Genomic DNA, 112,596 nt, shown 5'->3' with positions numbered 1-112,596 from the left:
AGGCGGCCCACCTCCTCGACCGCGTCGACGGCACCGTGGGGGTCGTCGTCGCCATGAACCGGCGCGAGGAGGCCGCCCGCTGGCTCGCCGGGCTCGGGGACCGCGTGGTGGCCCTCGGAAGCCTGGAGGCCAAGGGACTGGAGTACGACGCGACGGTGGTCGTCTCACCCGCGGAGATCGCGGACGAGTCGCCCGCGGGGCTGCGTGTCCTCTACGTCGCCCTGACCCGGGCCACGCAGCAGCTCACCGTCGTCTCCAGCGACCGCGACGACCCCGACGCGAACGGAGTCCCCGATCTCCTGCGGGACTGACGCGGTCCCGTCCCCGTCCGTGCCCCGTCCGCCCCGCCCCGCCGAAAAGAACTCTCGGGACGGGAATTGCCTTACGAGGATCGTTTGTTACGTTTGACGTGGCACCGGCCCGATCCAAGCCCCCGGGCCCAACCTTCGTCGCTACGAGCGACCACTTGCCGCGAGGCGAGCATGGCGGGTCGGTGTCATTGAACGTCGTCCTTCACCGAAGGACCTGAAGAGGCCCACGTCACCCCGTGACGTGGGCCTCTTTCGTTGCCCGAACCCTTCTCGTATGGTGGAATCCGCTTTCCGAAACCGCGGGCACCTCGTGAACAAAACGTTCGCAATCAGGGGCGACTACCCCGTACTCAGGGGTAGGTGCGACGATCGGACGGCACAAAGCAGTGACACGGTGAAAGCAGAGGAAGTCGGCCATGGCAACGGCGCCCAGCGTCTCCTACTCGATGACGGTCCGGCTGGAGGTGCCCGCGAGCGGAACCGCGGTCTCGCAGCTCACCACGGCCGTCGAGTCCCACGGAGGCTCGGTGACCGGCCTCGACGTGACCGCTTCCGGCCACGAGAAGCTCCGGATCGACGTCACGATCGCGGCGACCTCCACCGCGCACGCCGACGAGATCGTCGAGCAGCTGCGTCACATCGAGGGCGTGACCCTCGGCAAGGTGTCCGACCGTACGTTCCTCATGCACCTCGGCGGCAAGATCGAGATGCAGTCCAAGCACCCGATCCGCAACCGTGACGACCTCTCCATGATCTACACCCCGGGTGTGGCCCGGGTGTGCATGGCGATCGCCGAGAACCCCGAGGACGCCCGCCGCCTCACCATCAAGCGCAATTCCGTTGCGGTCGTGACGGACGGCTCCGCCGTGCTGGGCCTCGGCAACATCGGCCCGATGGCCGCGCTGCCCGTCATGGAGGGCAAGGCGGCCCTCTTCAAGCGCTTCGCCGGCATCGACGCCTGGCCGCTGTGCCTGGACACCCAGGACACCGACGCGATCGTCGAGATCGTGAAGGCGATCGCCCCCGGCTTCGCGGGCATCAACCTCGAGGACATCTCCGCGCCGCGCTGCTTCGAGATCGAGGCCCGGCTGCGCGAGGCCCTCGACATCCCCGTCTTCCACGACGACCAGCACGGCACGGCGATCGTCGTCCTCGCCGCCCTGACCAACGCACTTCGCGTCGCGGGCAAGGCGATCGGCGACATCAGGGTCGTCATGTCCGGTGCGGGCGCGGCCGGTACGGCCATCCTCAAGCTGCTCATCGCCGCGGGCGTGAAGAACGCCGTCGTCGCCGACATCCACGGCGTGGTGCACGCGGACCGCGCCGACCTCGTCGAGGCCGCCGCGGACTCGCCGCTGCGCTGGATCGCCGACAACACCAACCTCGAAGGTCTCACGGGCACGTTGAAGGAGGCGGTGAGCGGGGCCGACGTGTTCATCGGCGTCTCCGCCCCGAACGTGATCGACGGCGGCGACGTGGCCGCGATGGCCAAGGACGCCATCGTGTTCGCGCTCGCGAACCCCGACCCCGAGGTCGACCCGGCAATCGCCCGCCAGACGGCGGCAGTTGTGGCCACCGGCCGCTCCGACTTCCCCAACCAGATCAACAACGTCCTGGTCTTCCCCGGCGTCTTCCGTGGCCTCCTGGACGCCCAGTCGCGTACCGTCAACACGGAGATGATGCTCGCCGCCGCGACCGCGCTCGCGAGCGTGGTGACCGAGGACGAGCTCAACCCGAACTACATCATCCCCAGCGTCTTCAACGACAAGGTCGCGGGCGCGGTCGCCGGAGCGGTGCGTGACGCCGCGAAGGCGGCGGGGGCGACGGAAGCGGCCAACGCGACCGTGTAGCACGGGTCGAGCCGGGGCGCACGACCGCGTGAGAACGGTCGTCGTCACGCCTGTGACGGGCGCCACGACCGCCTGGAACCCGGCGCGTCGCGGAACGCGGGGCCAGTGGCCGCCTCTAGGGTGGCGGCCAGGCTCAGGCCTCGCAGGCCTATCCGTGTGACCCCCAAGGGTGTTCGTTTGACTCCCAGGGGTGCCGGATTGGCTTTCCCGCCGCAGGTGGGGGCAGGATGCGTCTTCGGGCGCGACGGTCTGGCCACGGACCCGGGTCCGCGGGCCGACCGAGGACCCTGGCAGCATCGGCTTCACTGTGCCGGATATGCGGCTCCGCCGCGTGGCACGCCTCAACAGCAAGAAGAACACGGGAGTAACGACATGAACCGCAGTGAGCTGGTGGCCGCGCTGGCCGACCGTGCCGAGGTGACCCGCAAGGACGCCGACGCCGTTCTGGCCGCTTTCGCCGAGACCGTCGGCGAGATCGTCGCCAAGGGCGACGAGAAGGTCACCATCCCCGGCTTCCTGACCTTCGAGCGCACCCACCGTGCCGCTCGCACCGCGCGCAACCCGCAGACCGGCGACCCGATCCAGATCCCGGCCGGCTACAGCGTGAAGGTCTCCGCGGGCAGCAAGCTCAAGGAAGCCGCCAAGGGCAAGTAAGGCCGGCCGGTACGTTCCTGCGGACGCGGGACGCGTACGAGGCGCAGCAACGCCGATGGGGCGGCCCCTTTCAGGGGGGCCGCCCCATCGTCGTACGTACGTCCGCCGCGTGGCTAGCCGAGGGCCTTGCCCGGCAGTTCGACCTTCGCGCCCAGCTCGACGAGCTTGTCCATGCTGTGCTCATCCGGGGGACAACCCCCGGACCCCCGGCCGGAAGAGTCTCCGGCCGGGGCGGAGTCGAGAGGCTGGGGTCAGCCGAGGGCCTTGCCCGGCAGTTCGACCTTCGCGCCCAGCTCGACGAGCTTGTCCATGAAGTTCTCGTAGCCGCGGTTGATGAGTTCGATGCCGTGGACACGGGACGTGCCCTGCGCCGCCAGCGCCGCGATGAGGTACGAGAAGCCGCCGCGCAGGTCGGGGATGACCAGGTCGGCGCCCTGGAGCTTCGTCGGGCCCGAAACGACCGCGGAGTGCAGGAAGTTGCGCTGGCCGAAGCGGCAGTTGGAGCCGCCGAGGCACTCGCGGTAGAGCTGGATGTGCGCGCCCATCTGGTTCAGCGCGGACGTGAAGCCCAGCCGGGACTCGTACACCGTCTCGTGGATGATGGACAGTCCGGTGGCCTGCGTCAGTGCGACGACCAGCGGCTGCTGCCAGTCCGTCTGGAAGCCGGGGTGGACGTCCGTCTCCAGGGCGATGGACTTGAGCTGACCGCCCGGGTGCCAGAAGCGGATGCCCTCGTCGTCGATCTCGAAGGCGCCGCCCACCTTGCGGTAGGTGTTCAGGAACGTCATCATCGACCGCTGCTGAGCGCCGCGGACGTAGATGTTGCCTTCGGTCGCCAGGGCCGCCGAAGCCCAGGAGGCGGCCTCCAGGCGGTCCGGGAGGGCCGCGTGGGTGTAGCCGCCGAGCGTGTCCACACCGGTGATGCGGATCGTCCGGTCGGTGTCCATCGCGATGATGGCACCCATCTTCTGCAGGACGCAGATCAGGTCCTCGATCTCCGGCTCCACGGCCGCGTTCGAGAGCTCCGTGACACCCTCCGCGAGCACCGCGGTCAGCAGCACCTGCTCGGTCGCGCCCACAGACGGGTACGGCAGCTGGATCTTGGTGCCGCGCAGCCGCTGCGGGGCCTCCAGGTACTGGCCGTCCTCCCGCTTCTCGATCTTCGCGCCGAACTGCCGCAGCACCTCGAAGTGGAAGTCGATCGGCCGGCCGCCGATGTCGCAGCCGCCGAGCCCCGGGATGAAGGCGTGGCCCAGCCGGTGCAGCAGCGGGCCGCAGAAGAGGATCGGGATGCGCGACGAGCCCGCATGGGCATCGATGTCGGCGACGTTCGCGCTTTCGACGTGGGAAGGATCGAGGACCAGCTCGCCGGGCTCCTCACCCGGACGGACGGTCACACCGTGCAACTGCAGCAGCCCGCGTACGACACGTACGTCGCGGATGTCGGGGACATTGCGCAGCCGGCTCGGCCCGCTGCCCAGCAGGGCGGCGACCATGGCTTTCGGTACGAGATTCTTCGCACCGCGGACACGGATCTCGCCCTCAAGCGGGGTTCCGCCATGGACAAGCAGGACATCGTCGTTGACGGTCATGTATCTCGCGTTCCGATGAGTTGGGCAGGTGTGGGTCGTCGGCAGGCCGGTCGTACTACGGGAGCCGAACAGCAAGGGTAATGGCCCCCCACCCCCCCTCAGTAAGCCCACGGACGACTCAGCTGCGTCATAGCTTTGCCACAACACGAACCGTTCCGAATCGGGCACGTGGGGTCACCGGTCCGGATGTGCGCGGGCAACGCTTCGTTGCGCCCTGAGCTGCATTCACTCCCGTACGCGTATTGGGTCCCCACATGAAGGGAATGTGCGGGATCATGTCTGGCATGACCGAGGTGTCCTCGCTCACAGGGCGGCTGCTCGTGGCCACGCCCGCCCTGGCGGACCCGAACTTCGATCGCGCGGTGGTGCTGCTCCTCGACCACGACGAGGAGGGCTCCCTCGGTGTCGTCCTCAACCGGCCGACCCCGGTGGGCGTCGGGGACATCCTGGAAGCCTGGGCCGGCCTGGCCGGGGAACCGGGTGTCGTCTTCCAGGGCGGCCCGGTCTCGCTGGACTCGGCGCTGGGGGTGGCGGTCATCCCGGGCGGCACGGCCGGTGAGCGCGCGCCACTCGGCTGGCGGCGGGTGCACGGAGCGATCGGTCTGGTGGACCTGGAGGCCCCGCCCGAGCTCCTCGCCGCGGCGCTCGGCTCCCTGCGCATCTTCGCCGGGTACGCGGGCTGGGGCCCGGGCCAGCTGGAGAACGAACTGGTCGAGGGCGCCTGGTACGTCGTCGAGTCCGAACCGGGAGATGTCTCCTCCCCGTCGCCGGAGCGCCTGTGGCGCGAGGTCCTGCGCCGGCAGCGCAGCGAGCTGGCGATGGTGGCGACCTACCCCGACGACCCCTCCCTGAACTGACCGTCCCACCGGCCCCGGACCGGCACGCGCCCCTTCCCTCAACTGATGGTCCTGAGCCCCAGTACCCTTGGGTCCATGAGCACTCTTGAGCCTGAGACCCAGCCCCAGCGAGGCACGGGGACGGGGACCCTCGTAGAGCCGACGCCGCAGGTGTCGCACGGCGACGGGGACCACGAGCGCTTCGCCCATTACGTCCAGAAGGACAAGATCATGGCGAGCGCGCTGGACGGCACGCCCGTCGTGGCGCTGTGCGGCAAGGTGTGGGTACCGGGCCGTGACCCGAAGAAGTATCCCGTGTGCCCCATGTGCAAGGAGATCTTCGAGTCCATGGGCGCCGGTGGCGACCAGGGCAAGGGCGGCGACAAGAAGTAACGCCGAAGCTCCTCCCGGCGCAGTACGCCCCATAGACCGAGCACGGCCGCGACGCCCCTGGCGAGGGGCGCCGCGGCTTTGTCGTACGCCGGCTTGCTCCCCTTCTCTTCAGGGAGGAGAGCAAGCAAAGAGTGGTTGAGACCTCTTGTGAGCGGTTCGCGCACTCCATAGCCTTCGGAGTGTTGTGTCACACGAAATGGTCGTTGCGCATGCTGCAACACGCCCTCGATGGAGGACGCTCGGTGAAGCGCGCCGCCTTCGGATCCCCCGCGGCCCGGACGGCGGCCACCCGTCTGCCGGACGGCGCTCGGCTCCTTCGGAGCGGCCGGGAAGACCGAGTCCGCCGAGCTCGGTGCCGGCCGCCTTCGCCGTCTCCCGATTTCTTCCGGCACGCCTTCGGGCAGCGGGAATTCGGCCGGTACTTCCTCAACTGCCTTCTCGTGGCGGGCTCTGCGGTGGCCGTCCCGGCGCCCATCCGGTTTCTCCCGGCGGCGGCGGTGGGACGATTCCGCTTCGGATTCCGGACCGCCCCACCGATCATGTTCCTGATGGCCCGGGCGATGCCCGCCGAGGCCCCGGTGATCCCCCTCTTCTTCCTCCTTGCTTCCTCCCGCGGGACTTCGCCTGCCGAACACACCGGGCACGCCGATCCGGTCGCACGCGGCCTTCTCCGCTCTCTTCGGGATCCGGCTGCCACGGGGTTTCGCCGAGTCCGTTCCGGACAAGCCGGAGGCGGCCGCGCACATCGACGGAGTGAACCGCACACGAATCCCGCGCCGGCCCCTTTTCCGCTCCTCTTCCGCGAGCCGGAGGAGTCCGACCGGACGGTACGACGGCCGCCTCCACGGTGATGGCGATTCACATGCCGATCCCCTTCTTGCCCAGACAACGACGACTCGTCTCCGGCCCCGGCGGCGGTAAAGGACTGAAGGACTGATGGACTTGATGGATACGGACCTGATTCCGGCTCCCCTCGTCGTCGAGGCCGCCGTGCGCGGGGTGTTCGCGCTGGACGCGGACACCACCCTGTGGGCCGCGCCCGGCACGGACACCACCGAACGCTGGCTGCGCTCGGCGCTCGGCGGGGCACTCGGACTACCGCTGCGACCTGGGGCGCAGGACGCTCCGGGCGGCGTACGGCTGCTCCTCGACGACCGGCTGGAACCGGAGGCCTACCGGCTCGTCGTCGGCGACGGCGGAGTCGAGATCCGGGGCGGCGGCCCGGCCGGGGTCTTCTGGGGCGCGCAGACACTGCGTCAACTGCTCGGCCCCGACGCCTTTCGCCGCGCCCCGATCCGTCCGCGGACGACGTACGAAATCGCGCACCGGGCCATCGAGGACGCACCGCGATTCCGCTGGCGCGGTCTCATGCTCGACGTCTCCCGGCACTTCATGCCCAAGGAAGGTGTCCTGCGCTACCTCGACCTGCTGGCCGCGCACAAACTCAACGTCTTCCACTTCCATCTCACCGACGACCAGGGATGGCGTGTCCAGATCAAGCGCTACCCGAGGCTGACGGAGGTCGGATCCTGGCGGGCCCGCACCAAATTCGGCCACCGGGCCTCACCGCTGTGGGAGGAGAAGCCGCACGGAGGCTTCTACTCCCAGGACGACATCCGCGAGATCGTCGCGTACGCGGCCGAGCGGCATATCGCCGTCGTCCCCGAAATCGACATCCCCGGCCACTCGCAGGCCGCCATCGCCGCGTATCCGGAACTGGGCAACACCGATGTCATCGACACGACCTCCCTGACCGTCTGGGACAACTGGGGCGTCTCCAAAAACGTACTCGCCCCCACTGACAACACCCTGCGCTTCTACGAGGGGGTCTTCGAGGAACTCCTCGACCTGTTCCCGGCGGACCCCGCGCGCTTCCCGGAGTTCTCGGGCTTCTTCCACATCGGCGGCGACGAGTGCGCCAAGGACCAGTGGAAGCGGTCCGCCACCGCGCAGGCGCGCATCAAGGAACTCGGGCTCGCCGACGAGGACGAGTTGCAGTCCTGGTTCATCCGGCACTTCGACAACTGGCTCTCCGAGCGCGGGCGTCGGCTGATCGGCTGGGACGAGATCCTGGAGGGCGGTCTCGCGCCGGGCGCCGCGGTGTCGTCGTGGCGCGGCTACCAGGGTGGCGTCACGGCCGCGCGCGCGGGCCACGACGTCGTCATGTGTCCCGAGCAGCACGTGTACTTGGACTACCGCCAGGCCGCGGGCGAGGACGAGCCGGTGCCCATCGCCTACGTGCGCACCCTGGAGGACGTCTACCGCTTCGAGCCGGTTCCGCCGCAGCTCACCGAGGCGGAGGCGCGGCACGTGCTGGGCACACAGGCCAACGTGTGGACCGAGGTGATGGAGGACCACGCGCGCGTGGACTACCAGGCGTTCCCGCGGCTCGCCGCTCTCGCGGAGGTCGCCTGGAGCAGCCTGCCGGCCCCCGCGGAACGGGACTTCGCCGGTTTCGAGCGGCGGATGAGCGCCCACTACGCGCGACTCGACGCCCTCGGGGTGGCCTACCGGGCGCCCGAGGGGCCTCGGCCGTGGCAGCGGCGACCCGGCGTGCTCGGACGCCCGATCGAGGGGGCGCCCCCGAACGTGTGAGACGGCTCACGACCGGCGTGCCCCGGGGCCCGCACCCTGGCACCGTGGCCCCGCAAGGAAAAAAGGCCCCCAAGGGTCACCGAAGAGTGACAATTCGAGCTCACCGGTGATGCCGTGCGAAAACCGGCCATCTCCCTGGTGAGGGGGGCGAATGCCTCCTAGCGGACCCCCGCGTCGGGGGCCGGGGAAGATGTGCCAGAGTTGCCACGTCCGCCCTGTCAGCACGTACCGTACGGCAGCACAGGTGGGACCAGGTGGGGCAGCGGGAAGGGGCAACCGGTTTGACCACGCACGCACCGCAGGCGGCGCAGGCCGTGACGCTGCCCGTCTCGCTGGACGAGGCGGTGGCGGCACTGTCCGCCATGCCCGCAGCCGTTCCGGTGGCAGGCGGCACCGATCTGATGGCCGCGGTCAACTCCGGACAGCTGAGGCCGGCCGCGCTCGTCGGCCTCGGCCGGATCAGCGAGATCCGCGGCTGGCAGTACCAGGACGGCCACGCGCTGCTCGGCGCCGGCCTCACGCACGCCCGCATGGGCCGCCCCGACTTCGCCGCACTCATCCCGGCGCTCGCCGCCGCCGCGCGGGCGGCCGGACCGCCGCAGATCCGCAACGCCGGAACCCTCGGCGGCAACATCGCCTCGGCCGCGCCCACGGGTGACGCGCTGCCCGTACTGGCCGCCCTGGAAGCCACGTTGATCATCGCGGGCCCGGGCGGAGCCCGCCGCGAGATCCCGGTGTCGCACCTGCTCGCGGGCGTGGACATGCTCCGCGGCGGAGAGCTCATCGGCTACGTGCGGGTGCCGCTGCTGCACGCCCCGCAGGTCTTCCTGAAGGCCACCGGGCGCACCGGACCCGGGCGCGCGATCGCCTCCGTGGCGGTCGTCCTCGACCCGGCCCGGCGCGGTGTGCGGTGCGCCGTCGGCGCCATAGCGCCGATGCCGCTGCGGCCCCTGGACGCCGAGGCGTGGGTGGCCCAGCTGATCGACTGGGACAACAGCCGCGCGATCGTCCCGGAGGCGCTGACCGCGTTCGGGGAGTACGTGGCCGCGGCCTGCATCCCCGACCCCGTCCCCGCCGAGGACGGATCGGTGGCACCGCTTCCGCCCGCCGTACTGCACCTGCGGCGCACCGTCGCCGCGCTGGCCCGACGAGCACTGGGGAGGGCACTTTCGTGACCGACGACCAGCACGAAGAGAGCGCTCCGCGCAGCGGCGGCCGCTGGGATCCGCTGCCCCAGGGCGACTACGACGACGGCGCCACCGCCTTCGTCAAACTCCCCGAAGGGGGCATCGAGGCACTCCTCGCCGCCCGGGAGCCGCTCGCGGCGCCCGGACACGGCTATGTGCCCCCGCAGATCGCCGTGACGCCCGCCCCGCCCGAGTCGGCGGATCCGGCGGCCACCGGAACGTGGGCCGCCCAGGGCGGCGCCGCCCCATGGCCGGATCCGAACGCGCAGCCCGGTGCCGACAGCCGCGACGACCGGTTCTCGTACCACCCGGGGTCCACCGGACAGTGGGAGTTCAACGACGTCGCCCGGGACGCCGCCGGACACGACGTGACCGGCCAGTGGTCGATCCCGGTGGCCGGAGGCGATCTTCCGGACGAATCGGGCGAGTTCACCACATCGGCACTCGTCGAGCAGTGGGGCGGCACACCGCCCGCCACGCTCCCCGGCGGCGCGTCCGCACCCTGGGCCGGCGAGATCGGCCGGGCGTGGACCGCCGACGCGCCCGAAGCGGCCACTGAGGCCCCCGCGGAGCCCGTACGGCAGCCGCAGGCCGAATCGCCCACACAGGCCGCCCAGCGGCCCGCGCGGCCCGCCCACGAGGCCCCTGAGCCCGTCGCCGACCCCGAGCCGGTGACCGCGGGGACCCACGAGGCACCCGGGACGGATCCGGCGCACGAGTCGGCGGCCACGGACGACGGGACGCGCGACGCGGACCACCCCGCCCAGGCCCCGCACAACGAACACCCCCTCGCCTCCTACGTCCTGCGCGTCAACGGCGCCGACCGGCCGGTCACCGACGCCTGGATCGGCGAGTCGCTGCTCTACGTACTGCGCGAACGGCTCGGCCTCGCGGGCGCCAAGGACGGCTGCTCGCAGGGCGAGTGCGGCGCCTGCAACGTCCAGGTGGACGGCCGGCTCGTGGCGTCCTGTCTGGTGCCCGGCGTCACCGCCGCCGGCAGCGAGGTGCGCACCGTCGAGGGCCTGGCCGCCGAAGGACAGCCCTCCGACGTCCAGCGCGCGCTGGCCAAGTGCGGCGCCGTGCAGTGCGGTTTCTGCGTCCCCGGTATGGCGATGACCCTGCACGACCTGCTGGAGGGCAACCCCGCGCCGACCGAGCTGGAGACCCGCCAGGCCCTGTGCGGCAACCTGTGCCGCTGCTCCGGCTACCGCGGCGTCCTGGACGCCGTGCGCGAGGTCGTCGCCGAACGCGAGGCGCACTCCACCGCCGCGGCCGAAGCCGCCCCCGAGGCGGACGAGGCCCGCATCCCGCACCAGGCGGGCCCCGGCGCGGGCGGTGTCCACCCGTCCGCGTACGAGGACAATGCCGCGTACGGCTCCCAGGCATCGCACGACCAGCCGTACGGCCAGGACGGAGGCCAGGCGTGACGAACCAAGCCGCGACCGCGACACCGGCGGCGCCCGAGACGGGCACCGAGTCCCTGCCGCACGGGCTCGGCGTCTCGCTGCCCACGGCCGAGGCCCGCGCCAAGGCGGAGGGCACCTTCCCCTACGCCGCCGACCTGTGGGCCGAGGGCCTGCTGTGGGCCGCCGTGCTCCGCTCGCCCCACCCGCACGCCCGCATCGTGTCCATCGACACCAGCCACGCGCGTGAGATGCCCGGCGTACGTGCCGTCATCACCCACGAGGACGTGCCCGGCACCCCGATGCACGGCCGTGGCAGAGCCGACCGCCCGGTGTTCGCCTCCGACCTCGTACGCCACCACGGGGAGCCCATCGCGGCCGTCGCCGCCGACCACCCGGACACCGCGCGGATGGCCGCCGCGGCCGTCATCGTCGAGTACGAGGTGCTCGAACCGGTCACCGACCCCGAGCAGGCCTTCGAGGCCGAACCCCTGCACCCCGACGGCAATCTGATCCGCCACATCCCGCTGCGCCACGGCGACCCGGACGCCGTCGGCGACATCGTCGTCGAGGGTCTGTACCGCATCGGCCGCCAGGACCCCGCGCCCATCGGGGCCGAGGCCGGACTCGCCGTGCCCCGCCCCGACGGCGGCGTCGAGCTCTACATCGCCTCCACCGACCCGCACGCCGACCGCGACGCCGCCGCCGCCTGCTACGGCCTGGAACCCGCGCGCGTAAAGGTCGTCGTCACCGGCGTCCCCGGAGCCACCGCCGACCGCGAGGACCAGGGCTTCCAGGTCGCGCTCGGCCTGCTCGCCCTGACCACCGGCTGCCCGGTGAAACTCACCGCTACGCGCGAGGAGTCCTTCCTCGGCCACGCCCACCGGCACCCGACTCTGCTGCGCTACCGGCACCACGCCGACGCCGAGGGCATGCTCGTCAAGGTCGAGGCTCAGATCCTGCTCGACGCCGGCGCCTACGCCGACACCTCCGGCGAGTCCCTGGCCGCCGCGGTCTCCTTCGCCTGCGGCCCGTACGTCGTCCCGAACGCCTTCATCGAGGGCTGGGCCGTCCGCACCAACAACCCGCCCTCGGGACATGTGCGGGGCGAGGGCGCCCTCCAGGTCTGCGCCGCCTACGAGGCTCAGATGGACAAGCTGGCCAAGAAGCTGGGCGTCGACCCCGCGGAACTGCGCCTGCGCAACGCGATGGCCACGGGAGACGTCCTGCCGACCGGCCAGACGGTGACCTGCCCGGCACCGGTCGCCGAGCTGCTCCAGGCCGTACGCGACTTCCCGCTGCCCGCCCTGCCCAAGGACACGCCCGAGGACGAGTGGCTGCTGCCCGGCGGCCCCGAGGGCGCGGGCGAACCCGGTGCCGTACGCCGCGGTGTCGGCTACGCGCTCGGCATGGTGCACATGCTCGGCTCCGAAGGGGCCGACGAGGTCTCGACGGCCACGGTGAAGGTCCACGACGGCGTCGCCACGGTGCTCTGCGCGGCGGTGGAGACCGGCCAGGGCTTCACCACGCTGGCCCGGCAGATCGTCCAGGAGACGCTCGGCATCGACGAGGTCCACGTGGCTCCCGTCGACACCGACCAGCCGCCGGCGGGCCCGAGCTGCCGGGGCCGGCACACCTGGGTGTCCGGCGGAGCGGTCGAGCGCGCCGCCAAGATGGTCCGTACGCAGCTCCTCCAGCCGCTGGCCCACAAGTTCGGCATGTCCACCGAGCTGCTCCAGATCACCGACGGCAAGATCACGTCGTACGACGGAGTGCTGTCGACCACGGTCACCGAGGCGATGGACGGCAAGGAACTGTGGGCGACCGCGCAGTGCCGCCCGCACCCGACCGAGCCGCTGGACGAGGCCGGCCAGGGCGACGCGTTCGTGGGCCTCGCCTTCTGCGCCATCCGCGCGGTGGTGGACGTCGACATCGAACTGGGCTCGGTACGGGTCGTGGAGCTCGCGCTCGCCCAGGACGTCGGCCGGATCCTCAACCCGGCACAGCTGACGGCCCGCATCGAGGCGGGTGTCACCCAGGGCGTCGGCGCCGCGCTGACCGAGAACCTCCGTACGGCCCGCGGCCTGGTCCGTCACCCCGACCTCACGGGCTACGCCCTCCCGACGGCCCTGGACGCGCCCGACATCCGCATCGTCAAGCTCGTCGAGGAGCGCGACGTCGTGGCCCCCTTCGGTGCCAAGGCGGCCAGCGCGGTGCCGGTCGTGACGTCGCCGGCGGCCATCGCGTCCGCCGTACGGGCCGCCACCGGCCGTCCGGTCAACCGTCTGCCGATCCGCCCGCAGGCGGCGGTGGTGACGGCGTCGTGACCGCGCGGGAGCCGGCGGCCGGCGAAGCCGTGCCAGGCCGCGGACTCCCGTCGAACGCCGGCCACCCCGCGGTGCGCGGCGACGATCCCGGACAGCCGCGCTACGAACCCGCACCCGACCTGGGGAAGCTGCTGCTCTGGGTGCTGCTCTTCGTCGTGGCGGCCGTGGTGGTCGTCGTGGGCGGCGTCTACTTCAGCTGACCCCGGGACATCTCCGCCGAGAATCCCCCTTCACGCCCCTGCTCGGCGCCCGGCCCGAACCCGTGCGTCTCCGCGCCCCGTACCGGCACGCGTCCGCCGCGCACCCTCGTGCCTGCGCGTCGCTGTTCCGTGGGAGGCCTGTTTCCGCGTGTTTCTGGCGTTGTCAGTGGGGCGGCGTATGGTTCTGGCTCAATGGGGAACCGCCGTGGGACGACCGGCCGTTCCCCCGTGGGGGAAGCACAATGCGTTCACATGCGCGGGGGAGCCATGAGTACGACTGACACCGATGTCGGCGGCGCGATCACGCTGACCGACGACGAGCTGGATCCGTTCATCACGCACGCGGGCACGCGGGACCGCCTCACCGGCTCCGGACTGCCCGGCGACGGCACGCTCCTCGGGTTCGGGGCGCTGCGGGAGCACGGCCTGCGCACCGTCGCCGACCTGGCGGGCGACGCCGACAAGCTCGCCGAGGAGCTGCGCGACCAGCTCGTCATCGGGGCGCTGCGCAGCCTGGACCGGGACCTGGAGTCGATCGTGCTGGACGGGGCGACGGGCGAGGTCTCCTCGACGCACGTCCAGCGGAACCCCGCCCACCTGGACCTCTCGCCCCTGGCGCCCTCCCTGGAGGCCCTGCTGCGCTTCGCCGCGGCCACCGAGGAACTGACCCTCTCCCGAGGCGGGCCGGGCCCGTTCGGCCCGAAGACGGTCGCGGAGGTGTCGGACCGGCTGAGCGCCGTCTTCGAGGACGGCGTGGGCGGGCACGTGCCGCCGTACTGGCGGATGGCGGCGCTGATCCGCCCGCTCGCCCGGATCGCCGGACCCGGTGAAGGGCTCGTCCTCGGCCTGCCCGAGCGGCTGCTGGACGAGGAGTTCGGCGCGGGCGAGATCATGCGCTTCGAGGACGTCGACTTCCCGCCCGCGCTGACGCACGAGCCGACCCGCCGCTTCCTCCGGGAGACAGGCCTGCCCGAGGACGGCTTCCTCTTCCAGCTGGACACGGAGGTGCCGCTGCCGGCCCTCACCGAGTACTACGCGGACGAGCGCCCCGACGAGTTCTCCGCCGGACTGCTCCCGGCCGCCGCCGACCGCCTGATCCGCCTCGGCTACCTCCTGGAGGACACGAGCCTGGTCGTGGACGGCGTCACGGGAGCGGTGCTCGCCTGGAGCGAGCCGGACCTCACCCTGCGCCCGCTCAACGCGGACATCTCCACCCTCGCGTTCACCCTGTGGCTCCTCCACCGGGAGAAGGCGGTGGACGCGGCCCACGGCCTCAGCGACTCCTACGGACAGCTCGCCGCCACGCTGACCGAGACCCTCGCCACCGTCGACCCCGCCGCCTGCGACCCCACCCCGTCCCTCCCGGGCGACGACGGCCGGCGCTACTGGCCGGAGATATTCGAGGACCAGACGGGCGGCACCCTCTACGCCCGACGATGAAGAAGGCGGCACCCCCAGGGGGTGCCGCCTTCCCGTTCCGCCTGCTCAGGCGTCGGAGGCCGTGGCGGGAATTGAACCCGCGTAACTCGCTTTGCAGGCGAGTCCCTGAACCACTCGGGCACACGGCCGTTCTCAGGTGCGGCACGGCTCACTCGTTCCGAACCTGATAGATCGAATGTAGGGGGGTGCGGGGGGCGCGCTCAAGGGTTCCGGAGCCGCCGCAACGCGACTGCCACACGCCGTTCATGAACCACGGGGCGGCCGGATCGGAGGAGGTCGTGCCGGAGATCGGGGCGCGGTCGGGCGTGGACCAGGGGTGTGGTCGGGCGCGGCTCGAGAGGAGGTCGGGTCGGGGACCGGGGGAGTGGTCGTACGACCAAAGGACCGGTTGATCACCGTCTTCGGACAGGAGTCAGCGCGGGCTGCGGACCTTACGCTGACGGCCATGACAGCAGTGGAAGCACACGATGTCGCGACGGCCTCGTCCGAGCGGGAGGGCGGGGTGCTGAGCCGGCCGTACCGGGCTCTCAGCGTCGGCATCGTGTCCGTGGTGCTGGTGATCGCGTTCGAGGCGACCGCCGTGGGGACCGCGATGCCCGTCGCCGCCCGGGAGCTCGACGGGGTCGCCCTGTACGCGTTCGCGTTCTCCGGGTACTTCACGACGAGCCTGTTCGGGATGGTGCTCGCCGGGCAGTGGTCCGACCGCGACGGGCCGCTGGCCTCGCTGGCCTCGGGCATCGGCGCGTTCGCGGCGGGGCTGCTGCTGTCCGGGACGGCCGGCGGCATGTGGGTGTTCATCCTCGGGCGGGCCGTCCAGGGGCTCGGCGGCGGGCTCGTCATCGTCGCGTTGTACGTCGTCGTCGGGCGGGCCTACCCGGAGCGGCTGCGGCCCGCGATCATGGCGGCGTTCGCGGCGGCCTGGGTGGTGCCGTCCGTGGTGGGACCTCTCGCGGCGGGTGCGATCACCGAGCATCTCGGCTGGCGCTGGGTGTTCATCGGGATTCCGGCGCTCGTCGGCGTTCCGCTCGCGCTCGCGCTGCCCCAGATACGGCGGCGGGCGTCTGGACAGGCGGGGGCGGGCGACCGCGCGCCGCTGGACCGGCGGCGCATCCGGCTGGCGTTCGGGATCGCCCTGGGTGCGGGCCTGCTCCAGTACGCCGCCCAGGATCTGCGCCCGCTCTCCCTCGTTCCCGCCGCGGCCGGTGCCGCGCTGCTCGTCCCGGCCGTGCGCGGACTGCTGCCGCACGGCACATGGCGTGCGGCGCGCGGCCTGCCGTCCGTGGTGCTGCTGCGCGGGGTCGCCGCCGGCGCCTTCATCTCCGCCGAGTCCTTCGTGCCGCTCATGCTGGTCACCCAGCGGGGGCTGTCGCCGACGCTCGCCGGACTCTCCCTCGCGGTCGGCGGCGGCACCTGGGCGCTGGGCTCCTGGGTGCAGGCACGGCCGCGTGTGGAGCCGTACCGGGAACGTCTGATGTTCTTCGGCATGCTGCTGGTCGCGGCGGCCGTCGCGACCGCTCCGAGCGTGCTGATCCCCGCCGTGCCGGTGTGGACCGTCGCCGTCGCCTGGGGGTTCGGCTGCTTCGGGATGGGCCTGGTGATCGCCTCGACGAGTGTGCTGCTGCTCCACCTCTCGGCCCCCGAGGAGGCCGGCAGCAACTCGGCTGCCCTCCAGATCTCCGACGCCCTCTCCAACGTGCTGCTGCTCGCCGTGGGCGGAGCCGCCTTCGCGGCCCTGGGCGGCGGCGCGGTGGCTCACACGGCCTCCGGCGCCCACAGCGCCCACCCGGCCGCCTTCGCCGCGGTGTTCCTGCCGATGGCCGCGGTGGCGCTGGTGGGGGCGTGGGTGACCACACGGCTGCGGGAGCCGTAGGTGGTACGACGGTGACCTCCGGGTCCTGGACCTGGCCGAGCCGGCGAGCGGGGAGCGGACGCGGATCACCGTGCGCGACCTGGATCGCCGCGCGTCCGGGGTCGCCGCACGAGGCGATGTGACCTCAATCCCATCCGCCGGTGACCCGGCCTCGTCCGCACGTCGGCACGAGCCGGGCGCCGGTAGGGTGGCCCGGTTGTCATACGTAGCCGAGCCGCCCGCCCGTCTCCCGTCACCGCTGACGCGCCGCGCGTGGACCCGGACGCTCCCATTCGACACCCAGACCGGAGACCGTGACTACCACCGCCGCCAGCGCCTCCTCGCACTCGCATCACCTCTCGCCCGCCTTCCCCGGCCGCGCCCCCTGGGGCACCGCCAACAAGCTGCGTGCCTGGCAGCAGGGGGCGATGGAGAGGTACATCCAGGAGCAGCCGCGCGACTTCCTGGCCGTCGCCACCCCCGGCGCCGGCAAGACGACGTTCGCGCTGACGCTCGCGTCCTGGCTGCTGCACCACCACGTCGTGCAGCAGGTGACCGTGGTCGCGCCGACCGAGCACCTGAAGAAGCAGTGGGCCGAGGCGGCCGCGCGGATAGGGATCAAGCTGGATCCCGAGTACAGCGCCGGGCCGCTCAGCAAGGAGTACCACGGCGTCGCCGTGACGTACGCCGGCGTCGGTGTGCGGCCGATGCTGCACCGCAACCGCTCCGAGCAGCGCAAGACCCTCGTGATCCTCGACGAGATCCACCACGCCGGTGACAGCAAGTCCTGGGGCGAGGCCTGCCTGGAGGCGTTCGAGCCCGCCACCCGCCGGCTCGCGCTCACGGGTACGCCGTTCCGCTCCGACACCAACCCCATCCCCTTCGTCACGTACGAGGAGGGAAGGGACGGCATCCGCCGGTCCTCCGCCGACTACACGTACGGCTACGGGTCCGCCCTCGGCGACGGCGTCGTGCGGCCCGTCATCTTCCTCTCCTACAGCGGCAACATGCGCTGGCGCACCAAGGCGGGCGACGAGATCGCCGCCCGGCTCGGCGAGCCGATGACCAAGGACGCCATCAGCCAGGCGTGGCGCACCGCGCTCGACCCGCGCGGCGAATGGATGCCGAGCGTGCTGCGCGCGGCCGACCGGCGGCTCACCGAGGTACGCAAGGGCATCCCGGACGCCGGGGCTCTCGTCATCGCCACCGACCAGGACTCGGCCCGCGCCTACGCCAAGCTGATCCGCGAGATCACCGGCACCAAGGCCACCGTCGTCCTGTCCGACGACACCGGCGCCTCGAAGCGCATCGACGACTTCGCCGCGAGCGAGGACCGGTGGATGGTCGCCGTCCGCATGGTGTCCGAGGGCGTCGACGTACCGCGCCTGGCCGTCGGCGTGTACGCCACCACCATCTCGACGCCCCTCTTCTTCGCGCAGGCCGTCGGCCGTTTCGTGCGCTCCCGCAGGCGCGGCGAGACCGCGTCCGTGTTCCTGCCGACCGTCCCCGACCTCCTCACCTTCGCCAACGAGATGGAAGTCGAGCGCGACCACGCCCTCGACAAGCCCAAGAAGGACGGCGAGGAGGACCCGTACGCCGAGTCCGAGAAGGAGATGGAGAAGGCGAACAAGGAGCAGGACGAGGACACCGGTGAGCAGGAGCAGTTCTCCTTCGAGGCGCTGGAGTCCGAGGCCGTCTTCGACCGGGTCCTCTACGACGGAGCCGAGTTCGGCATGCAGGCCCACCCGGGGAGCGCGGAGGAGCAGGACTACCTCGGTATCCCCGGGCTCCTCGAACCCGACCAGGTGCAGCTGCTGCTCCAGAAGCGGCAGGCCCGGCAGATCGCGCACAGCCGCAAGAAGCCGGACGAGGAGGCGGACCTTCTCGAGCTCCCCGCCGAGCGCCGCCCCGTCGTCTCCCACAAGGAGATGCTGGAACTGCGCAAGCAGCTCAACACCATGGTCGGCGCGTACGTCCACCAGAGCGGCAAGCCGCACGGCGTGATCCACACCGAGCTGCGACGCGTCTGCGGAGGCCCGCCGAGCGCGGAGGCGACGGCGGGACAGCTCCGTCAGCGGATCGCCAAGGTGCAGGAGTGGGCCACCCGGATGCGGTGACGTCCGGACGTCGTGACATCCGGATGCGGCGGCTCCGGGAAGGCGGCCGTTTCCGGGACCGCGCCGTGGGCCGGGGAGACCACCGGCCGGAGTGACATGGGGAACCGGTTACCTCACAAGCCGGTGGTATCCGGAACCCGTGGCACGGGGTGCCGAACCCGTACCGAGGGGGCGCGATCCCTTCGGGGAGGCGCGCACCGTGGCCTGTGCGCTGCGTGCATGAGCGGTGTACGCCGTGTGGCGCGCGCCCCGCGTTCTGGGACAAACGGAATCACTCCGTACCAGCTCATGCCCGGATTCTGGACGGAGGCTTCCGCTGAGCGGACCGGCTCGCTACTGTCCCGCTACGCACACGCCCCGTGGCAGCGCCGCCGCGGAGCGCAGCCGTGAAGCGACTGCGACCCGGGAAGAGCCCGGGTCGCCGGCCGACCGGCGGCCTCTGAAGCGCGTCGCCGACGGGACTCGGTGACGCATCCGCCGCGAGGGGGCCGTCGACCTCACCACTAAGGAGTGGGCGTCGTGACCGCGGAGACCTCTCAGACGCTCGACCGGGGACTGCGCGTCCTCAAGTTGCTCGCCGACACGGATCACGGGCTGACCGTCACTGAGCTTTCGAACAAACTGGGCGTCAACCGGACCGTGGTGTACCGGTTGCTCGCCACGCTGGAGCAGCACGCCCTCGTACGCCGTGATCTGGGCGGCCGTGCCCGGGTCGGGCTCGGTGTGCTGCGCCTGGGCAGCCAGGTGCATCCGCTGGTACGGGAGGCCGCGCTGCCCGCACTGCGAGCGCTGGCCGAGGACATAGGGGCGACGGCTCATCTGACGCTGGTCGACGGGACGGAGGCGCTCGCCGTCGCCGTGGTCGAGCCGACGTGGACGGACTATCACGTGGCCTATCGCGCCGGTTTCCGGCATCCCCTGGACCGGGGGGCCGCGGGCCGCGCGATCCTCGCCGCCCGGCAGGCGCCGGTGGGGGAGCCCGGGTACACGCTCACCCACGGGGAGCTGGAGGCGGGCGCGAGCGGGGCCGCGGCACCGCTGATCGGGGTGACGGGGGTCGAGGGCAGCGTGGGAGTCGTCATGCTGGCGGACGCCGTGCCCGAGCGGGTCGGACCGCGCGTGGTCGACGCGGCCCGGGAGGTCGCGGACGCCCTGCGCTGACCGCGGGGCCGGGCCCGGCCGGACAGGGCCTCTGGCCCCGTGTCTCAGCCCCACGTGACCGAGCGCCATGGCACCGACCCACATGGCACCGACCCACATGACGCCGACCCGTATGAAGCCAAGCCGCATGGTGCCGACCAGGTGGTGCCGACCACGTGGTGCCGATCCACATTGACGCCGACCTTCATACCGCTGGGTGTCCGGACCGCCCGGCGGGACCTGTACGGAGGGCTCGACGGGCGGTGACGTTAGATTGACCCCGTGCTCTCTCGCCTCACGCGCCCCAAGGCCGTCGCCGTCTGCGCTCTCCCCGTCGTGGCTCTGCTCGCCACTGCGGTGTTCGCGCCGCTGCCGTTCTCCCTGGCGCAGCCCGGCCTGACGGCGAACGTCCTCGGCGAGAACAAGGGCGACCCGGTGATCACGATCATGGGTGCGCCCGTCCGGGACACCAGCGGTCAGCTGCGGATGACGACGATCGAGGCCACCGGCCCGGACGCGGACGTCTCCCTCGGTGACGTGCTCAAGGGCTGGTTCGCCGCGGACAAGGCCGTGATGCCCCGTGACTCGGTCTACCCGAGCGGCGGCAGCGTCAAGGAGATCGAGCAGCACAACGCGAACGAGATGAAGAAGTCCCAGGACACCGCCACCGAGGCGGCCCTCGGCTACCTGCACGAGAAGGGCGACGTCAAGGTCACGCTCAAGCTCGCCGACGTCGGCGGACCGAGCGCGGGACTGCTCTTCTCGCTCGGCATCGTCGACAAGCTGGACGGCGACGGCAGCGGCGGCGACCTCACGGGCGGCCGTGTCGTCGCGGGGACGGGGACGATCGACGCCGACGGCAAGGTCGGCGCGGTCGGTGGTGTCGCCCTCAAGACCCAGGCGGCCCGCCGCGACGGCGCGACGGTGTTCCTGGTTCCGAAGGCGGAGTGCTCGGACGCGAAGTCGGAGCTGCCGAAGGGGCTCCGGCTGATCCCGGTGACCACGCTTCAGGGCGCGGTGGACGCGCTGGTGACTCTGGAGAAGGGCAAGGGCTCGGTTCCGAGCTGCTAGGACCTGTCCGCAGGCACTAGAACACGGCGGCCGCCTTCGGCGCGGAGGCCAGCCGGAGGCCGACCTCCACGAGGGTCCAGCCGACGCGGGCGCGCAGCCGGCGGGGGTTCCCGGTCTCGGCCGTGAGCCGGTAGGCGTCCGCCTCGGCGCGCAGGTCGGCGGCACGCAGGTGGTGGAGCTGGAGATGGGTGTCCGGGTGCATCAGGGTGACCTCTCTTCGATGTGATCTGGCGAGCCGAGTGGTCGTGCGAGTCGTGTCACTTGAGCGGGCCGGACCCGAACCGGCCGGGTCAGTCGGAGGCCTGCGGGAACACGTGCGTGTGAAAGCGCACCTGCGCCGCCTCGGGGTCGTCCTCGGGGCGTTCGACGGCGCAGTAGCTGTCGAGCAGGTCGTGCATCTTCTGGATGAGTTCCCGGGACTGCGCCGGCGTCAGACGCATCGTGAAGTCGCTCATGTCGGTGGCGCGGGTCCAGCTCTCGGACCAGTCGTCGCGGGTGCCGAGCCAGGTCGACAGCTCGCGGGCGTGGGTGGTGGCGACCTCGTGCAAGAACATGTCGGCCGCTCCGCGCACCGACGGGTCCGGGTCCTTGAGCAGTTCCTCGTCGAAGCCCAGACCCTGGTGGGCCGCCTGCCACCAGCGCTCCCGCCCCTTGCCCCGCTCGGGGGCGTCCTCGACGAAGCCGTGCGTGGCGAGCTGCCGCAGGTGGTAGCTGGTCGCTCCGCTGGACTCGCCCAGCCGCTCGGCGAGCATCGACGCGGTGGCCGGCCCCCTCCGGCGCAGGGTGCTCAGCAGTTCCATGCGCAGGGGGTGGGCGAGGCCGCGCAGTGAGCGGGCGTCGAGGCGGCGGTGCCGTGGGGGCTCGGGCGGCTCGGGCGGCAGGGGTGGCTGCGGTGGGTGCGCGGGTTCCGGGGGCTGCTCCGTCATGCGTACAAAGATAACGTTGCAAAGAACCTCTTGCAACGGTTTCTTTGCAACTACTTCTTTGGACCGGACTCACCGGACTGTCCAGGTTCACCGGGCCGTCCAGGTTCACCGGGCCGTCCAGGTTCACCGGGCCGGCCGTACCCGACGGACCGGCCGCGGACCGCTCTGCTCGCCGGATCAGTCCTGCGTCACGAAGCCCTCCTCCGTCATCCAGTCCAGTGCCACCTCGTGCGGGTCCTGGCCCTGAACATCCACCTTGGCGTTCAGCTCCTGCGCCACCGTGTTGTTCAGCCTCTTCGTCACCGGCTCGATGACCTCGGCGATCTGCGGATACTTCTTCAGGGCCTTGGAGTTGATCACGGGCGCCGCGTTGTAATTGGGGAAGAACTTCTTGTCGTCCTGCATCACCTCCAGGTTCATCGACTTGATGCGCCCGTCGGTGGTGAACACCTCCCCGTACGTGCAACTCCCCTTCGCCACCTGCGTGTAGATGATCCCGGTGTCCATCTGCGTGATGTTCTTCGCGGGGATGTCCATCCCGTACGCCTTCTCCATGCCCGGCAGTCCGTCGGCGCGGTTGGCGAACTCGCTCTCCACGCACAGGGTGACCGCGCCCGGGTCCGACTTCGACAGCGCGGCCACGTCGGACAGCGTCTTCGTGCCGTACTTCTTGAAGTTGGCCTGGTTCATGGCGAGCGCGTAGGTGTTGTTGAGGGTGGACGGCGGCAGCCAGGTGACCCCGTTCTTCGGGTCGGCGTCGTGCACGGCCTGCCACTGCTTCATCGGATCCGGGATCGGCTCGCTGTTGCCGAGGTAGGTGATCCACGCGGTGCCCGTGTACTCGTACATGGCGTCCGCGTCACCGTTCTTGACCGCCTCGCGGGCGCCGATCGACCCCTGGATGCCGGTGCGGTCGAGCACCTGGGCGCCGGCCGCCTGGAAGGCGATGCCCATGATCGCGCCGAGGATCAGCTGTTCGGTGAACTCCTTGGACGCGACCGTGAGGCTGGCCCCCTTGAGCGGCTCGCCCCGCCCGATCGTGCCGGGCTTGACGTCGTCGGTCATCGGGGAGCCGCTGGTCAGCCCGCACGCGGACGCCAGGACGAGAACGCCGGCCAGCGCCGTGTGGACGCGGGTCCTCCTCATGTCCCCACCTCCAGCCCGCGCGGCCTCAGCAGCAGTTCCGCCAGCGACGCCAGCCAGTCGACAAGGAGCGCGAGCGCCACCGTGAGAATGGCGCCGAGGACCAGGACCGGCATGCGCTGGGTGGTGATGCCGGTGGTGATGAGCACGCCGAGGCCGCCGCCTCCGCCGAAGGTGGCGAGGGTCGCGGTGCCCACGTTCAGGACCAGCGCCGTACGAACACCCGCGAGGATCAGCGGTACGGCCAGCGGCAGTTCGACGCGGCTGAGCACGCCCAGCGCCGACATGCCGATGCCGCGTGCCGCCTCCAGCAGGGTCGGGTCGTTGGCGTTCAGACCGGCGATGGTGTTGGAGAGGACCGGCAGGATCGCGTAGATCGTGATGCCGATCAGAGCCGACTTCTCGCCGGTGCCGAGCCAGATCACGAGAAGGGCCAGCAGGCCGATCGCCGGGGTCGCCTGGCCCATGTTGGCGATCGTCATCGCGATCGGGGTGAGCTTTCTGAACGCCTTGCGGGTCAGCAGGATGCCCAGCGGGATGGCGATGATCAGCACGAAGAACGTGGAGATCACCGTCAGCTGGATGTGCTGCCACAGGGCCTTGGACACCTGGCCGTTCGACAGGGCGTTCTTGGAGATCGCGTCGAGGTCCGCCTGCTGGAACCAGATCCAGGTGGCCAGCAGCAGAGCGATCAGCAGGGCGGGCAGGAAGGTCAGCTTCTGCCAGCTGATCCGGCGCCTCGGGGGCGCGTGCGGCGGCGGCGCTTCCCGCTCGCCCTCGCCGTCACCGCCGCTGTCGTCGCGGAAGGCGACCCCCTTGACCTCGTGCTCGCCCTCGGGGCGCCGGGCCGTCGGCGGCGTGCTCACGCCTTCGCCTCCCCGCCGTCGACGCCCTCCTGCTCGAACTGGGTCTGGTGGGCGCGCGCCTCCTCCAGCTCGTGCTGGTGCTCGATGGCCTCCAGCCGGTCGGCCTCCAGGAGTTCGTGCACGGAGTTCATCAGGGTCTCCATGTCGACGACCCCGGTGTACTCACCGCGCCGCCCGGTGACCGGGACCCGGCCCGAGTTGTCCGTGAGCACCGCTTCCAGGGCGTCCCGCAGGGTGGCGTCCCGCGTCACCGTGTCGTGAACCAGCGTGCCCGCCCGCGCGAGCGAGCCCTTGGCCCGCATCAGATCGCCGCGCCGCAGCCACTTGTACGGCCGGCCCCGCTTGTCGAGCAGCAGGATCTCGTTCGTGCCGCTGGAACGGAGCTTGCCGAAGATCTCCTGGAGCGGATCGTCGACGGTGACCGTCGGATAGTCGGTGATCTCCACATCCCGTACGCGGCTGAGGTTGAGCCGCTTCAGCGCGGCGCCCGCCCCCACGAAACCCGACACGAAGTCGTCGGCCGGGTTGGTGAGGATCGCCTCCGGGGTGTCGAACTGCGCGATGTGCGAGTGCTCGCGCAGCACCGCGATCCGGTCTCCGAGTTTGATGGCCTCGTCGAAGTCGTGGGTGACGAAGACGATCGTCTTGTGCAGCTCGTGCTGGAGCCGGATCAGCTCGTCCTGGAGGTGGTCGCGGGTGATCGGGTCCACCGCTCCGAACGGTTCGTCCATGAGCAGGACGGGCGGGTCCGCGGCCAGCGCCCGCGCCACTCCCACGCGCTGCTGCTGACCGCCGGAGAGCTGGCGCGGATAACGGCCCTGGAACTCGCCGGGGTCCAGCCCGACCAGGTCCAGCATCTCCTCGACCCGCGCCTTGACCCGCGCCTTCGGCCAGCCGGTCATCTTCGGCACGAGCGCGATGTTCTGGGCGACGGTCATGTGCGGGAAGAGCCCGGACGACTGGATCGCGTACCCGACCTTGCGGCGCAGTTTCACCGGGTCCATGTCGGTGACGTCCTCGCCGCCGATCCGGATGCGGCCGCCGCTCGGCTCGATCAGGCGATTGATCATTTTCAGGGTGGTCGACTTGCCGCAGCCGGACGGGCCGACGAAGACGACGAGCTCGCCCGCCTTGATCTCCATGTTGACGCTGTCCACGGCGGCGTCGCGGCTGCCGGGGTAGCGCTTGGTGAGGTTCTCCAGCACGATCGTGGCGCCCGTGGTGGACGACGCGCCCCCGGCCGCGGTGCCCTCGGGGTGCTCGGTGGTCTCGGCGGTCTCAGGCACGGATCCCCCTCGGGATGGTCAGCCGGCCGATCAGGACGTACGCGGCGTCGAAGAGCAGCGCGAGGATGATGATTCCGACCGTGCCGGCGAGCACCTGGTTGAGCGCGTTCTTGCTGCCCAGCGAGCTGATGCCGCGGAAGATCTCGTTGCCGAGGCCGGGCCCGGAGGCGTAGGCCGCGATCGCCGCGATGCCCATCAGCATCTGGGTGGAGATCCGGATGCCGGTCAGGATCGGCGGCCAGGCCAGCGGCAGTTCGACCCGCACCAGCCGGGCCATCCGCGACATACCGATACCGGTGGCCGCGTCGACCAGCGAGGGATCGACGCCGCGCAGGCCGACGATCGAGTTCCGCACGATCGGCAGCAGCCCGTACAGCGTCAGGGCGATCACCGTCGGCGGAACGCCCAGGCCCACGATCGGGATCAGCAGACCGATCATGGCGAGCGAGGGAATGGTCAGAATGGCCGAGGTCGTCGTGGTGGCGAGGTTGCCCGCCCAGTCGCTGCGGTAGGTGACGACGCCGATCAGCACGCCGATGAGGGTCGCCACGACCATGCACTGGAACACCGCGCTGGCGTGCTGGTAGGCGTCCGTGAGCAGCTGTTCGTGGCGGCTGCTCAGGTACTCCCAGAAGTTCACGCCACGTCACCCCGCTCAGCTCATCGGTTCAGTGCTCGGTCGCCGCCTGTTCCACGAGCGGGATGATCCGCAGCGGAACCGGGTTCTCCATGACGATCGCCGTGGAGGCCCGGACGATGCCATCAAAACCGACAACCCGGTCGATCACACGTTGGAGATCGGCGTTCGAGCGGGCCACCAGCCGGCAGAGCATGTCCCCGCTGCCGGTGGTCGTGTGCAGCTCCAGGACCTCGGGCACGGTCGCCAAGTGGGCCCGTACATCCGCGCCTTGCCCCTGTCGGATCTGGAGCGTGGCGAACGCCGTGACCGGATATCCGAGCGCCGTCGGGTCGACCTGCGGACCGAAGCCCCGGATGACTCCGTTCGACTGAAGGCGGTCCAGCCGGGCCTGCACCGTTCCCCGCGCGACCCCGAGCCGCCGCGACATCTCCAGCACCCCGATGCGCGGCTCCTTCGCCAGCAGCACCAGCAGCCGCCCGTCCAGATGATCGATCGCCATGCGGACCTCCGAGATGGTCATCATGTACAGAAAGTCCGCCGCCACCGGCCTTTTGCTGCACACATTGTTCAGTCGATACGCGAACTATTGCGCACCTTGCGGAACGGAGGGAGCCTGCGGCCATGACGCAGACCACACACCACACTCCCGACACCGCCCGGCAGGCCGACCCCTTCCCGGTCAAGGGAATGGACGCGGTCGTCTTCGCCGTCGGCAACGCCAAGCAGGCCGCGCACTACTACTCCACGGCCTTCGGCATGCGGCTCGTCGCCTACTCCGGACCGGAGAACGGCAGCCGCGAGACGGCGTCGTACGTCCTCGAGAACGGCTCGGCGCGCTTCGTCCTCACGTCCGTGATCAAGCCCGCCACCACCTGGGGCCACTTCCTGGCCGAGCACGTGGCGGAGCACGGCGACGGCGTCGTCGACCTCGCCATCGAGGTCCCGGACGCGCGCGCCGCGTACGCGTACGCCGTCGAGCACGGCGCCCGCTCGATCGCCGAGCCGTACGAGCTCAAGGACGAGAACGGCACGGTCGTCCTCGCCGCGATCGCCACGTACGGCAAGACCCGCCACACGCTCGTGGAGCGGACCGGCTACGACGGCCCCTACCTGCCCGGGTACGTGGCCGCCGCGCCGATCGTCGAGCCGCCGGCCCAGCGCACCTTCCAGGCCATCGACCACTGCGTCGGCAACGTCGAGCTCGGCCGGATGAACGAGTGGGTCGGCTTCTACAACAAGGTCATGGGCTTCACGAACATGAAGGAGTTCGTGGGCGACGACATCGCGACCGAGTACAGCGCGCTGATGTCGAAGGTCGTCGCCGACGGCACGCTCAAGGTCAAGTTCCCGATCAACGAGCCCGCCATCGCCAAGAAGAAGTCCCAGATCGACGAGTACCTGGAGTTCTACGGCGGCGCGGGCGTCCAGCACATCGCCCTGAACACGAACGACATCGTCGCGACCGTACGCACCATGCGCGCGGCCGGTGTCCAGTTCCTCGACACCCCCGACTCGTACTACGACACGCTCGGCGAGTGGGCCGGCGACACCCGCGTCCCCGTCGACACCCTGCGCGAGCTGAAGATCCTCGTCGACCGCGACGAGGACGGCTATCTGCTCCAGATCTTCACCAAGCCGGTCCAGGACCGTCCGACCGTCTTCTTCGAGATGATCGAGCGCCACGGCTCGATGGGCTTCGGCAAGGGCAACTTCAAGGCCCTGTTCGAGGCGATCGAGCGCGAGCAGGAGAAGCGCGGCAACCTCTGACCCCGTACAACGGGCAAGTCCTGAGGGCCGGTTGGGCCTCGCGTGTCCGGTGGACGCCCCGGCGGCGTCCAACGGACACGTCTGTTCCGGCGGTCACCGAAGACGCGTGCCGCGGCGTCCCACCGCGCCGCGGAAGGCCTCGGAGCGGACGCCCGGGGCGGCTCCGGCGCGGCCGGCGAGTCACCCCGGACGGGGAGAGCCGGGCCGGGGTGGCGACGACGATCCCGCCGCCCCCGCCGCGCCCGTCGTCCCCGCCGATTCCTCGGACTGCCCGGACCGCCCGGACCGCTCCGAGTCCCCGGCGTCCCCGGACTCCTCGGAACCGTCCGGCTTCTCCGACGGCTCCGGCAGGCCCTTCGCGGGTGGCTCGCCCAGCGCCGCCAGGGCCTCCCGGGCCGCGGGAGCCAGCAGCGGCGAGAAATTCGGGTTGATCCGCAACGCCTCGGCGAGGTGACGGCGGGCCGGTCCGGACCGCCCCAGGTCCCGCTCGATCTGCCCCCGGTGATACGCGTACAACGCGCTCCGCACCTCGCCCCCGTGCTCCTTGTCCATGGCCCGCTCGGCGAACTTCAGCGCCGCCGCGTCGTCCCCGGCGCGGTGCAGCGCCCAGCCCAGAGCGTCCGCCACCGCGATGCCGGGGTGCCGCTGCCACTCCGTGCGCAGCGCTCGCACCGCGGCCTGCGGATCACCGTGGTCCGCCTCGAACACCCCGAGGATCAGCTCGTCGTCCACACCCGCGGCGGCATCGCGCTGCACCAGCTCCCGCACCAGGTCGTACTGCACGCGCGCGGCCCCGCCGAGCCTCAGCTTCTCGTACAGCTCGCCCAGCTCCAGCGCGTAACGCGGCGCGGGCCGCTTGGCGAGCGCCGCCCGGTACGCGCGCAGCGCCTCCGAGGTGCGCCCGAGCGCCGCCAGCGCGCGCCCCTGCCCGGCGAGCGCGCCGTGCTCGTCGGCGTCGGTGTTCACCGCGGCCCGGTAGTAGTCCAGCGACTCCCGGAGGTCGCCGCGTTCCCACGCGAGGTCACCGGCCTGCTGGAGGAACACCGCCCGCTCGGACGGGGTCGCCGCACCCGCCGCCGCGTCCGAGATCGCCGCCGCGGCGTCCTCACGCCGGCCGCGGTCCCGGTACACGCGCGACGCCACAGCCCGTGCCGCCGGCCCGGAACGCAGGGCGAGCAGCTTGTCGAGGGCCCTGAGCGTGGCCTTGTGGTCACCGAGCCCGGTGTACGCGTCGATGAGCGACGGATACGTCGTCCACCGCTTCGGCGCCAGCTTCACCGCCGCCTCGCCCCACTCCTTCGCGGCCCGGAAGTCACGTCGCGCGGCGGCCAGACCGGCGAGACCGTCCAGCGCCTCCGCATTGGCCTTCGGCCGCACCCGCAGCGAGGTGCGCAGCGCCTTCTCGGCCTTCGGGTAGTACGCGGCCGCCGCCGCCGTCCGCCGCGCCTGCTCCGTGTACGCGACGCCGAGCACCGCCCACGCCCGGTCGTCGCGCGGATGCGCCCGCAGATGGCCCTCGTGGTCGTCGATGAGGGCCTCGAGATCGGGCAGCGCGGCCGGCACCCCGGAGCCCACGGCGGTCACCGCCCGGGCCACCGGACCCGGGGCGGGCCGCGCCGCCCCGTCCCGCCCCAGCGAGGGCAGCAGCACCAGCAGGCCGCCGAGCACGGCGCAGCCGGCGACCGCGCCGATCAGCGCCCGCCGGCCGAGCGGGGAGCGGCGCGGACCGGAGGGCTCCGGGGACTGCGGGCCGGCGGGCTCCCCGGGCCCGGACCCGGCGGGCACCGGCTGTCGCTGTTCGATCTCCATGCCGCTCACTGTGCGTCAATACGAAGACCGCACCCCGGCAGGCCAAGCCTCGCGCGGATGGGGTTCACACCGATGGCCCCGAGTGCGACGCTGTGATCATGAGCCGTATCGAAGCCCCGCGCGACGAAGCGACCGGCAACCTTCTGGACCGTCTGCGCAGCGGCCTGCCGGACGAGGCCGTCCTCACCGACCCGGACGTCACGGCCTCCTACGCCAACGACATGGCGAGCTTCTGCGAGGCAGGCACGCCCTCCGTGGTCGTCCTGCCGCGCACCGTCGAGCAGGTCCAGCACATCATGCGCGTCGCGACCGAACTGCGTGTCCCGGTCGTCCCGCAGGGCGCCCGCACCGGCCTGTCCGGAGCGGCGAACGCCTCCGACGGCTGCGTCGTGCTGTCCCTGGTGAAGATGGACCGCATCCTGGAGATCAATCCGGTCGACCGCATCGCCGTCGTCGAACCCGGCGTCATCAACGCCGCGCTCTCCCGCGCCGTGGGCGAGCACGGCCTGTACTACCCGCCGGACCCCTCCAGCTGGGAGACGTGCACCATCGGCGGCAACATCGGCACGGCCTCCGGCGGTCTGTGCTGCGTGAAGTACGGGGTGACGGCCGAGTACGTCCTCGGCCTGGACGTCGTCCTCGCCGACGGGCGTCTGATGTCCACCGGGCGCCGCACCGCCAAGGGCGTCGCCGGATACGACCTCACCCGCCTCTTCGTGGGCTCCGAGGGCTCGCTCGGCATCGTCGTACGGGCGATCCTGGCGCTGCGCCCGCAGCCGCCCCAACAGCTGGTCCTGGCAGCCGAGTTCGGGTCGGCGCGGGCCGCGTGCGACGCCGTCTGCCGGATCATGGAGGGCGGCCATGTGCCGTCCCTCCTCGAACTGATGGACCGTACGACCGTCAAGGCCGTCAACGACCTCGCGCACATGGGCCTCCCGGAGACCACCGAGGCGCTCCTGCTCGCCGCCTTCGACACCCACGACCCGGTGGCGGACCTCGCCGCGGTGGGCGCGCTCTGCGAGGCCGCGGGCGCGACACAGGTGGTGCCGGCCGAGGACGCGGCCGAGTCCGAACTCCTCCTCCAGGCGCGGCGGTTGTCGCTCACCGCACTCGAGGCGGTCAAGGGCACCACGATGATCGACGACGTGTGCGTGCCGCGCTCCCGGCTCGGCGACATGCTCGACGGCATCGAGCGCGTCGCCGAGAAGTACGCCCTGACCATCGGCGTCTGCGCGCACGCGGGCGACGGCAACACGCACCCCACCGTCTGCTTCGACGCGACCGACCCCGACGAGTCCCGGCGGGCCCGCGAGTCCTTCGACGAGATCATGGCCCTCGGCCTGGAACTCGGCGGCACGATCACCGGCGAGCACGGCGTGGGCGTCCTGAAGAAGGAGTGGCTGGCCCGCGAGATCGGCCCGGTGGGCGTGGAGATGCAGCGGGCGATCAAGGCGGCGTTCGACCCGCTGGGCATCCTGAACCCGGGCAAGCTGTTCTGAGACTCCAGGGCCGCCCACCGGCTCCAGGGCTACTCACCGTCCGCGGACTCGTCCGACGGCCACGGGTCGCGCAGCCACAGGTCGTCGGGCGACGGGGATCCCCCCTGATCCAGCGAGGGCGAGAGCCGCGGGGACGGCGCGAGCAGCTCGGCCAGGCCGGCGTCGATGCCGAGCTGATCGGCCTCGGAGCCCGGGGGGACCGCCCTGAGCGTGCGCTCCAGCCAGGCCGAGATCTGTGTGGTCGGCGCTTCGAGCAGCGCGTCGCCGTCCGGCGAGCTCAGCGCCATCAGGACGACGCCCCGTCCGGCGACCTTCGTCGGCCACACCCGCACATCGCCGTGGCCGCACGGCCGGAACACCCCCTCGACGAGCAGTTCACGGGCGAAGGTCCAGTTGACGGGATGGTCGGAGCCGATGTGGAAGGTGATGTGGACGGCGTACGGGTCGTCGGTGCGGTAACTGAGGCGCGCCGGCACAGGGATGCTGCGCTCGGGCGACAGGACGAGGTTGAGCTCCAACTCGCGTTCCACCACGGTGTGCATGTCGATGCGCTTCCTTTCGTCGTACGGGCTCCTGTGGGCGCGCCCGTACGAGTGGAGAGCGCCTCGCGGCGGAACCATTACGCGGGTTCGGAGAATTCTTTCGGGTCTGTTCCGTCCCTCCTTCGGGCACACCGCGCACAGCCTCGGAAGTCCGCTCGCAAGAGGGGGCGGAACCTTGCCCGAAAGGGGTGGGTACCGCGGGACCGGCCGTGACGCGTGCGCCGGTCTGGTAGATGTGGACCCTCAATCAGACCCCCGAGCAGATACGGGACGACGGACATGAGCGCCCCAACCCCGGCCCCCGGTGACGACAGGCCCCGCGAAGGGTATTACCCGGATCCCTCCATTCCTGGATATGTCCGGTACTGGAACGGTGCCGCCTGGGTGCCGGGCACGAGCCGCCCGGCGCCGTCGGGCGGCGAGGCGCTCGCCCCGCCGGCCGGCGCCCGCCCCGCGCATGTGCCCGCTCCGACGACCTCCCCCGAGTTCTCGGCGGCCCGCGGACAGGGCGGCGCCCCCGCGGCGGAGGAGACGGGCCCGCACTTCTTCGACGAGGATCCGCAGCCCCGCCGCGCCACCCCGGCCGAGGCCCAGCACGGCAGCCGGCCCGAGCCCGCCGCCGCGTGGGGCGCAGACCGCTCCCAGCAGTCCGGCTTCGGCGGCGACCAGGACCGCCGGGTGTCCTGGGGGGCGCCGCCGCCGCAGGGACCCGACCCGCGCGTCGCGCGCGCGGCGCAGCCCGCCGACGCGGTGAGCCGGCCCGACGGGGCGGCGTCGCGCACGGACGGTACGGCGACGATCCCGCCCACCGACCCCGCCGACGCCGGCGGCCCCCGGCCCCCGGCGTCCGGAGGGCCCGTGGTCTTCCGCCGCCCCACGGGACCGGTGCCGCCCACGGGATCGGAGAGCGCGGCGGAAGCGGGCGGTACGGGAGGTGTGAGCGGTACGGGCGACGCGGGTTCGGGCGGAGCCGACGGCCGGAGCGGGGCCGGGGTCGCCGTGGGTGCCGGGGTGTCCGGCGCCGGACACCCCACCGCCACCCCGGGCGCCCAGAACCCCGTCCCTTCCGGGGGCGCCCCGGATTTCCCTGCGCTCTCCCCGCGCACGGAGCAGCAGAGCGGGGCGCGCGGCGGGGGCACGGGTCCGGCGGCGGCTTCGCCGGGCGCACCCGCCACGTCCGGTGCGTCGGCGGCGACCGGTCCGTCCGCCGCGTCGGCCGGAGGCGGCTTCGGAGCCGGGCAGGCAGCCCAGGCGCCGGCTGGCCAGGCGTCCGCCGCGCAGGCGCAGGCCGCTCCCGCTCCCGCCGTCCCCCAGCAGTCCGGCGGCTCCACGCCCATGGCTTCCGGAGTCGGCGGTGGCCAGCCCTCCTGGGCCCAGCAGGTGCACCGGCTCGCGGGTGACCCGGCCGAGGAGGGGCAGCGGGTCCCGCCGTGGAAGCCGCCGGTCGACGACGTGTTCCAGGCGGCCGCTCGCCGGCACTCGGCGGCCCGTCCGGCCGGCCTCGGCCGACGGCTGGCCGCCCGGCTGGTGGACACCGTCGTCCTCGCCGGTTTCACTGCGGCGGCCGCCGTGCCGCTTGGCGCCAGGGCGGTCGACCACATCAACGAGAAGATCGACGCGGCCGAACTGTCGGGCGAGAAGGTCACCGTCTGGCTGCTCGACGGAACGACCGCCACCTGTTTCGGCGTCATCCTCGCCGCACTGCTCCTCTTCGGTGTCCTCTACGACGTTCTGCCCACCGCCAAGTGGGGCCGCACACTGGGCAAGAAGCTGTGCGGCGTCGAGGTGCGCGACATAGAGGGTCACGAACCGCCGGCCTTCGGACGGGCCCTGGGCCGCTGGCTCGTCTACAGCGTTCCGGGTCTCCTGCTCGTCGGAGTCGTCGGTGTCCTGTGGTGCCTGTTCGACAAGCCCTGGCGTCAGTGCTGGCACGACAAGGCGGCCCACACGTTCGTGGCGGCCTCGGAGCGGTAATCCCGTCCCCCGGACGGCCCTTCGCCGGATGCGGATGCGGGGGGTTCGCGGTCGACTCGGGCCATGAGCAGCGAACCGCCGCCCCCGGGCCCCGGCCAGCCACCGGACGACGACCCGTTCAAGAAGAAGCCCCCGCCCGCCGAGGGCGGGGGTTCCCCGTACGACCCGCCGCCCCCCGGCGGTCAGACCCCTCCCTACGGCAGTCAGCCGCCCCCGTTCGGCGGTCAGTCACCCCCGTCCGGAGGCGGCGGCCCCTACGGCGGGGGCGGTGACCCCTACGGCGGCGGCGGTCCGTACGGCGGCGATCCGCTCGCCGGGATGCCGCCGCTCGCGGAGAGCGGGAAGCGGGTGCTGGCCAGGATCCTGGACATGATCCTGGTGGGCATCGTGGTGTGGCTGCTGTCCTGGGCGTTCGGGGTCACCGAGTTCAACGTGGACTCGGACAAGATCGAGTACGGCAAGGGGTTCGGGCAGTCCCTGGTGGCCGCGGTGCTCTACGTCGCCTACGACACCGTGATGATCAGCAAGTCCGGCCAGACCCTCGGCAAGAGACTGTTCAACCACCGGGTCGCCAACCTCGACAACGGCTCGACACCCTCCGTGCAGACCTCCCTGGTCCGTGCCCTGGTCCTGTGGATCCCGTTCGCGTTCTGCTGCGCCTGCGTCTGGACGGCGATCGCGGGTGGCTGGAGCTTCTTCGACAAGCCCTACAAGCAGGGCCTGCACGACAAGGCGGCCAAGACGGTCGTGGTCGACTCCAGAGGATGACCGGCCAGGCGGCGACGGCGCACGGACGAATGGCGGGCCCGTGATGCACGGACCCGCCCTTGGTGCACGAGGTCGGAGCGATGCGTGCGCCGAGGTCGCGGCGTCCTGGGTGCCGGCAGTCCACCGGTCCGAAAGGGCACTGGGGGCCGCAGGCTCGCGTGCGCGGCTTCAGGGACCCGCGGGTTCGCGTACCGGCTCGGGTGCGGAGGAGACGGAGACGGACGCGGTCTCGAACCGCACCGGTACCCGCTCGCGGACGAGGGGAGCGGGGGCGGACGGCGCGGGCTTCGGCAGCGGGACCGTCATGGCCACGAGCAGCCCGAGAGCGAGCGCCGAGAGGGTGATCAGCACGATCCCCAGGCTCGAACTCGTCTGTGACAGCAGCAGCATGGCGAGAGTGGAGAAGATCACGGTGCAGGAACCGTAGACGAGCTGTGCGGCGGTCGGACGAGGCATGGCAATCGTGTCCTCGGATGGGGGTTCTCCCCCCGGGGCCTCTCGCGATGGGGGAGGGTGCGGATAGAAATCGGGGGTGAGACAACGGTGTCGACTTGGCTTTTCGCCGACTTCCGACGCTTCGCCAATCGACTCTATTCGCCTGCATGCCCGACTGGAACGACCGGTAAGCGTGACCTTACCCACGGTGCCGGTGCACAGGGGGCGCACGGAGTCATCGCGTCCATCAAGTGGACGTTCGAGCGCGCCCGTTGAGAGGTTTCGGCGGTGTCCGGATAGCGAACGGAGGCTCCGCATAATGCACTTGCCAGGTTCAAGTCAAGATCTGTTTTTTCTTTGGTAACTCGGGTCAAATGTCGTCACTTGAATCACGCGTAGCGCGCGCGGACCTCCATGACCCGGAACCCCCTCCGCGCGAACGTGCGCGGGGGAGGACATCAAGTGACCAACAGACCATGGACGTTCAGAGCGGCCGCGGTGGGCGTAGCCCTCGCGGCGGCCACCGCCACGTTCTCGACGTACGCCGTGGCGCAGGCCGACTCGGCCGCCGCATCACCGGTCGTGGACCGCCACGACCCGCAGCCGGTCAAGAACACGGTCGACCACGACCTCGACGGCCCGCTGAGCAAGACGCAGAACGCCCAGCGCCAAGAGGCGCTGAACCAGGTCATATCCGGCGACGCCAAGGTGCAGAAGCGCCACGGTTCGCAGGTCGTCCAGCTGAAGAGCAAGAAGGGCGACAGCAAGTACGTCGAGCTGGGCCGCGAGAAGACCGACAAGATCTTCACGATCCTGGTCGAGTTCGGCGACAAGACGGACCCGAAGTACGGCGGCACCGCCGGTCCGCAGCACAACAAGATCGCCAAGCCGGACCGCAAGAAGGACAACAGCACGGCCTGGCAGGCGGATTACAACCAGAAGCACTTCCAGGACCTCTACTTCGGCACCGGCAAGAACGTCGAGTCGATGAAGAAGTTCTACGAGGCGCAGTCGTCGGGCCGCTACTCGGTGGACGGCAAGGTCGCCGACTGGGTCAAGGTCCCCTACAACGAGGCCCGTTACGGCAACAACGCCTGCGGCTCCACGAACTGCCCGAGCGTGTGGAACGTCGTCAGCGACGGCGTCACCGCCTGGGTCGCCCAGCAGAAGGCGGCCGGCAAGTCCGACGCGGCCGTCAAGGCGGACCTGGCGAACTTCGACCAGTGGGACCGCTACGACTTCGACGGCGACGGCAACTTCAACGAGCCCGACGGCTACATCGACCACTTCCAGATCGTGCACGCCGGTGAGGACGAGTCCGCGGGCGGCGGTGTTCAGGGCGAGGACGCCATCTGGGCCCACCGCTGGTACGCGTTCGGCACCGACGCGGGCGCCACGGGTCCGGGCGACAACAAGCTCGGCGGCGCCCAGATCGGCGACACCGGCATCTGGGTCGGCGACTACACCATCCAGCCGGAGAACGGCGGACTCGGCGTCTTCGCCCACGAGTACGGCCACGACCTCGGTCTGCCGGACCACTACGACACCGCCGGCGGCGACAACTCCACCGGCTTCTGGACCCTGATGTCCTCGGGTTCCTGGCTCGGCAGGGGCAAGGACTCCATCGGTGACCTCCCCGGCGACTTCAACGCCTGGGACAAGCTCCAGCTGGGCTGGCTGAACTACGACACGGCCAAGGCCGGCAAGCAGTCCACGCACAAGCTGGGTGTCGCCGAGTACAACACCTGGAACAAGCAGGCGCTCGTCGTCACGCTGCCGGAGAAGGCGGTCACGACCACGGTCGTCACTCCCGCGCAGGGCTCGACCCAGTGGTGGAGCGGCAGCGGTGACAACCTGAAGAACACGCTGACCCGTTCCGTGGACCTCACGGGCAAGTCGTCGGCGAAGCTGACCCTCGACGGCTGGTACGACATCGAGGCGAACTACGACTACCTCTACACCGAGGTATCGACCGACGGCGGCGCCAACTGGACCGCTCTCGACGGCACGGTGGACGGCGCCGCCATCCCGCGCGACGGCAGCGACAAGCCCGTCCTCACCGGTACGGTCGACGCGTACAAGAAGCTCGTGTACCCGCTCGACGCCTACGCGGGCAAGAAGATCGACCTCCGCTTCCGCTACCAGAGCGACGGCGGTGTGGCGCTGAAGGGCTTCGCGGCCGACGAGATCAGCGTCACCGCGGACGGCGCCGCGCTCTTCTCGGACAACGCCGAGACGGCCGACGCCGCTTGGACCGCGAACGGCTTCTCCCGCATCGGCGCCTCCTTCACCAAGGACTACGCGCAGTACTACCTCGCGGAGAACCGCCAGTACGTCTCGTACGACAAGACCCTCAAGGTCGGCCCGTACAACTTCGGCTTCTCGACGACCCGTCCGGACTGGGTGGAGCACTACGCCTACCAGAACGGCCTGTTGATCTGGAAGTGGGACACCTCGCAGGCGGACAACAACACCAGCCAGCACCCGGGTGTCGGCCTCGCGCTTCCGGTCGACGCGCACTCGAAGGCCCTGTGGTGGGAGAACGGCACGCTGATGCGCAACCGCATCCAGGCCTACGACTCCACGTTCAGCCTGTACCGCACGGACGGCATCACGCTGCACAGCGCTGACGTCGCCCAGAAGATCGCGTCGAAGAAGGGGGTGTCGGTCTTCAACGACCACACCAGCGACTACTACGACAACAGGAACCCGACCGGCGGTGTCAAGATCACTGACACCAACACCAAGATCCAGATCGTCAAGGAGGCCAAGGACGGCTCGACGATCTCGCTCAAGGTCGGCCCCGCAGTGAAGTAGTCAGCATTTCCGCAGGTCAGAAGCGTATCGGCGGCAACCCTCTGGCGGGTTGCCGCCGATCGTGTTTAGGTGCGTCCTGTGTCCGGCTTATTGACAACGACTCGCACGGGGGTGTGACCGCATGGCCGCAGGAGGTTTCTGCAGATTGCCGAACGGCAGCGTCGTGGTGGCGCTGAACCTGCCCAGTCCGGCAGCTTCCGGCGCCGGCTGCGTGCGGTTCCTGGTCGTCGCCCAGAACCGTGCCCGAGCCCTGACGCGCCTGCGCAATCTGGGCCTGCGTGCCGTCTACCTGCGGGGCAACGCGGCCCCGCCCACACCCGACGAGATCACCGCGGTCCTGCACCACCCCGACGGGCTCATATGGCGCACGGCCCCCGACAGCGGTGTCCCCGAGCTCACCCAGGAGCTGTGGCACCCGATCAGATCGCTGCTGAGACGTCCGGCTCCGCAGGCGTGACACCGCGGACGGGACTGGACCGGAACGACTGTGACGTCCCGTGACTCCGTGTGACGACGGGGCTAGACCACGGGCTTTCCCGTGAGTTCCACCCCGGCCGTGCGCAGCTCTTCCAGCGCGCGTTCCGTCGTCTCCTCCGCCACTCCGGCCGTCAGGTCGAGCAGGACGGTCGTGCGGAAGCCCTGTTCCGCCGCGTCCAGGGCGGTCGCCCGTACGCAGTGGTCGGTCGCGATGCCGACCACGTCGACCTCGCCGATCCCGCGGGCGCGCAGCCAGTCGCCCAGCGGCATCCCGTTCTCGTCGGCGCCCTCGAAGCCGCTGTACGCCGCCGCGTAGGCGCCCTTGTCGAAGACGGCGTCGATCGCGCCGGAGGCGACGGCCGGGGCGAAGTTCGGGTGGAATCCCACCCCTTCGGTACCGGCCACGCAGTGCGCGGGCCAGGAGTGCACGTAGTCGGGGTTGTCGGCGAAGTGGCCCCCGGGGGCGATGTGGAGGTCGCGGGTGGCGACGACATGCCGGTAGCCGGCGGGGGCCTGTCCGATCAGCTCCGTGATGGCGGCGGCCACATCGGCGCCTCCGGACACCGCGAGGCTGCCTCCCTCGCAGAAGTCGTTCTGCACGTCTACGACGATCAAGGCGCGGCGCATGGGCGGTGTCCTTCGGCTATGGGTGCGGCAGACAAGGGTGCGGGCCCGGCCGTTGAACTTCCGAGCCTAGAGACTTCGAGGGCGGTGCGGGAGGGGGTATTCGGCTTCCACGGCCCGCGGGGGCACGCTGCCGTTGCATTCCCGCTCACCGGAGGTTCATGCGCGGCGCCACTCCCGCCCCGCCCGCCTCCAGCGCCTCCCACACCTCCCGCGCCTCAGACGTATTCGGTGGGAAGCACCGGTTCGCCGCGCGACAGCTGTGTCGCCGACAGCGGCAGCCGGGCGAGGGCCTCCGCGTGCCGGTCGCGTACGGCGTCGAGCGGCTCGCGGGACAGGACCTGTCCGCCCTTGATCAGCTGGACCAGGAGCTGCTGGTCGGCCAGCTCGCCGGGCACCGGCCCGACGCCGATCACCTCGGCCTCCGCGACCCCGTGCTCGTCCAGGCGCCGCGCGGCCCACTTGCGGCCGCCGATGGACGTCTTCCCGCCGGTGGACTTCTTGGCCACCGGCACCATCGGCGCCTTCGGGTCGGCCGACTCGGCGCGGGCGACCAGTTTGTAGACCATCGAGCAGGTCGGGTGGCCGGATCCCGTCACCAGCTGGGTGCCGACGCCGTACGCGTCCACGGGCGCCGCCGCCAGCGAGGCGATGGCGTACTCGTCGAGGTCGGAGGTCACGACGATCTTCGTCCCGGTCGCGCCCAGCTCGTCCAGCTGCTGGCGCACCCGGTGGGCGACGAGCAGCAGGTCACCGGAGTCGATGCGCACCGCGCCGAGCTCGGTCCCGGCGACCTCGACGGCCGTGCGGACCGCCTCGGTGACGTCGTAGGTGTCCACGAGCAGCGTGGTGCCCCGGCCGAGCGAGTCCACCTGGGCCTGGAAGGCGTCCCGCTCGTGGTCGTGCAGGAGGGTGAAGGCGTGCGCGGAGGTGCCCACGGTCGGGATGCCGTAGCGGAAACCGGCGGCCAGGTCGGAGGTGGTGGTGAAGCCGCCGACGTACGCGGCCCGCGAGGCGGCCACCGCGGCCAGCTCGTGGGTGCGCCGGGCGCCCATCTCGATCAGCGGCCGCCCGCCCGCGGCGGAGGCCATCCGGGAGGCGGCCGCCGCGATGGCGGAGTCGTGGTTGAGGATCGACAGGATCACCGTCTCCAGGAGCACGCACTCCGCGAAGCTGCCCTCGACCCGCAGGACGGGAGAGCCGGGGAAGTACACCTCGCCCTCGGGGTAGCCCCAGATGTCCCCGTTGAAGCGGTACGAGGCGAGCCACTGAAGGGTCGGCTCGTCCACGATCCCGCGCTCGCGCAGAAAGCCGACGAGGTCCGGGTCGAACCGGAAGTTCTCCACCGCGTCGAGGACACGTCCGGTGCCCGCGACGACTCCGTAGCGCCGCCCCTCGGGCAGCCGCCGGGTGAAGACCTCGAAGACCGAGCGCCGCTCGGCCGTTCCGGCCGCGAGCGCGGCCTGCAGCATCGTCAGCTCGTACTGGTCGGTGAAGAGCGCCGTGGAGGGAACGCCCACCCGTCTCCCGCCACCACCCTTCCGGGGAAGCGCTTCGCGCCCTTCTTGTTCCGGCAGCCCAAGGTCCGCTGTGTTCATGGCAGGGATCGTACCCCCATCTCGTCACTTTGACGATTTCCAGGGGATCCGGAGATTCCCGGGGGAGTCGCCCCCCTTTTCGGGGGTCCGTTTGTGCGGGTGACCCCCTCTGGTGGCAGCATGGGCGATGTGACGGCTCCCGCACCTCTAGAGATCGAGAAGACCGAGTCGGCGGAGGAGGTCTTCGCCGTACCCGAGCCGGACGTCCCCTGGGTCACGATCGTCCACAACGACCCGGTCAACCTCATGAGCTATGTGACGTATGTCTTCCAGACGTACTTCGGCTACCCCAAGGACAAGGCCACCAAGCTGATGATGGACGTCCACCACAAGGGCCGGGCCGTCGTTTCCAGCGGCACGCGCGAGGAGATGGAGCGCGACGTGCAGGCCATGCACGGCTACGGTCTGTGGGCCACCCTTCAGCAGGACCGGAAGTAGCCGGACCCCTGTCACCCACCCGCGAGCAGGACCGGAAGTAGCGAACTCACTCCATGCCTGGACACTTCGAACCGCTCCCCGGCGGCGGCGCGGCCGTCGCGCTCGACGAGGTCGAGATCTCCATCATCCGCTCCCTCGCCGTCCAGCTCCTGGAGCTCATCGGTCCCGGCCCCGCGGAGAACGCCGCCGCCGACCCGCTCGCCGAGCTGTTCGCGGAGGGCCCCAGCGAACCGCCGAGCGACCCGGTGCTCCTGCGCCTGTTCCCCGACGCCTACAGCGGCCCCGACGTCGAGGCCGCCTCGCCCGAACAGGCCGAGGAGCAGCGAGCCCACTCCGCGGAGTTCCGCCGGTTCACCGAGAACGACCTGCGCGCCGGCAAGCGCGAGAACGCCCTCACGATGATCCGCTCGCTGGACGGTCTGACGCCCGGCGGGGACGGCGGAGCGGTCCTCAAGCTGACCACCGCGCAGTCCGAGCAGTGGCTGCGCGCCCTGAACGACCTGCGGCTCGCGATCGGCTCCCGGCTCGACGTCGTCGACGAGGAGGACACCGACCTCCTCTACCGCCTCCCGGACGAGGACCCGCGCAAGCCGATGGTGATGGCGTACCTCTGGCTGGGCGGACTCCAGGAGACCCTGGTCGAAACCCTTATGCCCTGAACTGTCAGGACATAACACCTCGAGTGTTCGCTCAACGGACGCTCAAATCCGGATAACGATCGCGTCACCGTAACCGCGCCCTATGGGGCGCGGTTCGACATTTTGTCCGGTTCTTCCTGTGGTCTGCGCAACACGACGCTCAACCGATCAATGTCGCCGCCGTGATAGATCTTCACGACCGCCCGACAGGACACCACCCATGTTCTGCCGGGTGCGCCACCGAGCCGGCGGACCGCCGGCCAGGCAACGGCTCCACCTGTCCGGGGGGATCGGAAACCGGTCCGAAGCCAAGGGACTGGCTCGGAACGGCTTGGAGAAAGGCGCACCACACATGACCTCATCGCAGGTCGACAAGCAGTACGACGGCAGTGAGGCCGTGGGCGGCGACGCCCCCGAAGAGGGATACGAGCGCGGGCTCGGCAGCCGCCAGGTCCAGATGATCGCGATCGGCGGCGCCATCGGCGTCGGCCTGTTCCTGAACGCCGGGGCCAACATCGCCAAGGCGGGACCCAGCCTCATCCTCATGTACGCCCTCGCGGGCGTGATCATCTTCTTCATCATGCGGGCGCTCGGCGAGCTGCTGCTCTACCGCCCGGTCTCGGGCTCCTTCGCGGACTACTCCCGCGAGTTCCTCGGCCCGTTCTTCGGCTACTTCACCGGCTGGACGTACTGGCTGATGTGGGTGGTCACCGGCATGGCCGAGCTCACGGCCGCCGCGATCTACATCAACTACTGGTTCCCGCAGGTACCCCAATGGGTGACGGCCCTGGTCTTCCTGGTCGTCCTGTTCGTGGCGAACCTGATCTCGGTGAAGCTCTTCGGCGAGATCGAGTTCTGGTTCTCGATGGTCAAGGTCACCGCCCTGATCGGCATGATCGTGATCGGCCTCGGCGTCCTCACCTTCGGCTTCAGCTCCGCCGGTGACACCGCCTCCGTCACCAACCTCTGGCAGTTCGACGGCTTCTTCCCCAAGGGCATCGGCTCGTCCCTGATGACTCTCCAGGGCGTCATGTTCGCCTACCTCGCCGTCGAGCTCGTCGGCGTCACGGCGGGCGAGTCCAAGAACCCCGAGAAGACGCTCCCCAAGGCCATCAACACCCTCCCCTGGCGTATCGCCCTCTTCTACGTCGGCGCCCTCACGGTCATCCTCTCGGTCGTGAAGTGGACCGAGTTCGGGGCGGGTGCGAGCCCCTTCGTGGTCGCCTTCGCCAAGATCGGCATCCCGGCCGGCGCGGCCACCGTCAACTTCGTCGTCCTCACCGCCGCCCTGTCCTCCTGCAACTCGGGCATGTACTCCACGGGCCGCATGCTGCGGAACCTGGCCGACAGCGGCGAGGCCCCGAAGGTCTTCAACAAGCTGTCGTCGACCAAGACGCCCGCGTTCGGCATCACGATCTCCGTGCTCTTCATGGGCATCGGCGTGATCCTCAACTACGTCGTCCCCGACAAGGCCTTCGGATACGTCACCTCGGTGGCCACCGCGGCCGGCATCTGGACCTGGCTGATGATCCTCGTCAGCCACATCCTCTACCGCCGCGCGGTCGACGCCGGCCGGCTGCCGGCCTCGTCCTTCCCGGCCCCGGGCGGCGCGAAGTGCAGCTGGGTCGCGGTCGTGTTCCTTCTCTTCGTCACCGGCCTGATCGCGTACGACCCCGAGTCCCGCATCTGCCTGTACGTGATGGCCGTCTGGGCCGCCGCCCTGGCCATCGGCTGGGCGATCCTCAAGACCCGCAACCCGCAGGTCACCGAACGTCGCGAGCCGGAGTTCGAGACCGTCGGCTGACCGCCCCCACGGACGTCCGGCCGCTTCGGCCACCGCTCAGGACGTCCGGCATTCGGGCCGTCCCGTACCACACCTCGGTACGGGACGGCCCTTCTGTCTATCCTGACCAGCATGCTGACCATCACCGAGGCCCTGTTCGACCAGATCGTCGCGCACGCGCGCCAGGACCACCCCGACGAGGCGTGCGGCGTCGTCGCGGGGCCCACGGGCACCGACCGCCCCGAGCGGTTCATCCCGATGCTGAACGCGGCCCGTTCGCCCACGTTCTACGAGTTCGACTCCGGCGACCTGCTGAAGCTGTACCGCGAGATGGACGACCGCGACGAGGAGCCCGTCGTCATCTACCACTCGCACACCGCGACCGAGGCCTACCCCTCCCGCACCGACCTCTCCTACGCGAACGAGCCGGGCGCGCACTACGTGCTGGTCTCCACGGCGGACACGGACGACGCCGGCCCCTTCCAGTTCCGCTCGTACCGCATCGTGGAGGGCGAGGTCACGGAGGAGGAGGTCAAGGTCGTGGAGAGCTACTGATCTCACGCATCGACCAAAAAGCGTCCGAAATGCGAGATCACACCCCGGGACCCGTACCGGGAATCGATACGATGAGCCCATGGTTTCCCACGACGTGAGCGAAAAGACGCCGGGCACGCTGCTCGTGGCGCGGCTGCACGTCGACCTGTGCAGGCTGCAGAGCGCCATCTGTACGCGCTGACCTGCCGCCGCCGTACGGCCGAGAGCCGCGGCACCGCAACCGGCGCACCCCCTGCCTTGCCCGCGCTGCCGCGCGTCTTCCGACCTGACTTTCCTTCCGACAGGAGCCCGCAACCATGGCCATCGAGGTCCGCATCCCCACCATCCTCCGCACCTACACGAACGGCGAGAAGGCCGTCGAGGGCGGCGGGGCGACCCTTGCCGATCTGTTCACCGACCTCGACACCCGGCACGCGGGCATCCGGGACCGGATCGTGGACGGCGGAGAGCTGCGCCGCTTCGTCAACGTCTACCTCAACGACGAGGACGTCCGCTTCCTCGACGGCATCAACACCAAGCTGACCGACGGCGACAGCGTCACGATCCTGCCGGCCGTCGCCGGTGGCATGGCCTGATCGGCCGCTGGTCCCCATGCGCTACGACTCCCCGCTCGCCGCGGTGGGCAACACCCCCCTGGTGCGCCTGCCGCGGCTCTCGCCGTCCGCGGACGTCCGTATCTGGGCGAAGCTGGAGGACCGCAACCCGACCGGTTCGGTCAAGGACCGGCCGGCCCTCCACATGATCGAGCAGGCGGAGAAGGACGGCCGTCTGACGCCGGGCTGCACGATCCTGGAGCCGACCAGCGGCAACACCGGCATCTCGCTGGCCATGGCGGCGAAGCTCAAGGGCTACCGCATGGTCTGCGTGATGCCCGAGAACACCTCGCAGGAACGCCGTGAGCTGCTCGGCATGTGGGGCGCCGAGATCATTCCCAGCCCGGCCGCCGGCGGTTCCAACACCGCCGTCCGCCTCGCCAAGGAACTCTCCGCGCAGCACCCGGACTGGGTGATGCTCTACCAGTACGGCAACCCGGACAACGCCGGCGCCCACTACGCCACGACGGGTCCGGAGATCCTCGCCGACCTCCCGTCCATCACCCACTTCGTGGCGGGCCTCGGCACCACGGGCACCCTCATGGGCGTCGGACGCTTCCTGCGCGAGAACAAGCCGGACGTCAAGATCGTCGCCGCGGAGCCGCGCTACGACGACCTGGTCTACGGGCTCAGGAACCTGGACGAGGGCTTCGTACCGGAGCTGTACGACGCCTCGGTCCTCACCTCCCGCTTCTCCGTCGGCTCGGCGGACGCGGTCACCCGCACCCGGGAACTTCTCCAGCAGGAGGGCATCTTCGCGGGCGTCTCCACCGGGGCCGCGCTGCACGCCGCGATCGGCGTCGGCAACAAGGCCCTCAAGGCCGGCGAGTCCGCCGACATCGCGTTCGTGGTCGCGGACGGCGGCTGGAAGTACCTGTCGACGGGCGTCTACACGGCGGCGACGACGGAAGAGGCGATCGAGACGCTGCAGGGACAGCTCTGGGCGTAGCGCCCCGGTGACCCGGGCGGAGGGCGTGAGGGCCGAAGGACGGCCCTCACGCCCTCCGCCGTCTTCCGAGGAGTAGCCACCGCTCCGGTGCGTGCCGCCCCGGAGCGGCGGGCCGGGTGCGGACTCGGCTCGGCGGCCTCAGCCCGCCAGGTAGCGGACCTGGTCCCACAGGACCGGGTCCACCACGCCGACCCGCCGGCGGAAGTCGTCCACCGGTACCTCGCGCAGCTCGTCCGTCTCCAGGAAGCTCGGCCGTCCATGGGCGTCCCCCACGGCTCCGGGGGGCAGCGGGATCACCCCGGGCCGCTCGTCGTGGTACTTGCTGGTGATCTTCGCGACGATGACCCGTTTCCCGCGCACCACCAGCACCAGACAGGGTCGGTCCTTGGCCCCCGGCCCGTCCTCGTAGGGGACGTTCGCCCACCAGATCTCCGACGCCTGCGGAAGCCGCTCGCCGCGCCGGGTTCCGCCCCGGCGGGGTCCGCGGGGCCGGCTCGGCGGACGTGTCCGCCCGGCCGGCCGGCGCCCGCGGCGCCCCCAGCCGTCCACCAGCGTCGCGACCAGCGCGAGCAGTACCACCGCCGCCAACGCGAGCCACCAGGACGTGTCCATAGCAAAGAAGGTACCGGCGCGCATGTGCCCCCGCCCGCCCTGCGGCGATCCTCGGTGCCCCAAGGTCCATCCGAACCGGTGACAGCACAGGTGAGTTCGCCCACAACAGCCCCTGGCGGAGGAGCGACCGGCCCTTTTGCGCCTTACGCTCGATGGACCGCACGACTCCCGTTTTTGTATCTGCAACCGAGTACCCGCACCCCGCATCCACTCTCTGCACTTCCTGCCAGCGCGGAGGTTCCAGCTCTTATGAAGCTCACCGTCGTCGGCTGCTCGGGGTCGTTCCCGTCCGCGGAATCGGCCTGCTCGAGCTACCTCGTAGAGGCCGACGGCTTCCGGCTGCTTCTCGACATGGGCAACGGTGCCCTGGGCGAGCTGCAGCGCCACTGCGGTCTCTACGACCTCGACGCGATCTTCCTCAGCCATCTGCACGCCGACCACTGCATCGACATGTGCGCGTACTTCGTCGCGCGCTACTACCGTCACGACGGCGGCCGCGCCGACCCGCTCCCCGTCTACGGACCCGAGGGGACGGAGCATCGCCTGACCACGGCCTACGCCGACACGCCGTCCGCCTCCTCGATGAGCGAGGTCTTCGACTTCCACACCGTCAAGCCGGGCACGTTCGAGGTCGGCCCGTTCACCGTGCACACGGAGCGGGTGCGCCACCCCGTCGAGGCGTACGGCATCCGGGTGGAACACGGCGGAAGGTCCCTGACGTACTCCGGGGACACCGGGGTGACCGAGAGCCTGGACGAACTCGCCCGCGACACGGACCTGTTCCTGTGCGAGGCCGCGTTCACCCACGGCAAGGAGGACATCCCCGACCTCCACCTCACCGGCCGGGAGGCCGGCGAGACCGCCGCCCGCGCCGGCGCCCGCCGCCTCGTCCTCACCCACATCCCCCCGTGGACGGACCCCCGGACCAACCTGGCGGACGCCCGCTCGGCGTACACGGGCCCGGTGGAACTGGCGGTACCCCGGGCGACGTACGAGATCTGACACCGACCGCGCACACGAAGGCCCCCGGAACCAGGTGGTTCCGGGGGCCTTCGGCCGTATGGAGGGACGCTCACGCCTTCGTGAGGTCCTCGATCTCCTCCTCGGGCTCACGGCCCGGGGTGGCGAGGTTGAACTTGATGATCGCGAAGCGGAAGACCACGTAGTAGATCACCGCGAAGACCAGGCCGATCGGGATGATCATCCAGGGCTTGGTGGCCAGGTTCCAGTTCAGGAAGTAGTCGATCGCACCGGCCGAGAAGCTGAAGCCGTGGTGCACGCCCAGGGCCCAGGTGATGGCCATCGACAGGGCGGTCAGGACCGCGTGGATCACGTACAGGACCGGCGCGATGAACATGAACGCGAACTCGATCGGCTCGGTGATGCCCGTGACGAACGAGGTGAGCGCGAGCGACATCATCATGCCGCCGACGACCTTGCGGCGCTCCGGGCGGGCGGTGTGCGTGATCGCCAGGGCGGCGGCGGGCAGCGCGAACATCATGATGGGGAAGAAGCCGGTCATGAACTGCCCGGCGGTCGGGTCGCCGTGGAAGAACCGCGGCAGGTCGCCGTGCCACAGGGCGCCCGTGGAGTCCTTGTACGAGCCGATCTCCTGCCAGGCCACCGTGTTGACGAACTGGTGCATGCCGACCGGGAGCAGCGCGCGGTTGATCGCGCCGAAGATGCCCGCGCCGACGGCGCCGAGGCCGGTCATCCACTCACCGAAGTTGGTGATGACGTCGCCGATGGGCTCCCAGACGAGGCCGAAGAAGACGCCGACGGCGGTGCCGATGAAGGCCATCAGGATCGGGACCAGACGGCGGCCGTTGAAGAAGCCGAGCCAGTCGGGCAGCTTGGTGCGGTGGAACCGCTGCCAAGTGACGGCGGCTATCAGGCCCATGATGATGCCGCCGAAGACCTTCGGGTCGTTGTACGTCGCGGCGACGTCCGCGCCCTTGGTCACCTTGGCGTCGGTGATCGGGAACGCGGTCAGCACGTTCTTGTAGACCAGGAAGCCGACGAGCGCCGCCAGTGCCGTGGAGCCGTCGGCCTTCTTGGCGAAGCCGATGGCGATGCCGACGCAGAACAGCAGCGGCAGGTTGCTGAACACGGCGTCACCGGCGGTCATGAACACGGCCGCGACCTTGTTCCAGCCGAGGCCGTCCTTGCCGAACACGTCGTCCTGGCCGAGGCGGAGCAGAATGCCCGCCGCCGGCAGCACGGCGATCGGCAGCTGCAGGCTGCGGCCGACCTTCTGCAGGCCCTGGAACAGGCCGGATCCCCGCTTCTTCGCGGGTGCCGCCGATGCGGTGGCGGTGCTCATAGTTCCTCCATGTGCTGGCGCTGCCGGGGGACGGGAAAGGCGAAACAGGGGGTGGGCAGCACCGCGTGGTCTACACCACTCAGTGGTGTAGACCTGTTCTAGCACGGTGAAGGCTGGATAAGGAACCCACGAATTTTGTGGCCTCGGCCATAACGGGAACAAGCGGTTCCGGTCATGCCGAAGGGCCCCCGGACCGACAGGTCCGGGGGCCCTTCTCGAAGCGGCCTCCGCCGTGGAGGCCAGAGCGGGCCTCCACGGCAGAAGCCGCTGTCCTGGCGCGGAGCGCTACGCCTTGGTGGTGTCCTCGACGTCCTCCTCGGGCTCCCGCCCCGGCGTCTTCAGATCGAACTTCGTGATCGCGAACCGGAAGATCGCGTAATACACCACGGCGAAGCACAGCCCGATCGGCACGATCGCCCAGGGCCTGGTCGCCAGATTCCAGTTGATGACGTAGTCGATCAGACCGGCGGAGAAACTGAAGCCGTCGTGCACGCCCAGCCCCCATGTCACCGCCATCGAAACGCCGGTGAGCACCGCGTGCACCGCGAAGAGCAGCGGCGCGATGAACAGGAACGAATACTCGATCGGCTCGGTGATGCCCGTGACGAACGAGGTCAGCGCGACCGAGAGCATCAGACCGCCCACCTCCTTGCGGCGATGCGGCTTCGCACAGTGCGCGATCGCAAGCGCCGCCGCCGGCAGCGCGAACATCATGATCGGGAAGAAGCCCGAGGTGAACTGCCCCGCGTTCGGGTCGCCCGCCAGGAACATGTTGATGTCACCGTGCACGACCTCGCCGTCGGGCTTGGTGTAGCTGCCGAACTGGAACCAGATGGGCACGTTCAGGAACTGGTGCAGACCGATCACCAGCAGCGCGCGGTTGGCCAGGCCGAACACACCCGCACCCCACGCCCCCAGCCCGACCAGCCAGTCGGAGAAGTTCTCCAGCGCGTCACCGATCGGCGGCCACACCCACACACACAGAGACGCGAACGCGATCGCCACGAACGCCATGATGATCGGCACCAGACGGCGGCCGTTGAAGAAGCCGAGCCAGTCCACCAGCTTCGTCCGGTGAAAACGCTGCCAGAAGTACGCCGACAGCAGCCCGATGACGATGCCGCCGAAGACCCCCGGATTCTGGTAGGTGAACTCCACGACGGAGTCGTCCTCCAGCCGGCACCCCAGCTTGACCACGGCACTCCCGGACGGACAGTCCTCCGGGAACGCCCGCAGCACGCTGTAATAGACGAGGAAGCCCACGACCGCCGCGAGCGCCGTGGAACCGTCCGACTTCTTCGCCATGCCGATGGCCACGCCGACGCAGAACAGCATCGGCAGCCCGAGCTGACCGTCCAGCAGCGCGCCGCCCGCCGCGCCCATCACCTTGGAGATGTTGTCCCAGCCGAGCCCGTCCGCGCCGAACACGTCCGGCTGGCCCAGCCGGTTGAGGATGCCGGCGGCCGGCAGCACGGCGATCGGCAACTGCAGGCTGCGGCCCATCTTCTGCAGGCCCTGGAAGGCCTTGTTCCAGCGGGCACGCGCGGGTGGGACGGCGCTGACGGCACTCATGGGCGTCCTCCGGGCCAGGCCGGTTTGGCGACCGCATGGAGACTGGTGTAGACCAGTTGCGACGCGTCGCTCTGTCGTGATCGCCATCATTCGGCACCCATGACACGACCGCTCGCGAAGATGGGCCAACTGTGGGTTACTGCGACAAAGCGGTTCTGATCAGGGAGTAGGACATGGCCACGAAGGCTGAGAAGATCGTCGCCGGGCTCGGCGGCATCGAGAACATCGAAGAGGTCGAAGGCTGCATCACCCGGCTCCGCACCGAGGTCGCCAACCCGGACCTGGTGAACGAGGCCGCCCTGAAAGCCGCAGGCGCACACGGAGTCGTCAGGATGGGCACCGCCATCCAGGTCGTCATCGGCACGGACGCGGACCCCATCGCGGGCGAGATCGAAGACATGATGTGAGCGACGGGACGCACTGAAGCCACCCGGCCCCCCACGGGCCACGGACCGCTCCAGGAGCTCCGGCTCACCCTTGAGGGGCTGTTTCCGCCACCGGCGGACAGCCCCTCATCCCTGTGCGGATAGGCTCGACGCCATGTCTCGAATCGACGGCCGCACCCCCGAACAGCTGCGCCCCATCACCATCCAGCGCGGTTGGAGCAAGCACGCCGAGGGCTCCGTCCTCGTCTCCTTCGGCGACACCAAGGTCTTCTGCACGGCCTCCGTCACCGAAGGCGTCCCGCGCTGGCGCAAGGGCAGCGGCGAAGGCTGGGTCACCGCCGAGTACTCCATGCTGCCCCGCGCCACCAACACCCGCGGCGACCGCGAATCGGTCCGCGGCAAGATCGGCGGCCGCACCCACGAGATCAGCCGCCTCATCGGCCGCTCGCTGCGCGCCGTCATCGACTACAAGGCGCTCGGCGAGAACACCATCGTCCTCGACTGCGACGTCCTGCAGGCCGACGGCGGCACCCGCACCGCCGCCATCACCGGCGCGTACGTCGCCCTCGCCGACGCCGTCACCTGGGCCCAGGGCAAGAAGCTCATCAAGCCCGGCCGCAAGCCGCTCACCGGCACCGTCTCGGCCGTCTCCGTCGGCATCGTCGGCGGCGTCCCGCTCCTCGACCTCTGCTACGAGGAGGACGTGAGGGCCGACACCGACATGAACGTCGTGTGCACCGGCGACGGCCGCTTCGTCGAGGTCCAGGGCACCGCCGAGGCCGAGCCCTTCGACCGCAAGGAGCTCAACGCCCTGCTGGACCTCGCCGTCGCGGGCTGCGACGAACTCGCCGCCGTCCAGCGCGCGGTACTCGAAGCGACGGGTGAGGCAACCGCGCGTTAACCTTTCGCGTTCTTAGGGGTACGGGCGTACGGTCCAGCCGTGCGCCCGCCGGCCACGTCGGGTCGTTCGGGCCTTCCGCGCAGCGGGAGTGCGCCGACCGTCGACGCGGCCGCGCCACATCATGCCCACGGGGAGGGACCGTTCCATGGCCGCGCGCCACCGCCATCGTCGCCGTACCGCCGTACTCGCCGTCGTCGCCGCACTCGTCGCCCTGCCGGCGGCCGTCGGCTGCGACGCCGTGAGCAAGGCACTCGACTGTGTACAGGCCGCCGACTCGATCGCCGACAGCGTCACCGACCTCCAACAGGCCGTCGAGAACGCGGCGAACGACCCGACGCAGACCGACGAGTCCCTCAACTCGATCGAGAACAACCTCGACAAGATCGGGGACAAGACCGACAACGCGGACGTCAACAAGGCGGTCGACGACCTCAGCAAGGCCGTCGCCAACGTCCGCACGGCCGTCAAGAACGGCGACAGCACCCCCGACATCAGCCCCGTGACGGACGCGGCGGGCGAACTGACGAAGGTCTGCACGCCGTAACGGGGCACGGAACGGACGGGGTCCGGACCGGGCCCGGCAGGCGACCGGATCGAGGACCCGGGGACCGGCCTCGGGACCGGATCGGGGGCCGGAGCGGGGACTGGCCTCGGGACCGGATCGGGAATGGATCGGGGACCCGGGGACTGGCCTCAAGGTCGGACCCGGGATCGGACGGGGGATCAGATCGGGGACTGCCCTCTGCGGGCGGACCCGGGGACCGGACTCGGAGATACTGGCGGGCATGACCCGCCTGATCCTCGCCACCCGCAATGCCGGAAAGCTCACCGAGTTGACGGCGATCCTCGCCGACGCAGGGCTCACCCATGACCTCGTCGGCGCGAACGCCTACCCCGACATCCCCGACGTCAAGGAAACCGGCGTCACCTTCGCCGAGAACGCCCTGCTGAAGGCCCACGCGCTGGCGCAGGCCACCGGACTGCCCGCCGTCGCCGACGACTCGGGCCTGTGCGTCGACGTCCTGAACGGCGCCCCCGGCATCTTCTCCGCCCGCTGGGCCGGCCGGCACGGCGACGACCGGGCCAACCTGGACCTGCTCCTCGCCCAGCTCTCCGACATCGACGTCCCCCACCGGGGCGCCCACTTCGCCTGCGCGGCGGCCCTCGCCCTGCCGGACGGCACGGAACGCGTCGTCGAGGGCCGACTGCTCGGCACCCTCCGCCACGTCCCCGCCGGCACGAACGGCTTCGGCTACGACCCGATCCTCCAGCCGGACGGCGACACCCGCACCTGCGCGGAACTGACCCCCGCCGAGAAGAACGCGATCAGCCACCGGGGGAAGGCGTTCAGGGCGCTGGTGCCGGTGGTGCGGGAGCTGTTGGGCTGAGCGCACACGAAGAACGGCCTGCGCATCGTTCGATGAGCAGGCCGTTCAGCGTGCGGCGGAAGGGATTCGAACCCTCAAGCCGTTTCACGGGCCACAGATCCTAAGTCTGCTGCGTCACCACTGCGCCACCGCCGCTAGCCGCCTGCCATCGTACCGGCAGTTGCTCGCAGAGGCTTGCCTCCCCTGCACCAGGTACTCGTGATCGCATGGCAGTTGGGACATAGCAGCCGCAGGTTCTCGCGCTGATTGTCACGCCAGTCGCCGTTGATGTGATCGACTTCCAATGTCATAGGTTTGCCGAGCCACACGGGGCCGACACCGCACGTGGCGCACTGCTCGGGAACGCCCGCTGCGCAGAGGGCACGCCTCAAACGGGGGGTCTTGATCCGATGCATGCCGTCGTGGCGTACCAGAACATCCTCAACGGGGCGTGCGGTCGGGCTTCGCTTTCCTCGCCGATGGGCTTGGCCGAGAAAGTGCGTGGTCGTGAGGGTGCCTTCGGTGATCCACTTGCGCAGCTTCGCGCGCTGAGAACCGTTGTCCGCGTATCCGAGGCGGCGCAGTGTTTCCGCGATCGAGAACGATTCGGCGACAGCCGCTCGCAACTCGTCGTGCGTAGGTCGGGCACGCCTGGTGCTCATGAGGCACCGCCTTCGACGCGTTGCTTGCCCCGGCCTCGGTAAGTATCCGTTGTGGCGTGGCAGTTGGGGCAAAGGAGGCGCAGATTCTCGATCCGATTGTTGCGCCAGTTGCCGTCGATGTGGTCGACCTCAAAGGGGAGGGGCTCCCCCAGCCAGAACGGTTCGATGCCGCACAGGACACAGCGTTCCCCGAGACCCAGTTCCCGCATGGCCCGCTTGAGCCGTTGGCCCGGGATGCGCCTGGCATCTGCCGACCCGTCCTCGACGAGGATCTCCTCGGCGCCCCGGCGGCGCCGGTTGTGCCTCATCCGGTCGGTTTGGACCCGCGCGGTGAAGTGAGAGGTGTCAATTCCGCAGGCTTTGATGCGTCTGGCGATATTGGCCTGGTGGCCGCCGACAGAAGCGAGTCCGAGTCGGCGTACGACGTCGTTGACGCTCACGGACACGGCGACCACGGGTTCAAGCACCTCCTGCGTCCACTTGACCCCCTCCCGCTCGAAGTGGGAAGTAGCCACCCCCAGCTTCTTCATCCGCTCCCGGATGTAATGCCGCCTGGAACTCCCTGGATCTACCCCCAACCTCCCCAGCGCCTCCGACAGTGTTCGCGACGCTCGTGCCGCCTCCGCCAAGCGCTCCTTGGTGTACGGGCTGACCGGCATTGTCCCCTCCGTTCCGATCGCACGTTCGCGACCTCGCACGGGCTAACGAACCGTTTATCGGACGGTTACGCCCGGTGGGGTACCCGGTCGGGTTCAGTAATGGCTCAGTGCCCCGACGTAGCCTTCAGCCCCACCACCGCCACCAGGAGCAGGCAGACGAAGAAGATGCGGGCGGCGGTCGCGGGTTCGCCGAGGATGGTCATGCCGAGGATCGCCGCGCCCGCCGCTCCGATGCCGACCCAGACGCCGTAGGCGGTACCGATCGGGAGCGACTTCGCGGCGTAGGACAGGAGGACCATGCTCGCGATGATGCCCGCGCCCGTCAGGACGCTCGGGATCAGTCGTGTGAAGCCGTCGGTGTACTTCATTCCGATCGACCAGCCCACTTCGAGCAGACCGGCGACGATCAACAGAACCCAGGCCATGGGAGGCACCTCCGGGAGACGACTGGACGCGGGGTGCGTCGTCTTTGCGGTGTCCCGGTACGGCGCGTCTCGTCGGGGTCCCTCCACGGTAGCAAAAGGACGGCAAAAGGGGCCGGCGACCATGGTCACCGGCCCCTCTGGACGACGTATGCCCTACAAATACAGGCCGGTCGAGTCCTCGGACCCTTCGAACCGGTCCGCGGCCACGGCGTGCAGATCCCGCTCGCGCATCAGCACGTAGGCGGTGCCGCGCACCTCGACCTCGGCACGGTCCTCGGGGTCGTACAGGACCCGGTCGCCCGGCTCGACCGTCCGGACGTTCTGTCCGACCGCGACGACCTCGGCCCAGGCGAGCCGGCGGCCGACGGCCGCGGTCGCGGGGATCAGGATGCCGCCGCCGGAGCGCCGCTCGCCCTCGGCGGCGTCCTGCCGTACCAGCACGCGGTCGTGCAGCATCCGGATGGGCAACTTGTCGTCATGGGTGCTGTGCTTTTCCCGATTGGCGCTCACGCCCCGAACCTACCTGTCCCGGCCCGTTTCGTACGCGGGCGGGTCAGCCCTTGCGCCGCCGCGTGCCCACCACGAGCAGCCCGACGAGCCCGGCCGCGAGCAGAGCCACCGGCACGATGCGCTCCAGCCTGGGTGCGCCCTCCTCGGTGACGAACTGCCCCTTCACATCGCCGACGACGCGATTGACGCCGACGTAGGCGCGCCCCAGCGTGTGATCGATGTTCGCGGCGACCTTGGCCTTGGCGTCTCCGACGATCGTCTTCGGGTGCACCCGTACGCCGATCTCGTCGAGCGTGTCGGCGAGTGTTGCGCGGCGGTTCTTGATGTCCGCCTCGATCTGCGCCGGAGTCCTGGTATCCGACGTTCTCGACGTATCCGACACCGCGCTGCCTCCGTGGTCGTGTTGTGACTCCCTGATTCGGACAGTCTGTCAGTTCGGACCGGACCGCACCCCTCGGCACCCCCCATTACGCTCGTTCCGTATCCATTCCATCCCCCGGCCACGTGAGGTTCCGATGAGCGAGCGACTCCAGCCCGGCGACACCGCCCCCGCCTTCACCCTGCCCGACGCCGACGGCAACGAGGTCTCCCTCGCCGACCACAAGGGCCGCAAGGTCATCGTCTACTTCTACCCGGCCGCCCTCACTCCCGGCTGCACGAAGCAGGCGTGCGACTTCACGGACAACCTCGACGTGCTGGCGGGCGCCGGTTACGACGTCATCGGCGTCTCCCCGGACAAGCCCGAGAAGCTCGCCAAGTTCCGCGAGAAGGAGTCCCTGAAGGTCACCCTCGTCGGGGACCCCGACAAGACGGTCCTGGAGGCGTACGGCGCCTTCGGTGAGAAGAAGCTGTACGGCAAGACGGTCGTCGGTGTCATCCGTTCCACGGTGGTCGTGGACGAGGAGGGCAAGGTCGAGCGGGCGCTGTACAACGTGAAGGCGACCGGGCACGTGGCGAAGATCATCAAGGACCTCGGGATCTGACCGCGAGGTTCTGACCGCGAGGTTCTGTCCGCGGGTTCTGTCCGCCCGGGGTTTCTCAGGGCCTTCTGGACGTGAGACCGCCCAGCGGGTCCTCGCCCGGTGTCGTGCCGGTGGTGCCGCCGTTCGTGGGTCCGCCGTTCGTGCCGCCGCCGGTCGTGGGGGATCCGGTGGCGCCGCCGTCCGTGGCGGTGCCACCGGTGGTGCCGGCCGTGGTTCCGCCGGAGGTGTTGGTGCCTCCGTTGGCCGGACCCTGGGTCCGGCCGCCGGTCTGGCCCTGGGTCCGGCCGTTCGTCGGCGCCGGTGTGCTGCCGTTGGTCCCGCCCTGTGTCCCGTCCTCGTCCTGGCCGCCGTCCGTGGTGCCGCCGTCGTCCTGGCCGTCGGTGGCGTCCGGTTCGCTGGGCTCGTAGCTGGGATAGTCCGGTTCCTCGGCGCCCGGCTGGAGCCGGAGGTCGAAGTCGGTCGCCTCGGTGTCCTGGAGGGCGTCCCCGGTGAACTGAGCCCAGATCTGGGCGGGGTAGCCGCCTCCGTTGATGCGGGGCTGTCCGAGGGCGCCGTACAGGGACTTGTGGGCGCCGGTCTCGGGGTCCTGGCCCATCACGGAGACGACGGTGGCGAGGTCGGGGGTGTAGCCCGCGAACCAGGCGGCCGTGTCCTCCTCCGCCGTGCCGGTCTTGCCCGCGGCGGGCCGGCCGGCGGCCTGCGCGGCCTGCCCGGTGCCGCCGTCGACGACGCTCTGGAGCATCGAGGTGGTGGTGTCGGCCGCCGCGCGGCTCACCGTCTGCCGAACGCTGCGGGCGGGCAGCTGCACATCCTCCTCGCCGTCCCTGGTGATCTTCTCGACGAGCGTGTACGTGCCGTGTCTGCCGTGGTTGGCGAGCGTGGCGTACGCCTCCGCCATGTCGAGGACGCTGGCGGTGGCCGGACCGAGCGCGATGGAGGGGGAGGCGGTCAGGTCGGGGGTGCCGGCGGGGATGCCGAGGGCCACGGCGGTCTTCTCCACCTTGGCGGGGCCGACGTCGACGGCCATCTGCGCGTACACCGAGTTGACCGACTTGTCGGTGGCGGTGCGGACGGTGATGTCGCCGTACGAGACGCCGTCCTCGTTCTCCGGGGAGTAGGAGCCGCCGTTCCAGCCCTCCACGGGGCGTTGGTCGCTGCCGTCGTAGATCGTGTTCGGGGTGATGGGGCGGCCGTCCTGGGTCTGCGAGTCGTTCTGGACGGCCGAGGTGAAGACGAACGGCTTGAAGGTGGAGCCGACCTGGTAATCGCGGCGGGTCGCGTTGTTGACGTACTGCTGGGTGTAGTCGATGCCGCCGTACATCGCGAGGACCTTGCCGCTGGACGGGTCGATGGCGACGCCGCCGGCGCGGACGTAGGTGTCGACCTTGCGGTTCTTCTTGTCGAGCTGGTCCATCACCTGGTCGTTCACGGCCTTCACGAAGGCGTCCTGCTTGGGCTTCTGGAGTGTGGTGGTGACGCGGTAGCCGCCGGTGGTGAGGGTGTCCTCGTCGAGGATCTTGTTCGAGGTCAGATAGTCGTTGACGGCCTGCACGAGGTAGCCGCGCTGGCCCGACATGCCCGCCGAGCCCTTGGCCTGCTTGGGCGGAGCGAAGGTGACGTGGGCGCGCGCCGCCCGGGTCAGCCACTTCTTCTTGACCATGCCGTCGAGGACGTAGTTCCAGCGGGCGAGGGCCGCGGCCTTGTTCTCGGGGTGCGCGATCACGTCGTACTCGCTGGGCGCGTTGAGCAGGGCGGCGAGGTAGGCGCCCTGGGCGACGGTCAGGTCCTGGGCGTCGACGCCGTAGTAGGCCTGCGCGGCGGCCTGGATGCCGTAGGCGTTGCGGCCGTAGTAGCTGGTGTTGAGGTAGCCCTCGAGGATGTCGTCCTTGCTCTTCTCCCGGTCGAGCTTGATGGAGATGAAGAACTCCTTCACCTTGCGGGTGACGGTCTGCTCCTGGCCCAGGTAGTAGTTCTTCACGTACTGCTGGGTGATCGTCGAGCCGGACTGCCTGCCTTTGCCGGTGACCGTGTTCCAGCCGGCGCGGAGCATCGCCTTGGGGTCGACGGCGGACTCGGTGTAGAAGTCGCGGTCCTCGGCGGCGAGGGTGGCGTGCTGGGCGTCCTTGGAGATCTGCGCGAGCGAGACGTTCTCGCGGTTGACGTCGCCGTCGCGGGCGAGCTGGCTGCCGTCGGCGTACAGATAGACGTTGCTCTGCTTGGTCGCGGCGGCGTTGGCGGGCGGGATCCTGACGAGGAAGTAGCCGAGCGCGAAGAGGCCGATCACGAGCAGCAGCGCGCCGAGGAGCGTGCCGAGCAGCATGCGCCAGGTCGGGACGAGCCTGCGCCGGCCGGTCCGCTTCCGCTTCTTGCCGGGCTTGCCCGGTCCCGTCGGTGGGGCCGGGGCCGGGCGGGGGCCCGGTTCCGGTTCCCTGGGTGCCCAGCCCTGGCTGCGTTGCTGCGGCTGCGGCTTGTCGCTCATCTGTTCGCCGAACTCCTGTTTGTGATCGTACGTTCCCATACGACCTCGTACGCCGGGTGCGTCCCCTCTTGAAGACTCTCGCACCATGCGTTCCGTTCCCGGATCCCGGCACGCGTCGCGCCGGAAAATGCCTGGCGGCCCACGCGGGGCCGGGACTAGGCTCCTGCGCTTTGGCTCAACGCGGAGGAAAGGGACGGGTTGTGGGCACAGCGCGGTTGTACGCGTCCGTCGCGGCGAGCGGGTTCCGGCGCTACGCCACCTATCGGATCGCGACCGCGGCGGGTGTCTTCACCAACACCGTCTTCGGGCTGATCCTGGCGTACATCTTCATCGCGCTGTGGGACACCAAGCCGCACCTCGGCGGCTACGACCAGGCGCAGGCGCTCAGCTATGTGTGGCTCAGCCAGGCGCTGCTGATGGTGGTCGCCGTGATGGGCGGCGGCTTCGAGGACGAACTGATCGAGCGAATCCGTACGGGTGACATCGCGATCGACCTGTACCGGCCGGCCGACCTCCAGATGTGGTGGCTCGCCCAGGACATGGGCCGGGCGCTGTTCCATCTGATGGGCCGCGGACTGGTCCCGCTCGCCTTCGGCGCGCTCTTCTTCGACCTGGCGCTGCCCTCCGATCCGCTGACCTGGCTCGCCTTCCTGGTCGCGGTCGTGCTCGGGGTGGCCGTCAGTTTCGCGATCCGTTTCCTGGTGGCGCTGTCCGCGTTCTGGCTTCTCGACGGGGCGGGCGTGGCGCAGCTGGCGTTCATCGCGGGGATCTTCTGCTCGGGGATGCTGCTGCCGCTGAACGTCTTCCCGGGCGTCCTCGGCGAGGTCGTACGGGCTCTGCCCTGGTCGTCGCTGATCCAGGCGCCGGTGGACGTCCTGCTCGGCACGGCCGATCCCCTGAGCACGTACGTGTCCCAGGCGGCCTGGGCCCTCGGGCTGCTCGCGGCCGGGCGGCTGGTCCAGTCGGTGGCGACGCGGAGGGTGGTGGTGCAGGGTGGCTGACCCGGTGGAGCGGGGGACGCGGCTGGTGGCCGGTCCGGTGGAGGAGGGGACGCGCCGGTGGGCGGGTCCGGTACGGGAGGCGGTCCGCGCGGCGGACTCCCATCCCTTCGAGCGGCAGGGGGCGTACGAGCGGCTGCGTGACGGGCTGCGCGCCTACCGTCTGATCACCGCGATGTGGATCCGTTCCACGATGGCCTACCGGGCCTCCTTCGCGATGACCGCCTTCGGGAACTTCGCGGCGACCGCCCTCGACTTCGTGGCGATCCTGCTGATGTTCTCGCAGGTCGACCGGATCGGCGGCTACAGCCTGCCCGAGGTCGCCCTGCTCTACGGGGTGGCCGGCACCGCCTTCGGGATCGCGGACCTCGCGCTCGGCTCGATGGACCGGCTCGGGCGCCGGGTGCGCGACGGCACGCTCGACACACTCCTGGTGCGCCCCGTGCCCGTGCTCGCCCAGGTCGCCGCGGACCGTTTCGCGCTGCGCCGCCTCGGCCGTATCAGCCAGGGTCTGCTCGTCCTCGGATACGCCTTCGCCGTCCTCGACATCCACTGGACGCCGCTCAAGGTGCTGATGATCCCGCTGATGCTGCTCAGCGGCGGAGCGATCTTCTCGGCGGTGTTCGTGGCGGGCGCGTCCTTCCAGTTCGTCGCACAGGACGCCGCGGAGGTGCAGAACTCCTTCACGTACGGCGGCAGCACGCTCCTGCAGTACCCACCGACCGTCTTCGCCAAGGACCTGCTGCGCGGGGTGACCTTCGTGCTCCCGCTCGCCTTCGTCAACTGGCTGCCCGCGCTGTACGTGCTGGGGCGGCCCTATCCGCTCGACCTGCCGACGTGGGTCGCGTTCACACCACCACTCGTGGCGGCTGGCTGCTGCGCGCTGGCCGGGGTCGCCTGGCGCGCGGGGCTGCGCGCTTACCGGAGTACGGGAAGTTAGGGGAATGGGCGTGGCCATCGCCGGGGACAGCGAATTCACCGGTTCGCAGCAGGACTTCATCGAGCTCGACGGCGTCGAGAAGGTCTTCGACGTACGGAAGAAGACGGGCTTCCTGCGCAGTGAGCGCCGGCAGGTGCGGGCCGTCGACTCGATCTCCTTCACCGTGCCGCGCGGCGAGATGGTCGGCTACATCGGCCCGAACGGCGCCGGCAAGTCGACCACCATCAAGATGCTGACCGGCATCCTCACCCCGTCCGGCGGCCGGCTGCGTGTCGCGGGCCTCGACCCGTCCCGCGAGCGCACCCGTCTCGCGCGCCGGATCGGTGTCGTGTTCGGGCAGCGCACGACGCTGTGGTGGGACCTTCCGCTGATCGACTCCTACCGGCTGATGCACCGCATGTACCGCATCCCGGACGGGCGCTACCGGGAGAACCTCGACCGCTGCGTCGAACTCCTCGAGCTCGGTGACCTGTTGGACGTCCCGGTGCGGCAGCTGTCGCTGGGGCAGCGGATGCGCGGCGACATCGCGGCGGCCCTGCTGCACGACCCCGAGGTGCTCTACCTCGACGAGCCGACGATCGGGCTCGACGTGATCAGCAAGGCGAGGGTCCGGGAGTTCCTGCGGGACCTGAACGCCGAGCGCGGTACGACCGTCCTGCTCACCACGCACGACCTCACCGACATCGAGCAGCTGTGCAGGCGGGTGATGGTCATCGACCACGGGCGGCTGATGTACGACGCTCCGCTGAGCGGGCTGCACGAGGTGGGGGAGAGCGAGCGGACCCTGGTCGTGGACCTGGAGCGGGAACTGCCGCCGATCGAGGTGGAGTCGGCGCGGGTGGTGAAGGTGGAGGGGCCGCGGCAGTGGCTGGCCTTTCCCGCCGACCGGTCGGCGGCTCCGCTGGTGGCGCGGATCGCGGCGGAGTATCCGTTGATGGACCTCTCGGTGCGGGAGCCGGACATCGAGGCGGTCATCAGCCGCATGTACGCGGGGAAGGCGGGGAAAGCGTTCTCGTCGCGGGAGGCGCGGGAAGGGCGGGCCGGATAGCCCGCGGGCCGGGGAACTCGTAGGCTGCTGTCCATGACCGACGACGAACTCCCGGAGCTGCGCGCCTCCGACGCCGATCGTGAACGAGTCTCCGAACAGCTGAGGGACGCCCTCGCGGAGGGCCGTCTCGACATGGAGGAGTTCGAGGAGCGGTTGGAGGCGACCTACAGTGCCCGCACCTACGGTGAGTTGACGCCGATCACCCGCGATCTGCCGGGCGCGGCCGCGAGTGCTCCCATATCCATGGTCAAGAGGCCGGTGGACGACGGGAGTTGGGCCGCTCGTATCGTCGGCGGCGAGGGCTCGTCCTCGTGGGCCGTGGCGATCCTGTCCGGATTCGAGCGCAAGGGCCGCTGGACGATGCCGAAGCGCTTCAACTCCTTCGCCTTCATGGGTGGCGGTGAACTCGATCTGCGTGAGGCGAACTTCGCGGACCGCGAGGTCGTCGTCAACTGCGTCGCGGTCATGGGCGGGATGAACGTGATCGTGCCGCCCGGCGTCGAGGTCGTCGTCCGCGGCATCGGCATCATGGGCGGCTTCGATCACCGTGAGTCGGATCAGGCGGGCGAACCCGGGGCACCACGGGTGATCGTCACGGGTTTCGCCTTCTGGGGCGGTGTCGGCGTCGAGCGCAAACTCACCCGTGCCGAGCGGCAGCGCCTCAAGGAGGAGCGCCGCCAGGAGAAGCTGGAGCGCAGGGCGGCCCGCAAGGAGCTGCAGGGTTCGCAGGGCGGGGGCCTCGACGACATGTACGACGTGCTCGACGACGCCCGCGACCTGATCCGGGACCGTCACGAGGACCGGCGCGAGCGCCACGAGGAGCGCAGGGAGCGGCACCGGGAACGCCGGGGGGACCGTCACCGGCGGCGCGACGGCGACTACTGACGGCGGCGCCGTCCGGGGCGCCTGCCTCCGGCGTCGTCCGGCGCCACCGATGTCTGGGGCCGCCGATGTCCGGGGCCGTCCCGGGCTGTTGACGTCCGGCGGATCACAGGTCCGCCGGAGCCGCACCCTTCAGGTCTCCCAGGTCGAACACGTCGGCCATCCGCCGGTAGCCCTTGTCGCTGGGGTGCAGGTGATCGCCCGAGTCGTAGTCGCTCCGCAGCCGGCGCGGGTTGTACGGGTCCCGCAGGGCCGCGTCGAAGTCGACGACGGCGTCGTACACCTTCCCGGACCGGATCTCCGCGTTCACGGCCCGGCGTACGGCCTCCCGCGCGTCCGTGTACCCCCGGTGCCCCTGGAAGGGCATCAGCGTGGCGCCGACGACCCGCAGTCCACGGGCGTGGGCCTGCCGCACCAGGGTCCGCAGACCGTTCGTGATCGTGCGGGGATCGACCTGGTTCGGGTTGCGCAGGATGTCGTTGACACCGAGGTCGATGACGACGGCCCTGACGTTCGTTCGGTCGAGCACGTCCCGTCCGAAGCGGGTCAGCCCGCTGGGGTTGTCCGCCGGCCGGCCGAGCCCGGCGGCGAGGATCTGGTTCCCGCTGATGCCCTGGTTGACGACGGTGTAGCGGGGGGTGTCGCCGCTTCCGGCCGAGGCGCGCAGCCGCTCCGAAAGGCCGTCCGTCCAGCGGTGGTTGGCCCCGACGGTGGAGGTGATGCCGTCGGTGAGCGAGTCGCCGAGGACGACGACGGTGCCCGCGGCCTCGTCGCTCAGCACGTCGAGCGCGGTCAAGTAGCGCCAGTACGGGCTCTGTCCGGTGTACGAGACGCCGCTCACGTCCTCCGTGCGGTCGCCGTCGGCGACGTACGAGAGCTGCCGTGCGAACGGGTGGTAGGTGACCGGGCCGGACGGGGTCGGCGAGTACGTCGTCACGAGGACGTCCGCGCCGTGCGGGATGCGCACGCGCACGGCGTCGCTCATCACCTGTCCGCCGGCCGGGACCACGACCGTCGTGGTGCCGCCGAACGTGAGGCGGCGCATGGTGCCGAGCGCGGCGGCGGCGTTGTTCGCGGTCGCGGCCACGGCGATCGTGGCGTGCGTGATGGGAAGCGGCCGCTGCCCGTAGAGATTGGACAGCGTGATGCGGGCACTCGTACCGCCGGCGGCGGTGTGCACGACGTTGCGTACGGAGCGGCCCGCCAGACCGCTCGTCTCCGTGCCGGGCTCGGCTCCGGCCGGGGAGGCCGACCAGGCGCCGACCCAGGTGCCGGTGGAGGCGGGGGCGGCGGCGTTGTGCGTCGTGCGGCCACCGGCGACGTCGGTCCTGGTGCCGTTGCCGTCGTCGGCCGCGACACCGATGTAAATGGCTGCGGAAAGGACCACGACCACGGCGAGGACCGCGGCGAGCAGGGCATAACCGTGACGCTTGGTCATGCGATGCGTTTCTCCTCGAACGACTGGGAGCCCGAGACTCCGATGTGATCACCCCATGATGCGTCATGGGGTGGACGAGCACCGAAGCACCCCCTACGGGACCCCCCGGTCGATTCCCCATCCGAACAGACGCCGGGAACTCCTGTGTCGTTCCAGGAGTCGCTCAGGAAGAGAGGGAGAAAGGGACAATGTGTACGGGGTGTGACGGGGCTTGCGAACGGGTGGAGTGAATGGAACGCATGAATTCGGGTGAACCGGACGACATGGAGCAGCATGCCCGTCACGGCACCGCCGCGAACGCGACGACGCCGGCCGGGCCTCCGGGCCGGGCGATGAACACCTTCAGCCCCGCCGACGAGGAGAAGCGCCGCGGAGTGACCCGGATGAAGGCGACCGCCACCGGGCTGCTGCTCTTCGTCGCCCTCGTCTACGTGCTGGCCAAGTGGGCCTCGCACGAGGGCGCGGGCGCCTGGGCCGACTATGTCGCGGCGGCCGCCGAGGCGGGCATGGTCGGCGCGCTGGCCGACTGGTTCGCCGTCACGGCCCTCTTCCGGCATCCGCTCGGCCTGCCCATCCCGCACACCGCGATCATCCCCACCAAGAAGGACCAGCTGGGCGTCTCGCTGGGCGAGTTCGTCGGCGAGAACTTCCTCTCCGAGGACGTCGTCCGGCAGCGGCTGCGCGCCGTGGGGATCGGCAGCAGGCTGGGCGCCTGGCTCGCCGATCCCGAGCACGCGGACCGGGTCACGGCCGAGCTGGCCGCCGCACTGCGAGGCGCGCTGACCGTCCTCAGGGACTCCGACGTCCAGGCCGTCGTCGGTGAGGCGATCACCCGGCGCGCCGACGCCCAGGAGATCGCGCCCGGCATAGGGAAGATGCTGGAGAAGATCGTCGCGGACGGCGGCCACAAGCGGATCGTCGACCTGGTGGTCACCCGAGCGCACGACTGGCTGGTGTTCCACGACGAGCAGGTCATGGACGCCGTCCAGGGCGGCGCGCCCGGCTGGACGCCCCGATTCGTCGACAAGAAGGTCGGCGAGCGCGTCTACCGGGAACTGCTCCGCTTCGTCACCGAGATGCGCGACTCCCCGTCCCACCCGGCCCGTGGTGCCCTCGACCGGTTCCTCACCGACTTCGCCTCCGACCTCCAGTCCGACACCGACACCCGCGCGCGCGTGGAGCGACTCAAGGGCGAGGTGCTGGGCCGGGGCGAGGTCCAGGACCTGATCGCCTCCGCGTGGACGGCCGTACGGTCGATGATCGTGTCCGCGGCCGAGGACGAGCGCAGTGAGCTGCGGCTGCGTGTGCGCGCCTCCCTGCTGTCCCTCGGCGCCCGGATGGCCACCGAACCCAAGCTCCAGGCCAAGGTCGACGGCTGGTTGGAGGGCGCCGCGGTGTACGTCGTGACGACGTACCGCAAGGAGATCACCTCGCTCATCACGGACACGGTCGCCGGCTGGGACGCCGAGCACACGACCAGGAAGATCGAGGCGAACATCGGCCGTGACCTCCAGTTCATCCGGATCAACGGCACGGTGGTCGGCTCATTGGCCGGGCTGCTGATCTACGTGGTGTCGCGGGCGCTGGGGGCGTAAGCGGGCGAGGGCCGGGAACCCGGGCGGGGTTCACTCGAAGGAGAGGGAGTCCATGTCCGCCCCAGCCCCAGCCTCGCCGGTCCCGACGCCCGCCTCCACCGACACCGTCACGACGGACGTGCCCGCCCGCCTGGACCGGCTGCCGTGGTCCCGCTGGCACTGGATGATCGTGATCGGCCTCGGGACCGTCTGGATCCTGGACGGCCTCGAGGTCACCACCGTCGGCAACATCGCGGGCCGGCTCTCCGAGGAAGGCAGTGGCCTCGCCATCTCCTCGGCTCAGGTCACCGGTATCGCGGCGGCGCTCTATGTGGCGGGCGCCTGCGCGGGTGCCCTGTTCTTCGGGTGGCTGACCGACCGGTACGGCCGCAAGAAGCTCTTCATGATCACCCTCGTCGTCTACCTCTCGGCGACCGCGCTGACCGCGCTCTCCTTCGACACCTGGTGGTTCTTCACCTTCCGCTTCCTCACCGGCTTCGGCATCGGCGGCGAGTACGCGGCCATCAACTCGGCCATCGACGAGCTCATCCCCGCCAGGTTCCGCGGCCGCGTCGACCTGATCATCAATGGCAGCTACTGGCTCGGCGCGATCGGCGGCGCGCTGCTGTCGATCGTCATGCTGAACACGGACATCTTCCCCAAGGATCTCGGCTGGCGGCTGACCTTCGGCCTCGGTGTTGTCCTCGGTCTGGTGATCCTGCTGGTCAGGCGGCACGTGCCGGAGAGCCCGCGGTGGCAGTTCATCCACGGCCGCGGTGAGGAGGCGGAGGGGCTGGTCACGTCCGTCGAGCAGGAGATCGAAGCGGAGAAGGGCGCACCGCTGCCGCCCCCCGAGGGCGAGATCACCATCGAACAGCGCAAGAGCATCGGCTTCGGTGTGATCGCCAGGACGGTCTTCAGGCGCTACCCGAAACGGGCCGTGCTCGGCCTCGCCCTCTTCATCGGCCAGGCCTTCCTCTACAACGCGATCACCTTCGGCTTCGGCTCGATCCTCACCACGTTCTTCGACGTGCCCACCGGCGGCACCGGCTACTACTTCGCCGTCATCGCGGCCGGCAACTTCCTCGGCCCGCTGCTGCTCGGCAAGCTCTTCGACACCGTCGGCCGCCGGGTGATGATCTCCTCGACCTATCTCCTCTCGGGTCTGCTGCTCTTCGGCACGGCGTGGCTCTTCGACCAGGGCTCGCTCGACGCGGTGACGATGACGGCCTGCTGGTGCGTGGTGCTCTTCTTCGCGTCGGCGGGCGCCTCCAGCGCGTACCTGACCGTCTCCGAGGTCTTCCCGATGGAGACCCGGGCGATGGCCATCGCCTTCTTCTACGCCATCGGCACCGCCGCCGGCGGCATCAGCGGACCGCTGGTCTTCGCCGACCTGACGAAGTCCGGCGTCGTCGGCGACACCGTGCTCGCCTTCCAGATCGGCGCCGGCCTGATGTGCGCCGCGGGCCTGGTCGCCGTGTTCCTGGCGGTCAACGCCGAGCGCCGCTCGCTGGAGGACATCGCCGCGCCGCTGTCGACGGCACCCGCCACGGCCGAGGCGTCCTCGTCGTCATCGTCCGCACAGGCGACCTGAGTTCGGCGCCGGGCCGTGTGAGTATCCCGTTCTGAGTACGCGTACTCTGTCGCGCCCCCGCCGCGCGCGGAACCCTCGTACGCATGACCGAGAAGCTGCTCCGCCCCTTGCGAACGTGCCCCTGGCCGGAACGCTGGCTGACGCGCGTGCTCGGCGCCGCCCTCTCCTGCGCGGCGTACCTCGTCTGTCTTCCCTGGGACCTGCGCAACCGCCCCGAGACGCCGGACTCCGTCGTGGAGACCACCCCGGTGACCGGTACGGGTGTCCTCGCCCTCGTCGCGGCCCTGCTGCTCCTGGCCGTCCACTTCGGCCACCGGGACGCGCTGGCCTGGCCGTTGCTGCTGGTCGCGGCGCCTCCGGCGACCCTGCTCCACGTGTCGTTGCGCACCCACCCCGGCCCCCCGGACGGCTTCACCGACGTGTGGCCGCTGACCTGGGCGTTCCTCACCCTGGTGGGGGCTGTCGCCGTGCTTGTCGTGGCCGCGGTGGCACGGCGGTTCCGGGCGGACCTGGTGGACGCGTGGGAGGAGGAGCCGAGCCTGGCCGCCCGGTCGTGAGACGGTTCGTCTCACGGCCCGTGACGAGCCGGCCGACTGCCCGTCACACACCCCGCCCGCTGCGCGACACGAGCGCCGGCCGCTGTCCGTCCCGAACGTCGGCCCATGCCCACGCGTCGCGAGGAGGACACCGGTGACCATCCGCAGGATCGTCCCCGACATCCAGGTCGGGTCCGAGCGGGACATGACGACGAACCGGGACTTCTACGGCCTGATCGGCTTCGAGGAGGTCATGAACCAGGGCTGGGTCATGACCCTCGCGTCCCCGTCCAACCCCACCGCCCAGATCAGCTTCCTCACCGAGGAACGCACCGCTCCCGTCGTCCCCGACCTGAGCGTGGAGGTCGAGGACGTCGACGCCGTGTACGCGCGGGTGATCGCGTCGGGTGCGGAGGTCCTGCGCGAGCTGCGGGACGAGGAGTGGGGCGTACGGCGGTTCTTCGTACGGGATCCGAACGGACGGGTGGTGAATGTGCTGGAGCATCGGGGGTGAGGGCGGGACGGTGCGTGCGCGTGCGCGTCGGCGGGATGGTGCGGGCACGTGCGCGTCGGTGCGAGGGTGCGAGGGTGCGAGGGTGCGTGCGCGTGCGCTCGGTGCGGCGGTGAGGGAACGTGCGTGCCGCGGGTACGTGCGTGCCGGCGCGACGGTGTGGGAACGTGCGCGCCGTGCCGTGCCGGGCAAGTCACTTACCCTCACTGGCCGTAGAAGTACCGGGACCCCTTCTCGTTGAAGTACGAGGCGTAGACGCGTCCGAGAACCGGCTTGCCGCGGTACATCCCGACGTACTGGCGCGAACTGTCGACCACGACGGGCCGGGTCATGCAGGCGAACTTGACCCGCTGCTGCGCCTCGGCCCACTGCACGGCCGCCGGATCGACCCGGTCGCTGACCAGCAGCGGGAAGGCGCCGATGCCGTTCTGCATGCCGACGGGCAGACCGCCCTTGGTGTCCTTGGCGTACCGCATCACCTGTTCGGTGAAGGCGGAGACGGCCGGCACGGTTATCTCCGGGACGGCCGCGGCCACCGTGAACAGATGCAGCTTCGTCGCCATCCAGCGCATCCGGAACTCGGCCCGCCGTCCGACGAGTACGGGCACCCCGGCCCAGTCCTCCCACCGCGTGGCGCAACCGTCCTCGGTCAACTGACGTTCCACGAAGGCCAGGTAGGTGCCCGGCGCCGACTGATCCTGTTGTGCGTACATGGGCGGGATCCTAGGCCCCCGGAGGCGACACGCTAAGCCCCTGTGGTGGACCCCGGACGGATGATCATCAGGACGGTGACGGTGGCCCACAGCAGGTTGAAGATCCCGGTGAACATCGCGAGCCGTACGGTCGCCGTACGGTCTCCCGCTCCCGCCGGAGTCAGGCCCTCCAGGATCGCGCTCTGCCGGGGCAGCACCAGCGCGGCGAGGACCACGGCCGCGAGCGCGGTCAGCGCGATCGAGACGATCAGCCAGGTGTCGCCGAGCACACCCATGGAGCTCGCCGTGGCGAACCCGAAGACGGGAACGACGACGCCCACCACGGCGTACACCCGGCAGATGCGGTGCAGCAGCCGCGTGGTGGCGAGGGCGTCCGCGCCGTCCGGCGCGTCGAGGACCTTGCGCGCGGCCGGCGGGAACATGCTCGCGGCCACCGTGACGGGCCCGATGGCGACGATCGCGGCGATGACATGGACGGCGAGGAGGAACTTGGTCACGGGTTGACGGTAGGGGCGGGGGCGGATCTTGGAAAAGTGGCAGTTTTGCCAGGGATCAACGGATTCCAGCCACTCCAGCCACTCCAGCCACTCCAGCCACTCCGGCCCATGCCCGACGGCCGGTCCGAACTAGACACCGGGCCCTCCGAACTGGGCTCCCGGGCCGGTCCGAACCGGGCTCCATGGCTGGTCCGAGCCGGGCGTTGGTTCTGTTCACGCCGGTGGGCGCCCAGCTGCTCAGTAGCTCTGCCGGGGTGACTGGAAACCGGCGCAGGCCTAGGCTCCAGCCATGCACACCGTGGCCGTACTGGCACTCGACCAGGTCATCCCGTTCGACCTCTCCGCCCCGATCGACACCTTCGGCTGGGCCCGACTGCCGGACGGGCGGCCCGCGTACCGGACCCGGGTGTGCTCGGTCACCGCGGACGCGGAGGTGAGCGCGGGCCCGTTCACGCTGCGCGCCCCGTACGGTCTGGAGGCGCTGGCCGAGGCGGACACGATCATCCTGCCGGGCGTCGCCGACCCGTCCGCGCCCCTTCCGCCGGGCGTCGCGGAGGCGCTGCGCGCGGCGGCCGAGAACGGCACCCGGATCGCCTCGATCTGCGTCGGCGCCTTCGTCTTCGCCGCCACCGGCCTGCTGGACGGACTGCGCGCGACCACGCACTGGGTCGCGGCCCGTGAACTGGCCGCCAGGTACCCGGCGTTGACCGTCGACCCGAACGTGCTCTACGTCGACAACGGCCAGTTCCTCACCTCGGCGGGCGCGGCGGCGGCCCTGGACATGTGCCTGCACATGATCCGCAAGGACCACGGCTCGGCGGTCGCCGCGCACGCGGCCCGGATGTCCGTCATGCCGCTCGAACGGGAGGGCGGCCAGGCCCAGTTCATCGTCCACACACAGCCGCCGGTACCGGCCGGGGCGACCATGGAGCCGCTCCTCGACTGGCTGGAGGAGAACGCGGACCGCGAGCTGACCCTGGAGGACATCGCGGACCACGCGGGCATGAGCACCCGCACCCTCAACCGCCGCTTCCGCGAACAGACCGGCACGACACCGCTCCAGTGGCTCCACCGGTCCCGGGTACGGCGCGCCCAGTACCTCCTGGAGACGACCACATACCCGGTCGAACGCATCGCCACCCAGGCGGGCTTCGGCTCCCCGACGGCCTTCCGGGACCGCTTCAAGCGGGTGGTGGGGACGAGCCCGTACGCATATCGGCGGGCGTTTCGGGGGGCGGGGGAGCCAACCTCCTGAAACACAGAAGCGGCCGCACCCGCGCGCGCCGGCCCGCGCGAAGCGCTGGTCCGCGCGAAGCGCTGGAACCGCCGGTCGGTGAGAAGCTCTGGCGGGCCGGGCGTCGAGCTGCTCAGGCGCGTTGCCGTCGAGCCGCTCAGGCGTGCCGCTCGAGCGCACCGGGCATCGAGCCGCTCAAGCGCGCAGAGCATCGAGCCGTTCTGGCGCGCCGAGAGTCGATCCGCCTAGGCGTGCAGGGGCGTCGAGCCGCTCAGGCGTGCCGGTCGGCCACGGCCCAGGAGGCGAGGGCGACGGCCCCGGCGACGCCGAAGACGGCGGGCCAGGCGCCCACCTTCTTGGCCAGCGGATGCGACCCGGCGAAGGCGGCGACGTACGCGGCGGTCAGCGCCCCGGCGGCCTTCCGGCCGGCCTGCTGCTTCCACTGCTGCGCGGCGACAGCTCCGGCGGCGGCCAGTACGACCCCGCCCAGCTGCCGCTTCCTCGTCCAACGGGCGACGCCGTACCCACCGACAAGCCCGCTGGCGGCCACCACCGCGGCCGGAACCTTCGCCATTACTGCCTCCTCGTTCGTCACCCGAGGCTAACGCCCTGACGGAGCCCGGCGGCCTTGCCCCCGGGCTCGGAGCTCGGTCACATAGCCCGCGGAGATGGCGCACCCGGCACTGGCGAGGGCGAAGCCCACGGCGGCGGGACCAATGTAACCGGGGACGATGTCGTAGCTCCCTCCGTCACTCGTCTCGCACACGAAGCCCAGGGGGACGTAACTCACGGAGTAGCCGGAGATCTCGATCCCCCGCTCGTGCCGCTCCATCCACCCCGACGTCCGACAGGGCCGGGCCGGCGCAGAGTCGGTCCCCCCGTCCTCCGCCTCCATGAGCGAACCGGCGACGTAGAGCAGTCCCCACGCGTACAGGGCGACGGCGAGAGCGCCCGAGAAGGCGGCGAGCGTCCGGAGCGCCACGGTCGCCTCGACGCGCCGCTTGCCGCGCCGTGCGAGGACGCTACAGCCGTACCCGACGAGGCCGAACGCGGTGACGGCGGCGATGACGAGGAACAGCAGAGTCAGAAACCACATCGCGGCCCGCCCCAGGTGTCAGTTGTTCGGTCGATCGGTGAGTCTCGAATCTGCCGAGTTCAGCACGGTGATCGCCGCACACCTGTGGCGGAGCCCACAGTTCCGGCAACAGAGGCGTCACAGTTCACGCGAGTCACCGACAGGCCGACTGTCGGTGGCACCCGCTTGGATGGGCCGCATGACAGCTCAAGACATCGCCGGCGCGCTGCCCGACGTCGACTCCCTGAGAGACGTCTGCCGAGCGATGGCCATGGCGGAGGCGACCTGAACCCCGAGGGTGAGCGCTACTACTCGTACAGCGCCCAGTGGTCGGAAGCCGAGGAAGCGGCTTCGATGAGGAACGGATCCGGCGACGAGTACGACATCGTCTTCGCCCCACCGGCGCGTACATCCGCGGCTTCGACCACGAGTCCCCCTTGAGCCCGTACCACCGGGAGGACGTGCCGGAGCCTTGGCCGGGCGTTCTGGACTCAGTGCCGGAGGCCTTCCGGCGCTATGTCGACGAGCCCGCCTTCACGGACGAGGACGGATGCCCGGTGGTGACGGTGAGCCTGTGGCGCGAGACGAACGCCCCGTCCTGGCAGGCGGGCCGGATCACCTTCCCCGAGCCCCACTCGGATCCCGACGGCTCGCACCGGCTCTTCGAACTCCTCCTGGACCCGACCCCGGAGGCGTTCCGGATGTTCGCAGAGGACTACTACGAGGTGTCGGTGGACGTCGAGGCACTTCGCCACATCTACGACCTGCGCCCCCTCGGGCAGCGGGACATCGTTGCCCTGAACCCATCGGCCGGTGACGAGAGGGTCCTCGCGGCGGCCAAAGCGATCGGCTACCCCCTCGCCGTCGACTTGAGGCCGGCGGCGGGGTGACTCCTTGCGCCGTCGGCGATCACGTCGTTGGTTCCGTTATCCCTCGTTCGGGCAGGCGGCGTATGAAGGCCTGCCATTCGGCGGTTGATACCGCGACGATGGGGCCACCCGTGTGTTTGGAGTCCCGTACGAGGACACCGCTCGGCGTGAGAGACGCTTCCACACACTCGGTCGTGTTACCGCCGCTGTACGACGACTTGAACCAGGCAGGCTCGGAAGCGGGCTGGAGGCCGACGGGCATTCACAACTCCTTGCTGGCGCGATGGATCATGGCGGAGGACGCCTCCATGTCCAACGCTTGCGCGCGCAGGTACTCGAACGCAAGTCTGTATCGCTCCAGTTCCTCGTCCTTTTCCAGGAAGAGGGAACCTGTATGGAAGTCCACGTACGCGACGTCGAGTGCCGGTTCGACGCCACCGATGATCACGAAGCTCCCGAGCGCGGCGGCATGAGCTCCCTTCGAGAAGGGCAGCACTTGAAGCGTTATGTGCCGTGAGTCGCTCGCTTCGAGCAGGCGGTCGAGCTGTTCCCTCATGGCCTGCGGTGACCCGACTACCCGGCGGATAACGGACTCGTCGAGGATCGCCCACAGCTGCAACGGCTTCGGTCTGGCGAGGATCTCCTGCCGTCTCATGCGGATATCGACCAGCCGCTCGATCTCGGCCGGCTCCAGGGGTACTTCGTTCGCCTTCTGCAACGCGGTGCTGTACGCGCGCGTCTGCAGGAGGCCGGGAACGTAGACGCAGGAAAAGTGACTCTCGCGTACAGCCTCGTCCTCAAGCGTGAGCAGCAGATTCATGCTCTCAGGGATCGAGTCGGCGAAGGAACTCCACCAGCCCTGCTGCTTGGCGTCCTTGGCCAGTCCGACAACGGCCATACGTTCAGCGTCAGTTACTCCGTACTCACGGCACAGCGCGTCGACAACGATCCATTTGACCGGCCCGGACTGAGTCTCGTAACGGCTCACTGTCGCCTTGGACACGCCGACAGCCTGCCCGGCCTCCTCAAGGGTCAGGCCCTTGCGTGTACGCAACTTGCGCATCATCGCGCCTAGTTGGCGTCGCCGGGTGGTGGTTCGTTCGGCCATGCGGCTCCCTCGCCAGGTGCCGGGCGGAGACCCGGGCTGCCGACAGGCTAGGGCAGCACGTACGCGGACCTGCCTCAGATTCACCCTATGGATTCTCGTGAGAAGTTACACAGTGAGAGTTCTCTGTGCGATGCTCGCCTACAGATCGCTACGCAGTGCATCCATTCAGGCACGTTCGGTGCTGCGTATGTGTGGCGCAAGAGAAGGAGTGGCCGTATGTCTGGCTGTGAAGTCACTGAACCCCGGCTCCGTTCCGTGCTGTCCTTTGAAGCTGTTCCCACGGAAGTACGCCTCCTTCGGAGAGCCGCCGTGGCCCAGCTGGACCGATGGGGCATGCCTGTGGCCGCCGACGAGGCGGAACTGCTCGTTACCGAGCCGGCGACCAACGTGGTCAAGCATGTCGGCGAAGGCGCCTCGGCGACGCTGATCATTGAGTTGCGCGGTGAGCGGCTGCGCCTCGAAGTGCACGACAAGAGCCGGGTTCTGCCGTCACCGAATGCGGGGGACTGCTACTCGGAGTGCGGTCGGGGCCTGCATCTGCTCGCGGCGTTAGCGGCGGACTGGGGCGCAGTGCTGACCGCAATGGGCAAGGCGGTCTGGTGCGAGATCTTGATCGGCCCCGGCCGGGCGTGTCGGCGCATGGAGCGTGCCGTCGAGGCGCTGGAGGGATACCAGGGCTCGAGTCGCGAGGCTCTGCTTCGGGGGAGTGGGCGCCATATCGGTCTTGAGGAGTCAGCGGTGGAGCTGATCGCGGATCTGCTCCACTGGACCGCCGCTCGCGGCCTCGACCCGGATGACATCCTCGACCGCGCGCAGATGCATTACGAAGCTGAAGCGGACGCGGCCTAGTGGGACGGCGTTCAATCAGACTTCCGCATCTGCCTCCGAAGGTCGGCAGGGGTGCGCCAGGATTCTCCAAGGAAGCTCCTGTGGCACATGCGATGGCAGTTCGCGCACAGCAGGGCAAAATCTGCGATCCGGGTCTCCGTCACACCCGATATGTGGAGAGGCAGCCTGTGGTGGACCTCGATGTACCCGGCTCCCAGCTCGCCATAGGCGGTGGTGAAGTCGAACGAGCACGCTTCACAGTGCAGAGTGTCGCCCTCCTCCAGGACCGCCCGGATCTTCCGGTCGCGCAGAGGTCTGCTCCGCTCGCGGTGGAGGGCCCAACGCGTGAGGAGCCGCCCCTCGCGTGCCGTATCCGCCTCGCCTTCCTGGGCGGGTATGCGAACGATCTCGGCGGATGCCGCACCCGCCCGCAGGGCACGAGCGGCGGCGAGCATTTCGGCGGGATGGTCTGTGAAATCGGCCACCACCTCCCGGGTCAGCCGGCCACCCTTCATGGCGGCTCCGTGATATCCGGCCCGGGCTGTCACGATGTTGCCCGATTTCAGGCTGACGCTGCCTGGGGAGCGGAACTTCGGATCCTGCGTGGCGCCATCGTGCAGTGGAAGCCTTCTGAGGATCCGGGACAGGTGCTGCACCCGCTCGTCAGCAACCCGCAGCTCACGCCAGCCGTTCTCGGCGACGAGCGCGCAGGCCAGCACCAGCTCGTCCCGCGTCCAGTTAATTCTCGCCACAGCAGTATCGTACGAGCATTCGAAATTGCCCATGCTGCTGGTGACCGAGGTGGGCAGGGGATGCCGCACACTGGTGTGTGCCGCCGCGTCGAGTCGCAATGTCAGTGGGTCATGTCACCCTCTGTGATGGCTGCCGTATGAGGCGTCAGTGGAATTCATGCAAGAGGAGGGGTCATGACCGGGACTGACCAGGGCTATACGTCGATCGAGATCTGCGCCGGCGCTGGCGGGCAGGCGATCGGACTGCACACGGCCGGTTTCAGGCACCTTGCCCTCATCGAGATCGACAAGTACGCGGCGGCGACCCTGCGTGAAAACATCGAGGTGCACCCGAAGTGGGACTGGGAGCGCGCCAACTGTGATGTGCTCTGCCAAGACGTGGTGGAGTTCGACCCCGCGCGTGACTTGGTGAAGAGTGCCGGTCTCTACAGGCGTGGTGAGGTTGACCTGCTTGCCGGAGGTGTGCCGTGCCCGCCTTTCTCTCACGCTGGCAAGCAGCTCGGTGAAGACGATGAGCGTGATCTCTTCCCGCGCATCCTGGAGCTGGCCGAACTCATCCGCCCTCGCGCCGTGATGATCGAGAACGTCCGCGGACTCATGGACCCCAAGTTTGATGACTACAGGTCGCGGATCCAGGCCAGCCTTGAGGACATGGAACCTGACGAGGACGGGCTTCCTGGCTACGAGGTCGTGGCGTGGAAGGTCTACGAAGCGGAGCAGTTCGGTGTTCCGCAGCTTCGGCCGCGCTCCATCCTTGTCGCTTTCCGGAAGGACGTCCTCAAGGACCTGAAGTACGAAGCTCCCGCGCCCAGCGCCGAGACGGTATCGGTCTATGAGGCGCTTAAAGACACGATGCAGGACCGTATTGCACCGTTTTTGGAGGGGGCTCAAGCCGCCCAGGCGCAGAAGGTCTTCGATGATTGGGCAGACGACGCTAGGAAAGGCGTAGCTCCCACGCTCGTGGGCGGTTCTAAGAAGCACGGAGGCGCTGACCTCGGTCCCAGCCGGGCTAAGAAGGCATGGGGGAAGCTGGGCGTCTCGGGTATGGGCGTGGCCAACGCGCCAGTGAACGGCCAGCCGACCGGCACTGAGGATCGCGATCTGTTCCGCGCTGGCGGCCCCATGCTGACGGTTCGCCAGGCCGCGATCATTCAGGGGTTCCCGACGTACTGGGAATTCACGGGTGGCAAGACGGCCCAGTACCGACAGGTCGGAAACGCGTTCCCGCCGCCCGTTGCGCAGGCCATCGGTGAATCGATCATCGAGGTGCTCAGGGCCGATCGCAACCGTGGAGCTAGCGGGTGACTGAGAGTCCCTGAGGGGCGGGGTGTCTCGCAATGGCCCCGCCCCTCGGCGGCCTGTCAGTTGTGGCCCAGCAACTTTTCGATATAGCCGATCAGCTTTTCGTTTTCGCTATGCGGCAACTTGCGTGCGCGGTCATGTGCGCGGTCGAGCTTCGACCGTGAGCGTTCGCCAGTGCGGAGCCAGCTCAGGAGTAGCGTCAGATCAGCTTTTCTTAGCTGCTTAATTTCTGCGACTACTTCATCATATTGCTCCGGATCAGGGAGCTCATTCCGTACCGTCTCGTTGCAGCGTGCGCATTCTGTTCGCCAATTGTCGATATCATCGGCGGCGCCTCGTGCGCGCAAGCGCTCTTGTGGGACGCGGTGTCCAATAGTGAGTTTGGCCTTAGTGTTAGGTTCGCCTGGGTAGGATTCTCCGTTGCCCACCCCGCATACCTTGCAGCGTGAGCCATCTCTGTCGAGGACGATTCGACGCGTGCGCTGTGAGAATGCGGGAGCGCCTTTGGAACCCTTCCTTTCCTCCTTTAGCCACAGCTTGTGTCCCTTGGCTTCCAGCCGGTAAGTGTCCTGTGGGAGGGTTCGGTCATCTTTGTAAGACCGGATTATCCACTCGAACTCTCTCAGCTTGCGAAGCCGTCGGTTGAGGTGCTCTGATTCGCCTGTGATTTCCGGGCCGAGGGCTGTTCGCAGTTCCCACATGGTGAAAGTCTCGCCGACTTCCTTATGGAACCAGATCCAAGCGCCCAGCTTTGGTTCCTGGCCGAAATCCATTTTAGTGCCAGGCCAAAAAGAAAGTTCCCACCAGAGCGTGCCGTCTGGGGCTCTCTGTTCGTCTTGCGGCTCGTCCGCGTCTATCGGAAGCATGCGAGGGAGTATGGCCGGCTCGGTGGACCCTTGCCGAGATGCCTCGCTGTGGTAGTTGCGGTAGCGGCCGTGCTGAGGCTCGGGTTGCCCTGCTGGAGGCTGGCTCATGTTTTTGGGCGTCTTGACGTCACCGCATGACAGATCGCCGCGCTGCATTCTTCCGCTGTCTCGTGCTCCCAGAAGCGCAAGACCAGCCAGCCGGCGGCCTGTAGGCGCTCATCTGTATCGCGGTCGCGAGTTATGTTCCGTGCCACTTTGTCAGACCAGTAGCCGGGGTTGGTCTTGGGGGGAACATAATGATCAGGGCAGCCGTGCCAGTAGCATCCATCAATGAAGACGGCTACTTTGGTCGGCCGGAAAACCATATCGGCGGTGCGGCGAAGATCTGAGAGCGGGCGAGCCGCCACTCGGTACCGCAGCCCCTGAGCGTGTACCAGCCGACGGACAAGCAGCTCCGGGGTGGTGTCCCGGCTCCTGATCGCCTGCATGTTGCGGCGGCGCGCGGCGGACGACGCCCACGAGCCCTCGGGCGGCACCCAAGTGGTTGGTGACGGATCTGGTTCTGAGGCGGGATTACTCATCTATGGTGACTTACCAACCGGACAGCGTTGGCGGCAGCGTTTCATGGGAGAGAGGGAAGCCCCGCTCGACAGTAGCTTCCTGGTCCTCTCCAGCCTTTTCGGCAGAAGAGGCGAGTGCGAATGGCACCTGCATTGTCAGTCCTGCCTGGTGTGTGATGGCAAGGCCGGGGCGGTTACAACCGGGTCGTCTGCCCGCGCGAGGACCCATTGCTTCGCGTCCAGTGTGACTCGCGGGGCATCGCCGTGCTGAGGCCCTGAGGTGACCACCCGGGCGCTGACGAATTCGCCCTCTTCCGGCAGAGGAAGGCCCAGCTGTCCGGCGATCTCGCGATGGCTGGCGTAGTCCCCCATGATGAGGATTCCCTCCGGCATCAGCGCTGACCGGCTGCCGCCGTTGCCGCGAACCCGCTTCATGTAGTCCTTCTGCTGGGCCACCGTGCGGATCACGTTGCGTCCGATGCGCCGTTGCTGAACGCGCCGGAAGAGCTCGTTCAAGCGGCCCTGCCCGGAGTTCGATGCGAACACGGCGTCCCGATCTGCGGAATCCATGTGGAGCAGTACGTTCTCGGGGAGAGCCTCGTTGCGCCAGAGCCACTGGATCTTGTCCCGGTGGCCAGCCTTGATCGTTAGCTTGAGGTCCCGGTTGCTGCCAGCGTTCAGCCACTCGCTGCGTATCCGGACGAGACCTACGCTCCAGAGGGACTTGTAGTCATCCGCCCAGGCCAGCAGGCAGAGGTGGCCCATCGCCTCCGGCGGAATCATCCAGCCGCCGAACTGCTGGGAGTATTTGCAGTCCACGTCGACGCCGGCGATCTGGTAGTCCATTGCGTCGCCGTCCGCGAACCTGAACTCACGCTGCAGATTGATCTCCACGAGCGTTCCCGCGTGAGTCTTCTCGGTCTTGAAGAGTGCCCTCCAGTCGTAGCGTCCGGTTACTTCTCCGTTGAGCAGCTGGTCGATGGTGTCACGGAGGACCATGGCGAACCGGCGGCCCGTGGGGTCGAGCGCCTTGATGTGGTCGTAGACCTCGTCGAGTTCAGGGTCCACCCCGGGCGCCACCTGCTGCAGAGCGACCGCAGTGGCGGCTTTGATGTCGGCCTCTTCGAAAGGAAGCATGCTCTCCTCATCGGTGACTGATTCGTTTCGCCCGGAGCTGTCGTGCCTCAGAACGCGTTGACGATAGCCGCGTCTGGGCGGCTGGAGTCCATCGTCCGGAAGCGCACGAGCTGCTGTTTCGTGTCGATGGCCGCCTTCGGCGGAATCACGGTGAACGCCATGGTGACCCGGTCAGCGGCAGCAGCGCCCGTCGCGGCAACGGACTTCACCTCATCGTCCTGAGTGGCTTCTACGACGGGGTACAGAAGGACGACACCTTGAGTCGCTCCGAGCGCGGGGGCGCTGTCCTCAGGAGAGGCCGAGTCTGGCCCATTGATCAACTGCTGCGCGTACAAGCGGTGTTCCAGGCCAGAGATACGGCCGAAGGACAGCTTGCCGGACTGCCGGCTTCGGCGGAACAGGGAGAAGGGGCCCTGGTCCAGCAAGGTGGCTTCGATCCGGTTGCGCTGCGTGCGCTGTGGAGCGATGACCAGCCAGTCGTCGACCTTGGCCAGGCGTCCGTCGAGCTGAGACAGGTAGACCAGGTGCGGGGCGAGTACGTTGCCGTCCTCCCACTCCAGCGAACCGAGGACGGAAAGAAGCTGGGCGTGGGGGATCACCGTGGTGGCTGCCTGGAAGCTACGGGACAGCGGCGACGTGCTATCCGGCCTCAGCAGGCAGGTCGTTGGAGTTCCGTCGAGAGCCGTGAGAACGGGCTTCCAGCGCTCGGTGTTTCGCGCCGTCATCTTGGAGTCCAGCGGGTATGCCGCCGGTTCGATCGGTGTTCCCGGCGACCGCACCTCTACCAGTTCCGCGTTGAACATCTTGTTCCGCGCAGACGGCTTCACCCACGGCAGATGCTGGGCCACCAGTGGCGGGATCTGGGCGGGAGTTACCTGGGGGCGGCCGTTCACCAGCGGGGCGTAGCGCGTCAGTTCGGCGCGGAAGAGTTCCTCGTCGCGGCAGATCGCCTCGAAGGCCTCGTACAGGTCGACGGTCTTCGCGTTGCGGCCGCGGCCGAGGGCCTCTTCCCGGCCGATGTACAGCCGCACCAGGTCCCGGTAGCCGGGGCGGAAGCCGAACCAGCGGCCCATCTGCATCAGGGTGTCGGCCTGCTGTGTCGTGCGGCGGTAGTACGTGATCGTCAGGCCCTCGACCGTGAAGCCACGGGACAGCTTGGTGCCGCCGACCAGAATCTTCCAGACGTTCGGGGTGCGGTCGAAGTCCAGGTCGGGCTGGGCGTAGTCGCGTTCGCTCTCGCCGTTGATGACCATGACGGGGCTGCCGCCCCGGTTGATGAGGCGGCGGGCTTCGCTGACGTACGGCTTGAGGTCCGCGTAGGTCGCGGGAGTGGGCAGGGAGTCGTCCGCATGGGTGTGGAAGTCCGCGCCGAAGAGATCCGCCAGGCGTGCGTGGCCTTCCGGACCGGTGTGCGCGGAGTTGTCCCACAGGGTTCTGATGCGCTGGGCGAGTGCCGCGTGCTCCGCCATGCGGACCGATTCGTGCACCAGCATCGTGTGGTGCCGGAACGGGTCGGAGGAAACGCCGTGCTCCGCCCGGTAGATCTTCAGCGCGCCCGTGAGCACGAAGGCGTCCAGGGCCTCCTGGAGGCGGTCGCCCGTGGAGTCGAAGACGCCCCGTACGTGCTTCTTCTCGGCTTCGCCCGTCTCGCCGTCGATGTCGTCCAGGTCATGGAAGTCCTGAACGCCCATGTAGTCGGTGGGACGGGGCAGGGAGATCAGGAAGTCCCGCGGGAAGAGGTCTTCCTCGTCACCCGGGTCGACGAACACGTTGGCGAACGGGGTCGCGGTGTAGCCGACGTACTGGGCACGCGGCAGCAGCTTGAGGAGCTTGCTGATCTGGCCGTTGATCGCGGTGCGGGTGACCTTGCCGTCCTCCCACTTCTTGGGGTCCGTGGTGTTCACGGAGGCCTGGTCCGACTCGTCGTCGATGATCAGGGCCGGGATCTCGCCGAGGATCGGACCCATCTTTTTGAGGTCCTTGACCAGCTTCTCCAGCACCGACTTGTTCTTCTTCACGACCATGATCCGTGCGCGGGCCGCGTGCAGGTTCGCCGGGTCGTGCAGGGGGCGGGTGCGGTCGGGCTTCTCGAACTCCAGCGCGCTGATGCCACGTTCCAGGGACATGTAGTCACGGTCGCGGGAGGTGAGGCGCTCGATGTCGAAGGCGCCGAGGTCGGAGGGGCGGGCGCCGAAGGAGACGAACTTGGCGGGCCAGTCCTCGTCGTCCTGGTAGTCGATGCCGACCAGGGCGTCCGGGTCGTTCGGGTCGGCGGCGCCGAGGATGTTCTCCTGGCCGATCAGTTCCATGTCGAGCCGGCGCTGGGTCTGGCCGCGCAGCAGGTTCAGGGTGCCGCCGAGCACGATGACCAGCCGGTATCCGGCGTCGATGGCCTTGGCCGTGACACCGGTGAAGTTGGCGGTTTTGCCGGACTGCACATAGCCGACGACCAGTCCGCGCGCGCCGTACGGGTCGTCACGGGTGGGGTCGGCCAGCCGCTCCACGACCGCGTGGGCGGCCTCTTCCAGATCGCAGATTGCCGCGTCGTCCCAGGTGTCCTTGCTGCGCAGTAGCCGCTCGTAGGAAGGCCAGTAGAAGGAGCGGTTCGCCGCCTGTTCCCGGGTGTACCAGGGCTGGAACTCACGGCTGATGGTGACGGGACCAGGCTCCGTGTGGACGGGGACGGCGGTGTCGAACGCCTTGCGGAGATCCGTGTCCAGCGCGAGCTTGTCGTAGACCTCGGCGCGCCGTTCGGGGGTGCGTGCCGTCGTGGCCGACCACGAGGGGGTCTGCTCGAAATCCCAGGCGGTGAGCTTGCGGCGCCAGACGGCGAGCAGGTCGTCCCCGGGGGTCGCGGCCAGGATGCGCTCGTGGAATCCGGCCACGTCCGTGTCCGTCGGCTCTTCGTCGTCGGCGAGCGCGAAGGCGAGCTTGGCGAAATGCTTGGGCCCGCGTCGGCTCATCGCGTCGAGGACCTCGCCGTGGAGGTCGGTGAGGCGGTCGGGAGCGAGCGTGTTCTCGGCGGTCACGGCGGTCGGGCGGCCTCTCTGATGTACGGGCAGGTGCTGGGGAGAGCGGGGTGGACTAACCCTCGACACGGGCGAGTTCGGCCCGTACGGCGGTGACGAGCACGCTGTTCCACAGGGTGACCTTGTCGGTCTGGTTGGCCGAGACCCGCTCCTTCTGGAAGATCTCGTTGAGCATCAGATAGAGCAGGCTCTTGAGGACCGGGGCGTCGTTGGAGCCCCCGCGCCGGTTGCCGTTGAAGGCGTGCCGGTAGTCCTTGTTGAGGACGACCAGGCGTTCCTTGTGGTCGATCGTGAAGAGCAGTTCGGCGGAGTCGACGTCGGGCGGCACGTCGAGCCTGGCCCAGGTGAAGGTGATGGGGTCATCGCCCTCCAGCTGGGGCAGTTCGTCCCGCAGCGTCCGCTTCAACTTGGGGTCGATGCCCTTGCCGGGTGGGATGACGGCCATGCGCTTGACCTCGGTGCGCCGCTTGGCGGCTTCGCGGTAGGTCGCCTCGGCCTCTCGGACATATTCGGCGAAGGTGTGTCCAGTGGCGGGGACTTCCGCCTTCTCCAGCCCCCGGGCGAACGCGGGGGTGACCTGGACGCCGTCCTTCTTGACGGTCAGGGCGAACACGTCGTTGGGCTCGGACGGCAGGTCCACGGCGATCCGGGCGAGGGCGAGGTGGCCCTCCGGGCTGCGGGTGTCGTTCCAGCCGCCGGCCTGGACGAGCCGGTCGTTGCGGTAGAGGTAGAAGCCTTGGCGCTCGGCGAGCGGGCCGATGCCCCGGTAGGCGACCAGCGGAGACTTGGGCGGCCATATGTGCGTGGTCAGCGCGACGTCGCCGACGCCCTCGACAGGTGCGACGTACGTACGGGGATAACCCGGGCGGCCCGGGACCCGGTAGCCGAACGGGTCGATGTGTTCCACGCTCCGGTGGTCCAGTTCCTCCCGGGTGTGGACGTCCTCGACGACGATGTCCACGTGGAAGCCGTCGCGGGCGAGGAAGCGGTGGAGGTAGAGACCGAGGTGCGTCTCGAGCCGTTCGATCGCGTCATTGAGGTAGCGGTCGGTCTGACCGGTGGTGATGGTCTCGAACGTGCGGACCTGGTCCCAGCGCACGATCGTGCCGTGCCAGTCGATGATCCCGTCGTAGCGGTCGACCAGGTTCTGGCAGTACGTCGCGTCGACGATGTCGCAGGTGAAGTCGGCCTGCGCGCGGGCGGTGAGCCAGCGGCGGCCGGTCGACGGGCTGCGCTTGGTCCGGCTGATCACGGTGAGCGCATCGGCGTGCGAGAGCGAGGCGGCCTTCAGCCCGGCACCGAAGTGCCCGAGCGCGCCGGCGGCGTAGTTCTCGCGCCCGCCGACGGTCATCGCCGTGTCCAGACCCGCCTCGTCCATGCCGTGGCCGTCGTCGATGACGAGCAGGCCGACGAGACGGTCCCGTCCGCCGCGCTCACCCGTGTCCCGCAGGAAGCTCACGACGACGTTGTGGGCTCCCGCGTCGATCGAGTTGTCGATCAGGTCGGCGATGGCCGCCTCGAAGCCGTAGCCCTGGTGCGCGAGCGATTCGAACGACCTCGCCGCAGGGGGGAGCCGCTTGCTTCCGCTGGTGGGTACGTCGAACTGCCACTCCGAAGACGGCTGGTAGGGCGGCATACGTGTTCCTCGCGCACAGGGACATGCCCGGGATGCGTGCGGGCAGGCCAGTTCGGTTGACACGTGTGACGTTAGCGTGCGTGAGTTGTGAAGGAATAGTGGGATCGGAATATGTGTGCGCGACGCCCCCTGGACATGTTCCAGGGGGCGGACCCCGACGGGCGTGACGCCGCCGGTCTCAGGCTTCCGGGATCCCGTGGCATTCCTGGTACTGCCGGTCCGACCCGCACCAACAAGCAGCCCCCCGCTGCGGAGGCCAAGCCACCGCCAAGCCACGGGCTGCCAGGGTTGTCGTGTACTGGGGGAGCAGGGTCGTGTCCGACGGGGGCGAGGCCTCCGAGGCGGCGAAGGCCTCGTAGGACGGGACCGTGGCGGTGACGATGCCGAGGTTCGGGGTGCCGGAGGTGGACAGTTCGCGCAGGGACGCCTCTATCGTCGCGAGGTGCTCCTCGTGGGAGGGGTACTCGGCGGTGAGGGCCGGGTACGCGGCGACCAGTTCCGCGAGTTCGGGCGCCGACCAGTGGAGGACCGCCACCGGGAAGGGGCGGGACAGGGCCTGGCGGTAGGCGCCCAGTTCGGCCTGGAGACGGGTGATCTCGGCCTGGAGTTCCGCCGGGTTGTCCGAGCCGAGGGACCAGACCCGCTTGGGGTCGTGGAGTTCGTCCAGGGAGATCGGGGACGAGTGGAGGGTGTCGGCCAGCGCGTCCCACTCGTCGTGGGCCGCGCCCAGCATGCGGCGCACACGGTGGCGGCCGACGAGGAGGGGGAGGGTGGAGTACGGGGGCTCCGGTACGTCCGTCAGGAGCAGGACCGTTCCCTGTGTGAAGGTGTCCTGCGCCGCTTCCAGTTCGTCGTGCGACTCCAGGGCCTCCGCCACGATCACCCAGGGGGCCGGGTCACGGGGGGCCGCGGCCCTGACTCCGTCGATGATCGCGCGCGCCTCGGCCTCGTGGTCGTACTCCCAGAGGTTCGAGGCCTTGAGGGCGCGCACCAGGTGCGGGCCCTCGAGGGGGATGTCCGAGGAGAGGAGGCGGTCGTAGAGAGTGGTGGCGCCGGGGCGGTCGCCGGCCAGTTCGAGGTGGGCCGCGGCCTGCAGGAGCAGGTGCTCGGCGTCCTCCGGATACAGGCCGGCGGTCCGCTCCAGGCGAGCCGCTTCGGCGGTGTGGTCGACGTTCTCGGCAGGCGTGTCGGGGCGCATGGTGGACACCGTACTGCCGCCGGGCCGTCAAGGAGAGAGACCTGCAGGCCAGAGAGGCGGGAGTCCCCGGGGGCATATTCCGGGACCGCGCGTGCGCGCCGCGTCGGCAGAAGGCCCTGTCGCTGAGACCTCGGAGGCCGAAGGCCCTGTCTGCCGAGGGCCCCGCAGGCTGGGGACTTCGGTGGACAGGGCGGGGCCGCCACCGGTCCGGCGAGGGCCCCGTCGATCGGCGGCCGCGTCGACCGCCGGCCCGCCGTGCCCCGACCCCGCCGTGACCCGCCCCCCGTCGACCGGCGGCCGCGGTGATCCGGCCAGCCGTGACCCGGTCCGTCGTGACCCGTCAGTCCCGCCTCACACCACCACCCCGTCCACCTGCAACGTCTGTACCGCCCCCGCCGCGAACGGCACCGCGAGGGACTTGCCGGTCAGGTGGGTGTCCGAGTGGGGTGTGTAGAGGTCGCCGGTGCCGGAGGTCAGGGTGTTCCAGCGGGGGACCAGACCGCTCGTGCCACCGGTGACCGTGGTGAAGCGGGAGAGGTCGAAGGTCAGGGTCTGGGCGGACGTGGCCTTGTTCGCCGCGACGATCACCAGGCGCTTCGCCGTCGCGTCGTACGCCGCCACCGCGTAGTCCACGCCCGTGTCCACGATCGTCATTCCCGGGCGGATGTGGCGGCTGAACTGGGCCATCACATAGAGCTTCGTCTCCACCGCGCCGGCCGTCAGGGTGCCGGCGTCGTACTTGATCATGCCCCAGCCCGCCGTCGGGTCCATCACCTGCCAGTAGACCCAGGCGGTCGGGTGCAGCCAGCGGAAGTCGAGGAGGAGGTTGCTCGCCAGGGTCAGGCCGGTGCCGTCGCCGTCGCCGTACTCGGAGTTCCACAGCGTCTTGCCGGAGGACGTCACGGCATCCGTGTAGAGGAGGTCCCGACGGCCGCCCGAACCCTGGTAGCCGTGTACGTTGACCCGGTTGACCAGGCCCTTGGCCGTCGAGCCGAAGGAGTTCCACGTCGTACGGGCCAGGTCGTAGCTCGTCTCGTCCGACGCGGAGATCTTGGTGCCCGTCAGGCCTCGCTTGTCCAACTCGCTGCGCAGGTAGGGGAGTACGGCCGCCTGGACGGACGCGTCCATGTGGCAGCCCTCCTGGGTGCCGGTGGACGTCCACCAACTGGAGGCGGGCTCGTTGAACGCCTCCACGGTGGCGAAGTTCACGCCCCAGTTCGTCTTCGCGTAGAGCGCGACCGCCGCGAGGTGGGAGGCGTGCTGGCGGTAGTTCCAGGGCTGGAGGTTGTTGCCGCCGCCGGACGCGCCCGACGGGTTGTGGTTCAGGCACATCCACCACATCGGGGAGTTGGCGAACAGCTCGCTCGTCGCGCCGCGTGCCGTCGCCTTGGTGAGGGCGGCGCGCTGGGTGGCGTCCGCCGTCCATTTCCAGGCCGACGACGTCGGGTCCTCGTTGTTCCAGTCCTGCCAGTAGCCCTCGATCTGCTTGAAGGAGGGGATGTTGGCGGAGGCGGTCATACTCTCGCCGCCGACGGTGTTCCAGCTGCACGCGCCGAGGTTGTAGCGGGCGATGGTCATACCCAGGCCGGGACGCGAAGCGCCGTTGTACGTGGTCGACTTGGTGGTGAAGAAGAGGTCGGCGAAGTCGTCGCGGGCGCCGAAGACGTTGGCCCACCAAGCCAGAGAGGTGCCCCAGCCCTCCCATTTCCCGTACGTCGTCGTGGGGTTGACGGCGATCGTCGCGTCCGCGCGGGCGGTGCCCGTCGCCAGGGCGCCGCCGAGGACCGTACCGCCCGCGGCGGCCAGAAGTGTTCTGCGTCGGATCATGGCTGGCTTCTCCGTCCGTCTGAAGCGCAACTACCGGTCGTCCCACCGGAGTTGGCCGTCGGATTACGACTCGACTTCGACTCGTCCGCCGGTTCGTCCCCACCGGCGCTCGCCCGTCCCGCTGATGCCATCAGGAAGCATCGGGTGTGGCGTGTGGGGTTGTCGAGAGTTGTGACAGCCCTTTCTAAAACCGGTGGAGGAAGCATTCATCGGTCCGGCGGCTCGCGTGGCCAGAGCTCGTCGGTGGAGGGGCTCTTCGTCGGGCGCGGGGCATCGGGGCGTCCGGAAGCCGCGCGGGGCTGGTGAGTTGACGGGGTGCCGCCTATCGTGCGGCCCGGCGAAGGGGGCGTACGGATGCGGGCTCCGGGGATCGTGCACCACGGCACGCGGCGACGGCGGGCCGCGTACCGGCGCGCGGTCTGGAACGGTGCCGAGGTGCTCGTCACCGTCGGAGTGGTGCTGCTCCTCCTGGTCGTGCACCAGCTGTGGTGGACCAACCGGCAGGCGCAGCACGACGCGGAGCGCAAGGTGCAGGCGCTGGAGCGGGAGTGGGGGAACCCGGCCCCGGGGAGTGCCGACCCCGACGCGAGCGCGGGTCCCGGCGCGGGGAAGGGTGGGAACGGGAAGAGCGGGAAAGGGAAGGGTGAGTCGGGGAAGGCCGGTGCCGGGGGCGGCGGGCGGTCCGCCGGACAGCTTTCCTCGTCCGGTGCCGGGCGGGCCGGAGCCGACAGCGTTCGGACGCGGCCCCGTTGGTCCCAGGCCTACGCCGTCCTCGACATTCCCCGTCTCTCCCTCCGGGTGCCCGTGGCCGAGGGCGTCAACAAGCCGGGCGTCCTCAACAAGGGCTATGTCGGCCACTACAAGGGCACCCAACAGCCGGGCCAGGCGGGGAACTTCGCGCTGGCCGGGCACCGGAACACGCACGGGGAGCCCTTCCGGTACCTCCCGAGACTCCGGCGTGGCGACACGATCACCGTCGAGACGAGGACCGCCGTCTACACGTACACCGTCGACCGGACGCTCGCGCGGACCTCTCCGCGCGACGGCGGGGTGATCCGCCCGGTGCCCCGCAGCACGGTCCGGCCGTCGTACGGGTACAGCGAGCCCGGGTACTACATCACGCTCACGACGTGCACCCCCGAGTACACCTCCACGTATCGCATGGCGGTGTGGGGGAAGCTCACCGCCATGCGGCCCCGTTGACCCGGACCCGGCCCCGCTGATCCGGACCCGGCCCCGCCGACTCGGGCAGGCCTGGCGGCTCGGGCCAGGCCCGCCGGGTCACGCCAGGCCTGCCGGTTCACGCGGGGCCCGCCGCTAGGGCCCTGCCCGCCGGCTCACGCCGGCTCGTCGGCCTACGCCCGGTCCCGCAGGACCAGCACACTCGCCGCCGCCAGTGCGGCGAGCCCCGCCGAGACGACGATCGCGATGTCCGCGCCGTGCGCCGGTCCGCCGGTGGAGGTGACGAGGGCGATCGTGAGGGCGACTCCGGCGCAGGAGCCGATGTAGCGGAAACTCTGCTGGGCGCCCGAGCCCATCGCGGCGCGGGTCGCGGGCACGGATTCGACGGCGAGCAGCGGCAGCGCGGCGTTGAGCAGGCCGCTGCCCACCCCGGAGATGACGAAGCCCGGGAGCAGACGGGCCCAGGAGTCGGCCCCGACCGCGCCGAGCATCGTCAGGACACCGGCCGCGTGCAGTGCGAAGCTGAGGGCGAGCTGGTGGCGGTGGGAGATCCGGCCGGCGAGACGGCGGGCCTGGAGGGCGACCGTGAAGGAGAGGCCGGACCACAGCAGGAACAGCCACGCCGTGTCCATCGCGGACAGCCCGAGCGTCCGCTGGAGCAGCGCCGGCAGGAAGCTGAACAGGCCGATCACCGCGAGGCCCATGAAGAGCCCGCCCGCGGACGAGGCGAGGAAACGGCGGTGGCGGAGCAGACCGAGGTCGATCATGGGCGTCCGGGTACGGCGTTCGACGACGACGAAGACGGACGTCAGGACGAGGAACGCCGCCAGCAGCAGCCCCACCGGCGCGCGCAGCCAGCCGTCGCGGCCCAGCGTCAGCGCGGCCACCAGTGACACCAGCGCCAGGCCGAAGGTCAGCGCCCCCGCGAGGTCGGGTCGGCCGCCGCGGGGTGCGCGGGACTCGGTCAGGGCGCGGGTTCCGAGAAGGGCGACCACCAGGGCGGCGGCGCCCAGGACGGCGTACGCCATCCGCCAGTTCCAGCCCGCTATGGCCCCCGCGAGGAGCGGGCCCACCGCGATGCCGGCGCTCACGAACGCGCCCCACACCCCCGTCGCGTGCAGTCGCCCGCGCGGCGTCGGGAAGGCGTGCACGATCAGTCCCAGGCTGCTCGCGAGGATCGCCGCGCTCGCCGCGCCCTGCGCGATGCGGGTCAGGGTGAACAGCCAGGTCGAGCCCGCGAGCGCACCGAGGGCGGTGGTGAGGCCGAGGGCGACGGTGCCGGCCAGGAAGATCCGGCGGCGGCCGTAGTCGTCAGCGAGACTCCCCGCGACCAGGAGCAGCGCGGCCAGGCCCAGCGGGGTGCCGTTGAGCAGCCAGGCCTGGGCGGAGACCGAGGTGTGCAGCGCGGCCGCGGTGTCGGGGAGCGTGACCATCGGGGCCGTGTACGTCATCAGGGCCACGGCGGTGGCGGCACTGGTCAGGGCGAGGGTCTGGGTGGCCCGCGGAGAGCTCTCCGCCGGGGTGGCCACCGAGGCCGCCGACGCCGGAGAGGGCGCGGAGGCGGAGCCCGCCGGAGGGGTCGACGTCACGGTGCCCCCGGAGGGCGCGGTGGCGTGGGTGGGCTGCGTGCTGGTGTCGGTCCGGTCGAGCCGGGTCATGGCCTGCCCTTTCGAAACGGCGGATCATCCGTACGGTGGCACGGTAGGTTCAGTCATTGAACCGACTGCTGGAGGAAACCGTAACACCCTAGGTTCGTTCATTGAACCAACATGTCGGAAAGTGGCTACAGTGGGGTCATGGCTCTGGGCAAGGACTACGCGACGCAGGAGTGCTCGATCGCCCGCGCGCTGGAGATCGTGGGCGAGCGCTGGACGCTCCTCGTCATCCGCGACGCGCTCTACGGCGTACGGCGCTACAACGACTTCCTCGTGCACCTCGGCATCCCGCGCGCCGTGCTCGCGGCCCGCCTCCAGACGCTCACCACCGAGGGCATCCTCGAAAAGCGCCGCTACCAGGAGTCGCCGCCGCGCGACGAGTACGTCCTCACCGATCGCGGTATCGCCCTGTGGCCCACCGTGCGCTCGCTCGGCCTGTGGGGCCGCGAGCACTTCGACGAGACCCGCCTGCGCTACTTCCGGCACGCCGCCTGCGGCACGGAACTCGGCCCGTACGGTGAATGCCCCGCCTGCGCCATGGTCGTGCCCGTCCCCGACGTCGAGATGACACCGGGCCCCGGACTCGACCGGGACCCGTCGGATCCGGTCAGCCGGGCCCTGCTCGGGCCGAGGCGGCTGCTGGATCCGATCGAGACGGACTCCCAGAAGCCGGCCGGTGCGCTCTCCCGTAGGCCTGCCGGAGCGGACGGCCGGGAGTCGTCCGGAGCGGACGACCGGGAGTCGGTCGGGGTGGATCGGCGGGAGTAGGCCGGCGCCGATTCCCGGGGTGCGGCCGAGAGGCATCCTGTATAACGAACGGAAGGGCACGCGCACCACGTACGAGAGGAGGGGCAGCCGATGATCCGGACCTGGGCCGACGCCCGCCCCGCCGGCGTACTGCTGCTCCTGCTCCTCGAGGTCGCCCTGCTCGACACCGGCAGCCTCACCGCCACCGTCGCGCTCGCCGCCACCGCCGCGGCAGGCTCCGCCTTCGTCGCCTGCTCCCTCATCGTGTCGCGCTGCGCGCCCGCCGTTCCGCCCACCCGGGTGCGCACGGCCATCCGCGACCGCGCCCGACGTACCGCCTTCCTGCCGCAACGCGATCCGGACGCCAGTGGCCGGCCTCGGCCCAGGGCCCCCGGACACGCCCTCCCGGCGACCGCGTAGGGCACCCCTTCACCCCGGTGACTCTCACCAGGGGTGGACTCTCCATCCCCGGTGACCCCGCGCGGGTCGTCATGCCGCATTCCGTCATCCCGGCACGACGAGACCCCCGGAGGGCTCACCCATGTCCACGTTCATGTCCGCTTTCGCGCACCTGGTCGAGCGGTTCGCCGACCTGCTCCAGCCGTTGTTCCAGGCCTCGGCGGCGGCCGCCGCGATCGTCCTGTTCACCGCGCTCGTACGACTGCTCGTGCATCCCCTGTCGCGGGCGGCGGCGCGGGGGCAGCGGGCGCGCGCGGCGCTTCAGCCGCAGATCGCACAGCTGCGCAAGAAGCACGGGAAGGACGCCGAGAAATTCCAGAAGGCACTGATGGAACTGCACGCAGAGGAGAAGGTGTCGCCGCTCTCCGGATGCCTGCCCAGCCTGCTCCAGATGCCGGCCTTCTTCCTCCTCTACCACCTGTTCTCCAGCCCGACGATCGGCGGCGGGGCCAACACCGTGCTCGGGCACACCCTGTTGGCCGCGCCGCTCGGGGGCCGGTGGGCGGACGCGCTCGGCGACGGCGGGCCCTTCGGGCCGTCCGGCCTCGTCTACCTGGCACTCTTCGCCGTCGTCGCGGCCGTGGCCACCTTCAATTTCGTGCGGACGAAGCGGATGACCGCCGCCGCGCCCGTGGTGGGCGACGGGGAGCAGGTGCCCGGGCTCGCCTCGGTCACCAAGCTCATGCCGTTCATGTCCTTCTTCACCCTGTTCACCGTGGCCGTGGTGCCGCTGGCGGCCGCGCTGTACGTGGTGACCAGTACGACATGGAGCGCGGTCGAGCGGGCGGTGCTCTACCGGGACATGCCGGGGGCCGCGCCCGCGACCGCGGCGCTCGTCTGACGGGGCTTCTCGTACAGGCGCGCGTGGTCCAGTCCGTGAACGGGGTCTTGCGGACTGGACACCGAGCTTGGAGGATCGACCAGTCCTCCGATGGCTGCACCCGTCGGTCGACGGCCCGCGATCGAGGGAGATGGTGACCATGAAGCTGCTGCGAGTCGGTACGGCCGGGGCGGAGCGGCCCGCGTTGCTCGACACCGAGGGGACCCTGCGGGACCTGTCGGGCGTCGTCGCCGACATCGACGGGGCACTGCTCGCCGACGACGCGGCGCTCGGCCGCGTCCGGTCCGCCGCCGAGGCCGGTGAGCTGCCCGTGCTGGACGCGGCCGGACTGCGCGTCGGACCGCCGCTGGCCCGGATCGGCAAGGTCGTGTGCATCGGGCTCAACTACCACGACCACGCCCGGGAGACCGGCGCCGAGGCGCCCGCCGAGCCGGTGATCTTCTTCAAGGCGGCGGACACCGTGGTCGGGCCGAACGACACCGTGCTCGTACCGCGCGGGTCGGTGAAGACCGACTGGGAGGTCGAGCTGGCGGTCGTCATCGGCCGTACCGCCCGCTATTTGGAGTCCGAGGAGGAGGCGCTCGCGCATGTCGCCGGGTACGCGGTGGCGCACGACGTCTCCGAGCGGGAGTTCCAGATCGAGCGGGGCGGCACCTGGGACAAGGGCAAGAACTGCGAGACGTTCAACCCGCTGGGTCCGTGGCTGGTGACCGCGGACGAGGTCCCGGACCCGCAGGCGCTGTCGCTGAGGCTCTGGGTGAACGGTGAGCTCAAGCAGGACGGCACGACGGCCGAGCAGATCTTTCCGGTGGCCGAGGTCGTCCGCTACGTGAGCCAGTTCATGACGCTGTACCCCGGCGATGTCATCAACACCGGTACGCCGGCCGGGGTGGCGCTCGGTCAGCCCGAGCCGAAGCCGTTCCTGCGGGCGGGTGACGTGGTGGAGCTGGAGATCGGGGGGCTGGGGCGGCAGCGGCAGGAACTCAAGAACGCGTAAGCGCTCCGCTTGGTCTGCGGTTGGGGTCCGCCGGGGCGTGGGTGCGTTGTCCGCCTGGGGCCCGCTGTGGTTGGTTGCGCCGTTCCTCGCGCCCCCCTTGGGGGTCTTCCTGTTCGGTGTCGGCTGCGGGTGTGTTGTGGCTGGGCGCGCGGTTCCTCGCGCCCCTGGGGGCTGCGCTGTTCGTGGGGCGGTGCGGGTGCCTCGTGGCTGGGCGCGCTGTGCCTCGCGCCCCTGGACGGGGGCTGTTCGTGGGGCGCCGCGGGGCCCCCGCGCTCCCGGAGGGGGGCGCGGGGGTGGCGGGTTACGCGGACAGGAACTTCTCCAGGGCCTCGACCACCATCTTGTGGTCCTCGACCTGGGGAAGGCCCGATACCACCACCGTGCCGATGACGCCCGCGTCCGTCACGGCGATCGGGAACGCGCCACCGTGGGCCGCGTACGTGTCGGGGTCCAGGCGCGAGGACTCCTCGAAGGTCGTGCCCTTGGCGCGGAAGCGGGAGCCGACCAGGAGCGAGGAGCAGCCGTAGCGCTCGACGACGCGGCGCTTGCGGTCGATCCAGGCGTCGTTGTCCGGGGTCGAACCCGGCAGTGCCGCGTGGAAGAGCTGCTGGCCGCCGCGGCGGATGTCGACGGCGACCGGCGCGTCGCGCTCGCGGGCGAGCTCGACGAGGAGCGTGCCGAGGGCCCAGGCGTCGTCGTGGGTGAAGCGGGGGAGCGTCAGACGGCGCTCCTGCTCCTCCAGCTCGGTGATCAGCTCGCCGATCTCCGGTGCGGGCGCGTTCACAGGGACACCACCACTCCCTCGCGGGCGGAGCGGCGGGCCGCCTCCAGGACGTCGAGGGCGGCCGCGGCCTCGTGCGCGGTGACCGGGTTGGGGCCGCCGTCACGGAGGGCGGCGGCGACGGCCGCGTAGTACTCCGGGTACGAGCCCGGGACCGTGGGCTCGGGGCGGCCACCGCCGGTCAGCGGGGACTCGCCGGAGCCGACGCGGCCCCACAGGGCCTCCGGCTCGATGCCCCACCCGGCCGTGGCGCCGGGCCGCTTGCCCTCGCGCAGGTCGGCCTCCTGCGGGTCGAGGCCGTACTTGACGTACCCCGCCTGCGAGCCGAGGACGCGGAGGCGCGGGCCGAGCTGCGCGGTCGTCGCGGAGACGTAGAGGTGGGAGCGGACCCCGCTCGTGTGCGTGATCGCGATGAACGTGTCGTCGTCGGTCAGCGCGCCCGGGCGGCGGATGTCCGACTCCGCGTACACCGAGGCCGCGGGGCCGAAGAGGACGAGCGCCTGGTCGACGAGGTGGCTGCCGAGGTCGAAGAGAAGACCTCCGATCTCTGCCGGGTCGCCGGACTCGCGCCAGCCGCCCTTCGGCTGCGGGCGCCAGCGCTCGAAACGCGACTCGAAGCGCCAGACGTCGCCCAGCTCGCCCTCGGCGAGCAGCTTGCGGAGCGTCAGGAAGTCGTTGTCCCAGCGGCGGTTCTGGAAGACGGAGAGCAGCAGGCCGCGCTCGTCGGCCAGGGCGGCCAGTTCGCGGGCCTCCGCCGCCGTGCCGGCGATGGGCTTGTCCACGACCACGGGGATGCCCGCCTTCAGGGCGGCGGTCGCGATCGGGACGTGGGTCTTGTTCGGGGACGCGATGACGATCAGGTCGAGCTCGTCGGCGCGTGCCAGCAGTTCGTCCGGCGTGGCGGCGAAGCGGAGTCCGTCGCCGAACTCGGCGCGGGCCTGCGCCTGGCGCTCCGGATGGGAGGTGACGACCGTGTCGAGGGCGAGTCCCTCGGTCGTGGCGATCAGCGGGGCGTGGAAGACGGAACCCGCGAGGCCGTAGCCGACGAGACCCACGCGAAGGGGCGTACCAGTCATGCCTGTCATGCGTCCTACTTTGGCAACGCTGTTGCCAAAGTGCAAGCGCGGGGGACAATGGGTGATGTGAACAGGACCAATGTGGGTGGGGGCGGGATGCCGGGGATCCCTGGGAAGCCGGGGGATCCGGCCCCTCCGGCTGTTCCGGCCGCGCCGGAGGAATCGCAGAAATCGCAGAAGCCGGCGGAGCGAAGGGAACGGCGGGAGCCGGGGGAGCCGGTGGAGGCGGGGATCTCGGTGACCGCGGCGCCCGCCGGAGTGCCGGGTGTTTCCGGGAGGCCCGGCGCCACCCGGAGCCCGGGCGTCCCCGGAAGTCCGGCGGCCGTCGCGGGCGCCGGGGCGGCCGGGGTGAACCTGCCCGCCCTGCGCAGTCACAACGCCGCGCTGGTGCTCGATCTGCTGCGCACGGCGGGGGTCGCGGGCATCAGCCGCCTCGAACTCGCCGAGCGGACCGGACTGACCCCGCAGGCCGTCAGCAAGATCACCGCGCGGCTGCGGGCGGACGGTCTCGCGACGGAGGCGGGGCGCCGCGCGTCCACGGGCGGCAAGCCCCGTACGGTGCTGCGGCTCGTGCCCGAGGCGGGGCACGCGGTCGGGCTGCACCTCGACCGGGACGAGCTGACCGTGGTGCTCTGCGATCTCACCGGGGCCGTGGTGGCCGAGCGGCGCGCACCGCTGGACCTGGGGGCCGGCGCCGACGCGGTGGTCGACGGGGCGGCCGGGGAGGTCTCGGCACTGCTCGGCGCGGTGTCACCGCTGGGCGTGGGGGTCGCGCTGCCCGGTCCCCTCGATCACACCTCGGGGGTGCTGCACCGGGTCACGGGTTTCCCCGAGTGGGACGGGTTCGCGCTGCGGGACGCGCTGGCCGGGCGGCTCGGGCTGCCGGTGGTGGTGGACAAGGACACCAACGCGGCGGCGCTCGGGGTCGCGGTGGTGTCCGGTTCCGGCTTCTCCGGCGGCGGATCCTTCGCGTATCTGCATCTCGGTACGGGCCTGGGAGCCGGGCTCGTGCTCGGTGGGGTCGTGCACCGGGGGACCCGTACCGGGGCCGGGGAGTTCGGGCATCAGGTCATCCAGCTGGACGGGCCGCTGTGCGAGTGCGGGAACCGGGGGTGCATCGAGGTGCTGTGCCTGGACGCGGTGGGGCGCGGGACCGTGGACGAGGCGGCCCGGGTGCTCGGCGCCGGGGCGGCGAATCTGGTTGGCCTGCTGGACATCGACCTCGTCCTGCTGGGCGGGCGCACGGTCGCGGCTCACGAGGAGGTCTTCGTACGCGGAGTCGGGGCCGTCCTGGAGGAACGGGCCCGGCGCGAAGGGGGCGAGCCCGCGGTGCCGGTCCGGGTTGCCCCCGGAGGGGCACGCGGGGTGGCCGAGGGCGCGGCCCAACTGCTGCTGGCCCCGCTGTTCGGCCGGGGAGAGGGCTGAGCGACCGGGGTCGCGAGTCGCGGGCGGTTGGGTGTGGGCGCGGCTGGGGGAACGGGGTCGCGGGCGGCTGGGTGTATGGGGCGGCCGGGGGAACGGGATGCGCGGTGGGCGCGAGGCGTGTGAACTGAGCGAGGGGGATGTGGGCCGGGCGGCGGGGATGTGGGCCGAGCCAGGGGGGACGGCCGGACGGAAGCGGTGCGGGCCCGGTGAGGCGGATGCGGGCCGGGCGAGGGGATTCGTGCGGCCGAACGGGGTGACTCCGTGCGTGGCGGTCTGCCGGCAGGGGTGACGCGTGGCAGGGTCACGAGGCCATTGCCCGGTACCGACTGACGCTTTCGATCCTCCCGATCCCCCCACACCCTCCGATCGGCCAAAGGCTCCTCATGCGACTGCGTACGTCCCACCCGCTCACCCCGACCGCCCTCGCCCCGACGGCTCTCGCCCTGTGCGTGACGCTCACGCCGACCCCGGCCCACGCGCTGGAACCCCGGCCCGCCTGCGTCTCGTCCGACACCCGCGACTTCCCGATCAAGACCCGTATCCACGGTGGTCCCGACGCCTACGAGGCAGGCGGCGACTTCGGGACCTGGTACATCGACCTCACCAACATCACGGCGCACACGTGCGGCGCGATCCATCCGGTGGTCGTCCTCGTCGACGCGAAGCGGACGTTGCGGCCGGAGCAGGCGCGGCTGGAGTTCTACGAGGGGGAGCGGGCGCACGCGGTGAGGTTCGTACGGAGCGACGAGGACGAGAACGTGGGGCCGTTCGACGACGGTTTCCCCGGGTTCACCGTGGCTCCAGGGCGCACCCTCACCGTGAAGGTGCGGCTCTCCCTGACCTCCGGCGCGACCGCGCCGAACACCGTCGTCGCGAACGCGGCCGTCGTGCAGCGGCACGAGGACGACGGCGACTGGGTGGGGGAGTCGAACGACTACCGGTTCCGCGTCGAGGACGACGGCACGGGCAGGAGCGAGGAGCCGCGCCAGGAGGCGGGCAAGGAGACGGGCGCGGAGACGGGGGCGGACGTGAGCGGCACCGCGGACGCCGGCACCGACGCCGGTGCCAGTACCGGTGCCAGTGCCAGTGCTGCCAGTGCCAGCGCCGCCAGTGCCGGTACGGGCACTCCGAGCGGCGGTACCGGCAGCGGGACGACCGTCGGCGGGACCGCGGGGACCGGTGCGGCGGCGCTGTCCGCCGACCAACTGGCCAGCACCGGACCCGGTGCCTCGAACCGGCAGGGACTGGCCGTGCTCGCGCTCACCCTGCTCGCCTCCGGGGCCGGACTGCTCGCCCTGGCGCGGCGGGTGCGTCCGCGCCGGCCCTGACACCTGCGAGCCGTGGCGGGAGCGCCGTCTGCGACGATCGTTTCCGTGGAGTATCCGAACGACCAGGCCCCCGGCGCCCCCGTCCGCTCCGGCATTCCGGAGCACGGCCGCATCCCGAAGTACTACGCGGTCAAGGCGCACATCGCCCGGCTCGTCGAGGAGCTGGGCGAAGGGGGACTCCTGCCCACCGATCGCGATCTCTCGGAGCGGTACGAGGTCGCCCGCGAGACGGTGCGTCAGGCGCTCCGTGAGCTGCTGCTCGAAGGGAAGCTGCGACGGCAGGGGCGCGGCACGGTGGTCGCCGGTCCCAAGCTGGAGCAGCCGCTGTCGCTGGCGAGCTACACCGAGGGCGTACGGCGGCAGGGGCGCACTCCCGGTCGTACGCTCATCTCCCTCGACCGGTTCCCCTGTCCGGAATCGCTGGCCACCGAGGCGGGGTTGCGGCGCGGTGAACCCGTCTGGCACATGGAGCGGGTGCTGCTCGCGGACGACGAGCGGGTCGGCCTGGAGAGCACGTACGTCGCGGTGGGCCGGGTCCCGGACCTCGACCGCGACTTCGACCCCGACTCCTCGTTCTACGCGTACCTGCGCGACAGGCTCGGTGTCGCGTTCGGCGACGCGGACGAGCGGATCGAGACCGTGCTGGCCACCCCGCGTGAGGCGCTGCTGATCGGGACGCCGCCCGCGCTGCCGATGCTGCTGATCCACCGGGTCTCGCGGGACACGGAGGGGCGGCCGCTGGAGCGGGTGCGGACGCTGTACCGGGGAGACCGGTTCTCGTTCACCGCGCACCTCGGCGATTGACCCGATGAGGGAGGAGCGTGCCGTGAACTCCGCTCTGCGCGGCGCCTTCGAGGCGGCACTGCGCGCCGCCTGGGCCGGGCACGTGCTCGGCTCGGTGGCCGAACTGCCCGCGCTGCTCGGCGGATTCGCCGCCGGATCCGGACGATGAGCAGCGGTGTCCCCTTCGACCGGATGCCCGTCGCCCACGGCGGCACCACGGTTCCCGACTCCCTCCGCCGACGGTCGGGCCGGTCCGAGCCCGCCGGGACCGCGTCATCCCGGCCGGGCCGGGGTGAAGCCCTCCTGACTAGGCTGGGGGTGTCGGCACAGCGTCGTTCCGGCGCCCCCGGATCGAGTGCGTAGGCACGCCAGGACGGCAGGAGACCCAGCACATGTCAGAGCGCAAGCCCATCGAGTCGTGGCTCACCGACATGGACGGTGTCCTCATCCACGAAGGTGTGCCGATCCCCGGCGCCGACGCCTTCATCAAGAAGCTGCGGGAGTCCGGAAGGCCGTTCCTGGTCCTGACCAACAACTCGATCTACACGGCCCGCGACCTGCACGCCAGGCTCCAGCGCATGGGCCTGGACGTGCCCGTCGAGAACATCTGGACCTCAGCCCTCGCCACGGCCAAGTTCCTGGACGACCAGCGGCCCGGCGGCACGGCGTACGTCATCGGTGAGGCGGGCCTGACCACCGCGCTGCACGACATCGGGTACGTCCTGACCGACCACGAACCGGACTACGTGGTCCTCGGGGAGACCCGTACCTACTCCTTCGAGGCCATGACCAAGGCGGTCCGGCTGATCAAGGGCGGCGCCCGGTTCATCGCCACCAACCCGGACGAGACCGGCCCGTCCACCGAGGGACCGCTGCCCGCCACCGGAGCGGTCGCCGCGCTGATCACCAAGGCCACCGGCAAACAGCCCTACTTCGCGGGCAAGCCGAACCCGCTGATGATGCGGACCGGGCTGAACGCCATCGGCGCGCACTCCGAGAGCAGCGCGATGATCGGCGACCGCATGGACACCGACGTCCTGGCCGGTCTGGAGGCGGGGATGCAGACCTTCCTCGTCCTGACCGGACTGACCACGCCGGAGGAGATCGAGCGCTACCCGTACCGGCCGTCGAAGATCGTCGACTCGATCGCGGATCTCGTCGACCGCGTCTGAATCCCGGAGCGCGCCGAGCGGATCCGAAACCCGGACCGCCGCGGACTGACCCGTACGGAGCAGTGGCGGCCCCCTGAAGATGCGGGCCGCCGCCCCGAGGGGGAGTCTCCAGATATCTGGAGGTTTCACGATGCGCTCAATGCGAATCACTCTCTGTGCCGGGGCGGTGGTGGCGGCCGTGTTCACGCCCGCCGCGTACGCGGCCGACGCGGGACCGGCCGGTATCTCCGTGACACCCGTGTCCCCGGCCCCCGGCGGCGACATCCAGTTGCGGGTCATGGGCTGCGCGGGCCGGACGGGCACCGCGGCGTCGGACGCGTTCGTCTCGGACGCGCGGCTGACCGGCGGGGGCGGCGGCGGACTGACCGGGGAGACCCGCGTCCGCACCTCGCTCCCTCCCGGCAGTTACGACGTCGAGGTCGACTGCGACGGCCACTCCGGCCGGGTCAAGGGCACGGTCACCGTCGCGCCACCGGACTCCACCCCGAGCGTCTCCCCACCCGCCTCGCCGATCGCGCCCGTGCACGCGGGCGGCGGCGGCACCGCCCATCTCGCCTCGGCGGACGCCAGGGCGGCCGGACCCGGCACCAAGCAGGCCGTGGTCGGCCTGGTCCTCGCGAGCGTCGCCGCGGTCGCCGTGGCGGTCCGCAGCGCGCGCCGGGGCCACGACAGCCGCGACTGACATGGCCGAACGGGAGCGTTCCCCGGGCGTCGGCCGCCTGCTGACCGGCGTGGCCTGGCTGGTGCTGCTGCTCGGACTGTGGCTGTGGGGCCGTCAGGTGACGGACCTGCGGCTGGGGATATCGGCGCCGACCACGGGAGACATCGCGGCCGTCGGACGGCCACCGGAGGTGCGGCTGCCGCCCGCGCTGAAGCCCCTCGGGAACGCCAGGCCGCAGCGCGTCGACATCCCCTCGATGGGGGTGCAGGCCCCCGTGGTGGCCCGCGGCCTCGACCGGCGGGGCGGGATCGATCCGCCGCCGTACGGGCAGCCGGGCGTCGTCGGCTGGTACGCGGCCGGGGCGAAGCCGGGTGCGGCCGGGACCGCGCTGATGGTCGGGCACGTCGACACCGAGACCCGGCCCGCGGTCTTCTACAAACTCAGCGCCGTCAAGCCGGGCGACACCGTCCGGGTCGTCCGCGACGACGGGACGGTCGCGGAGTTCACCGTGGACGACGTCCAGGTACTCGCGCGCGACCACTTCGATGCCCAACAGGCTTACGGTGAGCGGCAGTCGGGGCGGGCGGAGCTGCGGCTGATCACGTGCGGAGGAACCTTCGACCGGACCAGCGGCAGCTACACGGCGAACGTGATCGTCTCGGCGTATCTCACGGGAAGCGGGCTGTGAGCGGGGACACCCGTGCCGTTACCGGGCCCGGTCGACGACCCGCTCCCCCGAAGCCGCCGACCGGGCTGGTCCTCGACCGCGCGCGCACGGGTTGCGGGAGTAACCCGGCGCCGGCGCGGGAGGTCTGGAGCCCGTCCGCCCGGGCGGGGTGGTCGGGCCGGAGCAACTGGCGGGGGGCCGGGCCCGCTTGAGGCACCTTGGAACAGGTGAGCGGCATGGCCCCCAGGCTGTTCGACGCCAAGTCCGCGACGAGTGGCGCTGGGCGATGCCCGCAGGTCGGGCGCGGTCGCTCCGGAAGCCTTTCCGGAAGCTCGGATGACTATGCGTTCCGTTCGCCCCGGTCCATGACGCGGCCCGGGACCCGCGTCGCTCGTCCGTGGGGAGCGGGCGCCGGCGCGCGCGCCCACGGAGGCGGGGCTGTAACAGCTCGCCGACAAGGGTCGGGCGGCCTCGTTTGCCGCGCGGCGGGTATGTCACGATTGAGACTTAGGACGGTGCACCCGAGGGGGAGTTGCATGTACGGCAAGAGGGGGGCCGGGGCACGGGCGTCCATGGCGGTGCTGGGGGCGGCACTGCTGCTCGCGGGGTGTTCCTCCGGGGGCGACGGCGGCAAGGACGAGGGTTCCGGAGCCAAGGTCACACAGCAACCGAAGAACGCGGACCCGTTCTGGGTGAATCCGGACGGGAACGCGGCCGAGCAGGTCGCCGCCTACGCCAAGGCGGGCAGGAGCAAGGACTCCGAGCAGATCCGCAAGATAGCCGAGCAGCCCACCGGTGAGTGGATCGGCGCGGAGAACCCGGAGCAGGAGGCGCGCGGCTTCACCGAGGCCGCGGAGAAGGCCGACCGGGCCGCGATCCTCGTCCTCTACAACATCCCGCACCGCGACTGCGGCCAGTTCTCGCAGGGTGGCGCCGCCGACGGCGACGCCTACCGGACCTGGATCGACGGGGTGGCGAAGGGGATCGGGGACCGCCCCGCCACGGTGATCCTGGAACCGGACGCCCTCCTGCACCTGGTCAACCAGTGCACGCCGGAGGAGTTCCACGAGGAGCGCTACGACCTCCTCAAGGGCGCCATCGGCAGGCTCAAGTCCCTGAAGAACACGAAGGTGTATCTGGACGCGGGCAACGCGGGCTGGGGTCACCCCGACCAGATCTTCCAGCCGCTGCAGTGGGCGGGCATCGCCGAGGCCGACGGTTTCTCCGTCAACGTCTCCAACTTCTACTCGACCGAGGACTCCGTCGCCTACGGCAAGCAGCTGGCCGCGAAGGTCGCCGGCAAGCACTTCGTGATCGACACCAGCCGCAACGGCAACGGTCCGTACACGGGCGGCAAGGCCGACGAGAACTGGTGCAACCCGCCGGGCCGCGCGCTCGGCGAGAGCCCGACGACCAAGACCGCCGACCCGCTCGTGGACGCGTATCTGTGGGTCAAGCGGCCGGGCGAGTCGGACGGCACGTGCAAGGGCGGCCCGAAGGCGGGCGAATGGTGGGCGGAGTACGCCCTGAAGCTCGCGAAGGCCTCCGACTAGTGGCAGCCGGTACGTGACTGAGGCGCCCTCCGATTCCCGCGGAGGGCGCCTCAGTCACGTATGCACGGGCAACTGCCCCGGAATCAGGGCACCTTGACCCACTGGGCCTTGCTGGGAGTGCCCTGGTCGTCCGTCACGAACAGCATGTACCAGCCGGACTGCACGAGATTCCGGTTCTTCGGCACCGTCACCGAGATCCCGGTCTTCGTCTTCGTGAAGTCCAGGGCGATGGACCGCTGGTCGACATCGGTGACATGCGTGGACGCGCTCGGCCGGATCAGCCGGGCGGTCTTGATGGACGAGGTGTGCGCCGAGGTGAAGTCCGCCGAGGCGCCGCGGGCGATCGTCTTCGGCCCGCCGGACAGCGAGGGCCGCGAATCCCGGTAGAGGTACGGCGGCGTGTAGATCTCGATGCGCTGCTCGAAGGTGGCCGGCTTGGTGTTGGCCTTGTCCGCGTAGAGGGAGTTGGAGCCGAAGAAGATCACGCGTCCGTCCGGCAGCAGGATCGAGCCCGAGTGGTAGTTGCGGCCCACCAGCGGGTCGGCCACCCGGTCGAAGGAGTTCGGCCCGGGGTTGTAGATCCGCGCCTGGAGGATGTTGGAGTCGCCGCGTCCGCGGTAGTCCTCGGAGCCGCCGGAGACCAGGACGGTGTCGTCGGGCAGGATCGAGGACTGCGGGTAGCGGGTGCCCTTCTCCAGCTCGGGCCCGTCCACGAACTTCGGATTCTTGTCCAAGAGGTCGATCAGCCGGGTCTTCCTGCTGGACAGCTTGGACTCGCCGACCCCGCCGCCGCCGATCACCATGTACTTCTCGTCCTGCGCGGGCGGCAGCAGCACGGTGCCGGACGTCTCCATCATGTTCGGGTCGCTCAGGCCCTTGAGCTTGCTGAACTTGTTGCTCGCCAGGTCCCAGACGCCGGGGTCGCGGCCCACGTCGTCGGGGCCGTAGCCGGCGTTCGCGCCCGAGTAGAAGAGCTTGCCGTTCTGCATCAGGGATATCGCCGGGTAGGTCGGGAACTGGCGGACGCCCTTGGCGTACGTCCACTTCTTGGTCTTCGGATCGAAGACCTCGTTCTTGCCCGGGACGAGCTGGCCGATCTCGTCCAGGCCGGAGAGGCTGAGGACCTTGCCGTCGCTGAGGGTGGTCAGCGTCGGGTACCAGCGCGCCTCGTTCATCGGGTCGACCTTGATGTACTTCTCGGCGACCGGATCGAACTCGTAGGCGTCCCGGATGCCCTGGAAGTCCTTTTTGTCCAGGGCGAGCTTCTGGGCGATGCCGTAGGTGTTGCGGGCGTCGGTCCCGGTCAGCGCCTGGATCCGGTAGTTGTCCTGGGTGCCGGTCTCGTGCTTCTGGCCGCTCTGGTGCGCCTCGACATAGATGCGGCCGAGGCCCGGGTCGTTGCGCAGGAACGCGCCGGTCGCCTTGTCGAAGACCTTCTTGGCGCGCGGGACGAGCACCGGGTCCTTCGACACGAAGGTCTTGCCGTTCTTCTTGCCGGTGAACTTGGTACCCGCGGGCAGCGTGATGGGCTTGTCGGGGTTCTCGTTGTGGACGACCATCAGGCCGCCGGCCTTGGTGACGTCGCCCTTCAGCGTCTCGTACCGCTTGGTGCCGCCGGCGATCAGCAGATTGCCGTTGGCGAGCTGCGTGTGTCCCGTGCAGAACAGGTCGGCGGGCGTCGGGATCTTCTTGATCGTGCCCTTGACCGGGTCCCAGATCCGCGTGTCGAACTTCTTCGCGTCGAAGTTGTCCTGGTTGTTGCCGGAGCCCGCGATCAGCAGGATCTTGCCGGTGTGCAGCAGGGCCGCGTGGATCGTGTTGAGCCGGTACTCCTCCGGAAAATCGACGATGTCCCAGTGGCCGTTGGCGGCTTTGTACTCCGGCTTGTTGATCGTGTACTGGTGGTACTTGTTCGTTCCGAAGCGATACAGCCACGGCCCGTTCATTCCGGCCAGCGCGAGCACCACCACCCCGGTTATGCCGAGGCGGCGGGCGCGGCGGCGACGGGCACCGTCTTTCATTTCTTACGTCCCCCAAGGGCGATCTGCATGGTCTGGTCGTTCTCCCCGTTCGCGGCGGCCCAGCTGGGCTTGGGCTGCGGCGCGTGTGGGGCGTGCTGTTCCTGCTGCGGCACGGAGGCCTGCTGCGGAACGCGGAGGTCGTCGGGCGCCGCCGGCGGCTTCTTGCGCTCCTGGCGCATGGACCAGCGCCAGGCGAAGATCGGCGAGGCGGTGATCAGCAGGGCGAACGTCCCCCACGTGATCATCGCGGGGTGGGAGTGCCCGAAGACGAAGCCGGCGGTGATCGAGCCGGCGAAGACCAGGATGAAGAACAGGTGGATCCGGAAGGTCCCGAACAGGGTGTCGGGGCTGGCCGAATCGCCCTTGGGCGTCACCACGAACTTGCTCTTGCGGCGCAGCACGGCGTCCATGAGCGACCGTGCGTAGATCGGTGCGGAGAGCGCCGACATCACCATGCCGGCGACACCGCCGGAGCCCTCGGGCTCGTGCGGCGAGACGTTGTGGCGGCGGTTCCAGATGTACAGGCCGATCTGGAGCGCCGAGGCGTTGCCGTACAGCATCAGCCAGACCGTCGGGTCGATGTTCACGCCCGATGCGCCGAGCCCGAGGAACAGGGCGCAGCTCAGCGCCGCGAGGATCCAGTTGAGCGCGGACATCGGATAGAAGATGATCATCATCGTGTAGTTGAAGAGCTTGCCCGGAGGCATCGAGAAGAAGCCCTTCCAGTACTGCTTGAGGATCGTCTCGTAGGTGCCCCGCGACCAGCGCAGCTGCTGGGTGAAGAAGTCGGTCCAGGCGCCCGGTCCCTCACCGACGGCCAGCACGTCCGGTGTGTACACGGACTTCCACTTGCGGCCCGTCGCCGGGTTCTTGGCGCGGTGCATCTCGAAGCCGGTCGCCATGTCCTCGGTGATCGAGTCGTACAGGCCGCCGATCTGCTTCAGCGCCTTGATGCGTACGGCGTTGGAGGTGCCCACGAACATCGGGGAGCCGTAGAAGTTGCCCGCCCGCTGGATGAGGGCGTGGAAGAGGAACTGCTGGGACTCCGCGGCCTTGGTGATGGGGTTGTCGTAATTGCCGTACACCTGCGGGCCGATGACGAAGCCGACATTCGGGTCACGGAAGAAGCCGAGCATCCGCTCCAGGTAGTTGGGCAGCGGCACGTGATCGGTGTCGACCGAGGCGAAGTAGTCGTAGTCGTCGCCGTGGGCTTCCAGCCAGGCGTTGTAGTTGCCGTGCTTGGTCTTGGCGCGGTGCGGGCCCTTGGCCTGGTTCCACTTCGCGACGCCCTTGCGGGAGAAGTGGTGCACGCCCAGGCGCGCGCAGACCTCCTTCACCTCCGGGTCGTCGCCCTCGTCGAGGAGCCAGATGTGCAGAAGCCCCCGGTGGCGCAGCTTGACGGCCGCCTCCAGGGTCTTCGTCACCATGGCGAGGGGTTCCTTGCCGGGTACGAAGGAGGTGAGGAAGGCGACTCTCGTGCCGGTTTCGGGCACCACCGGGACAGGGTCGCGGGCGACCAGGGTGGCGTGCGCGTTGGACAGAACGTTCATGCAGCGGAAGAACTCGATCAGTCCGATCGAGACCAGCATCACGATGTCCAGCGCCGGCAGGAAGTCGTAGGCGGGATAGTCGCGTTCGGTCCAGTGGTCGGGCTGGAGCAGCCAGCCGAGCAGGACCAGCGAGAGAAGCGGTGCCGCGCCCAGCATGAGCGCCGCCCGTATGCGGTGCGGCTCCTGCGACAGCAGGGAGCGGTACTGCACCTTGTACGGCTTGCTCGGATCGGGCTGCGTGAGGGGTCCCGCGAGCCGGCTGTAGTGCTCGTAGTCGTACCTCGGCAGCGACTTCTTGATCCTGCGGAAGCTGCCCGTCCGGTGCGATGGCACACGGAGCTGAGTCGTTTCCGAGCCGTCGAAATTCTGCCGGGCGCCCGTCGGCGTCATGAGTCATCCCCCCGCACGCACCGTCGGGTGCGTGTTCGTCGGTACTTTCGTTCGCCCGGGTCCCCCTCGACCCATGCGGACGCAGTCACTGGCCGGCCGGCGTCACCACATCATTCACACCATATAGACATGGAACTACGGCCTTCCGGTTGCATGATGCCCCCCTCGGCATCGTTCACGAATGGGCCCCCAGCCCCTCGTGGCCGCAACCGGTCCTGCCCCCACCTGTCTCAACTGCCGTAAATCGACAGTCTTGTGAAGCCCAGGGTTCTACGCCGTCCGCCATGATCGCAAGATGCGAAACGCGGTGTTAACCGCTCATACGCGCTCATTGGGACGTGAGTGCGAGAAGGGGGTCGGCACTGTATCCCGGTGGCGGACATTCCGGTACGACGACGGGCCCCCTCGTCGCTGCGAGGGGGCCCGTCGGTCTGTGCGCCGCCAGGGACTCGAACCCCGGACCCGCTGATTAAGAGTCAGCTGCTCTAACCAACTGAGCTAGCGGCGCCTGCTGACGCGGAAACTCTACCCGACCCGGGAGGGTGCTTCTGACCGGGAGGGCGTGCTCCGTGGCAGGTGGGAGCGGTCCCGTACATCATTCGGACCGTCAACGTGCGACACGGGATGACAGTTGAGAAACTGACGAATGTGCAGAAATGCGGACATTTCCATCTGGAGTGTGAGGGGCAGCGCATGGAGACTCCGGTATTCGAGGAACTCGATCCCGCGAGCGACTGCGACTGCCCCGGATGCGTTCACTGGCGGCGCGTCCTGCCCCTTTCCTCACGGATCGGGCCGTCCGGTCCGGTGGGCCGTCCGGCGGCCCTCGCCCATGTTCGCGGCCTCGCCCGGGTGGGGCGGGCTCCCATGGCACTCGCGCTGGCCGCCACGGCGGGCAGCGTCCTCGGCGCGGTGCCCGCCGCGGCGGCCGCGCACGGTCCCGCCCGGCCCGGCGTGCCCGCGGCCGACGAGCCCGACACTCCCCAGGGCAGCAAGGAGCCGCTGCACGGCCCCGGGGGGAAACCGGCGCAGCCGGGACAGACGGTCAAGCGGCCCGCCACCACCCGGGCCGCGATCATCAACCGGGCCAAGACCTGGATCGACGCGCGGGTGCCGTACAGCATGAGCGAGTACTGGCGGGACGGGTACCGCCAGGACTGCTCCGGCTTCGTCTCGATGGCCTGGAGCCTGCCGGGCAACGAATGGACGGGCAGCCTCGACAGTTTCGGGGTGAAGATCAGCCGCGACCAGCTCCAGCCGGGCGACATGCTGCTCTTCCACAATCCCGCCAACCCGGAGAAGGGTTCGCACGTCGTCATCTTCGGCGGCTGGACGGACTACACGCACACCTACTACATCGCCTACGAGCAGAGCCCGCCGCAGGCCAGGAAGCGGTCCACCCCGTACGCCTACTGGACGAACTCGGACCGCTATGTGCCCTACCGCTACAAGGGGCTGAGCACGGGCGCGGGCGGTCCGGCGCCGACCACTCCGAGCACGACGACCCGCTATCCGGGCGCCGCGTACTTCGGGCCCGGCGCGAACAACGCGTACGTCACCCAGCTCGGCCGGCTCCTGGTGGACCGCGGCGCGGGCCGCTTCTACGCCACGGGACCGGGGCCGCGCTGGTCGAGCGCGGACCAGCGGGCCACCCAGGCGTTCCAGCGGGCGCAGGGCTGGACGGCGGCGGACGCGGACGGGCTGCCGGGGCCGACGACCTGGTCGTACCTGGCCGGGAAGAAGGGCAGGAACATCGCCGGAGCGACGGGGAGCCCCGGGCCCCAGGTGCCGTCGGTGCCGGGCACCTCGCCCACCGTGCCCGCCTATCCGGGGCGCGCGGTGTTCCGGCCCGGAGCGAACGACGCCCAGGTCACCCGGCTCGGCAAGCAGCTGGTCAAGAAGGGGTTCGGCACGTACTACACGACCGGTCCCGGGCCGCGCTGGGGCGAGGCGGACCGGCGCAACGTCGAGGCGTTCCAGCGGGCCCAGGGCTGGCGCGGCGGGGCGGCGGACGGCTATCCGGGACCGGAGACCTGGCGGCGGCTCTTCTCCTGAACCGGCGGTCCCGCACGGCTCGTGAACACACTTCCAGGCGCGGAGGCATGGAGGCAGCTATGAGTACGACGACGTCACACACCCCGGAGTCCGAGGGGGCGCCCTCGTCGGAACCTCGGTCCGACACGGCGGCCGAGGGCGGCGGCGGTCCGCGGTCCGCCCGGCTCATCCAGAACGAGGTGACCACCGAGATCCCCCTCCACCTGCTCTTCCGCGACGACCCCGAGCCGGTGTCCGTGCCGCTCGCGCCCGCCGTCGTGGGCCGTCGGCGCGGTACCGGTGAGCAGCCGAGGGTCCGGCGGCCCGCGGACGGCCGGCCCCCGCGCCCGGTGCCGGAGGTCGACCCCGAGCTGGTGGAACGGCCCGCACGGGTGCTGCCCGGGGCGGCGGGTGTGCTGGCCGGGGCCTGCGGTGTGGCCGGATGCGCCCTCACCACGTGGTGGGCGGGTGCGCTGCCGGCCCCTGTGCTGAAGGCGCTCGAGCTGCCCGGGTCCGCGGGTGCCGGACTCGGGCCCGCGCAGTGGGCGGCGTACGCCGGGGCGGGTGCCCTCGGCCTGTTCGGCTTCGGCGGTCTCGCCCGCGGCCGGACCGGGCGGGCCTGGGTGCTCGGTCTGTTCGGGCGCTATCGCGGCACGGTCCGGCGCACCGGTCTGATGTGGCTCAACCCGCTGGTGTTGCGCCGCCGGGTCGACGTACGGCTGCGGCACTGGCGGAGCGAGTCGATGTCCGTGGTCGACGCGAACGGGGTCGCGCTGCGGGTGGTGGTGCTCGTCGTGTGGCGCGTCAAGGACACCGCGCGCGCCACCCTCGCGGTCGACGACCATCAGACGTATCTGCGCGAGTGCGTGGAGGCGGCCCTCTCGCGGGTGCTCTCGCAGCTGCCGGCCGAACTGCCGCCCGCCGTGGTCAGGGACCTGACCCTGCGCAACACGGACGCGGTCGGTGAGGCGCTGACCCGGATGGTGGCCGCGGACACGGCCCCGGTCGGTCTGGAGGTGTTCTCCGCGCAGCCGACCCGGATCGAGTACGCGCCCGAGATCGCGGCGGTGATGCAGCGCCGCCGGATCGCGGCCCTGGACGCCCAGCACCGCGACAGCGTGCTCGGCTCGGTCGTCGACTCGGTGGAGGACACGGTGACCCGGCTGACCCTGCGGGGGCTGGTGGAACTGGACGACTACGAGCGCAAGGCGTTGGTGAAGGACCTGACGGTGGCGTTCTGCACGGGGCGCGGGGAGGTGTCCTCGTAGGGCCACCGGCGGGACGGACAGGTTCGCTATTGGTATGGACATGTTCAACTACCCGCAATAATCTGGGACTTGGTCTAGACCTGAACATCGCGCGCACAGCTCACGGGAACATCCCCCACGTCCTCCAGGAGCGCCAGCATGCGCATACGGACCAGCCAGTCCCTCACCAGCAGAAAAGCAAAGATGTACGCGGCGGCGCTCGGTCTCGCCACGGCGGGCACCTTCGTGCTCTCCACCGGCGGAGCCAGCGCCCACGGCTACACCGACCAGCCGCTCAGCCGGCAGAAGATGTGCGCCGCGAACGGCGGCACCGTCGCCAACTGCGGTGACATCCAATGGGAGCCGCAGAGCGTCGAGGGCCTCAAGGGCTTCCCGGCGGCGGGCCCGGCCGACGGCCGGATCTGCTCGGCGAACCACACCAACTTCGGCCAGCTCGACCAGCCCAGGACCCCCGCGGGTACCGCCTGGCCGACGACCAGGGTCACCGCGGGGCAGAGCTACAGCTTCCGCTGGCAGTTCACCGCGATGCACGCGACGACCGACTTCAAGTACTTCATCACCAAGACCGGCTGGAACCAGAACCACGCGCTGACCCGCGCGGACCTGGAGACCACCCCGTTCCTGACGGTCCCCTACAACGGTCAGCGTCCGCCGTCGACGCTCTCGCACACCGGCACCCTGCCGAGCGGCAGGAGCGGACACCACATCATCCTCGGGGTGTGGACGGTCGCGGACACGACGAACGCGTTCTACTCCTGCGCGGACGTCACGTTCTGACGTCCGCTCGTCCAAAACCCCTGGTTCTGAGCCTTCCTTGAGGCGCGGACGCCTTCGGTGCGGGTATGTTCCCCGCACGCCGACTCGACCAGGTCGGCGTGCGGGGAGCCGTATCCGACCGACGGGGGATCGTCATGAGTGTCTTCTTCTATGTCCTGCCCACCCTGATCATCGCTGTTGTGCTGCTCGCGGCGGCCAAGATGGTCCGCCGCTCGCTGGAGCTGCGACAGCGCCTGGAGCAGCGGACTGACCGCGGAGGCGCGCTGCCTGCGCTCGTACACGACGGTCAGCGGGGGCGGCAACGACACCTCCGTCACCACGACCCTGCACCACGTCTACGAGTTCACGACGCGCGACGGCCGTGCCATCCGCTTCGAGGAGAGCAACGGACGTCCGACGGTCGTCGAGGGTGACATCGTCACCGTGCACTACACCGCCCAGCGCCCTGAGAAGGCCACGGCGCACGCGCCGAGCCCGGTCAGGGCGGCCGCGGGCACCGTCGTCATGGTGGCGTTCCTCGGTGTGATCGTCGCCTTCTGCGTCGGCTTCATGATCACCTATCACGAGATCTCCGCGAGCGGCGACGCGCTCTTCGGCGGGATCTGAGGCGCGCACGCCCGAGCCGGGGCGCCTACACCCCTCCACATCTGACGATCCGTCAATTACCGTACGCTGCCATGACGTCCAGCAGGCGTACCGTCGGGGAGCTCGTGCGAGAACGGTGGGGCGACCACCGGCCGGGGCTGTGGTTCGAGGGCCGGTTCATCAGCCACCACCGGGTGGCGGCGGGCGCCGCCGCGCGGGCCGCGCTGCTCGCCGAGCTGCTGCCCCCCGGCGCCGAACCGCATGTGGGGGTGCTGCTCGACAACACCCCCGAATATCCACTGTGGTTGAGCGCCGCCGCCCTCGCCGGTGCCGCCGTCGCCGGGATCAACCCGACCCGGCGCGGCCCCGAACTGGCCCGCGACATCCGGCACACCGCGTGCCGCGTCCTGGTCACCGAGCGGGCCCACCTGCCTCTCCTCGACGGACTCGAACTCCCCGGTGTACGCGTCCTGGTGACCGACACGGACGCCTACACCGACCTCCTGAAGTCCTACGAGGGCGCGAAGCCCGACGCCGGCGGGGCGAGCCCGGACAGCCGCTTCCTGCTGCTCTTCACCTCCGGTTCGACCGGCGCGCCCAAGGCCGCGATCTGTACCCAGGGCAGGATCGCCGCGGCCGGACTCTCGCTCGTCGACCACTTCGGAGTGCGCGCGGACGACACCCACTACATCTGCATGCCGATGTTCCACGGCAACGCGGTGATCGCCGACTGGGCCCCCGCGCTGGCGGCCGGCGCGAGGATCGCACTGCGCCGCCGCTTCTCGGCCTCCGGGTTCCTGCCCGACGTACGGGCCTGCGGGGCCACGTACTTCACCTACGTCGGCCGTGCCGTGCAGTATCTGCTGGCCACGCCCGCCCGTCCCGACGACCGGGACAACCCCCTGCGCATGGGATTCGGCACGGAGGCCGGCGCGGTCGACGCGGCCGCCTTCGAGCAGCGCTTCGGAGCGCGGCTGATCGAGGGGTACGGCTCCTCGGAGGGCGGCGCCGCCATCCAGCGCACACCCGGCACCCCGGCCGGGGCGATCGGACGGGCGGCGCCCTCCGACGACCTCGCCGTGATCGACCCGACGACCCGGCGCGAGTGCCCGCCCGCCGTCCTCGCCGAGAACGGACGCCTGCTCAACGGTGCCGAGGCGATAGGGGAGTTGGTGAACCGCGGGGCCAGCCCCTTCGAGGGGTACTGGCGCAATCCCGACGCCGACGCGGCCCGCCGCCGGGGGGAGTCCCCGCGGCAGGGCGACGCCGAGGCGGAGGAGGACTGGTACTGGACCGGCGACCTCTTCTACCGCGATGCCGACGGCTTCCTCTACTTCGCCGGACGCACCGACGACCGGCTCCGCGTCGACAGCGAGAACCTCGCCGCCGCGATGATCGAGAACATCCTCGCCCGGTACGAGGACGCCGCCGCCGTCGCGGTGTACGCCGTGCCGGACCCGGTGGCGGGCGACCAGGTGATGGCGACACTGGCGCTGAAGGAGGGGGCCCGCTTCGACCCGCTGTCCTTCACGGAGTTCCTGCGGGCCCAGCCGGACCTGGGCACGAAGATGGCACCCCGGTTCGTGCGGATCGTGGAGAGGATGCCCGTCACCGCCACCAACAAGATCCACCGGGTGGGCCTCAGACGCGAGGGCTTCCGCTGTCCGGACCCGGTGTGGTGGCGGCCCCCGGGGGAGCCGGCCTACCGGACACTGCTGGCGGCGGACGTGGACGAACTGGTGGCCCGGTACCGGGTGCGCGGGCGGGAGGAGTTGCTGACGCGCTAGGCACCGGGCGGGCACGCGGTCACCCCGGCGGGTGGGCGCTCGGCGAACCAGGTGCGCGGACAGGCCGGCCCCGGGACAGGTAGGGCCGGCCCCACCCCGCGGACACCCCCTGGCCGGATGGTCCGTGGTGTCGGGGCGCGCCTACGGTGGCCGCATGATCCGTCCGGTGGCGTACGCGGGATATCTCGTGGGCGGGGTGCTCGTCGGCGCCCCGCTGTCGGTGGGGCTGCTCGCCCTCGGTGCCGTCGGCGCGGCCCTCACCCCCCTCCTCGTAGGGCTGCCCCTGCTCGGGCTGCTCGCGCTGACCGGCATACCCGTGGGAGTGGTCGAACGGTGGCGGCTGCGGCGGGTGGACGCACCGGCCGCTACGGGCCCCGCCGCGTCTTCCCGCAGCAGCCAGGGAGACCCGCACCGCACTCCGGACCGGCCCGGACTGGCGGCCTGGGCCGGACTCCGGTTCGCCGAGCAGGCGACCTGGCGGGAACTGGCGTACGCCGTGCTGCTCGCCTTCGTGCTGTGGCCGCTGGACCTGGTGGTCCTTGCCGTGATCCTCGGGATCCCCGGCGCCATGATCGGAGCACCGGTCCAGCTCGCGCTCCTCGGCGGCGAGACCCGGATCGCCAAACTGTGGCTGGTCGACTGATCGGAAAATCGAGGTTCGGGAGGGCAGGCGGCAGCATCCGGGCCGCTTGCGGACCGGATGTCGAGGTGGGCTCGGTCAGGCGGATACGGGT

106 protein-coding genes, 3 tRNA genes, 1 pseudogene and 1 riboswitch (1 of these 111 only partly in view) are annotated in these 112,596 nt (G+C 70.2%); of the genes and pseudogenes, 65 read left to right on the top strand and 45 right to left on the bottom strand.

What is annotated here, in order from left to right; all coding sequences use genetic code 11:
* The 3 genes from ACWD68_RS07075 to ACWD68_RS07065 all read left to right on the top strand — a co-directional run.
* On the top strand, positions 1–311 hold the final stretch of the coding sequence (locus ACWD68_RS07075; RefSeq protein WP_451805450.1) for a HelD family protein. 2,080 nt of this gene lie to the left of the window's left edge; only the last 311 of its 2,391 coding nucleotides appear in the window; the start codon falls outside the window, past its left edge; the stop codon is at positions 309–311.
* Between the two features lie 416 nt (positions 312–727).
* Positions 728–2,161 (top strand): malic enzyme-like NAD(P)-binding protein, encoded by a 1,434-nt coding sequence (locus ACWD68_RS07070; protein ID WP_451805449.1) that lies wholly within the window; start codon positions 728–730, stop codon positions 2,159–2,161.
* 372 nt (positions 2,162–2,533) lie between these two features.
* Positions 2,534–2,815 (top strand): HU family DNA-binding protein, encoded by a 282-nt coding sequence (locus ACWD68_RS07065; protein WP_007382399.1) that lies wholly within the window; start codon positions 2,534–2,536, stop codon positions 2,813–2,815.
* A gap of 251 nt (positions 2,816–3,066) precedes the next feature.
* On the opposite strand, the gene murA is transcribed toward ACWD68_RS07065, so the two are convergent.
* The gene (murA, locus tag ACWD68_RS07060; protein WP_266759298.1) at positions 3,067–4,407 is read right to left on the bottom strand and encodes a UDP-N-acetylglucosamine 1-carboxyvinyltransferase; all 1,341 of its coding nucleotides are present in this window, start codon (positions 4,405–4,407) and stop codon (positions 3,067–3,069) included.
* A 284-nt stretch (positions 4,408–4,691) separates the two neighbouring features.
* On the opposite strand from murA, the gene ACWD68_RS07055 reads away from it, so the two are divergent.
* From ACWD68_RS07055 to ACWD68_RS07020, 8 genes are all read left to right on the top strand, one after another.
* Positions 4,692–5,264: a YqgE/AlgH family protein gene (locus ACWD68_RS07055; RefSeq protein ID WP_451805448.1), complete on the top strand. Its 573-nt coding sequence runs from the start codon at positions 4,692–4,694 to the stop codon at positions 5,262–5,264.
* Positions 5,265–5,339: 75 nt separating this feature from the next.
* The gene (locus tag ACWD68_RS07050) at positions 5,340–5,636 is read left to right on the top strand and encodes a DUF3039 domain-containing protein (protein ID WP_103554931.1); all 297 of its coding nucleotides are present in this window, start codon (positions 5,340–5,342) and stop codon (positions 5,634–5,636) included.
* A 936-nt stretch (positions 5,637–6,572) separates the two neighbouring features.
* The gene (locus tag ACWD68_RS07045; RefSeq protein ID WP_451805447.1) at positions 6,573–8,231 is read left to right on the top strand and encodes a beta-N-acetylhexosaminidase; all 1,659 of its coding nucleotides are present in this window, start codon (positions 6,573–6,575) and stop codon (positions 8,229–8,231) included.
* A gap of 281 nt (positions 8,232–8,512) precedes the next feature.
* Positions 8,513–9,406, top strand: a complete 894-nt coding sequence (locus ACWD68_RS07040) for an FAD binding domain-containing protein (protein WP_451805446.1) — start codon at positions 8,513–8,515, stop codon at positions 9,404–9,406.
* Entirely contained in the window at positions 9,403–10,845 is a 1,443-nt protein-coding gene (locus tag ACWD68_RS07035; protein WP_451805445.1) for a 2Fe-2S iron-sulfur cluster-binding protein, read from the top strand. Before ACWD68_RS07040 ends, ACWD68_RS07035 begins: the two co-directional genes overlap by 4 nt.
* A complete protein-coding gene (locus ACWD68_RS07030) occupies positions 10,842–13,148 on the top strand; it encodes a xanthine dehydrogenase family protein molybdopterin-binding subunit (RefSeq protein ID WP_451805444.1) in 2,307 nt (768 codons plus the stop codon). Before ACWD68_RS07035 ends, ACWD68_RS07030 begins: the two co-directional genes overlap by 4 nt.
* Positions 13,145–13,348, top strand: coding sequence for a hypothetical protein (locus tag ACWD68_RS07025; protein WP_451805443.1), 204 nt, complete (start codon positions 13,145–13,147; stop codon positions 13,346–13,348). The genes ACWD68_RS07030 and ACWD68_RS07025 overlap by 4 nt, the downstream gene beginning before the upstream one ends.
* Before the next feature lie 267 nt (positions 13,349–13,615).
* Positions 13,616–14,788: an SUKH-4 family immunity protein gene (locus tag ACWD68_RS07020; RefSeq protein WP_451805442.1), complete on the top strand. Its 1,173-nt coding sequence runs from the start codon at positions 13,616–13,618 to the stop codon at positions 14,786–14,788.
* Positions 14,789–14,844: 56 nt separating this feature from the next.
* On the opposite strand, the gene ACWD68_RS07015 is transcribed toward ACWD68_RS07020, so the two are convergent.
* Positions 14,845–14,916 (bottom strand) — tRNA-Cys (locus tag ACWD68_RS07015).
* A gap of 317 nt (positions 14,917–15,233) precedes the next feature.
* Here ACWD68_RS07015 and ACWD68_RS07010 point away from each other — a divergent pair.
* From ACWD68_RS07010 to ACWD68_RS06995, 4 genes are all read left to right on the top strand, one after another.
* Positions 15,234–16,658 (top strand): MFS transporter, encoded by a 1,425-nt coding sequence (locus ACWD68_RS07010; RefSeq protein ID WP_451805441.1) that lies wholly within the window; start codon positions 15,234–15,236, stop codon positions 16,656–16,658.
* Positions 16,659–16,951: 293 nt separating this feature from the next.
* Positions 16,952–18,754 (top strand): DEAD/DEAH box helicase, encoded by a 1,803-nt coding sequence (locus ACWD68_RS07005; protein ID WP_451805440.1) that lies wholly within the window; start codon positions 16,952–16,954, stop codon positions 18,752–18,754.
* Between the two features lie 519 nt (positions 18,755–19,273).
* On the top strand, positions 19,274–19,915 hold the full coding sequence (locus ACWD68_RS07000) for an IclR family transcriptional regulator (protein ID WP_351122686.1): 642 nt from the start codon (positions 19,274–19,276) through the stop codon (positions 19,913–19,915).
* A gap of 261 nt (positions 19,916–20,176) precedes the next feature.
* Positions 20,177–20,965 carry a S16 family serine protease gene (locus tag ACWD68_RS06995; protein ID WP_451805439.1) on the top strand — a complete coding sequence of 263 codons (789 nt, stop codon included), beginning with the start codon at positions 20,177–20,179 and terminating at the stop codon, positions 20,963–20,965.
* 16 nt (positions 20,966–20,981) lie between these two features.
* On the opposite strand, the gene ACWD68_RS06990 is transcribed toward ACWD68_RS06995, so the two are convergent.
* The 7 genes from ACWD68_RS06990 to ACWD68_RS06960 all read right to left on the bottom strand — a co-directional run bounded on the left by ACWD68_RS06990 (position 20,982) and on the right by ACWD68_RS06960 (position 26,325).
* Entirely contained in the window at positions 20,982–21,167 is a 186-nt protein-coding gene (locus ACWD68_RS06990; RefSeq protein WP_451805438.1) for a hypothetical protein, read from the bottom strand.
* Positions 21,168–21,255: 88 nt separating this feature from the next.
* The gene (locus ACWD68_RS06985; protein ID WP_451805437.1) at positions 21,256–21,891 is read right to left on the bottom strand and encodes an ArsR/SmtB family transcription factor; all 636 of its coding nucleotides are present in this window, start codon (positions 21,889–21,891) and stop codon (positions 21,256–21,258) included.
* Positions 21,892–22,068: 177 nt separating this feature from the next.
* Positions 22,069–23,037, bottom strand: coding sequence for a glycine betaine ABC transporter substrate-binding protein (locus ACWD68_RS06980; RefSeq protein ID WP_451805436.1), 969 nt, complete (start codon positions 23,035–23,037; stop codon positions 22,069–22,071).
* Positions 23,034–23,900: an ABC transporter permease gene (locus ACWD68_RS06975; protein ID WP_451805435.1), complete on the bottom strand. Its 867-nt coding sequence runs from the start codon at positions 23,898–23,900 to the stop codon at positions 23,034–23,036. The genes ACWD68_RS06980 and ACWD68_RS06975 overlap by 4 nt, the downstream gene beginning before the upstream one ends.
* A complete protein-coding gene (locus tag ACWD68_RS06970; RefSeq protein ID WP_451805434.1) occupies positions 23,897–25,186 on the bottom strand; it encodes a betaine/proline/choline family ABC transporter ATP-binding protein in 1,290 nt (429 codons plus the stop codon). The genes ACWD68_RS06975 and ACWD68_RS06970 overlap by 4 nt, the downstream gene beginning before the upstream one ends.
* A complete protein-coding gene (locus ACWD68_RS06965) occupies positions 25,179–25,826 on the bottom strand; it encodes an ABC transporter permease (RefSeq protein WP_451805433.1) in 648 nt (215 codons plus the stop codon). The genes ACWD68_RS06970 and ACWD68_RS06965 overlap by 8 nt, the downstream gene beginning before the upstream one ends.
* A 28-nt stretch (positions 25,827–25,854) precedes the next feature.
* The gene (locus ACWD68_RS06960; RefSeq protein ID WP_266765705.1) at positions 25,855–26,325 is read right to left on the bottom strand and encodes an Lrp/AsnC family transcriptional regulator; all 471 of its coding nucleotides are present in this window, start codon (positions 26,323–26,325) and stop codon (positions 25,855–25,857) included.
* A 122-nt stretch (positions 26,326–26,447) separates the two neighbouring features.
* Between ACWD68_RS06960 and hppD the strand changes: the two genes are divergently transcribed.
* On the top strand, positions 26,448–27,593 hold the full coding sequence (gene hppD / locus ACWD68_RS06955) for a 4-hydroxyphenylpyruvate dioxygenase (RefSeq protein ID WP_451805432.1): 1,146 nt from the start codon (positions 26,448–26,450) through the stop codon (positions 27,591–27,593).
* Positions 27,594–27,773: 180 nt separating this feature from the next.
* On the opposite strand, the gene ACWD68_RS06950 is transcribed toward hppD, so the two are convergent.
* Positions 27,774–29,402 (bottom strand): tetratricopeptide repeat protein, encoded by a 1,629-nt coding sequence (locus ACWD68_RS06950; protein ID WP_451805431.1) that lies wholly within the window; start codon positions 29,400–29,402, stop codon positions 27,774–27,776.
* A 92-nt stretch (positions 29,403–29,494) separates the two neighbouring features.
* Between ACWD68_RS06950 and ACWD68_RS06945 the strand changes: the two genes are divergently transcribed.
* A complete protein-coding gene (locus tag ACWD68_RS06945; RefSeq protein ID WP_451805430.1) occupies positions 29,495–30,901 on the top strand; it encodes an FAD-binding oxidoreductase in 1,407 nt (468 codons plus the stop codon).
* A gap of 29 nt (positions 30,902–30,930) precedes the next feature.
* On the opposite strand, the gene ACWD68_RS06940 is transcribed toward ACWD68_RS06945, so the two are convergent.
* Positions 30,931–31,443, bottom strand: a complete 513-nt coding sequence (locus ACWD68_RS06940) for an SsgA family sporulation/cell division regulator (RefSeq protein WP_451805429.1) — start codon at positions 31,441–31,443, stop codon at positions 30,931–30,933.
* A gap of 279 nt (positions 31,444–31,722) precedes the next feature.
* On the opposite strand from ACWD68_RS06940, the gene ACWD68_RS06935 reads away from it, so the two are divergent.
* Positions 31,723–33,417 carry an RDD family protein gene (locus ACWD68_RS06935; RefSeq protein ID WP_451805428.1) on the top strand — a complete coding sequence of 565 codons (1,695 nt, stop codon included), beginning with the start codon at positions 31,723–31,725 and terminating at the stop codon, positions 33,415–33,417.
* 63 nt (positions 33,418–33,480) lie between these two features.
* The gene (locus ACWD68_RS06930) at positions 33,481–34,185 is read left to right on the top strand and encodes an RDD family protein (protein WP_451805427.1); all 705 of its coding nucleotides are present in this window, start codon (positions 33,481–33,483) and stop codon (positions 34,183–34,185) included.
* Between the two features lie 168 nt (positions 34,186–34,353).
* On the opposite strand, the gene ACWD68_RS06925 is transcribed toward ACWD68_RS06930, so the two are convergent.
* On the bottom strand, positions 34,354–34,641 hold the full coding sequence (locus ACWD68_RS06925; RefSeq protein ID WP_451805426.1) for a hypothetical protein: 288 nt from the start codon (positions 34,639–34,641) through the stop codon (positions 34,354–34,356).
* Positions 34,642–35,082: 441 nt separating this feature from the next.
* Between ACWD68_RS06925 and ACWD68_RS06920 the strand changes: the two genes are divergently transcribed.
* Both ACWD68_RS06920 and ACWD68_RS06915 read left to right on the top strand, forming a co-directional pair.
* On the top strand, positions 35,083–37,437 hold the full coding sequence (locus ACWD68_RS06920; RefSeq protein WP_451805425.1) for an immune inhibitor A domain-containing protein: 2,355 nt from the start codon (positions 35,083–35,085) through the stop codon (positions 37,435–37,437).
* Positions 37,438–37,558: 121 nt separating this feature from the next.
* Entirely contained in the window at positions 37,559–37,894 is a 336-nt protein-coding gene (locus tag ACWD68_RS06915) for a hypothetical protein (RefSeq protein WP_451805424.1), read from the top strand.
* A 62-nt stretch (positions 37,895–37,956) separates the two neighbouring features.
* On the opposite strand, the gene ACWD68_RS06910 is transcribed toward ACWD68_RS06915, so the two are convergent.
* Complete coding sequence (locus ACWD68_RS06910; RefSeq protein ID WP_451805423.1) at positions 37,957–38,541, bottom strand: nicotinamidase; 585 nt, start codon at positions 38,539–38,541, stop codon at positions 37,957–37,959.
* A gap of 215 nt (positions 38,542–38,756) precedes the next feature.
* The gene (locus ACWD68_RS06905) at positions 38,757–40,136 is read right to left on the bottom strand and encodes a nicotinate phosphoribosyltransferase (protein WP_451805422.1); all 1,380 of its coding nucleotides are present in this window, start codon (positions 40,134–40,136) and stop codon (positions 38,757–38,759) included.
* A 120-nt stretch (positions 40,137–40,256) separates the two neighbouring features.
* Between ACWD68_RS06905 and clpS the strand changes: the two genes are divergently transcribed.
* The 7 genes from clpS (at position 40,257) to ACWD68_RS06870 (ending at position 45,092) form a co-directional block, all read left to right on the top strand.
* Entirely contained in the window at positions 40,257–40,574 is a 318-nt protein-coding gene (gene clpS, locus ACWD68_RS06900; RefSeq protein ID WP_451805421.1) for an ATP-dependent Clp protease adapter ClpS, read from the top strand.
* Positions 40,575–40,627: 53 nt separating this feature from the next.
* Positions 40,628–41,233 (top strand): DUF2017 domain-containing protein, encoded by a 606-nt coding sequence (locus tag ACWD68_RS06895; protein WP_451805420.1) that lies wholly within the window; start codon positions 40,628–40,630, stop codon positions 41,231–41,233.
* Between the two features lie 331 nt (positions 41,234–41,564).
* Entirely contained in the window at positions 41,565–43,016 is a 1,452-nt protein-coding gene (locus ACWD68_RS06890; RefSeq protein ID WP_451805419.1) for an amino acid permease, read from the top strand.
* Between the two features lie 111 nt (positions 43,017–43,127).
* Entirely contained in the window at positions 43,128–43,550 is a 423-nt protein-coding gene (locus ACWD68_RS06885) for a Mov34/MPN/PAD-1 family protein (RefSeq protein ID WP_451805418.1), read from the top strand.
* A 79-nt stretch (positions 43,551–43,629) separates the two neighbouring features.
* Complete coding sequence (locus ACWD68_RS06880) at positions 43,630–43,731, top strand: putative leader peptide (protein ID WP_451805417.1); 102 nt, start codon at positions 43,630–43,632, stop codon at positions 43,729–43,731.
* 115 nt (positions 43,732–43,846) lie between these two features.
* Positions 43,847–44,125, top strand: coding sequence for a MoaD/ThiS family protein (locus ACWD68_RS06875; protein ID WP_451805416.1), 279 nt, complete (start codon positions 43,847–43,849; stop codon positions 44,123–44,125).
* Positions 44,126–44,141: 16 nt separating this feature from the next.
* Positions 44,142–45,092, top strand: a complete 951-nt coding sequence (locus ACWD68_RS06870) for a PLP-dependent cysteine synthase family protein (RefSeq protein WP_451805415.1) — start codon at positions 44,142–44,144, stop codon at positions 45,090–45,092.
* A gap of 138 nt (positions 45,093–45,230) precedes the next feature.
* Here the strand turns inward: ACWD68_RS06870 and ACWD68_RS06865 are convergent, their stop codons facing one another.
* Positions 45,231–45,704, bottom strand: a complete 474-nt coding sequence (locus ACWD68_RS06865) for a type II toxin-antitoxin system PemK/MazF family toxin (RefSeq protein ID WP_451805414.1) — start codon at positions 45,702–45,704, stop codon at positions 45,231–45,233.
* A gap of 249 nt (positions 45,705–45,953) precedes the next feature.
* Between ACWD68_RS06865 and ACWD68_RS06860 the strand changes: the two genes are divergently transcribed.
* Positions 45,954–46,706, top strand: a complete 753-nt coding sequence (locus ACWD68_RS06860; RefSeq protein WP_451805413.1) for an MBL fold metallo-hydrolase — start codon at positions 45,954–45,956, stop codon at positions 46,704–46,706.
* Between the two features lie 70 nt (positions 46,707–46,776).
* On the opposite strand, the gene ACWD68_RS06855 is transcribed toward ACWD68_RS06860, so the two are convergent.
* Positions 46,777–48,027, bottom strand: coding sequence for a PTS transporter subunit EIIC (locus ACWD68_RS06855; RefSeq protein WP_451805412.1), 1,251 nt, complete (start codon positions 48,025–48,027; stop codon positions 46,777–46,779).
* A gap of 285 nt (positions 48,028–48,312) precedes the next feature.
* On the bottom strand, positions 48,313–49,599 hold the full coding sequence (locus tag ACWD68_RS06850; RefSeq protein ID WP_451805411.1) for a PTS transporter subunit EIIC: 1,287 nt from the start codon (positions 49,597–49,599) through the stop codon (positions 48,313–48,315).
* A 173-nt stretch (positions 49,600–49,772) separates the two neighbouring features.
* Here ACWD68_RS06850 and ACWD68_RS06845 point away from each other — a divergent pair, with 173 nt between their 5' ends.
* The 4 genes from ACWD68_RS06845 to rdgB all read left to right on the top strand — a co-directional run bounded on the left by ACWD68_RS06845 (position 49,773) and on the right by rdgB (position 52,274).
* The gene (locus ACWD68_RS06845; protein ID WP_266759220.1) at positions 49,773–50,006 is read left to right on the top strand and encodes a PTS glucose/sucrose transporter subunit IIB; all 234 of its coding nucleotides are present in this window, start codon (positions 49,773–49,775) and stop codon (positions 50,004–50,006) included.
* Between the two features lie 133 nt (positions 50,007–50,139).
* Complete coding sequence (gene rph / locus ACWD68_RS06840; protein WP_451805410.1) at positions 50,140–50,886, top strand: ribonuclease PH; 747 nt, start codon at positions 50,140–50,142, stop codon at positions 50,884–50,886.
* 145 nt (positions 50,887–51,031) lie between these two features.
* Entirely contained in the window at positions 51,032–51,430 is a 399-nt protein-coding gene (locus ACWD68_RS06835) for a hypothetical protein (RefSeq protein WP_451805409.1), read from the top strand.
* Positions 51,431–51,671: 241 nt separating this feature from the next.
* On the top strand, positions 51,672–52,274 hold the full coding sequence (gene rdgB / locus ACWD68_RS06830) for an RdgB/HAM1 family non-canonical purine NTP pyrophosphatase (protein ID WP_451805408.1): 603 nt from the start codon (positions 51,672–51,674) through the stop codon (positions 52,272–52,274).
* A gap of 51 nt (positions 52,275–52,325) precedes the next feature.
* Here the strand turns inward: rdgB and ACWD68_RS06825 are convergent.
* The 6 genes from ACWD68_RS06825 to ACWD68_RS06800 form a co-directional block, all read right to left on the bottom strand.
* Positions 52,326–52,409 (bottom strand) — tRNA-Leu (locus ACWD68_RS06825).
* Positions 52,409–52,915, bottom strand: a complete 507-nt coding sequence (locus ACWD68_RS06820) for an HNH endonuclease (RefSeq protein ID WP_451805407.1) — start codon at positions 52,913–52,915, stop codon at positions 52,409–52,411. Before ACWD68_RS06820 ends, ACWD68_RS06825 begins: the two co-directional genes overlap by 1 nt.
* Positions 52,912–53,574 (bottom strand): HNH endonuclease signature motif containing protein, encoded by a 663-nt coding sequence (locus ACWD68_RS06815; RefSeq protein WP_451805406.1) that lies wholly within the window; start codon positions 53,572–53,574, stop codon positions 52,912–52,914. The genes ACWD68_RS06820 and ACWD68_RS06815 overlap by 4 nt, the downstream gene beginning before the upstream one ends.
* A 104-nt stretch (positions 53,575–53,678) precedes the next feature.
* Positions 53,679–53,999 (bottom strand): quaternary ammonium compound efflux SMR transporter SugE, encoded by a 321-nt coding sequence (gene sugE / locus ACWD68_RS06810; protein WP_451805405.1) that lies wholly within the window; start codon positions 53,997–53,999, stop codon positions 53,679–53,681.
* A 32-nt stretch (positions 54,000–54,031) separates the two neighbouring features.
* Positions 54,032–54,103, bottom strand: a riboswitch (guanidine-III (ykkC-III) riboswitch).
* A 49-nt stretch (positions 54,104–54,152) separates the two neighbouring features.
* Positions 54,153–54,455 (bottom strand): GroES family chaperonin, encoded by a 303-nt coding sequence (locus ACWD68_RS06805; protein WP_052454563.1) that lies wholly within the window; start codon positions 54,453–54,455, stop codon positions 54,153–54,155.
* 97 nt (positions 54,456–54,552) lie between these two features.
* Positions 54,553–54,891: a DUF3618 domain-containing protein gene (locus ACWD68_RS06800; protein WP_451805404.1), complete on the bottom strand. Its 339-nt coding sequence runs from the start codon at positions 54,889–54,891 to the stop codon at positions 54,553–54,555.
* A gap of 133 nt (positions 54,892–55,024) precedes the next feature.
* Between ACWD68_RS06800 and bcp the strand changes: the two genes are divergently transcribed.
* Positions 55,025–55,492, top strand: coding sequence for a thioredoxin-dependent thiol peroxidase (gene bcp / locus ACWD68_RS06795; RefSeq protein ID WP_266759207.1), 468 nt, complete (start codon positions 55,025–55,027; stop codon positions 55,490–55,492).
* Positions 55,493–55,547: 55 nt separating this feature from the next.
* On the opposite strand, the gene ACWD68_RS06790 is transcribed toward bcp, so the two are convergent.
* A complete protein-coding gene (locus ACWD68_RS06790; protein WP_451805524.1) occupies positions 55,548–57,971 on the bottom strand; it encodes a transglycosylase domain-containing protein in 2,424 nt (807 codons plus the stop codon).
* 200 nt (positions 57,972–58,171) lie between these two features.
* Here ACWD68_RS06790 and ACWD68_RS06785 point away from each other — a divergent pair, with 200 nt between their 5' ends.
* From ACWD68_RS06785 to ACWD68_RS06770, 4 genes are read left to right on the top strand one after another with little or no spacing between them, the layout of a single operon-like run.
* Positions 58,172–58,972 carry an ABC transporter permease gene (locus ACWD68_RS06785; RefSeq protein WP_451805403.1) on the top strand — a complete coding sequence of 267 codons (801 nt, stop codon included), beginning with the start codon at positions 58,172–58,174 and terminating at the stop codon, positions 58,970–58,972.
* Complete coding sequence (locus ACWD68_RS06780; RefSeq protein WP_451805402.1) at positions 58,965–59,909, top strand: ABC transporter permease; 945 nt, start codon at positions 58,965–58,967, stop codon at positions 59,907–59,909. Before ACWD68_RS06785 ends, ACWD68_RS06780 begins: the two co-directional genes overlap by 8 nt.
* 4 nt (positions 59,910–59,913) lie before the next feature.
* Entirely contained in the window at positions 59,914–60,957 is a 1,044-nt protein-coding gene (locus ACWD68_RS06775) for an ABC transporter ATP-binding protein (RefSeq protein ID WP_451805401.1), read from the top strand.
* A 33-nt stretch (positions 60,958–60,990) separates the two neighbouring features.
* Positions 60,991–61,842 (top strand): DUF1707 SHOCT-like domain-containing protein, encoded by an 852-nt coding sequence (locus tag ACWD68_RS06770; RefSeq protein WP_451805400.1) that lies wholly within the window; start codon positions 60,991–60,993, stop codon positions 61,840–61,842.
* A gap of 103 nt (positions 61,843–61,945) precedes the next feature.
* On the opposite strand, the gene ACWD68_RS06765 is transcribed toward ACWD68_RS06770, so the two are convergent.
* Entirely contained in the window at positions 61,946–63,277 is a 1,332-nt protein-coding gene (locus tag ACWD68_RS06765; protein ID WP_451805399.1) for an SGNH/GDSL hydrolase family protein, read from the bottom strand.
* A gap of 230 nt (positions 63,278–63,507) precedes the next feature.
* Between ACWD68_RS06765 and ACWD68_RS06760 the strand changes: the two genes are divergently transcribed.
* From ACWD68_RS06760 to ACWD68_RS06745, 4 genes are all read left to right on the top strand, one after another.
* Complete coding sequence (locus ACWD68_RS06760; protein ID WP_451805398.1) at positions 63,508–64,872, top strand: DUF445 domain-containing protein; 1,365 nt, start codon at positions 63,508–63,510, stop codon at positions 64,870–64,872.
* A 52-nt stretch (positions 64,873–64,924) separates the two neighbouring features.
* Positions 64,925–66,445, top strand: coding sequence for an MFS transporter (locus ACWD68_RS06755; RefSeq protein WP_451805397.1), 1,521 nt, complete (start codon positions 64,925–64,927; stop codon positions 66,443–66,445).
* Between the two features lie 83 nt (positions 66,446–66,528).
* The gene (locus ACWD68_RS06750; protein WP_451805396.1) at positions 66,529–67,002 is read left to right on the top strand and encodes a hypothetical protein; all 474 of its coding nucleotides are present in this window, start codon (positions 66,529–66,531) and stop codon (positions 67,000–67,002) included.
* A gap of 133 nt (positions 67,003–67,135) precedes the next feature.
* The gene (locus ACWD68_RS06745; protein ID WP_451805395.1) at positions 67,136–67,495 is read left to right on the top strand and encodes a VOC family protein; all 360 of its coding nucleotides are present in this window, start codon (positions 67,136–67,138) and stop codon (positions 67,493–67,495) included.
* Positions 67,496–67,695: 200 nt separating this feature from the next.
* Here ACWD68_RS06745 and ACWD68_RS06740 read toward each other — a convergent pair whose 3' ends face one another.
* Entirely contained in the window at positions 67,696–68,205 is a 510-nt protein-coding gene (locus ACWD68_RS06740) for a levansucrase (RefSeq protein ID WP_451805394.1), read from the bottom strand.
* 32 nt (positions 68,206–68,237) lie between these two features.
* A complete protein-coding gene (locus tag ACWD68_RS06735; RefSeq protein ID WP_451805393.1) occupies positions 68,238–68,702 on the bottom strand; it encodes a hypothetical protein in 465 nt (154 codons plus the stop codon).
* 289 nt (positions 68,703–68,991) lie between these two features.
* On the opposite strand from ACWD68_RS06735, the gene ACWD68_RS06730 reads away from it, so the two are divergent.
* Positions 68,992–69,957, top strand: coding sequence for a GlxA family transcriptional regulator (locus ACWD68_RS06730; RefSeq protein ID WP_451805392.1), 966 nt, complete (start codon positions 68,992–68,994; stop codon positions 69,955–69,957).
* A gap of 250 nt (positions 69,958–70,207) precedes the next feature.
* On the opposite strand, the gene ACWD68_RS06725 is transcribed toward ACWD68_RS06730, so the two are convergent.
* Both ACWD68_RS06725 and ACWD68_RS06720 read right to left on the bottom strand, forming a co-directional pair.
* On the bottom strand, positions 70,208–70,510 hold the full coding sequence (locus ACWD68_RS06725) for a hypothetical protein (protein ID WP_451805391.1): 303 nt from the start codon (positions 70,508–70,510) through the stop codon (positions 70,208–70,210).
* A gap of 27 nt (positions 70,511–70,537) precedes the next feature.
* Complete coding sequence (locus tag ACWD68_RS06720; RefSeq protein ID WP_451805390.1) at positions 70,538–71,032, bottom strand: hypothetical protein; 495 nt, start codon at positions 71,030–71,032, stop codon at positions 70,538–70,540.
* 440 nt (positions 71,033–71,472) lie between these two features.
* Here ACWD68_RS06720 and ACWD68_RS06715 point away from each other — a divergent pair, with 440 nt between their 5' ends.
* Complete coding sequence (locus ACWD68_RS06715) at positions 71,473–71,901, top strand: hypothetical protein (RefSeq protein WP_451805389.1); 429 nt, start codon at positions 71,473–71,475, stop codon at positions 71,899–71,901.
* 19 nt (positions 71,902–71,920) lie between these two features.
* On the opposite strand, the gene ACWD68_RS06710 is transcribed toward ACWD68_RS06715, so the two are convergent.
* Together ACWD68_RS06710 and ACWD68_RS06705 are read right to left on the bottom strand one after the other, a co-directional pair.
* Entirely contained in the window at positions 71,921–72,142 is a 222-nt protein-coding gene (locus tag ACWD68_RS06710; RefSeq protein WP_451805388.1) for a DUF397 domain-containing protein, read from the bottom strand.
* On the bottom strand, positions 72,143–72,988 hold the full coding sequence (locus ACWD68_RS06705) for a helix-turn-helix domain-containing protein (RefSeq protein ID WP_451805387.1): 846 nt from the start codon (positions 72,986–72,988) through the stop codon (positions 72,143–72,145).
* A gap of 216 nt (positions 72,989–73,204) precedes the next feature.
* Here ACWD68_RS06705 and ACWD68_RS06700 point away from each other — a divergent pair, with 216 nt between their 5' ends.
* Positions 73,205–73,837, top strand: a complete 633-nt coding sequence (locus tag ACWD68_RS06700; RefSeq protein WP_451805386.1) for an ATP-binding protein — start codon at positions 73,205–73,207, stop codon at positions 73,835–73,837.
* Positions 73,838–73,848: 11 nt separating this feature from the next.
* Here ACWD68_RS06700 and ACWD68_RS06695 read toward each other — a convergent pair whose 3' ends face one another.
* Positions 73,849–74,568, bottom strand: a complete 720-nt coding sequence (locus tag ACWD68_RS06695) for an HNH endonuclease (protein ID WP_451805385.1) — start codon at positions 74,566–74,568, stop codon at positions 73,849–73,851.
* Between the two features lie 174 nt (positions 74,569–74,742).
* Here ACWD68_RS06695 and ACWD68_RS06690 point away from each other — a divergent pair, with 174 nt between their 5' ends.
* On the top strand, positions 74,743–75,873 hold the full coding sequence (locus ACWD68_RS06690; RefSeq protein WP_451805384.1) for a DNA cytosine methyltransferase: 1,131 nt from the start codon (positions 74,743–74,745) through the stop codon (positions 75,871–75,873).
* A gap of 56 nt (positions 75,874–75,929) precedes the next feature.
* Here the strand turns inward: ACWD68_RS06690 and ACWD68_RS06685 are convergent, their stop codons facing one another.
* The 7 genes from ACWD68_RS06685 to ACWD68_RS06655 form a co-directional block, all read right to left on the bottom strand.
* On the bottom strand, positions 75,930–76,736 hold the full coding sequence (locus ACWD68_RS06685; protein WP_451805383.1) for an HNH endonuclease: 807 nt from the start codon (positions 76,734–76,736) through the stop codon (positions 75,930–75,932).
* A 104-nt stretch (positions 76,737–76,840) separates the two neighbouring features.
* Positions 76,841–77,317, bottom strand: a complete 477-nt coding sequence (locus ACWD68_RS06680) for a very short patch repair endonuclease (protein ID WP_451805382.1) — start codon at positions 77,315–77,317, stop codon at positions 76,841–76,843.
* 135 nt (positions 77,318–77,452) lie between these two features.
* Positions 77,453–78,433: a NaeI family type II restriction endonuclease gene (locus ACWD68_RS06675; protein WP_451805381.1), complete on the bottom strand. Its 981-nt coding sequence runs from the start codon at positions 78,431–78,433 to the stop codon at positions 77,453–77,455.
* A gap of 47 nt (positions 78,434–78,480) precedes the next feature.
* Complete coding sequence (locus tag ACWD68_RS06670; protein ID WP_451805523.1) at positions 78,481–81,396, bottom strand: Z1 domain-containing protein; 2,916 nt, start codon at positions 81,394–81,396, stop codon at positions 78,481–78,483.
* Positions 81,397–81,517: 121 nt separating this feature from the next.
* Positions 81,518–83,098 (bottom strand): ATP-binding protein, encoded by a 1,581-nt coding sequence (locus tag ACWD68_RS06665; RefSeq protein ID WP_451805380.1) that lies wholly within the window; start codon positions 83,096–83,098, stop codon positions 81,518–81,520.
* 178 nt (positions 83,099–83,276) lie between these two features.
* Entirely contained in the window at positions 83,277–84,296 is a 1,020-nt protein-coding gene (locus tag ACWD68_RS06660) for an SEC-C domain-containing protein (RefSeq protein ID WP_451805379.1), read from the bottom strand.
* A 351-nt stretch (positions 84,297–84,647) separates the two neighbouring features.
* Entirely contained in the window at positions 84,648–86,123 is a 1,476-nt protein-coding gene (locus ACWD68_RS06655; RefSeq protein ID WP_451805378.1) for a beta-1,6-galactanase, read from the bottom strand.
* Positions 86,124–86,477: 354 nt separating this feature from the next.
* Here ACWD68_RS06655 and ACWD68_RS06650 point away from each other — a divergent pair, with 354 nt between their 5' ends.
* Entirely contained in the window at positions 86,478–87,326 is an 849-nt protein-coding gene (locus tag ACWD68_RS06650) for a class E sortase (protein WP_451805377.1), read from the top strand.
* Positions 87,327–87,478: 152 nt separating this feature from the next.
* Here the strand turns inward: ACWD68_RS06650 and ACWD68_RS06645 are convergent, their stop codons facing one another.
* Complete coding sequence (locus tag ACWD68_RS06645; RefSeq protein WP_451805376.1) at positions 87,479–88,963, bottom strand: MFS transporter; 1,485 nt, start codon at positions 88,961–88,963, stop codon at positions 87,479–87,481.
* Positions 88,964–89,101: 138 nt separating this feature from the next.
* Here ACWD68_RS06645 and ACWD68_RS06640 point away from each other — a divergent pair.
* The 4 genes and pseudogenes from ACWD68_RS06640 to ACWD68_RS06625 all read left to right on the top strand — a co-directional run.
* A pseudogene (locus ACWD68_RS06640) lies at positions 89,102–89,620 on the top strand (winged helix-turn-helix transcriptional regulator); the annotation flags it as partial.
* Positions 89,621–89,818: 198 nt separating this feature from the next.
* Positions 89,819–90,127: a DUF6412 domain-containing protein gene (locus ACWD68_RS06635; RefSeq protein ID WP_451805375.1), complete on the top strand. Its 309-nt coding sequence runs from the start codon at positions 89,819–89,821 to the stop codon at positions 90,125–90,127.
* Between the two features lie 121 nt (positions 90,128–90,248).
* On the top strand, positions 90,249–91,007 hold the full coding sequence (locus ACWD68_RS06630) for a YidC/Oxa1 family membrane protein insertase (protein WP_451805374.1): 759 nt from the start codon (positions 90,249–90,251) through the stop codon (positions 91,005–91,007).
* 139 nt (positions 91,008–91,146) lie between these two features.
* Positions 91,147–92,004: a fumarylacetoacetate hydrolase family protein gene (locus ACWD68_RS06625; RefSeq protein ID WP_451805373.1), complete on the top strand. Its 858-nt coding sequence runs from the start codon at positions 91,147–91,149 to the stop codon at positions 92,002–92,004.
* Between the two features lie 301 nt (positions 92,005–92,305).
* Here ACWD68_RS06625 and ACWD68_RS06620 read toward each other — a convergent pair whose 3' ends face one another.
* Both ACWD68_RS06620 and ACWD68_RS06615 read right to left on the bottom strand, forming a co-directional pair.
* Positions 92,306–92,788 (bottom strand): heme-degrading domain-containing protein, encoded by a 483-nt coding sequence (locus tag ACWD68_RS06620; protein WP_451805372.1) that lies wholly within the window; start codon positions 92,786–92,788, stop codon positions 92,306–92,308.
* Positions 92,785–93,870: a Gfo/Idh/MocA family oxidoreductase gene (locus ACWD68_RS06615; protein WP_451805371.1), complete on the bottom strand. Its 1,086-nt coding sequence runs from the start codon at positions 93,868–93,870 to the stop codon at positions 92,785–92,787. The genes ACWD68_RS06620 and ACWD68_RS06615 overlap by 4 nt, the downstream gene beginning before the upstream one ends.
* A 228-nt stretch (positions 93,871–94,098) precedes the next feature.
* Between ACWD68_RS06615 and ACWD68_RS06610 the strand changes: the two genes are divergently transcribed.
* The 8 genes from ACWD68_RS06610 to ACWD68_RS06575 all read left to right on the top strand — a co-directional run bounded on the left by ACWD68_RS06610 (position 94,099) and on the right by ACWD68_RS06575 (position 101,450).
* Entirely contained in the window at positions 94,099–95,286 is a 1,188-nt protein-coding gene (locus tag ACWD68_RS06610; protein ID WP_451805370.1) for an ROK family transcriptional regulator, read from the top strand.
* A 383-nt stretch (positions 95,287–95,669) separates the two neighbouring features.
* Positions 95,670–96,614 carry a hypothetical protein gene (locus ACWD68_RS06605; RefSeq protein ID WP_451805369.1) on the top strand — a complete coding sequence of 315 codons (945 nt, stop codon included), beginning with the start codon at positions 95,670–95,672 and terminating at the stop codon, positions 96,612–96,614.
* A 45-nt stretch (positions 96,615–96,659) separates the two neighbouring features.
* Complete coding sequence (locus tag ACWD68_RS06600) at positions 96,660–97,418, top strand: GntR family transcriptional regulator (protein WP_451805368.1); 759 nt, start codon at positions 96,660–96,662, stop codon at positions 97,416–97,418.
* A 22-nt stretch (positions 97,419–97,440) separates the two neighbouring features.
* Complete coding sequence (locus ACWD68_RS06595) at positions 97,441–97,566, top strand: hypothetical protein (protein ID WP_451805367.1); 126 nt, start codon at positions 97,441–97,443, stop codon at positions 97,564–97,566.
* Between the two features lie 223 nt (positions 97,567–97,789).
* On the top strand, positions 97,790–98,569 hold the full coding sequence (locus tag ACWD68_RS06590; RefSeq protein ID WP_451805366.1) for an HAD-IIA family hydrolase: 780 nt from the start codon (positions 97,790–97,792) through the stop codon (positions 98,567–98,569).
* Between the two features lie 130 nt (positions 98,570–98,699).
* A complete protein-coding gene (locus ACWD68_RS06585) occupies positions 98,700–99,251 on the top strand; it encodes a hypothetical protein (RefSeq protein WP_451805365.1) in 552 nt (183 codons plus the stop codon).
* Between the two features lies 1 nt (position 99,252).
* Entirely contained in the window at positions 99,253–99,918 is a 666-nt protein-coding gene (locus tag ACWD68_RS06580; protein ID WP_451805364.1) for a class F sortase, read from the top strand.
* A gap of 515 nt (positions 99,919–100,433) precedes the next feature.
* The gene (locus tag ACWD68_RS06575; RefSeq protein WP_451805363.1) at positions 100,434–101,450 is read left to right on the top strand and encodes a glycoside hydrolase family 6 protein; all 1,017 of its coding nucleotides are present in this window, start codon (positions 100,434–100,436) and stop codon (positions 101,448–101,450) included.
* Positions 101,451–101,533: 83 nt separating this feature from the next.
* On the opposite strand, the gene ACWD68_RS06570 is transcribed toward ACWD68_RS06575, so the two are convergent.
* From ACWD68_RS06570 to ACWD68_RS06560, 3 genes are all read right to left on the bottom strand, one after another.
* Entirely contained in the window at positions 101,534–103,471 is a 1,938-nt protein-coding gene (locus ACWD68_RS06570) for a galactose oxidase-like domain-containing protein (RefSeq protein ID WP_451805362.1), read from the bottom strand.
* Positions 103,468–105,411, bottom strand: a complete 1,944-nt coding sequence (locus ACWD68_RS06565; protein WP_451805361.1) for a glycosyltransferase family 2 protein — start codon at positions 105,409–105,411, stop codon at positions 103,468–103,470. The genes ACWD68_RS06570 and ACWD68_RS06565 overlap by 4 nt, the downstream gene beginning before the upstream one ends.
* A gap of 434 nt (positions 105,412–105,845) precedes the next feature.
* Positions 105,846–105,919: transfer RNA gene (locus tag ACWD68_RS06560), tRNA-Lys, on the bottom strand.
* A gap of 185 nt (positions 105,920–106,104) precedes the next feature.
* Here ACWD68_RS06560 and ACWD68_RS06555 point away from each other — a divergent pair.
* From ACWD68_RS06555 to ACWD68_RS06530, 6 genes are all read left to right on the top strand, one after another.
* Positions 106,105–107,466 carry a peptidoglycan-binding protein gene (locus ACWD68_RS06555; RefSeq protein WP_451805360.1) on the top strand — a complete coding sequence of 454 codons (1,362 nt, stop codon included), beginning with the start codon at positions 106,105–106,107 and terminating at the stop codon, positions 107,464–107,466.
* 59 nt (positions 107,467–107,525) lie between these two features.
* The gene (locus tag ACWD68_RS06550) at positions 107,526–108,713 is read left to right on the top strand and encodes an SPFH domain-containing protein (RefSeq protein WP_451805359.1); all 1,188 of its coding nucleotides are present in this window, start codon (positions 107,526–107,528) and stop codon (positions 108,711–108,713) included.
* A gap of 138 nt (positions 108,714–108,851) precedes the next feature.
* The gene (locus ACWD68_RS06545) at positions 108,852–109,490 is read left to right on the top strand and encodes a lytic polysaccharide monooxygenase auxiliary activity family 9 protein (RefSeq protein WP_451805358.1); all 639 of its coding nucleotides are present in this window, start codon (positions 108,852–108,854) and stop codon (positions 109,488–109,490) included.
* A gap of 177 nt (positions 109,491–109,667) precedes the next feature.
* Positions 109,668–110,096: a hypothetical protein gene (locus tag ACWD68_RS06540; protein ID WP_451805357.1), complete on the top strand. Its 429-nt coding sequence runs from the start codon at positions 109,668–109,670 to the stop codon at positions 110,094–110,096.
* 71 nt (positions 110,097–110,167) lie between these two features.
* Positions 110,168–111,862 carry a long-chain-fatty-acid--CoA ligase gene (locus ACWD68_RS06535; RefSeq protein WP_451805356.1) on the top strand — a complete coding sequence of 565 codons (1,695 nt, stop codon included), beginning with the start codon at positions 110,168–110,170 and terminating at the stop codon, positions 111,860–111,862.
* Between the two features lie 154 nt (positions 111,863–112,016).
* Positions 112,017–112,505 carry a sensor domain-containing protein gene (locus ACWD68_RS06530; protein ID WP_451805355.1) on the top strand — a complete coding sequence of 163 codons (489 nt, stop codon included), beginning with the start codon at positions 112,017–112,019 and terminating at the stop codon, positions 112,503–112,505.
* Positions 112,506–112,596: the final 91 nt, after the last annotated feature.

Source organism: Streptomyces sp. NPDC005141, from assembly GCF_053599975.1.
This window is presented reverse-complemented; position numbering and strand designations above follow the sequence as displayed.

Coding starts and splice junctions, on each gene's coding strand:
- ACWD68_RS07070 (WP_451805449.1), top strand. CDS start 728: ATGGCAACGGCGCCCAGCGTCTCCTACTCGATGACGGTCCGGCTGGAG.
- ACWD68_RS07065 (WP_007382399.1), top strand. CDS start 2,534: ATGAACCGCAGTGAGCTGGTGGCCGCGCTGGCCGACCGTGCCGAGGTG.
- murA (WP_266759298.1), bottom strand. CDS start 4,407: ATGACCGTCAACGACGATGTCCTGCTTGTCCATGGCGGAACCCCGCTT.
- ACWD68_RS07055 (WP_451805448.1), top strand. CDS start 4,692: ATGACCGAGGTGTCCTCGCTCACAGGGCGGCTGCTCGTGGCCACGCCC.
- ACWD68_RS07050 (WP_103554931.1), top strand. CDS start 5,340: ATGAGCACTCTTGAGCCTGAGACCCAGCCCCAGCGAGGCACGGGGACG.
- ACWD68_RS07045 (WP_451805447.1), top strand. CDS start 6,573: ATGGACTTGATGGATACGGACCTGATTCCGGCTCCCCTCGTCGTCGAG.
- ACWD68_RS07020 (WP_451805442.1), top strand. CDS start 13,616: ATGAGTACGACTGACACCGATGTCGGCGGCGCGATCACGCTGACCGAC.
- ACWD68_RS07010 (WP_451805441.1), top strand. CDS start 15,234: ATGACAGCAGTGGAAGCACACGATGTCGCGACGGCCTCGTCCGAGCGG.
- ACWD68_RS06990 (WP_451805438.1), bottom strand. CDS start 21,167: ATGCACCCGGACACCCATCTCCAGCTCCACCACCTGCGTGCCGCCGAC.
- ACWD68_RS06985 (WP_451805437.1), bottom strand. CDS start 21,891: ATGACGGAGCAGCCCCCGGAACCCGCGCACCCACCGCAGCCACCCCTG.
- ACWD68_RS06980 (WP_451805436.1), bottom strand. CDS start 23,037: ATGAGGAGGACCCGCGTCCACACGGCGCTGGCCGGCGTTCTCGTCCTG.
- ACWD68_RS06960 (WP_266765705.1), bottom strand. CDS start 26,325: ATGGCGATCGATCATCTGGACGGGCGGCTGCTGGTGCTGCTGGCGAAG.
- hppD (WP_451805432.1), top strand. CDS start 26,448: ATGACGCAGACCACACACCACACTCCCGACACCGCCCGGCAGGCCGAC.
- ACWD68_RS06950 (WP_451805431.1), bottom strand. CDS start 29,402: ATGGAGATCGAACAGCGACAGCCGGTGCCCGCCGGGTCCGGGCCCGGG.
- ACWD68_RS06940 (WP_451805429.1), bottom strand. CDS start 31,443: ATGCACACCGTGGTGGAACGCGAGTTGGAGCTCAACCTCGTCCTGTCG.
- ACWD68_RS06935 (WP_451805428.1), top strand. CDS start 31,723: ATGAGCGCCCCAACCCCGGCCCCCGGTGACGACAGGCCCCGCGAAGGG.
- ACWD68_RS06930 (WP_451805427.1), top strand. CDS start 33,481: ATGAGCAGCGAACCGCCGCCCCCGGGCCCCGGCCAGCCACCGGACGAC.
- ACWD68_RS06925 (WP_451805426.1), bottom strand. CDS start 34,641: ATGCCTCGTCCGACCGCCGCACAGCTCGTCTACGGTTCCTGCACCGTG.
- ACWD68_RS06915 (WP_451805424.1), top strand. CDS start 37,559: ATGGCCGCAGGAGGTTTCTGCAGATTGCCGAACGGCAGCGTCGTGGTG.
- ACWD68_RS06910 (WP_451805423.1), bottom strand. CDS start 38,541: ATGCGCCGCGCCTTGATCGTCGTAGACGTGCAGAACGACTTCTGCGAG.
- ACWD68_RS06905 (WP_451805422.1), bottom strand. CDS start 40,136: ATGAACACAGCGGACCTTGGGCTGCCGGAACAAGAAGGGCGCGAAGCG.
- clpS (WP_451805421.1), top strand. CDS start 40,257: ATGGGCGATGTGACGGCTCCCGCACCTCTAGAGATCGAGAAGACCGAG.
- ACWD68_RS06895 (WP_451805420.1), top strand. CDS start 40,628: ATGCCTGGACACTTCGAACCGCTCCCCGGCGGCGGCGCGGCCGTCGCG.
- ACWD68_RS06890 (WP_451805419.1), top strand. CDS start 41,565: ATGACCTCATCGCAGGTCGACAAGCAGTACGACGGCAGTGAGGCCGTG.
- ACWD68_RS06885 (WP_451805418.1), top strand. CDS start 43,128: ATGCTGACCATCACCGAGGCCCTGTTCGACCAGATCGTCGCGCACGCG.
- ACWD68_RS06880 (WP_451805417.1), top strand. CDS start 43,630: ATGGTTTCCCACGACGTGAGCGAAAAGACGCCGGGCACGCTGCTCGTG.
- ACWD68_RS06875 (WP_451805416.1), top strand. CDS start 43,847: ATGGCCATCGAGGTCCGCATCCCCACCATCCTCCGCACCTACACGAAC.
- ACWD68_RS06870 (WP_451805415.1), top strand. CDS start 44,142: ATGCGCTACGACTCCCCGCTCGCCGCGGTGGGCAACACCCCCCTGGTG.
- ACWD68_RS06865 (WP_451805414.1), bottom strand. CDS start 45,704: ATGGACACGTCCTGGTGGCTCGCGTTGGCGGCGGTGGTACTGCTCGCG.
- ACWD68_RS06860 (WP_451805413.1), top strand. CDS start 45,954: ATGAAGCTCACCGTCGTCGGCTGCTCGGGGTCGTTCCCGTCCGCGGAA.
- ACWD68_RS06855 (WP_451805412.1), bottom strand. CDS start 48,027: ATGAGCACCGCCACCGCATCGGCGGCACCCGCGAAGAAGCGGGGATCC.
- ACWD68_RS06850 (WP_451805411.1), bottom strand. CDS start 49,599: ATGAGTGCCGTCAGCGCCGTCCCACCCGCGCGTGCCCGCTGGAACAAG.
- ACWD68_RS06845 (WP_266759220.1), top strand. CDS start 49,773: ATGGCCACGAAGGCTGAGAAGATCGTCGCCGGGCTCGGCGGCATCGAG.
- rph (WP_451805410.1), top strand. CDS start 50,140: ATGTCTCGAATCGACGGCCGCACCCCCGAACAGCTGCGCCCCATCACC.
- ACWD68_RS06835 (WP_451805409.1), top strand. CDS start 51,032: ATGGCCGCGCGCCACCGCCATCGTCGCCGTACCGCCGTACTCGCCGTC.
- rdgB (WP_451805408.1), top strand. CDS start 51,672: ATGACCCGCCTGATCCTCGCCACCCGCAATGCCGGAAAGCTCACCGAG.
- ACWD68_RS06820 (WP_451805407.1), bottom strand. CDS start 52,915: ATGAGCACCAGGCGTGCCCGACCTACGCACGACGAGTTGCGAGCGGCT.
- ACWD68_RS06815 (WP_451805406.1), bottom strand. CDS start 53,574: ATGCCGGTCAGCCCGTACACCAAGGAGCGCTTGGCGGAGGCGGCACGA.
- sugE (WP_451805405.1), bottom strand. CDS start 53,999: ATGGCCTGGGTTCTGTTGATCGTCGCCGGTCTGCTCGAAGTGGGCTGG.
- ACWD68_RS06805 (WP_052454563.1), bottom strand. CDS start 54,455: ATGCTGCACGACCGCGTGCTGGTACGGCAGGACGCCGCCGAGGGCGAG.
- bcp (WP_266759207.1), top strand. CDS start 55,025: ATGAGCGAGCGACTCCAGCCCGGCGACACCGCCCCCGCCTTCACCCTG.
- ACWD68_RS06790 (WP_451805524.1), bottom strand. CDS start 57,971: ATGAGCGACAAGCCGCAGCCGCAGCAACGCAGCCAGGGCTGGGCACCC.
- ACWD68_RS06775 (WP_451805401.1), top strand. CDS start 59,914: ATGGGCGTGGCCATCGCCGGGGACAGCGAATTCACCGGTTCGCAGCAG.
- ACWD68_RS06770 (WP_451805400.1), top strand. CDS start 60,991: ATGACCGACGACGAACTCCCGGAGCTGCGCGCCTCCGACGCCGATCGT.
- ACWD68_RS06765 (WP_451805399.1), bottom strand. CDS start 63,277: ATGACCAAGCGTCACGGTTATGCCCTGCTCGCCGCGGTCCTCGCCGTG.
- ACWD68_RS06760 (WP_451805398.1), top strand. CDS start 63,508: ATGGAACGCATGAATTCGGGTGAACCGGACGACATGGAGCAGCATGCC.
- ACWD68_RS06755 (WP_451805397.1), top strand. CDS start 64,925: ATGTCCGCCCCAGCCCCAGCCTCGCCGGTCCCGACGCCCGCCTCCACC.
- ACWD68_RS06750 (WP_451805396.1), top strand. CDS start 66,529: ATGACCGAGAAGCTGCTCCGCCCCTTGCGAACGTGCCCCTGGCCGGAA.
- ACWD68_RS06740 (WP_451805394.1), bottom strand. CDS start 68,205: ATGTACGCACAACAGGATCAGTCGGCGCCGGGCACCTACCTGGCCTTC.
- ACWD68_RS06730 (WP_451805392.1), top strand. CDS start 68,992: ATGCACACCGTGGCCGTACTGGCACTCGACCAGGTCATCCCGTTCGAC.
- ACWD68_RS06725 (WP_451805391.1), bottom strand. CDS start 70,510: ATGGCGAAGGTTCCGGCCGCGGTGGTGGCCGCCAGCGGGCTTGTCGGT.
- ACWD68_RS06720 (WP_451805390.1), bottom strand. CDS start 71,032: ATGTGGTTTCTGACTCTGCTGTTCCTCGTCATCGCCGCCGTCACCGCG.
- ACWD68_RS06710 (WP_451805388.1), bottom strand. CDS start 72,142: ATGCCCGTCGGCCTCCAGCCCGCTTCCGAGCCTGCCTGGTTCAAGTCG.
- ACWD68_RS06705 (WP_451805387.1), bottom strand. CDS start 72,988: ATGGCCGAACGAACCACCACCCGGCGACGCCAACTAGGCGCGATGATG.
- ACWD68_RS06700 (WP_451805386.1), top strand. CDS start 73,205: ATGTCTGGCTGTGAAGTCACTGAACCCCGGCTCCGTTCCGTGCTGTCC.
- ACWD68_RS06690 (WP_451805384.1), top strand. CDS start 74,743: ATGACCGGGACTGACCAGGGCTATACGTCGATCGAGATCTGCGCCGGC.
- ACWD68_RS06685 (WP_451805383.1), bottom strand. CDS start 76,736: ATGCTTCCGATAGACGCGGACGAGCCGCAAGACGAACAGAGAGCCCCA.
- ACWD68_RS06680 (WP_451805382.1), bottom strand. CDS start 77,317: ATGAGTAATCCCGCCTCAGAACCAGATCCGTCACCAACCACTTGGGTG.
- ACWD68_RS06675 (WP_451805381.1), bottom strand. CDS start 78,433: ATGCTTCCTTTCGAAGAGGCCGACATCAAAGCCGCCACTGCGGTCGCT.
- ACWD68_RS06670 (WP_451805523.1), bottom strand. CDS start 81,396: ATGAGCCGACGCGGGCCCAAGCATTTCGCCAAGCTCGCCTTCGCGCTC.
- ACWD68_RS06665 (WP_451805380.1), bottom strand. CDS start 83,098: ATGCCGCCCTACCAGCCGTCTTCGGAGTGGCAGTTCGACGTACCCACC.
- ACWD68_RS06660 (WP_451805379.1), bottom strand. CDS start 84,296: ATGCGCCCCGACACGCCTGCCGAGAACGTCGACCACACCGCCGAAGCG.
- ACWD68_RS06655 (WP_451805378.1), bottom strand. CDS start 86,123: ATGATCCGACGCAGAACACTTCTGGCCGCCGCGGGCGGTACGGTCCTC.
- ACWD68_RS06650 (WP_451805377.1), top strand. CDS start 86,478: ATGCGGGCTCCGGGGATCGTGCACCACGGCACGCGGCGACGGCGGGCC.
- ACWD68_RS06645 (WP_451805376.1), bottom strand. CDS start 88,963: ATGACCCGGCTCGACCGGACCGACACCAGCACGCAGCCCACCCACGCC.
- ACWD68_RS06635 (WP_451805375.1), top strand. CDS start 89,819: ATGATCCGGACCTGGGCCGACGCCCGCCCCGCCGGCGTACTGCTGCTC.
- ACWD68_RS06630 (WP_451805374.1), top strand. CDS start 90,249: ATGTCCACGTTCATGTCCGCTTTCGCGCACCTGGTCGAGCGGTTCGCC.
- ACWD68_RS06625 (WP_451805373.1), top strand. CDS start 91,147: ATGAAGCTGCTGCGAGTCGGTACGGCCGGGGCGGAGCGGCCCGCGTTG.
- ACWD68_RS06615 (WP_451805371.1), bottom strand. CDS start 93,870: ATGACAGGCATGACTGGTACGCCCCTTCGCGTGGGTCTCGTCGGCTAC.
- ACWD68_RS06605 (WP_451805369.1), top strand. CDS start 95,670: ATGCGACTGCGTACGTCCCACCCGCTCACCCCGACCGCCCTCGCCCCG.
- ACWD68_RS06590 (WP_451805366.1), top strand. CDS start 97,790: ATGTCAGAGCGCAAGCCCATCGAGTCGTGGCTCACCGACATGGACGGT.
- ACWD68_RS06585 (WP_451805365.1), top strand. CDS start 98,700: ATGCGCTCAATGCGAATCACTCTCTGTGCCGGGGCGGTGGTGGCGGCC.
- ACWD68_RS06580 (WP_451805364.1), top strand. CDS start 99,253: ATGGCCGAACGGGAGCGTTCCCCGGGCGTCGGCCGCCTGCTGACCGGC.
- ACWD68_RS06575 (WP_451805363.1), top strand. CDS start 100,434: ATGTACGGCAAGAGGGGGGCCGGGGCACGGGCGTCCATGGCGGTGCTG.
- ACWD68_RS06570 (WP_451805362.1), bottom strand. CDS start 103,471: ATGAAAGACGGTGCCCGTCGCCGCCGCGCCCGCCGCCTCGGCATAACC.
- ACWD68_RS06565 (WP_451805361.1), bottom strand. CDS start 105,411: ATGACGCCGACGGGCGCCCGGCAGAATTTCGACGGCTCGGAAACGACT.
- ACWD68_RS06555 (WP_451805360.1), top strand. CDS start 106,105: ATGGAGACTCCGGTATTCGAGGAACTCGATCCCGCGAGCGACTGCGAC.
- ACWD68_RS06550 (WP_451805359.1), top strand. CDS start 107,526: ATGAGTACGACGACGTCACACACCCCGGAGTCCGAGGGGGCGCCCTCG.
- ACWD68_RS06545 (WP_451805358.1), top strand. CDS start 108,852: ATGCGCATACGGACCAGCCAGTCCCTCACCAGCAGAAAAGCAAAGATG.
- ACWD68_RS06535 (WP_451805356.1), top strand. CDS start 110,168: ATGACGTCCAGCAGGCGTACCGTCGGGGAGCTCGTGCGAGAACGGTGG.
- ACWD68_RS06530 (WP_451805355.1), top strand. CDS start 112,017: ATGATCCGTCCGGTGGCGTACGCGGGATATCTCGTGGGCGGGGTGCTC.